This window comes from Catenovulum adriaticum (assembly GCF_026725475.1).
Classification (GTDB): domain Bacteria; phylum Pseudomonadota; class Gammaproteobacteria; order Enterobacterales; family Alteromonadaceae; genus Catenovulum; species Catenovulum adriaticum.
This window is the reverse complement of the sequence record NZ_CP109965.1, coordinates 460545-575887: the sequence shown is the minus strand read 5'-3', so window position 1 is coordinate 575887 and position 115343 is coordinate 460545. Positions and strand designations below refer to the sequence as shown.

The window sequence follows — 115343 nt, the reverse complement described above, 5'->3', positions numbered from 1 at the left end:
TATAACCAAAACGGTGTAGGCTTAGCCCACAGACGATTATCTATTATTGATCTATCTGGTGGTCACCAACCTATCTTTAATGAAGATGGACAAGTGGTTGTGGTCTTTAATGGTGAAATTTATAATTTTCAAAATATTGCAGAAGAATTAAAAAAGCTTGGTCACACTTTTAAAACACACAGTGATACAGAAACTATAGTTCATGCATGGGAAGAATGGGGTGTAAATTGCCTTGAACATTTCAACGGTATGTTTGCATTTGCATTATGGGATAATAACAAAAACGAACTTTTTATTGCACGCGATCGAATTGGTGAAAAACCGCTACATTACGCGCTAATTGATAACCAACTTATTTTTGGTTCAGAACTTAAAGTATTAAAGCAACACCCAGCTTGTCCCAAAGAGATAGATCCCCGCGCAATAGAAGATTATCTAACATTAGGCTATATTCCAGACCCAAAATGTATCTACAAAAATGTGCACAAGTTACAAGCAGGTCACTATCTCCATATTAAAAAATCGGATAAAGACACGGTTAAACAAATCCAATATTGGGACTTACCTTGGCAGGAAGCGCCTTACACAGATACCCAAACAATTAATCAAGAGCTGATTAATCGTTTAAAAGCCGCTGTTGATTTACGCCTAGTATCAGAAGTTCCTTTAGGTGCATTTTTATCTGGCGGTGTGGATTCAAGCGCCATTGTAGCTATGATGTCTCAACTACAAAACCAGCCAGTTAACACCTGCGCTATTGGTTTTGATGTGCCTGAATTTAACGAAACTGATTTTGCACAACTGGTCGCCGAACGATATAAAACCGAACATAGGGTAGAAATCATTAATCACCAAGATTTTGATTTAATTGATAAACTTATTCAAGTTTACGACGAACCTTACGCAGACAGTTCAGCCCTACCAACCTATCGCGTATGTGAAATGGCACGTAAACATGTCACTGTTTGTTTATCTGGGGACGGCGGTGATGAATTATTTGCTGGCTATCGTCGCTACAAGTTACATTTACAAGAAGAAAAAGCCCGAAACAAAATACCATTTGCGCTACGTAAACCCATTTTTACAACCTTAGGTAAACTCTACCCTAAAGCAGATTGGGCACCTCAATATTTAAGAGCCAAAACCACCTTTCAATCATTAGGCATGTCTAGCGCGCATGCTTACTTAAATAGTATGAGTAAACTCAGAAGTGACGAAAGAAATAAACTTTACAGCAAACAATTTAAGCAAAAACTAAATGGCTACGACTCACGGGCGGTATTTGATCAAGTTTTAAACGGTAAGAAATTTAAAGATCCTCTTAAAATGGCACAGTATTTAGACTTTAAAACCTGGATGACAGGCGACATCTTAACTAAAGTAGACAGAGCCAGCATGGCACACGCATTAGAAGTAAGAGTGCCCATGCTAGACCATACTTTTGTAGAATGGGCATTTAAAGTACCATCAGAGCTGAATCTTAAACAAGGCGAAGGCAAAGCCAGTTTAAAGTCATCGCTCGAACCTCACTTGCCGCATGACAACCTATATCGTAAAAAAATGGGCTTTAGTATTCCTTTAGCGCAATGGCTACGTGGCCCACTTAAAAATAAACTAGAGTCAACGCTTAACTCTGTTGAGCTTAAAAATATAGGCATTTTTGACAGCCACCAATTAAATAAATTGAATCAACAGCATCAATCAGGACAAAGCGATCATTCAGCTTCATTATGGACGATTATGATGCTTGGTCTCTTTTTAAAACGGGAGGCATCATCATATGCAAGTTGATAACATTAAGTTACTGACAATATCCAGCTTATACCCTAATAATCGCGACTTTAAGCATGGAGTATTTGTCGAAACCCGCTTGCGTAACTTAGTCAAAGATTACCCAAAAATTACCCCTTGTGTCATTGCACCCGTTCCCTGGTTTCCGTTTAAAAACACATGCTTTGGTGAATATGCGAGGTTTGCTGGTGTAAAAACAAAAGAAGAGCGCCACGGTATTACGATTTACCATCCTAAATATTTGGTGATTCCTAAAATTGGTATGTTACTGACCCCTTGGTTAATGGCTCACAGTATAAAAAGGTGTATTAAACGGTTACAGCTTCAAGGTCAAAAATTTGATGTGATTGATGGTCATTATTTTTACCCCGACGGAGTTGCTATTGCGAAAGTAGCTGAGGAACTAAATATCCCTTTTACCTGTACTGCACGTGGCACTGATATTAATTTAATTCCACAGCAAGAAAAACCTAAACGCCTAATTCAAAGCGTATTTAAAAAAGCAGATCATTTAATGGCCGTCTGCAAAGCATTAAAAGATGAAATGGTCAGCTTAGGCGCAAATGAAAATAAAACATCTGTACTTAGAAACGGGGTTGACTTAAGTCTATTTACCCCTTCGGATGAGGCAACCCAACGACAGCTAAAAAAAGAACACCTTGCTGACAAAAAACTTATTTTATCAGTTGGCTGGCTAATTGAACGAAAAGGCCATTTTTTAGTTATAGATGCCATTAAAAATTTACCTGATTGCCACCTAATGATTGCCGGAGACGGCCCTGACAAACAAAAATTAGAGCAACAAGTTAAACAACTAAAGTTAACCGATCGCGTGAGTTTTTTAGGCGCTTTGCCACAAGCAAAATTAAGCCAGTATTACCGCAGTGCAGATGCGCTTGTATTAGCCTCAAGCCGTGAAGGCTGGGCAAATGTGCTACTTGAATCTATGGCTAGCGGAACCCCAGTTGTAGCGGCGAATATATGGGGAACTCCCGAAGTGGTCGCCAGTCCTGAAGCTGGTATTTTAGTTGAGCGAGACTCAGCCTCAATAGAGCAAGGTATTAAAACTTTACTAAACAATCCACCAAACCGACTGCAAACACGTTTATACGCCGAGCAATTTAGTTGGGCAGAAACGTCTGACAAACAATATCAAATTTTTAGCAGTATTATTGACGGAAACCAGCATGACAGATAAACCTTTAAAAATACTATACCACCACAGAATCGCCTCTAAAGATGGTCAGTATGTGCATGTTGAAGAAATCATTAATGCGCTTAAACAAGAAAACCAGCAAATTATTTTAGTTGCTCCAAAAGTTGCAGAAAACAGTGATTTTGGCAGCGATGGCGGATTTGTCGATGCGCTAAAAGCCAAGCTACCACAATTTATTTATGAATTGCTGGAATTTACTTACGCTTTTTACGCTTTGTTGAAACTCAGTATAGCGATCATAAAACACAAGCCCGATGCTATATACGAAAGATACAACCTTTTTCTACCTGCGGGTATTTGGGCAAGCAAGCTTTTTAATTTACCTTTATTACTAGAAGTAAACGCCCCACTCTACCAAGAGCGTAAAAAATACAATGGCATCAGCATGGACTGGCTCGCTAAATGGAGCCAGCATTATTGTTGGAAAAATGCCAACAAAGTTCTACCTGTTACCAATGTATTAGCCGATTACATTCGAGAAATTGGAGTCAGCGAAGATAAAATCCAGGTTATTCCTAACGGTATTAACGAAGCAAAGTTTTTAGCACCAACCAAAAAACCGAGTGAATTACCCGACTTAACCAATAAAACCGTTATCGGATTTGTTGGTTTTGTTAGAGACTGGCATGGTTTAGACCGGGTTTTAGAGATCATGGCAAAATTAAATGATCCATCGCTATTTTTTATGATTATAGGGGATGGACCAGCAGTAGAAAACTTAAAGGCACAGGCTGAATCATTAAACTTGAGTCAACAAATATATATATCCGGCATCATCCAGCGAAATCGTATGCCTGATTGGCTGTCACAAGTTGACGTCGCCCTTCAACCGGATGTAGTCGCGTACGCTTCACCACTAAAAATGCTCGAGTATTTAGCATTAGGCAAAGCCATAATAGCGCCCAATACACCGAATATCCGTGAGTTGCTTGTTGATCAGCAAAACGCATTATTATTCAATAGCAACTCAACACCCACCTTTAGTGATTGTTTAACCCGTATGTTAAGCGATAAAAACCTTAGTCAACAACTTGCTGAACAAGCGGCACAAACCATCAGCCAAAAAAAATTAACTTGGTTAGCCAATGCCCAGCATATTATAACTTTATTTAAAAAACTAAAAACACAGGATGCTCAACGATGAAACAAGCTTTACTCGTCGGAATGCCAAGATCGGGAACCACTTGGCTTGCTAAAGGCGTTGATCGACAAAAAAATACAATTTACTTTCATGAGCCCGATAGTGAAGAAAAAATAAACATACCCCATTTTATCGAAGACACCGAAGTAGAAAATCATATTGATACTGTGCGTCAGTATTTACCCGGCATCATAAACAATAAATCGTTAAAAGTGATCGGCCGTTTACCGTTTTATCCAAAAGAAAAGCTTTCAAGTATCGCATTGAACACTAACAAAGCTAAAATATACTTGGCTAAAATAGCGAATAGCTTATTTAAAAAAATTAATATTAAAAAAGCGTCAATTAGTCTTCCAAAAAGCCAAGACAATGTGATCTTCTGGAAATCAATTGAATCGCCAGCTCGCCTAAATGTGCTTGCTCAAGCAAATCCGGAAATGCCAATTGCTTATGTCGTTCGTCATCCTTGTGGTGTCATCAATTCAGAGTTGAGAGGCATTAGCAGCCATGAGTTTGGAGACAACCTACCCATTTATCAAGCATTCGGATTAATGGAAGAGTTAGTCAATTCATCAGTAGGAAAAGCGCTCAATTTTGATATGGATCAGTTTAAAGCGTTAACGCCGGCGCAAAGGCTCGCCGTACGCTGGCTAATTTACAATGAAAAAGCGTTAAACGATGTAAAAAATAATGACAACATAAAGTTATTTATCTATGAAGATATTTGCAGCGATCCCAAAAGAGAGTTTAAAAAAATATATGACCACTTAGGTCTTAAAGATAACGGAGAAATTGAACAATACGTTTTAGAAACAACCTCCAGTGAGACGGAAACGTATTATAGTATTCAAAAAGATCCACTGCATTCAGCAATGAAGTGGCGCAAACAGTTACCAGCAGAAGATCAGTTGGCCATTCAAGATATTTTAAAAGGCACTAGGTCTTATCAACTGTTTGAACAATACAATACACCGTCTGCGTAACAAATAAATGGACCAACAATGAAACAAATACATATAGTAGGAACTGGCCCAAGAACAGGTACAACCTTACTAGCTGAGGCAATGTCTACCTGCTTTAATATCGACCTGAGTACTGAGCATGAAGATAATCTTTTTTTCAGACCCAAAAAACATGCCGATATATTATTAACTAAGCACCCTGCTGATTTGTTTGTGATTTGGCCTTCACTTATTGTTGATCCTGAGCTGTATGTTATTTGCCTCATTCGAGACCCCAGAGATTCCGTTGTAAGTCGCCATAATAAAAATAAAACGGTTTATTGGTCGACTTTGAGGTATTGGCAATATTTTTATCCACAGGTCCAAAAATATCAAAAACATCCTCGTTTTATCCCCGTGATTTACGAAGACTTTGTGAAAAAACCGGATGAAATACAACGTCAAATACAGTCTCAAATTCCGTGTTTGCAAAGCAATCATTTATTTTCAGAATACCATTTGCACGCTAACCCATCCGAAGAATCAAAAAAAGCACTAAAAGAGTTTCGTCCTATCGATGCCAAAGGAATAGGTAATTGGCAAAACCACCTGCCTAGGATCAAGCAGCAAATACAACTGCATGGTGATATTACTCCCTCATTAATTGATTTAGGCTATGAACCGGATAACAGTTGGCTTTCTCAATTAGATACGGTTGAAGCTTATCAAGGTAGTAGTCATGTGGAAGAATATTTTAGTCATGCAGAAATAAAAAGCAGAACCAAATTTAAATACAAAGAAGCTTTAAAACGTTTTTTAGCCAGTAAAAAAATAATTGATCGCTTAGTATAAAAAGGCTGAATGAATGAAATTATCACTTGTAATTGCAACCCATAATGGCAGTAAAACGCTACCAGAAGTATTAACCAGTTACACTCAACAAACGATTCCTAATACATTAGACTTTCATATTTATGTAGTTGATAACGCCAGTTCAGACAATAGCAAAGAGATTATAGAATCTTTTCAAAACAAGCTGCCATTAACCTATTTGTATGAAGAAAAAGCAGGTAAAAACACAGCGCTAAACAGCGCTGTAAGACAAATAGAAACCGACGTATTTTTATTTACAGATGATGATGTCATTCCAAATGCTGAATTTATTAAAAATTGGTATCAAATTTTAACTGAGCAACCTGAATATCAAATTTATGGCGGCCGTGTAAACCCCAGATATCCAACAGAAAAGCCAAGTTGGTTAACACTTGAATGGGTAGAGATGGTTTGTTTTGCAAAGTCGAAATCCAAATTGCCGACCGGTCCTGTTGATGCTGGAGAGGTATTTGGCAATAATATGCTTGTCAGAGCCGAGCTTTTCAAACACGGTTTATTTGACGAACATACAGGCCCTTCACCCACCAGCTACGGGATGGGAAGTGAAACCGAATTTAACATTAGAATGAGCACTCAATTTAATGCAAAGGCTTATTTTAGCAGTGAAAATAATGTTGAACATATTATACATCCGAATCAAATGAGCTTAAAATGGATTGACGGACGAGCCGAGAAGTTTGGTAGAGGGCAAGCTTATTTAGAAATAAAGTACCAACCTTATACGGGCCCGTTTTTTAAAGGTTACCCAAGGTACCTCTTTAGTAAAGCATTAGTAAGCAAAGTAAAATCTGCGTTCGAGTCTAACCCTGATAGAAAACTAAAATTAAACTGGGATTATCACGAAACACTCGGTCGTCTCGCCGCTTATAAAATGCATAAAAATAAATAAGCAAATTAAGGATAAACGATGACTCACATGAAATCAGCTCATTTTAATAACTCATGGATAGACATTCAATGTGATGGTGAAATGTATAATCCCCAGGGTCAAACTACTTATTTTGCTGGTTATAAACAGGATTCAGGCGAAGGTGAATATATTCAATGGCAATTTGATGGCCAGACCCTCAATATTGAAACGTCAGCATTTGGGCTAATTAATACCTATTACTATGCAACCAATAATCGAATTATCGTAGCAACCGATATTATTGATATCATAAAACGAGTGGGGAAACAGCCACTTGATATTGACGGTTTAAACAGCTTTTTACAGCTAGGTTACTACTTAGCAGATCAAACTCCATTTTTGACGATCAAATGCCTCCCAAGAGACAGTCAAATTAGCTGGGACAAATCAGGCATTAAGACAACAAACCTAAAACGTTTGCAAATACCTAAAACCTACACAGGTAGTTACGAGCAAGCGATGCAAACCTATTTAGAGCTCTTTGCAGAGGTGATGGCTGAGTTTGATACCCATAATGAAAAGCTCGCATTGCCTTTGTCAGGTGGCAGAGATTCTCGTCATATATTGCTTGAACTATTAAAACAAAATAAAAAAATAGATTTAATTGCAACTTGCGCCTGTTTTCCACCTAAGCATAACGATGATCTCGCGGCGGCTAAAAATCTTTGTAACGCACTCAACGTAGAGCATGTAACCACACCTTTAGGCAAAGATTTATTTGATGATGAAATAGAAAAAAATAATATGACCTCGTTTTGTGCTGACGAACATGCGTGGATGTTGCCTTTACACCAATACTTTACCAAGCAAAAAATCAGTTTTATTTATGATGGTATCGCAGGTGATGTATTATCCGCTGGTCATTTTTTATCTCCAGAGCGTATCGCATGGCGCAAACAAGAAAACTGGTTGGCCATTGCCGAAGATATTACCAGCAAAGCGCCTAATTATAGTAAATTTTTAAATAAACAGCTTTTACCCTTTATGGACAGAAGCAAAATAGTCAAAAAAATTGCAACTGAACTGGAATCACTAAAAGGTTATGAAAACCCAATCGCTGAATTTTATTTAAGAAACCGGACCCGACGAGAGATAGGTTTGTCAACATGGAATATAATGGGTGAAGGTCGTGTTGCAGTGGCTCCGTTTTTATTAACTCGCCTTTATCATTTTTTAACTTCTCTGCCATTTGAATATATAGAAGATACTCAATTTCACACCAGAGCAATTATCGCAGGCTACCCAAATGCAGCAGATGTGCCTTTCGCTGAAGGAAAAAAACAACTTCTGCCTGAATACCAGCAAGCTATTCGCCAATTTAATTACAAAGCCCTCAGATACATCATTAAATCTGACAGTAATCAAAATATACTAAATCGCACTAAACATAACCTTAAGCTAATCCGAATGAGGGTTGATAAAAATTATTTAAATGATCGCTTAGATATTCTAAACAAAGCCATTTATTACACCCATTTATCTCAATATATTCGTGACACTAAATAATATGGATCGCCAAAACAATAAATTGCTCATTATCAATTATCATAATATCTGTGATAACAATAGCACCTTACCCGGCATTCATTACAAAACACTGGACAAACAACTCAAGTTTTTACGCCAGTTTATGAATCCAATGCCATTAACTACAGCGCTTGAATTAAGTCAGCAAAACAAACTGCCAAATCGCGCGGTCGCCATTACATTTGATGATGGTTACAAAAGCCATTTAACCTTAGCAATGCCGCTATTAAAAAAGCACGGCTTAAACGCCGCTTTTTTTATTTCATCTAACCATAATGGTACTAAATTAATGTGGAACGACAGGCTATATTTAGCCATTATGCGTTGTCCACTAAAACAAATTAATGTTGATGAATTTGAATTAGGCGATATCTCTATTGAATCAGCCCAAGATAAACAAGTTGCTTTTAATAAATTAGTACAACTATTTAAATATCAAACACTCCGTCAACGGCATCAGCTGCTTACGCAACTATGCCGCAAATTATCTTTTGAAGTTGAAAGTAGCTCAGATAATTTAATGCTTAGTGAAAATGAAATTAAAATGCTATCTGATAATGGTATGCTGATTGGCTCTCACACTTTAGACCACCCTATTTTAGCTTTAGAAGAAAGACAAGTTGCGCTTAATCAGTTGAGTGAAGACAAAGCCAGGTTAGAAATGCTCATAGACAAGCCCGTTAGTTTATTTGCATTTCCAAATGGTAAACCCGGGTATGATTACAATGAAGAAACCATTGAATTAATAAAACGGTCCGGTTACAAATACGCTTTTACCACCTGCAATACACCATTTGAACAACACGCAAACAGTTTATACGAGATCCCGAGAATGAGTGCGCCTGCTAGCGCTAAAATGAGTTTTTTACGCTTTATCGTTTCAGCACAATTGCATTCAAATAAACAACAAAAAGTATTGTTTGTCGAAAATGGAAAAGGATTTGGTGGTGCAAGCTTAGCGTTAGCGGAAATATTAGAGAACTGGCCTAAAAGTGAAAACTATACACCGATAGTTTGCGTTAACTCCCACGACGAAAAGTATCAAATTTACGATAAATTTGGAGAAAAACTAGTTTATCCCAAACTAAAAATACGCTCTATACAAAACAAAAGTAAACTCGCTAGCCTATTCAGTTTTGCTTGGGACAGCATTAATAAAACCATCCTTAGTATCATAATACTGCATAAAGTTAAACCTGAAATCGTGCATTTAAATAACGATCCTTATAACTGCTACCATGTGGCAATCGCTGCTAAGCTACTCGGTATACCTTATATTATGCACATAAGAGGCAATATGACCCCATCAAAATTGTCTCGGTGGGTGTGCGACAATGCGACACAGAATATTGCGATTTCAAGCTGGATACAAAGCTCTATTCAGCAAGCTGTATCTAAAAATAAAACAAATTATCAATTAATTTGCGACGGCATTACGCTGCAAACAGCGCCCGTTATCCAAACCAATGCGCCTAAACAAATAAAAATGATCATGGTTGGTGGATTTTACGGATGGAAAGGCCAACAAGTGGTTGTTCATGCTTTTGCGAAAATAGCTAAGCTATATCCCAATATTTATTTAGACTTTGTTGGTAGTATAGAGCCTGCAAACGATGAACAACTAAAAGTAGAAACCCTAATTAAAAAATACCAACTAGAAGACAAAATAAAATTAGTCCCTTTTGCAAACGATATCAGCAAAGTATATCAGCAGGCTCAAATTTTAATACATGCATCAACAGACCCCGAACCTTTTGGAAGAGTTGTTGCTGAAGCCATGTCTGCTGGGTTAGTTGTAGTTGCCAGTAATCAAGGCGGACCTTTAGATATTATTAGCGATAAAACAGACGGTTTTTTAGTAACACCTAATGATCCTGCTAAACTAGCTGAGATTTTAACTTACATACTCAACAATTACTCAAATTTAGCAGGGCTTAGATATGCCGCAATAACAAAAGCTAAGCAATTTTCCAGCGAACGCAATGCCGCACAGGTTTATCAAACCATAATACAAAATATTAACGCGAATTAAGAAAAGAATGACTAATAAAAATATTGCAGTTTTAGATTTATTTGCACAAGGGAAACGACATGTCGCTTTTAATGTGGCACTTAGTGAATCCATACACAGCGCGCTTAATCAAAAAATAAATTTCTACTGCAACCAAAACTACTATAAACAAAACTTAGATTATTTTAACGAGGCACATGTCAACTTAGTACAAAGCTATAATGTAGATGTACGTAAGCCTTATCGCTTATCTTTTTTTATCAGCATATGGCGTTTCATATTAGCGTTTTTAAAAATAAATAATCAGACAAAAGCAAATAACTTTTTTATATTAGAAACAACCCCTGCCTGCATTTGGGCCACTAAAATAGTGAATTTCTTTCGGTTTAAAAAGTTTAATTTTTATTTTTTGTTTCACGGCGAGCTCAGTACCGTAAAAGAGAACAAGCGAGTCAGCCCACTTTTACCACAATGGCTAGATTACAAATATACAATAAGCCGTATCAATCCTAGATATACTAAAATAATTGTGCTTGAACAACATATTAAAAATAACTTAACCAAGTTATTGCCACATTTGTCAGAGTCGATTCAATGTTTGCCACATCCCACATTTTACCAAGATAAACCCGATGCACCGCTTAACAAAACGGGTGACAATTTATCATTCGGCTATTTTGGAACTGCGACTTTAGATAAAGGATTCGACCGTTTTTTAAAGTTGGCGAGCCAAAATCATTCACAAGCAAAATTTAAAGCCATCACAACCGACATTAAAAATATCTATAAAAATGATTTTTCAGGCAAAGTTAAACTTGCTATGGGGCCTTTAGAAAAACCATTAAGTTACGACGATTTTTATCAAACGCTTACGGGCTGTGATTTTGTGATTTTGCCCTTCCGATATGACTACTATCAATTTGCCGCTAGTGGCGTGATGATCGACTGCATGAATATGCTCATCCCAATGATCACGTTAAAAAATGAATATACAGAAAATCTTTTTAACCAACATGGTCAAATTGGCTACTTGTGTGACAATTTAGAAGAAATGGATCGATTAATCAAACAGCTAACAACCACCAGTTGTACACAAACAGAAATTTTTAAAGAAAACTTGAAGCAAGCCAGACTTGATCGCAATGAACAAGCCTGTGGTCGCCAGCTAACTCAAATATTTAACCAAGAGATTTCACCAGCCCATGTCAACTAAACTGTTAGTTTCCAGTTCGCTATTCAGTGTTTATGGCAATTTTGCCGTGCGTTTTTTGGGTATCGCCAGCACGGCAATCATGGCTCGCTTGTTGGCTCCTGAAGACTTTGGTTTAATCGCGCTAGCTGCTGTCGTTTATGAACTGTTTGTATCTTTAGGTGATTTAGGCACGCAAAAGTACATATTAAAACAAAGTAAAATAGATAACGACATTTACAATACCACCTTTACATTTAGGTTTATCAATTTGAATTTAATGGCAGTACTTTTAGTCTGCTTGTCTGGGCCGATAGGTAATTTTTATGGCGCCCCTGTCGTTACTGAGCTGCTTTGGGTGTACGCCATTTGTTTATCCATTAAATCCCTCCAAAATATCTATTTTTTTGGATTTATGCGAGATCTCAATTACAAACCTGTCGTTAACGTAAATATTTTGGTGAAAATTTTAAGTGTTGCTATCAATATTGGGTTTGCGTTTTATTTTCAAGATTACCGAGCCATTATTTATGGGGTATTAGCATCTGTTTTACTCATGGTATTACGAACTTACACAATGAAATTGCCCGTACCTAAATTTAGGTTACAAGGCTTAAGAGAAAATTGGAATTTTTCTAAATGGCTGATTCTTGAAGTGTTTGTAGGCTATATTCGTGGCAAAGCAGATATTGTAATTGCAGGCAAGTTTTTTGATACCTCTCAAGTTGGCTTCTATGAAGTAGGTAAAAGTAACGGCAGTATGCCCATGCAAGAAATTTATGCTCCACTCAGCAACATTATGCTTACAGCATTAAGTAAAAATAAAGGCAGTGCACCAAATAACTCTAATTCAGACATAGAAAAAGGCATTATCGCTCTGGCATTAATTATTAGCCCTATATTTGTTGGGGTATTTTTATTTATGGATGTATTTGTTTCACTACTATTAGGGGATAAATGGTTAGTCGCCTTACCAATTTTTGAATCATTTTTGACGCTCGCTTATTTTACCTGTTTCGCTCAACTGCTGGCTAATGCATTTTTAGCAAACGATTTGGTTAAGCGTTTTGTATTTTTTAATGCGTTCTTGACCCTATTAATACTTGTGATCATGCTAGTGTCCGTGAATTATGGTGTCACAATTGAAGAGTTTTCAATGATCAGAGCCGCATTTGTTCCTTTTGCGTTAATAATTAACGTACTTTATATCAAACGCTTTGTACAAATTAAGCAGGCCAGCATTTACCTTTCACTAATTGGATATCTTGCGATTAGCTGTCTGTGTGCTTTACCTCAATACATGATTTTAAGTGTCTATTTTGAACTTCCCAGAATATTCAATTTATTAATTACTTTAATGTTAGCATTGCCAGCTTATTATTTTGTCAGTCGATATATGACCCATTGGATTAAAAATTACCACACTGAATTTAGCGCCGCACTGACTTTACTAGATTTTATAAAAGACAAACTAATCGCTGTTAAAAAGAAATTAGTTTAAGCAGAGAAAACCGATGAATACGCAAAAAACAGTTATATTTACACCAGACTATAGTACTGACAACCCATACCAAAACTTGCTTGCAAACAGCATTGAACAAAATGGATATAAAGTAAATTATGCAAATTATCCAAAAGGCTTATTTCTGCTCAACAAGCTAGTTAACTCAAATAATAATCCAGATGTTATTCATTTACACTGGATCACAGAAATTATCAGAAGGCTTGCTTGGTCAAGAAACGGGCTGATTTTTAGAATAAAGTGCTTTTTACTCATGTTGGATTGTTTAATTTGCCGTGCTCGGGGAACCAAAATAATTTGGACCATACACAACAAAACTGCGCACGAAGGACACGACCAAAATCGAGAAATATATATTCGGCGTTTATTAACTAAATACGTCAGCCAAGTAATAATTCATAGTGAGCAAGCTAAAGAACTACTTATCGATTTTTATCAGTCTGATGCACTAAAAAATGCACAGGTTATACCCCATGGAAACTATGACAATTGCTATGCCAGTGCAAACAAAACTGAAGCATTTAAACAAAAATTCCAGTTAACACCACAAACTAATGTGTTTTTATTTTTTGGCGCAGTCCGGCCTTATAAAGGTGTCGAAAACCTGATTGAAAATTTCAAGCAACACCAAGCTGAAGATGCCAAATTATTAATTTTTGGCAAGCCCAGTTCTGATGAATACAAACAAGTTTTATTAGATTTAATTGATAACCATAAAAATATCATTACTGAATTTAGTTTTATTAAAGATGAAGACGTTGCCGATATTCTAAACATCGCTGATTATATTGTTCTACCATTTGCTAAAACACTTACTTCAGGTTCAACCATACTGGCAATGACACATGGTAAAGCATTAATACTGCCCGATTCCGCTAGTATATTTGGGTGTGTTCCTGATGAAGGGGTTATTTATTTTGATGATAATTCGGGCCTATTACCTGCACTACAAAGCGCAACTAAAGCAGAGTCGCAAAGCCGAGGGCTGGTGAATTTAGAAGCAGCGAAACAGCTTTGTTGGGATAAAATAGGGAAAAAGACAAGCTGCATTTATAAATATAATCAATAGTTTTAAATACACAGAAAAACGTAAACCTATGTAATCTCATATCAATACTGAGAAACCAATTAATAACAAAGAGCAGCATAGAATGAGCATAATAAAATACCTAAAAGATACCTTTATTGGTACAAATACATTTTTAGCGTACCAACAGGATTCACAAAATCAAGAATTGACACTGAAAGAAATAAGTCAAATACTGTCTAAAAAATCAACTCCAATTTACACGGGAAACATAGATGAAAAACCAGTTTTTTTATTTTCTGCAGGTTGGCGCAGCGGTTCAACATTATTGCAACGTCTTGTTCTCTCGGCCAATTACTTCATATGGGGAGAGCCGTTGAGTGAATCTGGCGTATTACAAAACCTAATTAAACCATTATCGACAATTCGGGGAAACTACCCGCGGGACGAATATTTTTTTTCAGAGAGCTACTCCAAAGATCTTAGCCAAAAATGGATTGCAAACATCACGCCTAAATATCAATACACTTTAAAAGCAATGGAAGCCTATATATATGAATGGCTTGCTACTCCTGCTAAAGCTAAAGGTTGTGATAATTGGGGTATAAAAGAGGTCAGGTGGGAAGCTGATATCTGTTACATTCTCAAGCTATTATATCCAAATGCCAAATTCATTTTTATTGTTCGAGATCCTCTGACCGCCTACTCTTCGTACAATAAACTTGGAAAACATTGGTATGATGAATACCCTGACAAACCCGTTAATACCGCTGTGAAGTACTCCAAACAATGGAACAAACTAAGTAGTTCTTTTAAACGTGTTTGTCCAGATGTCGGTGGCTTTCTAGTACGTTACGAGGATTTACTTATGCCGAAGTCGCTTGACAAGTTAGATCAATACTTAGAGCAGCCCGTAGATAGAGGAATAATTAAAAATAAAGTCGGCTCTTCACATGAAAAAAGTCAAGTCGGTTATATACCCAAACTAGATAAATTAATTATCTCTCATTTATGTAAAACGCAAATGAAAGACTTTAATTATCTGGATTAAATGAGCCTCGTGTGCGTCCTTTTCAATCTATATTGTCATATGAAAATAACGTTTCGACTCATTTCTGAGGTATTCTGCTTTAAACTTAATGGAAGAGAGCCCTACTGCGTGGTACTAAATAAAAAGGGTATTATTAAAGTAAAATTGGTTAGGATAGCCAGTGGCTATCCTAGAGCAAAGAATTTCCACTACCACTTGTTTATAATCAACAAAATAAGATTAATATGATATCTAATAAATACAAATGCATATTTATACACATCCCCAAGGCTGCAGGACAAAGCGTAGAGCACTTTTTCTTAAAACATCATAATTTGTCTTGGAAAGATAGAGCACCTTTACTCCTCAGGTACAACCCTAAACCTGAAATGGGGCCTGAAAGATTAGCACACCTTACAGCGGACGAATACGTAAACTGTGGCCACATAAGAAAAGATAAATTTGAGGCTTATTTTAAATTTTCATTTGTGAGGAACCCTTGGTCACGGATTGTTTCTGAATATAATTATCGTGATTATCACAAAAAATTATCCTTTAAGGAATTCCTTATAGAAGGACTACCGGACAAAAGTAGTTACTCAGATGCCTATCGTCATTTACTACCCCAATATGATTTTTTGCATGATGATTCCGGAAACCTTATTGTTGATTTTGTTGGTAAATTTGAACAACTTCAAACTGATTTTGACTATGTATGTGACCAATTAGGCTTCCACGATTCTGAACTCCCACATATAAACTCTTCAAAGAAAAAATCAAGATTACAAAAAATACTCTCTTTTGAATTTAAAAAAAGTAACGACAAACGAAAACATTATACTGAATACTATGATGAGGAAAGCAAAAAGATAGTAGAAGATATGTATTTGAAAGATATTGAAACATTTGCTTATCAATTTGGCGAATAATTTTAAACCTCTACGCGTCAGGTTACTATATCAGCTAGAATATATGATAAGATTTAAAATGCGTTCTTGACTATAAACCATTAGCCCTGCGATATTTGGTAAAGTGGTCACTTATCGATCATTTCCTGATCATTGAACCGGAATACCCTTTCTTAATTTCCCCTCAATATAAGGCCACACTTTCAATGCCCCGTAAGCACTGAAATGTCCATTGTCAAAAAATAAATTTTTTCCACCTTCTAAAGTTTTGCAATCAAAATTATCAGTACAAATCACATTAAATGGATTGATAATTCTACAATCTCCTAAAATTTCTGATATCTTTGTCATTGATTCTTGCTAAGCATAGCTTTTCTAGGATTTACCAAAGCCGCCGAAATAAATTCAAGTATAATTTTACTGGGAAAAATGCCAAAAGAGTGTGGCAAAAACCTAACCACACTCGTACGAGCAAAAATGGTTACAATTAAAACATTTCCACTAACTTAACATCTTTAATAACAACAGGTATGGTTGTCAAACCGTCCAGTGCTTTGATTAGCAGTACAAGGTACTTCATTTCGCCTGTAAAGTATTCACCTACGGGAATCGTAAAGTTGATCAGGCCAGTGCCATTATCTGTTTTATATTCCTGTATACCAAAGCTTTGATTGCCGCCAAGCTGAAAAACCGTCTCTTGATCTAGCGAATCGCCTTTAACTAAACCAATACCAACCAAGCTAGAATTATCAATACCTGATACTTTTACTTCCAGTTGAGTATCGGCAGTTACATGATAAGGCAGCGACATCTTCAACGAGGTATCGCCTTCAACCGTAACTTCACTGCCGTCTGAACTTACTTTATATTCTCCTGTCAGCTCAGTTTCAACCGAAACTAAATTGCCCGGGTAAAATAAAACCTGATTGTTAAATTCACTTAAAGCTTGCTCATAAATTTTGATATTGCTAAAAGTCGCGCTGACCGCTTGATCATTATTGTCGTTATCATTAATAAACACCAAATGCTCATATTGTCCTGTAAAATAGCGACCGATCGGTATTTTTACATGGCCTTTGGCATTTGGTTGATGTTGGTTATAGCCCCACTCTTGTATTCCAGCAAGCTGGAATACACTGCTAGGGTCTATCACGTCATCATTATCAAAGCCTATTGCTTGAATCTCTGCCAAGCTGTCTCCGGTAAAATCCAGTTCTAATACTGTGTTTTCTGTAATTTTACTGGCAAGGTTAATTTTTTTCCAAGTGTTTCCTGTTAACTCTAAATGATAACCTTGGCTGTCCACTTGTATACCGCCGTTTTTGTCCTGCTCTTTTCCATAGCTGGTTATTGAGTAATTATTTAGTTTAACAACTGGTACACTTTCATAAATAACTTCTATGTACGGATGATATTGAGCATCACTATATTCACTTGATGCATAAAATGCATCAGTGCCAGCTGTTAACCCTTTCAATAACACACCGTAATTATTACCAGTAGCAGCCCACTCCCTAACAAGGTTGCTAATATCAAACTCGCTCCACGTTTTTGCTTTAATGTTTGACATGGCAACTAATCCGTTAGCGCCCAAGCCGTAATCAGTTACCTGATCAATGTCACCGCCTTGTGTTTGCCAATCATTTTGCTGTGAATAATAGTGATCTGCGTAATCAAACTCATACCAAGTTGCACCATCATTTGCATTGGTTACCGTACCATTTCCTTCAACCCAGTCTTTTGTTACTTTATAAAGCACCATATTAAGGTCTTTAGGGTACATAATACGCGTTGTAAATAAATGTAGCTTAGCTTTAATTATTTTAGCCCCACTTGGCAGCTGAATATCCGCTTTAAATAATGACCGACGAATACCATCTCCCCAAGTTCTTAGCTCAGTGGCTGCGCCTAAGTTTTTCTTTTTCGCGTTGGCATTGTATCCATCTAATACGGTGTCTGCTGTAATCATAAATTTCTGGCTATTGGCATACTCAGATAAAACGATTAGATCAATTTTTTTAATGCTTTCTAAGCCAAAGCTATCTATCATTTTTACTTGAATTTGACGCTGACCTGTGGGGGCTGAGCAAGTCACATTTATTTGCGCTGTTTCTGGTTCACCGTCTTCATTACCAAATACGCCATCATTATCTAAATCCCAAAGCACCTTAACTATTTCGTCATAACCGCTGCTTGTTACTGAATTTTCAATTGGCTGATTTTGATCTTTCGCATTTGGCTCAATGCTATCTGATACATCTAATAAGGCAGCCTGATTAATATTTACGTAAACTTCATTCGCAATACGGATATCCGGCGGTAAATTATTACCGTCAATCACGGTTGTGCTATACGAGCTAGAAGCTGCTTCATTTGAGCCTGTGTCCATCGCGATAACTTGGTAGTTATAAGTTTTCCCATATTCAACCTGAGTATCCGTATAAGACAATTGGGTTGTTTGGGTTATCTCAACGCCATCTCTTAATATTTTATAACTGGCAATACCGATATTATCTTGAGCTGCGGGCCAACTTAATTGCACTTTATTCGCATCTTCAACCTTCAAACTAATACTTGTCACTGCAGTAGGCTGCACGCTGTCAATTGGCCCTTTTTGGTAAATAGGTTGCGAAATTTCACTCATATTCCCTGCTGCATCAAAAGAAAACACGGCAATATAAATATCACCACTTTCTATTTGAATAGTGACTGAAGGCGTTTGGTCGTCAGTAGCATCCACAGCAATCACATTAGCCGCAAACCAGTTCGTTTTGCTGCCATCAAAAGTGGGCGAAATTTCAATCGGTTTATAATCCCAAACTAAGTGATATCGCTCTGCGTCTGGGATACGCTCCCATTCAACAATAATGTCGTTTGCCACTAAGCTTGCGGTTAAATTTTCTATTTTAGCAGGCGCTACCTGATCCACTTTCTGGTTGTTATAGGCCATTTGCATAAATCGCCCTAAGTAGCCTCCCGTCCAATTTAATGGTTCACTGTAAGGCTTCTGTCCACCATTAATCCCAGAATTTAAGTAATCTAGTACCTGCGCCATAAATTCGGGTTTGTTTGTTGTCCAAGCATACCAAGCTTGAGGATCCATGAGTGACGTACTTGTCCCGTTAGAACGCCCGTTTATTTCTTTCGTTACACTTGAGTGATAACAAAAATGACAATATTGTAAATTCCAATTCATCACCCCAGATAATAATTGAAACGATTCTGCCCAAGCTTGTGGATCAGCATGTTTGACTTCATCCATATAAGAAATAACGGCGTGCATTAAATAGCCAGCCATAAAGCCGGCATCTTGATCGTTATTGTTTCTAATACCACCAGTTTCAGGTACCACACGTCTTCTTAGCTGATACGAAATATAAGAACCAATTTTATCCAGTAAATCTAAATCGCCAGTGACTCGATATGCCTGAAGTGCAGTTGCCAAAGCATGACCTAAAGCACGTTGTGAATAGTCTGGATAGGGGTCAAGCATTAACATTTTTGCGCGTTTATACTGTCCGATAAACTGATACCAGTCTTTAACCCATAAATTGCCGGTGAAGTAATAAGATTCTTCAACATGGTAATGCCAGCCATGTGCTTCATCTCGCGCACCATAATAGTCAAAGGTTCCGTCTAAATAATTAGCGGCTCGAGTTGGTGTTTCATGGTTTTTGAAAGCTCGCCATTCACCACCACAGTAGGCGTTGTCTGATAATTTAAGACGAGGATAATCTTGGTCATGAGTATAATCTGCAATCCATTGTGGTCTGACATTTAGTTCGCTTAATGCGTGTAATTCGGCTTTAAAATAATCCTTGGGATTTTCTGTAGCGATCAATGCTCCGCGGCCGTGAGGCCAGCCACCAGTAGTACAAGAACGAACTCGATAACCTGGCTCTATGGCTCCAAAGTTAAGCCAGTTAAAGCCATAATATTTAGTTGAAACGGTTTCATTGCTGAGATTTAAATTGCGCTCGTCTTTATCGGTAATAGGTTCATCAAATGGAATCGTTCCACCCATATCCAACGTTACTTGTGTAAATTGATACCAAGCTGTCGGTAGCGTGGCTACAGGGTATGACTGAAACGTTTTAGCTAAATGTCTAATTTCTTCAAGGTTTTGTGAACCATCATGAAAATTGATCAGTGTTTCTTTGTATACATGTTGCATATCTTGCAACCAATAAAGCCCCGTATCACTCAGTGAAAATCCTGACTCTGCATCGCTGTCTTTTACCCACTGGGCACTCCAACTTGGAAATAACTGTAAATCTAACGAGTTATTTTGATCAAAACTAAGGCCGTTAGCCCAAGTTTGCCAAAAATTACGAATAATACTGGTGACCCCTTTATTACCCGATCTAACATCTAAAAAGCCTTCTGGCGTTGAGCCAGTTTGTAAAACTTGAGCGTTATCTATAGTGCGAATTTCAAATTGATTATGTGATTTTTGAGCTAGTTCGATACCAGATTCAATAGCTTGGTTAAAGACACCTTGTTCGCTCGCAATGGTTGCTTGCACAGGCCCGTCAAATTTAAGAGGAAGTTTTAATCGCATATCTTCAAAATATAAAGGCCAAGCATATTGGCTATCTTTAGAAGAGTTTTGCAATTGATAATCAACTTTTACAAAAGGTTGGTTCGCATAGGCATAAATACGAACTGCAAAACCATGTTCATGATCTGTAGTTGAACGAAAATGAGTTAAAGCTTCGGCTCTAATCACGACCCGCATTGGCCCTTGCTCTTCAATAACTAGGTTAATATCGTTTCGTGAGGAATCTAATTGAATATCTCCATCTAAGCGACCAGTAAAAACACCACCTTTTTCAGCATTTTGCTGCAACATTTGTTCGTTATCACTAAAATTGCCATCCTGGTTACTATCGAGCCACACTTGTTCAAAAAGGTTAAATGAACCTTTATTAACAACAAATTTTAACGGGCCTGTGTTAACTTCAATAACACTGTCTGAATCTGTCACTTTAATACCAGAAGTTTGAATGGCTTGGTTTGCATCATCTTTTAAATAGTATGTTGCGATACCTGAGTTAGCGGTCGAAAATGCATTTACACTGGTATTAAAATAAGCTTTTATATGGCGTAAACTTTGATCCTGAGCCCACCACAAATTAACAACCTCAAATTGGGCTGCAATAGTTTGTCCATTAACATCCACCATTCGAAAGTCTGATAAGTTAAAATACCGACCGCGTGGTAGTGGAATAACTGCACTAACAGGATAATTTTCTACGCCCACTCCCGCCGTTTCTTTTATTTCGATAGGTAAATTTAATACCTGCTCAGAATAAAATCGATCTGGGAAATTGGTTTGATTATCTGCTTTAGCAGTCTGGGTTGATAAAAATAGCGCTAAGCTTGCAATTAAGGCACCTTTGCAGGTTCTTAAGGCAGGGGTTAGGGACAACATAATTTAGTACTCCGAAATTAACAACTGTTGTTTAATACCGCCAAGATATGAGGGCCATATAAACATAGTTAAAAATAAACTCCTTGCCTAATTATTTTTCGGGTACAGTGATTAAAAAATGGCATTATTTGTCTTAACTTTATGAAATTATTTTATAAATAAATTTAATCCGTTCAGAAAAAATAACCCAATCAATGGTTTCTTGTGAATGCTTTTATAACCAGTTGTTATTATGCCATCCATTTTAATGCATATTTTTTAAAAAATAACTTAAAGTTAAAAGGCAAGCGATGATAAACACGATTAAAATTCGCTTTATCTTTATTTTGAAAATAGTGATAAGCCAAAGCATTTAATCGCCATTGAATAGATGGTTCAATTTTAGCGAATTGGATATTATTGATTCCATCTTGATTTAATTGCCGATAAATTTCTTCAATGATCAAAATTTCGCCTTCCATATTTTTTAGATTACTACCAGAATGGTTTTCATCATGTTTGCGAATTTTAGCCGTAATTTTGCTATCTGAAGCAAGTATTCCCTTAGCTGCAAACATCAAAGTTGTATAAAAATCTTCTGCCCCCAAATTTTGCCCTTTAAGGTTGGCAGAAATCGCATTATATGCAATATATTTCTCTTTTTTAAAAGCCAAAGTGGACGGAAATATAGGCGTAAAATCAAGCAGCTGATAAAACAATTCTCCATCATATAACCGAAAATCATCTTGAGTTTGATAAAACGATGAAGTTTGCCAATGTATTGGCGCACTGGCAAATTTATCTAAATACCTCGATGAATTACCAAACTCTGAAAAATTAGAAAATACAAAGTCGCAGCTTGGGTAAAACTCAATCAAATCAGCCAAACGAGCAATATGATCCGGCGTCCATAAATCGTCGCTATCACACAAAGCAACCCAAGTATAATTAGCCTTTAATACCCCGTTATGACGAGCAATGTTTTGTCCAGTATTATCTTGTTTAATGTATCGAATTAAGGGATGATTAAGGGCAGCAACCTGAGCTTGCGTATCATCAGATGACCCATCATCAATAACAATAATTTCATTAACTGGGTATGTTTGAGATAAGATTGAATCAAGCGTTTCTAGCAATAATTCAGCTCGATTATATGTTGGTATAACAACCGAAAATTTAATCATTTTTGTTGTATTTATTATTGTGAATTCCTGCTCTAAAAGTAACATAGCTACTGATAATGTAAAAGCAGACTAAGTAAATTAAAATAATCAAAAATACGACAAAGGAATCTATGTCTCCTATTTATACTGCAACCCTAATAAATCTATGCTAAATATAAAAACCAGCGAGCTGCTTGAACCCAATCAAATTGCCGACGAATGGCAACAATTAGAACAAAAATGTGAATCGGTAGAATGTTTTGTCTCTTGGCCTTGGATTAGTACTTGGTTATCTACACTTGTGAATTCAGCTAAGTTATTTAGAGTTTATGATAATCAAAAATTGATTGCATTGGCCATTGTTTGCGAAACTGACAATAAAAATATTAAAGTAGGATTTGGCAAAACCGCATATTTGCATAAAACTGGATACTCTCATTTAGATGAAATTTGGATTGAATACAACCAAGCGCTGGTTTTGCCCAATTATGAACTGAGTGCACATCAAGCAATTATCGATTATTTATTAACACAACCCTCAATAAATCAGGTTGAATTCGGTGTTAGTGTGAGTGATAAAATCAGCATGATAAATTGCGCAATGAAAAAGGAAATATGGCAACAGCCTAGCTATTCAACTAAATTAATGAATTGGCCGAAGGACTCAGCCTCAACGCAACTCCCGCAGCACCTCTCTAAAAACTTTAAACGGCAATTAAAACGGTCTAATCAAGCGTTTCGTAAGTTTGGTGAATTAAAGCTAAGTGTGGCCTCTACTCTGTCTGACAAACAAGCATACCTTGAAGCACTTGGAGAGCTACATAAAACTAAATGGTTAAGTTCTAGCAAAGGTTTCAATAATTCAGATTTTGTTAGGTTTCATCATCAGCTTATTTTACAGCACCCTAATTTTTGCCAGATTTTGAAAATTGATGCAGGTGATACAAACCTAGGTTATTTATATTTTTTCACTTATAGACAAAAAGCTTATTTTTATATGTCTGGGTTACAAACTTTCAGCGACAATAAACTAAAGTCAGGCATTAGTTGTCATTATTTAGCCATTTGCCATTTTGCCCAGCAAGCTTTTACCCACTACGATTTTATGGCCGGGTACGCTCGCTATAAAGCATCATTCTCTGAACGTGTAATTCAGATGCAAAGTACACGTTTTTTTAAAAGCAGTATACAAAATCGATTATTGTTTATTGCCTATAAAATTAAACATATAATTTTCAACACAAAACACTAACAAATTGATATGCTTAACGACATACAAAATGGAATATCGAGGATAAGATGCAAAAAAAATTACTATGCTCTTTAATGATCGGATTATTAACCGCTTGTACTCCGGCATCTGAGACTGATTATGTAGAACAGGCAAGTCAGCAAGTTGAGTCTAAAGATTATCAAGCCGCCATTATAAGCTTGAAAAATGCGATTCAAATCAATCCTGAAAACCCTGATACTCGCATGCAATTAGGACAAATATACGCGCGTTTAGGTAATTTGGTTCTGGCTGAAAAAGAACTTTATAGAGCCGTTGAATTAAAACAAGTCGACGAAAATGCGGTGTTGTCATTGTTTCGAATTTATCATCTAACGGAAGATTTAAAAAATACTCAAGAAGTATACAAAAATAACCCTAGCACTATGTCGGAAGATGGTAGCCAACTAGCCAATATCTATTTTGCAATCGCCAATTTAAAACAAGGTGAACGCGAGACTGGGCTAGCACGGCTAAAGAAAGCTGCGAATACTAACAAAAAATATTCTGACATAGCACAAGCTTTAATTCATGTTGAAGCTGGAGAAGCTCCACAAGCAAATGCTTATATCACACAACAATTATTAAAAACACCGGATAATTTATTTGTCATTTATAACGCCGCTCACATTTACTTTTTAAACCGAAAAATGGATTTAACGGTAGAGCTATTTAAGAAGTTTTCGGATAAACAACCACTTTACCATCCCGCTAAACTATTTCTCGCTAATGCGATGGTTGAAAACAATAATTTTGATGAAGCATCAGATGTCATTAAGCAAATTTTAAAAGTTGATGAAACTCAACCTTACGCTCATTACTTAAGATCGATTATTAATTACCATCAACGCGACTATGAAGCAGCTAAAACAGATTCTGAATATGCATTGTCCAGAAACTTAAATTCAAATAAATTAAACCTTATTGCAGGTTTAAGTAACTTTGAACTTAAAAACTATGAGCAAGCTTACAATCACTTACAAAAAGTACCTGACCTGTTTAAAGACAGCCCTAAGATGAATCAAATTATCACCTTTTTGCGGTTGCAATTAGGTTATACCAATGAAGCGGCGGATCAATTATTAGCTAAATCAGAATTGAATGAGCAAGATAGTAAACTTTTGACATCCGTTGGTTATGAGTTGATAAAAAGCGGTGATATAAGCCAAGCTGAAGCTTTAATCCAAAAGGCAGAATCAGCAGAAGATAGTCCAAGCCTATTGGCTCAAACGGGTTTACTAAAACTCTATTTAAACGATAAATCTGGTATTGAAGATTTCGAACGTTCGATAGAGCTAGATCCTGATAACAAAAATATCAAAAAGCTGCTTGTTTCGACTTATATTGAAGATAAAGCATTCGACAAAGCAATTGAACTAGCAACCCAATGGCAAACAGAAGAGCCGGATTCAATCATGGCTTTAAATGCATTGGGGACAGCCTATGGATTATCAGGGCAAGCAGAAAAAGCACAGGAGATTTTTGATAAAGCTTTAGAGATTGATCCAAAAAATGCCGCATCACTATTTTATAAAACTTCTCGCTTAGTTGAGCAGCAACAATATGATAAAGCAGAGCAATTAGCTCAAAAAATGATTGAAGCTGCCCCCACCTATCTACCTGGGTTAAGACTTTATCGCTACGTGATGTTGTTACAAGACAAAGCTAACCGCTCGCTTAAAAAGTTAAAAGATATTAAACAAAGCAATCCAGATAACGCTTCCGTAAAATATTATTATGTTTCGCAATTGATGCAAGCAAAACAATACAATAACGTTATTAAAGAATTGGAATCAGATAAAGCTTCGAATAAGCCTGATTTGCATTATAACGCTTTAGGAGATGCCTATTTATTAACTGGACAATACTCATTAGCTGAAGATATTTATAAAGCATGGAAAGCTCGCAGAGCGAACTCACCTACACCAGTGCTAAAATTAATCAACATGCAAATAGTTCAAAGTAAGTACGACAAAGCTTTATCACTCATTCAAAACTATTTGGTTAAATCGCCTGATAGTATCCATTTTAGAATGCTAGAAATTGAAGTTTTAATTGAGAAAAAAGCATTAGATCAAGCCAAAACTAAATTAGCTGAATTGAACAAGTTGGGGAATTACCCAAGCGCCACTAAAGCGTATGAAGGCAAAATCGCTTTTTATGAACAAAGATATGAAGCGGCAGAATCTGGATTAAAAAGCTTATATAAGCTCAAATCCAGTAGTGAAAATGCTTTATTGCTATTTACTTGCTACAAACGCATGCAACAAGACAAGCAAGCGATTCAATTTTTATATGACCATCTTGAAAAAGTACCGTCAGACCTGGTGATTCGTCAACTATTAGCGGAGCAGTTTGTTAATAGTGACCCACAAAAAGCTGTAGACCAATATACGTTGTTAACTAAATATAATCCAAAAGATAGCGCACCTTATAACAATATAGCTTGGCTGGTGTTATCTCATGGTGATCCTAATAAAGCGTTAGAGTACTCAAGTATTGCTTACGATTTAGCACCTAATAACGTGGAAGTTATAGATACTCACAGTTTAGCCCTATACCGCACTGGATCAATAGCTAAAGCTCAAGATGTACTAACGAAAGGCATTAAAAAGCACCCAGACGTGGTCGCTCTAAAACTGAATTTAGCCAACATACTCATTAAAGATGGAAAAGCTCAAGAAGCAAAAGCTCTGTTAACTGGGCTCAAAAGCAAAAATCCAACTGAACAAAAATCCATTGAAAACATGAGAGAGGGTTTGTAACTAAATTAACACTGTATAGAAGTATTCTGTACAGTGTGAACCTTCCACCGCCTGTGGATGAAGCTAAGCGCGATCTATCATAGGTATATTTGAAAAATGTAAGCTGACGCTTTTTATCGAGCGTCAGCTTACAAATTAGTGTGCCGAATATATGTTTTGCTTATTTTGCTTTGGTTTAATTGGTAAACAACTCGCCATCGCAAACATAGCAAATGGATGGTCTGTTACCGCAACACTAATCGTGGAGCCCGCTACGACATAAACAGCAAATGATATCATCATCATTTCCGCATACTGTCTGGGCCATTCATTTTTGTCATGGCTTTTAATGACTTTTCTAAGCTTTAAATAAGTCACAAAAAGTAAAAACAAGTATATAAATAAACCACCAAACCCATGATCGCCCAGCAATTGAAAATATAAACTATGAGCGGCTTTCGCATACCCATAATCATCAATTTCACCTAAAAATCCCCCTGAATATTTGTACATTTTCTCGAGCCAAATATCGTAGTTTTCAACAGCTTTAAAACCGCCTCCTAACAAAGGGTTATCAAATGCAATAGCAGCCGAGACCTTCCAAGCGGCTACGCGGCCTAAAAATGATGCGTCGTCCTGTGCTGCTGATTCAATCGTATTCATCCGGTCAAACCAAGCATCAGGTAAAAATTGAATTGCGGTAATGACAATAATGCTAGTTACCACTAAAATTTTAACCCGCTGTTTAGAATAACGAGTCAGCATAAAAAAGATAACAATTAAGCCAATTAAACCTGAGCGGGAGTAACTACCCAAAATAGCAATAACATTGCACGCAAAGATACCAATTAAAATCAATTTTAATTGGGGATGTAAACCTGGCTTACGAATAAAGTAAAATAAGAATGGAAGTACCATATTCATCGCTAACGCTAAATAGTTACGATCTTGCAGTATGTGTCCCCCCAACCCTTTAATAATATGGTTACCAAAGGAAGAAATGAACTTTAGCCCTTCTGTTACCCCATAAAATGAAACAGAAAAAATAAGCGCCCACGCCATGGTTTCAAAATGAAGCTGCCTTTTAAAAATAAGTTGAATAAATACAAACAATAAAAAGACTTTAAAAAATTTGGTAAATTCAGGCCAAACAATGAACCCATAGTTAATCGTTAATAAGGAACTTAAAAACGTCCAACATAAAAAAATAAAAGCGACGACCATAATACTTTTTGAATAATCGATTTTATCTTTCTCATGCAAGAAATATCCTAAAATAGCGACGCCAGCAACCATTAAGCTATAGCGAAAGCTACGCCCAAAACCATACACCCAGCCATTTGGGAAAAACATACTAACCCAAAGCCACATGGATACACCAATGAAAGGGCGCTTAAAAGAAAAATATAAAATAATGAAAAAACAAGATACTAATACTATATCACGCATCGTCTTTTCCTTTAGAATCCAACTCCTTTTGTTCCTGCTGGTTTGCATAGTGACAAACTAAAATAACAGCCACTAAGTTTGCTAATAACAATAAACCTTCAATCATAATCGCTCTTTTTATTATACTGTTGTTTTTTAATTAGCATTTAAGCTATGAAATTCATAAGATAATATGTGATTATCTACCAATACGGTGCTCGCATTGTCTCTACTCTTTATACGTCCATTAAGGCTATTATTTGAAATATCTGCACTAGTTGAAGGAAACCTAGCATCAATACCTAACGTACTAAGCAAAAGATTATTATACACTTGGCTTTGTTTAGCTTTGTTTAAATAAATGCCTACATCACTGCAATTAAGAATAGTGTTATTATGGATCTTTCCATCTTTATATTCAAAATTACAATTTTTATCCCGACAAAACCGCTTACCAGAACCACCTCCCCCGATAGATAAACCGATACGAACATCTAGAGCAGATTGATAATCAAGTTTCCATGAACAGGCGACTAAATTTTCTTCAAATAAGCTATTTTCTCCTGCTCCTTTAAAAAAAGCACCATAAGCAACGGACATTTTCGATTTATTTTTTCTTGCAAAATCAGCAATAAAATTTTGTTTAACGATCCAGTTGCTGCCACCGACTACATCTATCGGCGTCACAGGATTTTTAGTTTCTCTAACCCACTCATTTGTAAAATTATTGTTTTCCACCAACACAAAATCTGGAAACTGGCCCGAATAATTACCGTTGGCTTTAATATGGGCATTAAAATTTTTGAACTCGCTATTTCTGATAACTGCATATTTAGCATTACCTGCAAGGTGCAATGCATGCTCGCAATGAGTATCAAACTCGCAATCTCCTCTAAAACGTAAATTAGAGAAAATCCAATAGGGTGCTGTTAAAACAAAACCTTCTTGTGTTACCACAACCAACTCTGCGGGTTCTTCTTCATTTAATGACTTTAATTCAATTGGTGCATTCTCAAACCCTGCCTGATCCAACTTTACGGTTTTATTAATCAGGTATCGTCCTGGCGCCATATAAATAACAGTACCGGGTTTAACATCTGAAATAGCCTGCTGTAATGCTTGTTTGGTTTCAACAATAATAGAGTTCTGATTAACTTCATTTTGATTTGAAAAATCAAAAATAAAACGCCAATCCTCTTTTTGCTTATCTAAAAACTTATTTTTATAACCAATGCTCGTATCTAACCTTTCCATATGAACAGGCTGATATTCAGGTAATACAGCACGACTAACATCAATTAATTTTAATAAGCTAACTTTCCAACCTTTATTTTTATTAATATTAAGCTCTGTATATTTGGCAGCTTTAATATTTAACTCATATAAGTCTGTATAAAAATACCAGCGAGCCAACAAAACGCTTAGGCATAATAACAATATTAGTAAAATAATTTTTTTTGTCATTTCAGAGCTCTATAAGCGTTTAGTAAATTGGGTAACTGCTGAATGTTGGGTAATTTATCTGCGGCAATATTAGCATCAGTCCTGCTTTCAAACACGCGGTTGAGTGCTTGATAGTTTTCACTATCTAAAAATGCACCGACTAACACATTACCACTCACATCTAATTTTATCTGTGATTTTTTATCTGAGTTCAATGCCAAAAATTCGTTGCCTTTAATTCTTTCCATTACAATCAAAGAGTCTTTTATTACAATACTCTGCTCCCTTTTTCTCCCCATATTTTCAAGCGCAAAACCTATTACCTGGCGGTTCACTGATTGCGCGCCTTGATGCAAAATTGAATTAGTTATAATTAGCTGACCACCGTCTGAAATATCGATTAAACGACTATCGTCACTGTTCTGAGAAGAGATTAATGTATTTTCAATCAGGGTTGTTTTTGACCGCGATTTTATTTCGTGGCCCTGATCTTTAGAGGCAATAAATACACTATCGCGGATAATTAGATTGTCACCGTGACTATAGACAGCATGCGCCCTGCCAGAATCTCCCAATCGTTCAAAGCGACTGAATTCAATAGTAAGATCACCAGTGCTATGAGCTTGTAAAACGCCCTGCTCGCTATCATGAAAATAGACATTTCTGAGAGTTAATCCGCTTGCTTGCTGTCTAATGCAAGCCCCATTGTGGGTATAAACAGATATATCACTACATTCTATTGTTTCAATTGTGACATTTTTACCCGAAACAACAATCGCAGCTTTGTTTTCAATTGCTGCATCGACAAAATGGGTCTTTTGGCTTCCGGTTAACCAAACATGATTGGCTCGGATATGGAGGCCTTCACTATAAATACCTGGCCCCAAGTAAATAGTACTATAGTCTTGAATTGAGTTTTCCGCAGCTTTAAAAGATGGGTATGAAATACCATCCACCACAATTTCATTGTCTTGTAGCACAGCAGCTACAACTTGGGAAAAACCTGACAAGAAAAACAGTACAGCGAGTAATGTAGATTGCTTAAGATTCATTAAAAACTCCATTTCAGACACGACTAACTTGGCTTAAAGTTGGTCTATTCAGTAGGAATAACCATAGTATCCAAAGAGTTTATCGGTACTTCTATTAAACTAGATTAACCTGTTTAGTACAAATACAAAAAAACCCCACTAATGTGAGGTTTTTTGATATTTTGAAATGCCAGTTGGGAATTAAGCTTGACGCTTTTTACGAGCGACTATGCTTAAACCAAATAAGCCTAAACCAAAAATTGCAATTGAAGCAGGTTCTGGAACAGCTTGAACTGCGAATTCAGCTAACAATGTGTTTTCTTCTAACTCTTTGGTTGCAAAACCTACACAAGGTGTAGCTTGGTTGCCACAAAAATCATCAACAATAGTTAAGCCAGTTAAACGAGTTGTCACTTCATAAACTGTGTTTAAATCTAATGAAGCAGCTAAAGCTGGTGGGAAGCCATAGTTTAATAAATCAACGACAATTTTAAATTCAACAATTTCTTTTAACGGATCAATGGTGAAAACTAAATCAGGGTTAGGCTGTAAAATGAAATAATCGTCACAACCAGCACCTTCGTTAGGATCTACATTATCGAAATCTGTTCCAGCCACATTTCCGTCAACACAAATACCTGAATCTGGGCGATTTGGTGTTTCAATAAAATCAAAACCTAAACCGATTTGAATAGAGTTACCAGGTAATGATGGAAAAGCTGTACCAGCATCCCAACCTGTAGCAGTTAATCGTAAACCGTCTAGTAATGTTGCTGATTGTAAATAGTTAGAGCTAGGACCGCCGATACGATAGTTGTTGTGAGTCATATGAGTACCCTCAACAAAATCACTGTCTTGAAGTGTATCTTCAAGTGCTACAGTTGTTAAACTACCTGATTTAGGGCTATCAACGACTAAAGAGCTAACGGGTAAGTTATCAATCGAATCACCCCAGCTTAATTTTTTATAAGTATCCTGATCTAAAACGTCTTGAGCTTGAAAGCCAGTTTTGTTAACTGAGCCAGGCGTTACATCATTCGTAAAACCAGCTTGGTTATTATAATCCCAAGTCGTGATGATTGCAGCGTTTGCAACACCGCTCAACAACGCTAAAGCACCAGACACAGCAAGAATTGTATTTTTCATCATTTATTCCTTTGAGTACTAAACTATAAAATGTTTTTGTTACTTCAATTCAATGCACCATCTGTGCCAAAACAAAATAAACAAACAAAATCAATACATTACAATTAAACCTCTGTATTGAAATATACCTGCTGTAAAAATTACTGACAAGAAGAATAATTCAATTAGTTTGAATGCAACTTAACCCGAATTGAGGTTAAATATTTTAAATTGACACGATAAGTTCCAGATTAATATGCTGATATATAATATTTAGTCTTAAATTTAGTGAGTAAAGCAAATCAATGCTGGTGGTTGCAGCACTGAATATCATTGCCCTTCACATTTATTACTTTTGTGTATCCATACATCTTGTGTGAATAAGCGAGGTTCTTGATAAATCGATAGCACCGACTAAATACTATGAGCTGTGTTGATCTTTATTTATAATTGGAGGTGAGTGGAAAATGTTTTAGGCAAAGCAGAGATAACGAGATTTAGTGAACTAATTGATTGATATTGGGTTTAAGAAGATAAATTTAAAAAATCGTGTTATGTAAACTAAAAAGACCAAATAAGGAGACTTATTTGGTCTTTTGTTGAAAAGAAAATAATACTTTCTTTATTTACGGCGACGTCTTGCAGTAAGACCTAAACCTAAAAGGCCAATACCAAATAGCGCAACTGTTTCAGGTTCAGGAACTGCTCGTACTGCAAAGTCAGCAAACAATTCATTATCACGCAACTCTTGCGTAGCAAAACCGACACAAGGAACGCCCTGACTACCACAATAATCGGTGGTAACGGTTAACCCTGTTAAACGAGTGACAACTTCATATTGAGTTTGCAGGTTGTTCGCTGCCGCAAAACCTGGGGCTAAAATGCTATTTAAATCAAAACCGATGACAAATTCAACGTAATCATTACTCGGATCTAAATCACCGCCATCATTAAACGTAAAGTCCACTCCCGGAATCGGCTCTAAAATAAAATAGTCATCACAGCCAAAACCTTCGTTTGGATCTGTATCATTGATATCGGTACCTGCAGCACTTCCATCAATACAGGTTCCACCTAAAGTGCCATCGCCATTAGGTCTGTTAGGCGTTTCCAAAAATTCAAAGCCAATCCCAATCTCAATCGCTGAAGTTTCTGGTGGAACTGAATCAGCCAATTCCCAATCATCAATACTTAAACGCAAACCATCTAACAAAATCGCACTTTCTAATAGGTCAGAACCTCCAACTCTATAATTATTGTGCGTAACAGTTGTACCACTTTCAAAATCAGAATCCATTAATGGGGTATTAGCTACTACAGTATCAATAACACCACCTTGACCTTCCTCTACAGTCAGCATACTTGGTCCATCCGCTGGCACCTCAGCAGTACCCCAAGTTAAAGTTCGGTTGGTATCTTGGCTTAGAACATTTTGAGCCTGAAAATCACTTTCAACAACTGCACTAGGTGAAGCATCAATAAAACCCGCTTCATTGAGATAATTCCAAGACGTTACGATTGCAGCTTGAGCGCTGGTTCCAATCATAGCACTTGAAAGTACCAATGTTGCGAGAGTACGGCGTGTAAAGTTTTTCATGTTAAGTATCCTTCTCTATGGTTGTAAACAAGTTACGTAATTACACACGCATAGCTTGTGCCAAACTCGCAAAATGGCGGTATATCAGTGCCTTAAGATTAGGTGAAAAAACGAATGAAGTGGGATTGTAAAAAAAATAGACACCTAAATAATATTAGTGACGTGGAGCTTTCTAACTTACGGTTTTATAATGAATTAAAAATATCCAATTCGCTAATTCTATTAAGGTGATCTAATTATAGAGTTAAAAGGCCATTAAAATAATACATGAAATATTAGCGTATGTGAGCCTCAGCATTATGTTTGAGCAAAACCGTTCGAGGTTACATTTATAAACAGCGCTCTCGTATAAAATAGATGTGTTGATTTAGGTTAAACAGCAGCATCAAGTCAACAGATTGGTGGTTAGATAAGATAAAATTATTGAACGTTCTTAAAAATAAAAGGGCCAGTAGAATACTGTTAGTACAGCTGATATGCACAACACTATTCTACTTTTTAATCTTATTTTGTTTTCAATACTATTTTTTTAGCGATTGAAAACATAAGCCTTTGAATTGGGTTCCGATTCCCCCACGGACGCCAAGTCTTTACTAATTTGTTTTTATAAGCATCGAAGTGTAGACCTCTGGGAGCCGTTAATACCTCACCTCGGCCTAATAATAGTTTTAAAACATAAGAAGCTGCCGCCCCGCCACATAGCTTGACCCCCATAGGTAGTGAAGGCGCTTTTTGAGCAATGAAATCACTAGTAGAAGGGTCAACCAAATAACTACGTTGAATTAAAGAAGGCGTCAGACCGATTAAAAATTTGACGAGCTGCTCGTTTTCGGTTTTACAATCTTCAAAACGAAAATAACTTTCATAATCCATGCTATCAGGCGTAAAGCATAGCAACGCGACGCCCATCCCAATTGGCGCAGCAACCACGATGGGGATTTGTTTCTCGTAGCATTTTTTATATACCAGTTTTCTGGCTTGCAAGGCGAAATAATCCAAACTATCAACGTAAACGTCAACATCTTCTAAAAATTCATCGACGTTATGCTCAAATATCCCTTCTGGAAAACTTTTTATTTCAGCTTCAGGGTTAATATCTTTTGCAACATTTTCCATCACTTCGACTTTAGGGCGCCCAACTGTCGACATAAAAGCACCAGCTTGACGGTTAAAGTTATGAACTTCATATTCATCAAAGTCAGAGATGTTAAATTTCCCGACACCTAATCGAGATAATGTCACTATATGTTCACTGCCAACCCCTCCAGCACCTGCGGTAGCAACTCTTTTTTGTTTTAAACTTAGTTGTTCTTCGTTTGTTAGCCAACCAATATTTCTGGAAAACGCATTTTGATATTCAAACATGTTTAACCCTTTACTTATACTTGAAACAAACGCTCACCATTTAAAGCGACAAAACTATTGTTATGAGTCGTCTTTAGTGATGGTGGGTTACTCGGAAATTCGGTTTTAAATTGCCGAGCTGCAATAAACTGCTCCTCTAGTTCGTCTTCAATCTTAAATAAAAGCTTTTTAAAACCAGAGTTTAAACTTTGCATTAAAATTTTATTGTTAATGTAATATGGCGCTCTTTTCCCATGATAATCGACCGTAGGACCTATTTGCTTAAATGGGATACCTACAAACCTAAGGCTTCTTGCTAATCTTGGCTCCATCATTACAAAACAGTGCTCCATCCCCTCATGTTGAGATAATGCAGCACCGGACAAATATAAGCCGATTGCAATAAAAGGAAAACAACGTAATTCAGCTTCAGAGTATACCTGTTCATTAATAACACCTGTCGCTGAACCTTTAAATCTATCTGTATTTCGTCTTCTAAAATGAGAAGGTATCGCTAGCCTAGATATTTCAAATATTTGATCGCGTCTAAAGTCTGTTGGATGAACTTCATTTTTATCAATAGAATTGGCGCAATAAGCTTCAATCGGTAATTTTTTAGTTTCATTTGGCGAATAAACCAACCGGACTGTTCCGGCAAACGTATGTGATGGTTTATGTTCAATCGCACAATGAAGCGAATGGTCATCAAATTGATCAGTTTCAAGCCCACTTTCATGCTTTTCTAAAAAAGATAGTTCATCACAATAAACGTTATGTCTTATTTTATAAACTCGCTCTTTTAGCTCGGGTGAATAGGCGAGTTTGGGGCTTAAGAATTTTGAAAAGTGGTTAGCAATGCTATCAATTTCTCTATTTGCTAAATACTGCATCGCTTTTTTTATTACAGGGCCGATTATCGGCTTGTCTGCATATTTTTTTAAGGTTTTCATGTTATCCACCAAACATCTAATTATTTATTCTTATATGTGACTACATTTAGCATAGTCGATTTACTGCCCGTAAAGCTAGATAAAAAGTATAGCTAGGAATTAATAGGGATTATAATTTTTTTAGGAATAATTGACATAGCCGTTAAATAACCCACTTTATACAAAGCATTTTTTTGCGTTTCAGTTAAAGCAAAGTCAACTGGTGATATATCGCCTGTATCAATCACTATCGTGCTATGCCAATGTTCCGCTTGAACATATTCTCTTGATACAGCGGTCATAAAAGTCTTAACAAGCATAAGTACATAGTTTTTTAGTGGAAACATGGAGTACTTTTGCTGTTTTAAACTTTGAGGCTTACTTTTAAGTCTAAAGCAAACCGTAGGCGTACCATCTCCGGCCCAATCGTTAAACAAAGCATCTTCAGCTAAAATGGCACCATCTGTTAAAATATGATCCTGATATTTTTGAAAGCTAAACACGAGTGGTATCGACATCGAAAAACGTACAGCTTTAGATACTTTAAGCTTGGGTGATACTTTTTTATTAAAAATAACCGGCCCGCCCCCATTCACATCAGTCGCTAAAATATTTAAATCATGAGGTAAATCAGAAAATGTTTTGCCGTTAAGTTGCTTATCCATCCAGTGTTCGAAACTATCGCCTGAACTTAATCCTCCATCTTTTATCAAACGAATTAAACTATAGCCTTTAAACTGTTTAAAGTTGGTGTTTAATGCGAGCTGCTTAATGGCCTCAATACTCATTCCTGAGCAGTATAAAGCTGAAATAATACTGCCTCCAGAGACACCAACAATACTGCTAAATTCAATTTTTAATTCATGAAGTGCTTTTAAGATACCAATATAGGCAGGTAGGCGAGTACCTCCACCAGAAAAAACGGGCACTATTTTCATTGTGCTTTTGTTTATTGGTGGTTTTTTTTCAGTCATTAGGTTCAAACTCTGATTTAACATTAACCCAAATATTGCCTAAATATTCATAAATTGCTCTTTGCGTCATTTGTAAAGCGTCAGGATCAGGTATTAATAAACGCCAGCTCCAAGGACCACCTTTATGAGTTAAATACTCAATTGGAACTGGGGTTACTTTTACATTATGGGCATCAAATAATTTCATAGCTCGATAAAAATGGCTTGCCGAACTAACAACTAAAGTTTGCTTATGTCTTAGTACTGGTTTTAGCACCAGAACTTCCTCTTCGGTATCTTTACTCCCTTCAATTGCGGTAATTCTATGCCTATCAACACCTAGGCTCATTAAAATTTTAGCAGAATATTCAGGGTGGCTCATTTTGTGTTCGTCATCACTCTGCCACCCAGTTAAATATAACTGAGCTGAGGGGTAAACACGCGACAATCTAAGCGCTTCAATTAAACGATATAAAGAACATGGGTGAACATTGGCAATATCTGGTAGTTGCTTGTCTGAACTATGATAGCAACCTAGCACCACAATATTATCTACTTTTTTTAGTTCATCTTGATATTTAGGATAGGCTGTTTCTATCGGTCTCAACAAATAAAATGCGGTAATTGGCGAACTTGCAAGAATAAGCAAACCTACACCACTGAAAATAAATATTTTTACATATTTACGATATTGAAACTGAGCAGTTTTTAATAATAAAACACTGCCCGCGATTAGCAGTAACACAGACACTGGCAAAGGCGAGATCAACACCCCCAGTATTTTTTTTACGGAAAATAAAAATTCCATTTATGCAGTCTTTTCCATTACCATGTAAAAAGTTAAATCATTGTAAGGAAAGGCCCATGATAAAACTAGCCTTTGTTGTTTTTTTCTATTTAGTTTCATTTTCAGCTCTGGCCAATTTGGTCGACACTATAAAAAGTGTAAAGTCAGCCGTCGTTGGGATTGGCACTTATAAACCTTTAGGTAGCCCGAGAGCTCAATTAAAAGGCACCGGATTCTTTATCCGTGATCATTTAATTGTAACAAATTATCATTTAATCAGTGATGATTTAAATATACAAGAAAATGAAAAACGGGTTATATTTGTCGGCGAAGGTAACCGCCCTAAATTAATCGATTTTAGCGTGTTAACTTACGATGCCGCTCATGATCTTGCATTATTAAAAATAAGTACTTCCAATAACCTTAATATTACGCCGCTAAAATTAGCTAGAGGTTCACAACCCGCTGGTACTGAAATTGCTTTTACCGGCTTTCCAATTGGCGCTGTATTAGGTCTGTACCCTGTTACACACAGAGGAATAATTTCAGCTGTCACCCCTGTTGTAACACCCGCTGCAAATGCTAATCAGCTTAGTATTTCAGCACTAAAACGCCTGAAAAAACCGTTTCTGACTTACCAGCTAGATGCTACAGCTTACCCAGGCAATAGTGGAAGTCCAGTATACGACCAAAAGACAGGTAAGGTTCTAGCTGTTATAAATAAAGTGTTTATAAAATCGAGTAAAGAATCAGCTCTAACTGATCCCAGCGGAATTACTTACGCAATACCAGCCGAACATTTACAAAATTTATTAAAAAAGCACAGTCAGCTATAGTTAACCGTGCTATACAGCTGCGTTTATGGCAAGTGTTGGCCTTCTATCGACTTACCTTTATCCAAGCTGTCTTTTATTTTCATGTAGGATTTTTTGAATAAATGAGGCACCAATAAATGCAATGGCATACGATTTAAATGACCTCTCCAATACAGTAAAAATTTAGCAATAAAAGTCTTGTAGTTGCGACAGTCATGAGTGTCAGGTTTCAGCACATTAAAAAAAGCAAAATCCCACAACCATAAATGGCTGGTAGACGTGGATTTAAAATTTTCTAGCGCTTTTTTGGCTGACGGATTTTCCATAATGCCCGCTACATACCTAAGTGCTAAATAGACATAAGATTCAACGCCCAGTTCCAAACTGCGTTGATAAAGCTCAGTTGTAAAGTCTGTATTTTTATTAGAAAACTCAGTCGCTAAACTGTCCAAATCAACTATATCTCGCAGTCCATTATGAAATTCACTTTCAGTCATTAAATGAACGGCACAGTGAATAAACATATCAAGGTACGTGAGCGTTGTTACAGATCCAATATTTTCGATCTCTACTGTCTGATACTGAAATTGCTCAGCGTTAAAATGATGCTTATTTGTCTTTGGTAAAATATTATGGTGGACATCCAACACTGTTGCTCTGTCTTTATGAAACAAAGGTGGGATTTCATGCATCCATTCACGATAATATTTATCATCGTAGTCATCTATTTCAGTTCTAAGCCAGCCCGCTATACGCAACCTCAATTCCATCGCACCTAAGGTTTTACGCTCAACCAGTATGTCTATATCTGAAAAGCTTCTTCCTTGAGCATTAGCTAAATCATGCGCTATGTACGCAGCACCTTTTAACAATTTATAACCTGACGAAAATGGCTTAAACGTTTCGTTAAGTATTTTAAATTCGTACTTTACTTGACGTTGCTGCATTCGTGCTTTTTTGTCGTAGGCGTCAAAATGCCATTGTAATGAGTTTGGAATGGGAAGGTCACTCGCTTTCAACAAATAACTCAGACGACCAAATAAATTTGATTTCTTGGCTTGTAGCATTAGTGTTTGCCATTCTTCAGCACTAAAGTTATTTACTGATTTTGGTGATTTTAGTGTTTTGATTAAAATACACATAATTAATCAACTAACCCTCTTAATACAGTATTAGCTTGCTCAAAATCGCTATATTCTAATGTGTAGGTAGGCGAGTTTCTTAAATAATGGCTAATCAAAACAAAAGCTTCCTCACCTAATATATGGTAGTTAAAGCCTTGTTCGATAATTTGTTTAAAAGCATACTCGACAGAGCAAGGTTTAAGCTTTGTAGAACTGCCCTCTACATATTTAGGAAAAATAAAATGAGACGGCGCAGCAGGAATTTTAGATTGCTCAACACTGGCTTTAGGTGGTTTAAGCAAAGCAACTGTTCCTTTGTGGGTGTCTTTCACTACTTGGCTAAATATGCTTTCAGGTAAAAAATTTTTAATAACTTCAATTGATTGATTTTTTAAATTTATCGGCCTTGCCAGGGGGTAAACGAGCTTATCCTTTAACGAAAAAAGAGCGAGTTCATCTGAAAAAAGACGCCAGCCTCTATAAACAAGAGAGGCTGTAAGTGTGCTTTTTCCTGCCCCTGAATGGGCTGGTAATACGATGACACAGCCATTTCGTTCAACAGCCCCTGCGTGTAAGATAAAGTACTGATGAGCGTTAGACGCAATGCACCAATTCATACCCCATTCAAGCATCGGAAAAGCATGATCTAAAGGTAAAGGTTTAAATGGATAATGCTCATCGACAACAAAATTAACTTGGGGTTTTATCCAACGCCTGAAATTATTTGGTTTGCTAATATCGATGTTAAAATCAATAAAATCATTAGTGGTTACAGGTGTAAAATCTTGATATAAAAGCTCTAGTTCGTTTTTTACACTTTTAATGGATGAGTTTATTTTAAACTTAAAAGGACCTAATACAAGAGAACTAGAATACAAACGAAAAAATCCTTTCAATCAAATTAAATTGCTTTAATCATACCGAGCTTAATCGCTGATGCCAACTGTTGCTCTAAAATGTAATCATCATCTGTAACTGGCTGTCGCAAACGAAATGGCGTAAAGGGGCTGTGCGGTTTTTTATTTAATAAATCAGACAGAGGAGGAGAAACAAAGTGTGTTTCTCCGGTAAAGCTATCAAAGACAGCACTAAGTTCGCCTATAGGTTCAAGTGCATAATGTTGCATTAAGCAATAACAAACATTTGATTCGCTCACTCTTTTCACCTATTGCTAAACAAGGCTTGACTATGGATGATTATGATATCCAGATAAAGTCGATTCGTTCGTTTGTAAAATAGCAGATAAAGTCAGTGGATAATAAAACCAATCTCCGACTGTACTACAAATAGCAGATTCAGGATTATTTGTTGTTTCATCTAGCATAATAGCCCAAACCGTGGCGTTTAACGCGGCGGTAATACGCTGGCGCCATTCACCTTTGAATTTATTTGAATTACTTAATACATACTGGGCTGTTAACCCCAGCGTATGAGCAACCCACTGAGCTTTGCTCCAAGAACCTGAACCACTTGGAAGTTTATTATTTTTATAAATCGCTTTCGCTTCTGCTTTTGAATCGAGCCTTGATAAAGGCAAACCAATCAAATAAGCATTATTAAAAAATAACTCTTCCAACGTCATATTCGGTAACGTCACGCCATTACCATAATAGGTGCCAATGAAGTTTGACACAACGACAGCATCGCCACCGCCGTTACCACCCCAAGCACCTTGACTATAACCATAAATTTGGTCACACGTTTGAAAGTTATCTTGCACTGAAGCGTTATTTGACAAATTACCAGAGCAATTACAATTTGTAGCCCAGGCAGATTTACTACTTACAGTTGTAATCAAGGCTGCGCCTAACGCACCTTTCTTTATAAAGTTACGGCGACCACTAGCGTTAGCTTGTTCAGAGTTTATCTCTGCTTTCTGTTCAACAGGTTTATTAGACATCGTTCCGCTTCCTTTTTTAGCTTTTGAGCAGACAAATAAATTTCAGTTTTGATTTAGCTCATTTTTAATAAAAGAACAAATGCAAATAACATACCAACACCAAAAAGCTCATGAAAAATATAACTTTTTGGTAATTAAAAAATTATTAATTAGATGCACTGTAAAAAAAACAGACACTGATTTTTTTCGAAAATATATGTATAAGTTATAGCCTATTTTAGTTAGTATTTATATTACCACCAACTAAAAACAATGACAAAATGGAAATTTTCTCTTGGCTGGGTTATGCATGTGCATTATTCTCGTACCTTGCACTTTTAATGCTGATGTCTATTGCCAACACGGGTAACCAAAAAAGCAAACTCACTCATAAAAGTCTAATCTTATTCACGTTATCTGGTGTTCATTGGTCCATCGCTTACCTTACCACCAACTTAAGTTTTAGCTCAAATTGGTGGTTAAACTGGGCTGAAAGTCTTCGTATTATTTCCATTGGTTTATTATTGATTAGCCTGTTAAATCGTAAAACAACCAGCTATCTTTCTTTGATAAAAAAACCAAGTTGCATCATTATATTTTCAACTGCCGTTATCTTTCCCATATTAGCTGCTTATCAGTTAGTGAGTTCTGCCTGGTTTTATATAGGCTATCTTGCGATGACAGTAGCCCTACTCATTTTACTTGAAATTCTATTTCGCCAAGCCAAAGCTGCTTTATGGGGGCTCAAGCCTATCATTTTAGCTTTTGGTGCGTTATTAATTTACGACTTTATTGTTTTCTCTGATGCTAGTTTGATTGCCCATGTTGATAAAGATATGTGGCTAGCTCGTGGGTATTTACATGCCTTTTTAGCCCCTTTGTTACTTTGGTCAATTAAACGAAGTAAAACTTTAGGTATTCAAGTATATATATCAAGAGAAATGGTTTTTCAAAGTAGTCTATTGTTATCTTCTGGTGTTTATTTATGTTTAATGGCAATAACAGGCTACTATATTAAAAGCATTGAATCTCAATGGTCTAGTATGATCCAAGTGATTTTTATTGTATTGGCCTTTGTGGTTTTATTTGCCTTATTTATTTCTGAGGGTTTAAAACGCAATATTCGTGTATTTCTAGAAAAAAACTTTTTTGCTAACCGATTTGATTATCGTGTTCAATGGCTAAACCTAACCAACCAACTCAATACACCTTTAAATAGTACCCAAAATTTTTATGATCGCAGTTTGGATGTTCTTATTAATTCAATTCAATATGATCAGGGCGCACTTTATAAGTTAAATAATCAACAACTCGAGTGTGTTGCGACAAAAAATATTGTTAGCCATTGCCATAGTCGAGCTAACAAGCCAATTTTACTAAAACCCGTTCTGGACTATATCAAACAAAAACATTGGGTAATTGATTTAAAAGATTATCAGCAACACCCGGCTAAATATCCTCAATTAGTCATAGATAAAACGCTGATTAGTGAATGTCCTTTTCACGTTATTGTGCCCATTTATCAACAGGAAAAGCTATGGGGCTTAGTGTGCTTAAATAACTCGGCTGGCGATTTATTACACTTTAATTGGGAAATAAGAGATTATATGACGGTCGTAACCAATCAGGTTGGTCACTATATTTTTCAACATGAGGCTAATCAGGTGGTTACCGAAAATGCCCAATTTGCCGCTTTTAGTCGAATGTCAGCATTTGTCATTCACGATTTAAAAAATGTACTTGCTCAAATTAACATGATATTAAGTAATGCTCAAAAGCATAAGCATAACCCAGAGTTTATTGACGATACTTTTGAAACTTTAGGTTATACCAAGCAGCGAATGGAAAAAATGCTCGCTCAATTAATGAATAAAACTAATGATGAGCAGCAAATTAAAAATACCGTAGAAATCACTCAACTGTTGTCTCAATTAATTAATGAGCGTTGCTCAAATCTGCAACCTGAACCTAAAATAATAACCGAGCAAACAGCAGAACTTGCACTAGATACTGAAAAATTCTCTAATGTATTGTATCATTTAATAGACAATGCTCAGCACGCGACGGATGATTCAGGAAAAGTAGAAATCAGCATAGAAACAGAGCCGGAAGTTGTCCGCATCATAATCAAAGATACTGGTTGCGGTATGTCTACTGAATTTATTCGTAACAAATTATTCAAACCATTTGAGACAACCAAAGGGAATGCTGGAATGGGTATTGGCGCACATGACGCTAAGCTTTATATCGAACAATTAGGCGGCGTTATCAGCGTAAATTCAGTCGAGTCAAAAGGCTCTGAATTTATTATTGAGCTACCAAATATGCCAACGACAGGCGAAATACAGCAAGGACTTTATTAATGGCAAAGCTACTCGTAGTAGATGATGACAAAGGCATTCAAAAACAATTAAAATGGGGGCTGTCAGACTATGACATTGTATTTGCAGACGACAGACCCAGCGCCATTGCGCAGCTCAGACGCTTTGAACCTGAAGTAATTACATTAGACTTAGGTTTGCCCCCCGACCCTGCCAACGCCTCTGAAGGTTTAGCAGCACTAACCGAAATTTTATCTCTGGCTCCCAATACTAAAGTCATTGTCATTACGGGCAATACAGACAAAGAACATGCACTAAAATCAATTGAGTTAGGGGCTTATGATTTTTACCAAAAACCGATTGATGTTGAAACCCTTAATACCATAATTCAACGCGCCTTTAATCTAGTTGGGCTTGAACAAGAAAACCGAAGATTAGCCAAAGTCAATCCAGCGTTGGGCGCGATTATTGGTAATAGTGAAACTATATTGGCTGCAACTAAAAGAGCTGAAAAAATAGCTAAAACAGAAATCACCACCCTTTTACTAGGTGAGAGCGGTACGGGTAAAGAAGTATTTGCCCGCTCAATTCATAATCACAGCGACAGAGCGGATAAAGCTTTTGTGGCGATAAACTGTGCTTCTATTCCTGAAAATTTACTTGAAAGTGAATTATTTGGTTATGAAAAAGGCGCTTTTACTGGCGCCTCTAAAACAACCAAAGGTAAAATAGAAACCGCACAAGGTGGTACTTTATTTTTAGATGAAATTGGCGATATGCCGCTACCACTGCAAGCAAAAATGCTCCGTTTTTTACAAGAACGTGTAATTGAACGGGTAGGTGGACGACAAGAAATCCCCGTTGATATCAGAGTAATTTGTGCAACTCACCGTAACCTACAACAAATGTCAATTGAGCAAACTTTCCGGGAAGATTTGTTTTACCGAGTCAGTGAGTTAATAATTAATATCCCACCATTAAGAGAGCGCGGGAACGATGTGTTATTACTCGCTCAATCGTTTTTAACCAGTTATAACCAGCAATTTAATAAATCGATACGTGGATTCAGCGATGATGCAAAACAAGCTATGTTAACTCACAAATGGTCTGGTAATATTAGAGAGTTGCAAAATAAATTAAAATCATCGGTGGTCATGGCCGATACCGCTTTTATTACTAGCGATGACTTAGGGTTAATGTGCGAGTCTAACGATAAAAGCAATGACTTAGGTTCACTTAATTTACGAGAAGTCAGAGAAAAAGCTGAATCAAATGCCATTAGACAAGCTTACAACTTAGCAGAGAAAAACATGTCAAAAACGGCGGAGTTACTTGGCGTAACTCGACCCACTTTGTACGCTATGATTGATAAATATCAATTAGATGACATTAAACCTGCAACTTAGGTTGCAGGTTTTTTGTTTGAGTTAATTATTAAATATAGTTATTTTGTTTCAAATAATCTAAAACAAAGTCAGCGCATTCTTCAATATTTAACTCAGCCGTTTTGACGACTATTTCAGGATTTTCTGGTGCTTCATAAGGTGAATCAATCCCAGTAAAGTGTTTAATTTCACCCTGACGTGCCTTTTTATATAAACCTTTAGGATCTCGCTGTTCACACACTTCAATAGGTGTATCAATAAACACCTCGATAAATTCAGCATCGCCCACCAACTCTCTCACCATAGCTCGGTCAGCTCGAAAAGGTGAAATAAAAGCAGTTAATACAATTAAGCCTGAATCAATAAATAATTTACTAATTTCACCAATTCGTCGAATATTTTCTATTCTGTCTTCATCAGTAAAGGTTAAGTCTTTATTAATTCCGTGCCTAACATTATCACCATCCAATAAATAAGAGTGGCTGCCAGCTTCAAACAATTTGCTTTCTACCGCATTTGCCACCGTTGATTTACCCGAACCACTTAAGCCGGTAAACCATAAAATACAAGGACGTTGATTTTTTTGTTCTGCTCTTTGTTTTTGGCTCACATGAGTTGGATGCCAAACAATGTTTTCATCTTTCATTTGTTACAACCTTAAAAAGGAAAAAAGTAAGGTACCAATACAGCCGTCACTACTACATAAACAATAGAAACCGGTAAACCATAACGGATAAAGTCGATAAATCGATACCCGCCTGTATTAAATACTAATAAATTAGTTTGGTAGCCATAAGGACTTAAAAAACTCGCACTGGCACCAAAAGCGACAGCCATGACAAAACTAATCGCTGATACATCAAAACTATGGGCCAAGCTCATTGATAGCGGAAACATAAGAGCCGCGGCTGCATTGTTAGTGACTAATTCAGTCAGTACTAACGTCGCGATTAGAATACCAATAAATGCTACCCAAACAGATTGCTGACTAAATAGCTGATGTAATAAATGTGCGACACTGTCACTTAACCCTGACTGGGTCATGGCTTCAGCTAATGTTAAAGCCGCTGTAATAATTAACCATAGATCAAATGGAAACAAACGCTTAAGCTCTGAAGTTTTAATCACTTTAGTGCCAATGCAAACCGCAATAAAATAAAGCAATCCAGTTAATAAACTGGTCACGCCAGCAATAGCTAACCCCATTATTAATCCAAATCCGCTTAGCACAATTAGGTTTTTAATTGTGGATAAGGGCTGTTCCACAATCATATCTGAAATAATAAAAAAGTGTTTATCCAAATTTTTTCGGCTTTTAAAGTCTCGGCCCGCCGCTAATAGCAAGTTATCGCCTTCTTTAAGTTGCATTTCACCGAGTTTACCTGGCACCTGCAAACCATTACGTTTAAGCCCAACCACTGCGGCATCAAATAAAGCTCTAAAGCCTGCTGATTTTAACGTTTTTCCAATCAACCCCGAATGGCTAGCAACCACAACCTCAATTAAATTGTCGCTCATTAGCCCCGTATGTTCTGCAAATAATCTGACACCGGGTAACGTTTGAAGCTCTTCAATATGGCTAATTTCACCACTAAACACAAGTCTGTCATCTGGCTCAATAATATGGCTGGGTCTTACAGGACTAATCGATTGACCACGGCGGATAATCTCAACTAAAAAGAAACTATTTAAGCTTCTTAGCTGATTGTCACTAACGCTCTTGCCGACTAAAGGCGATTCTGGCTTAATTTTAACGTCGACAAAATACTGTTTTTCATCTTGCTCAATTTGAATGTCTGGTAAGCGACCTCGGTTTAGCAATAAAACTAATAACCCCGAAGCTAAAAGCGCAATACCGACTGGAAAAAACTCAAAAAAACCTAAAGATGGGTTGCCTGCATCCATCCAGAAACTATTCACAACCATATTGGTTGATGTTCCCACTAATGTGGTTGTGCCGCCCAAAATCGCTGCATAGCTTAATGGTAATAATAATTTAGATGCCGCTATTTTGTTTTGTTTTTTAATAGGTCGAATCAAGGCTGCAACGACTGCAGTATTATTTAAAAATGACGAAGCCAATGCCGAAAAGCCAGTCAACTTAATTAAAGATTTTGATTCGTTTGATTCTAAGGCATTACGGGCAAATAGTTTTAATAAAGAGGTACGTTCAAGGGCCCTTGATGCCAACATTAATGCAATAAGCGTGATAACCCCAGGATTAATCGCTTTATTTAAAGCAGTATCAATTTCAATTAATTGACTGGCAATTAATGCTAATAAAGTGCCGCTAAAGATATGAGACGCGCGCCAGCGAGAAAACACCAGCGCGCCAATTGTCACGACAAAAATGGCTGCAACAGCAGCCTGTTGTATCGACATGAATACGCTAAACCTATTTTATTTAGCTGAATTTATTTTTTCATTAAATCACTTAAGTTAAGCGCCTGCCAATGCGGAAAATGCTTACGAACTAATTGATTTAATTCAATTTCAAATTCAGAAAATTGTTGATTAGACGTATTGCTTTGAGTTGCTTCAACCACCATACCCGCACCTACGGTTACATTGGTAAAACGATCAATCACAATAAAACTACCCAAGCCTGGGTTTGCGTCATAGCGCTCAATAACGACAGGTGCGTTTAATTGAACGTCACACACTGCAATTTCGTTTAAGGCAAGGCCTTGAGCGTCTTCATGTGCCATGGTATTAACATTAATGCGATAATCGACTTTAGAAACCTGACCACTCGTGGTTTTAGTTCCTAATTTAAAGTCATAAAGCTTACCAGGCTGCATGGCGTCTTCATCCATCCAAACCATATGAGCTCGAACCGCTTGAGTCACCGCGGGGACATTGTCGCTTGCGACTATCACATCACCACGACTAATATCAATTTCATCTTCTAATGTCAGGGTAATTGACATATTAGCAAATGCTTCTTCAATTTCTCCGTCAAAGGTGTCAATTGATTTAACTTTTGAAGTTTTGCCTGATGGCATTGCGGTAATTGCATCGCCTTTGCGAACCACACCTGACGCTATCGTGCCAGCAAAACCACGATAGTTTAAGTTAGGGCGATTAACGTATTGGACTGGCATACGGAAATCAGATAGATTGCGATCGGCAACAATCTGCACACTTTCTAATAATTCCATTAAGGTTTCGCCGCCAAACCAAGGTGTTTTTTCGCTTTTAGAAACGACATTATCACCTTTTAATGCTGACATGGGTACAAAACGAATATCTGGAATATTAAGCTCTTGCGCAAAGCTTAAATAATCATCTCTAATTTCGTTATAAACATCTTCGCTAAAGTCCATTAAATCCATCTTGTTGATTGCAACAATGACGTGTTTAATACCTAATAATGAAACAATAAAGCTATGACGTTTAGTTTGGGTTTTAACCCCTTCACGTGCATCAACTAAAATAATCGCTAAATCACAAGTTGAAGCACCTGTTGCCATATTGCGAGTGTATTGCTCATGGCCCGGCGTATCCGCGATAATAAATTTACGCTTCGCCGTTGAAAAATAACGATAAGCCACGTCAATGGTAATCCCTTGCTCACGCTCAGATTGTAACCCATCAACTAATAAAGCTAAATCGACCTCATCACCTGTCGTACCTGACTTTTTGCTGTCTTGTGTAATAGCAGCAAGTTGATCTTCATAGATCATTTTAGAGTCATGTAACAAACGGCCAATTAGAGTGCTTTTACCATCATCTACGCTACCACAAGTTAAAAAGCGCAATAATTCTTTATTTTCGTGCTCTTTGAGATACGCCAGTATATCTTTTTCAATCAAGTCAGATTGATGTGACATAAGAAATCCTCTTAAACTGTAAATTGCTGATCAAATTCAGCAAAAAATCTTTGTAATTCGTTATCAGCAAGTTTATTAATACCTGCTGCTGCTTTTCGGCCACCGCCAGTTTCAAACTTCATGCATAACTCATCCGCGCCTTTTGCGTTCACTTTCGGTGCACGAACTGAGACCAAATAACCACCAGCTGCTAATTCAGTTAATACCGCATGTGCAAGTGCTGGAGATTGATTGGCTAAATCGTTGCCAAACACGCCCGAGACTCGCCTTGCCCACGCTTTATTAGGTAAACATAATATTTTACCTGCTGAGCTTTGGTGGATAACCTTGGCTTGTTCAGCTTTGGACATATCATGCGTATAGTTGCTAATTAACTGCTGATAAATTTCCGCATCTTGGGCAATCAACGTTAGCGGGTCATCAAAATTGACTAATAATTGATAAAGCTCCGCCGGATGAATATGTAAATCATCTTCTGATGCACCATACCCGTTATAATTGATTGCAATCCCTAACTGCTTTAATTGCTCAGCTTGGGTTTGGGTTAATCCAACTTGTTGAGCTAGCTCATCTGCAACATGGATTAAATTATCACCGTACGCCGCCGTAATCGCCCAATTTACAAAACGTCCCGACAGGTAATGATTAATCAGTAAACTAGTACAAGTATCTGCACTGGTATCAATCAGCGCCTTTAAATTTGCATACTCTGGAATATCACCGGCAAAATGATGATCGCAATATAATACATTTGCACCTGCGTCTAACGCTTTTATCAAGGCAGATTTGTTCTTATCCATCGAGATATCAAGCACAGTTAATTCATCACCTGCTTGTACCGATATTTTTTCAACGAGCTTAATGTCTCGTTTAACGCCTGTGATTAGTTCTGCCTGTTTTGGCTCAGCTAAGCGCAGTTGGATCAGCGCACAAATGCCATCTGCATCACCATTAAATAAATCAAACGATTTGCCTGTTGATTGCATGAAGTAAACCTTTGTCTGTATCCGTTATAAAATCGAGTTTAGAAATACCCTTCGATTTTTTTCTTCTCCATTGAGCCTGACGAATCGCTATCTATCACTCGACCTTGGCGCTCAGATGTTGTTGCTAATAGCATTTCTTGAATAATTTCAGGCAAGGTTGCTGCTTCTGAATTAACAGCTCCAGTTAATGGATAACAACCTAATGTTCTAAAACGAACCATTTCCATACTTGGTTTTTCACCTGGCTCAAGCGGCATGCGCTCATCGTCTACCATAATCTTGACGCCATCACGCTCTACCACTGGGCGTTCTTTTGAAAAATAAAGTGATGGAATATCGATGCTTTCAAGGTAGATATACTGCCAAATATCAAGTTCAGTCCAGTTAGATAGTGGGAATACGCGAATACTTTCGCCTTTATCTATTTTGCTGTTGTATATGTTCCAAAGCTCAGGTCGTTGGTTTTTAGGATCCCATCTATGATTTTTATCACGGAAAGAATAAACGCGTTCTTTAGCACGTGATTTCTCTTCGTCACGGCGTGCACCACCAAATGCGGCGTCAAATCCATATTTGTTTAACGCTTGCTTAAGTGATTGAGTTTTCATGATATCTGTATGTTTAGCACTCCCATGACTGAAAGGACCAACATTCATATCTATGCCTTCTTGGTTGATATGAACTAACAAATCAAACCCATATTCTTTTGCAATACGGTCTCGAAATTCAATCATTTCTTTGAATTTCCAAGTGGTATCAACATGAAGCAAAGGAAATGGAATTTTTGCAGGGTAAAATGCTTTACGTGCTAAATGTAATAAAACAGATGAATCTTTACCAATTGAATACAGCATAACTGGGTTATCAAACTCAGCTGCAACCTCACGGATAATATGAATTGATTCAGCTTCAAGCTGTTTTAAGTGAGTTAATCTATGTTCTAACATGGTACTCGCTTCTATAATCAGAATGTTTAAGTAATTATATGCTTAGAATAAAGGATTCTATTCATATTCCATAATCAAAATTGTTATTTGATATGTTTATTTTGTAGGTCAGACAAGATTTTCTTTCAGTGCGTCACCAATTGCTTGCTCAAGTCGGTCAAATTGAATCGGCTTCTCTAAATATTCATAAATACCGAGTGTTTTTGCACTCTCTTCATTTACGTTTTCGCTATAACCAGTACAGAGTATAACGGGCATTTTAATTTGATTTGAAAATAAAGCTTGAACTAGTTCAACCCCTGTCATCTTCGGCATAGTTTGATCTGTTATTAATAAATCATATTCAGATTGATGTGCTAACAAATGAGTTAATGCTTGCTGACTATCGGTTGTGTACTCAGCCTGATAGCCTTTAATTTTTAACTTTTGAACAATTAATTGTGCAATAGAAATCTCATCATCCACAATATAAATTTTATATTCCGCCTGAGCTGGGTTTTGTTGTGAAGCGAGTGGTTTATCTGCTAAGGCTAGTTGTTCATTGTTTGAATCATGCAACTCAAACGGCAAATAAACATCAAATTGAGTGCCTTCGCCTAAAACCGAACTCACGCTAATGTGTCCACCTAACTGATGCACAATACCATGTACAATAGACAGCCCCATGCCAGTGCCTTCTCCTAATCCTTTAGATGTAAAGTAAGGATCAAATATTTTTTTCAAGGTCTCTGGGTCAATCCCACTACCTGTATCTTGAACCGATATTTTGACAAAGGTTTGAGAGAAATATTCATGACAAGATGAGCAAGTAACTCCTTGGTTCATACTGATGTCGCTTATAATGCTAAGCTTACCTTTTGCTGGCATCGCATCTCTGGCATTAATCGCTAAATTAATTAAAAGCTGTTGAAATTGAACCGGATCAACTTGCAAATTAACGCTTGCATTATGAATTAATTCAACATCTATTGAAGAAGGTATTATCGGCCGTACAATCGATTTAGCTTCATCTAACAACTCAGTAATGGCGACCTTTTTTAGCACTTGTGTTTCTTTTCGCGAAAATACCATCATTTGCTTTATCAAATCGCGAGCTCTTTCTCCGGATTGAATAATTTGTTCTAAATAAGGCTGAACTCTATCGGTTTTATTTAACTCCAGCATATCTGAACTTAATTCAGCATACCCTAAAATAGAAGCCAATATATTATTAAAATCATGGGCAATACCACCCGTTAACTGACCAATGGCTTCCATTTTTTGCGAATGCCTTAACTGGGTCTCAAGCATGGTTTTTTCATGCTCTGCTTGCTTCATCTGAGAAATATCTGAAATCGTCCCAGATAGATATAGAAAACGACCATTTTCTTTAACGGCTTGGCCTCTGGCTCGCAACCAAATTTGTTTTTTATCCGCTCTAATCGCTCTATACTCAACATCTAACAAGTTGCCAAAAATTAAATGAGCCTGTATTGCGCTGATAAAGTTATCAAGATCATCTTGGTGAATGGCCTCTTGCCAAGTATGTTCATCTTGCGTTGAATTTATTTTGGCTTGAGCTTTGGTGTAACCCAACATTTCCCAGTAACGGCTGTTCCAGTGCAACTGATTATTAACCATATCCCAATCAAATGTCGCATCTGAAGTTCCTTCAATTACACGCCTAAACCTTTGTTCACTGGCCGTTAACTTTTTCTCAAACTCGATTTGCTCAGAAATATCTCTGAATAAGTAAACAGCCCCCACGGCTTGACCATTTTGAATAATAGGGCTAACTCGTAAATCAACAGGTAAACGCCGACCGTCTTGACAGGCTAACCAGACTTTTGTTGAACCTGATATTTGCATAATCTTTGTATTAGCTGCGTTTTCACTTGCATACACTAGTTGATGAATCGGCATACGTTTCAAGTTTTCTTCTTGATAGCCTAATAAGTTGACACAGGCTTGATTAAATAATGTAACTTTACCTGATAAATCAACACTTAAAATACCATCATGCGCACTTTGAATAATAAGGTCTCTGTATTCCTTTTCTTTTTGAATTGCTTCTTTTTGCTTTAATTTTTGCCCAGTAATATCAGAAATTAACACCAATACTGTGCGATTATCTTCATCTACCTGCGGGAAAAACTTAACGAGTAAATACTTAGGATTATTATTTGGGAATTCGTAAAAAAATTCTATTTCTTGCTCAACGTGATCGGTTCTAACTTTCAATAGACAGTCAAAATACTGAGCTTGTGCTTCAAGAGATAATTTATTTAGCAAAGAATATGGTGAGTTTTTTTCGCCGGGGAACAGATCATAAATAAATTCAAAGCCACTACTCCAAATGATCTCTTTGGCAGGTAAAGTTACCTCCAAACAAGCAACATGGGATAAGTCTTGTACGTGCAGTAATCGAGTACGATGCCGCTCAACATTAATTTGCTCATATTTTAGTTTTCCTCGGCTAACAACAATCACTAGTAACAAAGCAACTAAAACACTGATCGCAACAAAAACCAGTACTACAATACCCATTTGAATTTTGTGTAGTGATTGATTAATACTTTGGTTTGAGATGCGTAATAATACGCCTATTGACTGATTTTTATTCCAGCGCCATGCAAACATATTAGCCGAAGATTGAAAGATAGACGTTTGTGCGTCCAAGTTTTCCAATAAATCAGCTAAAACCAATTCGGAATCTAGAATTGAATTTTCAAGTGATAAAATATCAACCCCAAATTGATTATATAAACTCACATTACTTTGTGAGCTCAACCGGGCGTTTTTTAATATATTGAGCAACCTAGGCTTAGCGTCGAGTTCAATCGCTAAAATCGCTATAACCTGCCCATCATCGATAAGCGGTACCCCAAACAAAATAGGAACCACTGCATTCGTTGTTGGCGACTTATTAACGGGCTCAACAAATAAAGCAGCTGACAAGCCATCTTGAATTCTATTCAACCAATTATGATACCCTTGGGTATTAGAAATGTTATCCGCAGACTGACCTTCAGCTCCCCAAATAAACACGCCGTCAGCATCAAACAAAAATGAGTCGATATAATTTGGATCGGCTAACACCCCATTTTCAATTAAAAAAGCAAAATAATTCATTTCGGAAATACTAACGACATTGCCATCACCTGACATTTTGCTTTTCACTTGTTTTTTGGCAAATTCTAATACGAGTGGATGAGCAGACCAAATCCCCAGCTCCTGTAGCTCTTGCTGTAACAAATCTTGAATTTGAGATTCTGCAAGGCCGACTTGAGCTACCATCAATTGTTGTTTTTCTTGTTTAAAATACTCGGTTAAATGAGATTGGATTACATACGCAAAACCGAGTAAAAAACTCACTCCAATTAAAAAACAAAGAAAAAACCAGCGTCCTACTGTATTCATGAATATAATACCGATATTGTTATAGTTATTTTCAGCAAAGGTTTATATATAAAGATGTCATCATTGTCCCCTGCTAGCCAATTAATCCTAAAGCATTTATCTGACAATATAGATAAGCACACTTTAATCGTTGATCCATTAGAAGTACAAGATATTAATCACCCGAGTTTTGCTGAATGTACACTTTGGAGTTTTAGAGAAATAAGCGCGACACAAGATAAGCAAGTCATTTGGCCCCAAACACCAGAGTTTAGTCAGTTTACCAAGATTATTGTATTCTTTCCAAAAGCAAAAGAAAAAGCAGTTTGGCTTTTATCTATGTTAGCTCAACATTCAAGTAAAGATACGTTAATTTACTTAGTAGGTGAAAATCGAAGTGGCATAAAAACTTGCCAAAAACTACTAACCAATCAATTATCAAACTTGCAAAAATTAGCATCTGGTAAACATTGCCTACTGTACCAAGGCTTACCTAACGGCAACTCTCCTCTACCAACAGATTTTGTATTTAAAAATTATGAAATTGAACAAAAGTCAATTAAAGTGGCTAGCTTACCCGGCGTATTTAGTCACGGCGAACTCGATAAAGGAACTGAGCTATTGTTAAATAATTTACCTGAAAATATATCAGGTAAAATATTAGACTTTGCCTGTGGTTGCGGGGTGATTGGTAGCTTTATCCGCAAGTATTACACGGATACACAACTCAGCTTTTGTGACATTGACGCATTAGCAATAGAAGCGACAAAACAGACTTTAAACTGTAATAATTTAGCCGGGCAAACTTACTTGTCTAACGGTTTACAAAAAATTTCATCAAAATATCACTATATTTTTACTAACCCCCCCTTTCACACAGGGCTAAAAATAGACTACTATATTTCAGAGGCCTTTATAAAAGCATGTGGTAAGCAACTGGAGTCATCAGGAAAATTGTACTTGGTTGCGAATAGATTTTTGAAGTATCCTCAAATTTTACAAAACCATTTTGATTTGGTAGAAGTGATAGCTGAGGACAATAAATTTAAGCTTTATTGTGCTTACAATCGTTAACCTTAATTAAGGCCGGAACAGCTTATGTTTCAGCTTTGTGTTAACTGACTGTTGTTTGTTAGCTGCACTTTTCAATCGTGTAGCTTCAAAGTGAGTTCATAAGCGGTGATGGTCATTACAACTATTTCAAGGCATGACTATGGCAGGGATTTTATCTATGATTTTGGCTGGTGGAGCCGGCACTCGGTTATTTCCATTAACTGAGACCCGCACCAAACCAGCAGTTCCGTTTGCAGGTCAATACAGACTTGTAGACTTTGTATTAAATAATTTCGTAAATTCTGATCTTCTGAAGATATACGTTTTAACTCAATTTAAATCTCAGTCACTTAATATTCATCTCAGGCAAGCTTGGCATTTTTCGGGCCTGACTGATCACTTTATTGACCCCATCCCAGCTCAAATGCGCATGGGAAAAAGATGGTATGAAGGCACGGCAGACGCAATTTACCAAAATTTGCGTTTAATCGAAATTCACGATCCTGACCAAGTTGTTATTTTTGGTAGCGATCACATTTACAAAATGAACGTCCGTCAAATGACCGACTACCATGCAAAATTACAAGCAGATTTAACCGTTGCAGCCATTCGCGTTCCAATTGAAGAAGCTCACCAATTTGGAGTAATGGAAATTGATGATGCTGGTCGTTTAATCGGCTTTGAAGAAAAGCCTGCAAATCCAAAATGCTTACCTGGCAATCCAGATGTCGCGCTTATCTCTATGGGCAACTACGTTTTTAACCCTGAAGTGTTATACAAAGAGTTAAAAGATGATGCTAAAGATCAAAACTCATCACATGACTTTGGTAAAAACATTATTCCTAAGTTAATGGCCCAAGGTAATGTTTATGTATACGATTTTGCTAATAATCAAATTCCAGGTGAACGAGGTGATCCATTCTACTGGCGTGATGTAGGTACAATAGATTCATATTGGCAAGCATCAATGGACTTTTTAGATTCTGACAGTGCATTAGACTTATATAATCCTAAATGGCCGATGCGAACTTTTCATCCAACCTTACCTGCAGCGCAAATATATAGCTGTGCTAAAGGAGAACCGAACAAAATAAGCGATAGCTCAATCGCATCTGGTTGTGTTATTGAAGGCGCAAAAGTAGAAAAATCGGTCTTAGGTTTCGAAGTTTTAGTTGAACCTAATTCATCTATTACCGAAAGCGTTATTATGGGCAATAATTCAATTGGTGAAGGTTGTAAACTGCATCGAGTGATTTTAGATAAAAATGTTTCTTTAGCTGCAGGTACTCAAATTGGACTTGATCATGACGAAGATGAAAAGCGCGGTTTCACCATTTCAAAAGGCGGCGTTGTCACTGTTCCAAAAGGCACTCGGGTAGGATTTAACGACTAACAGAATGAATATATTATTTGTATCATCAGAGGTTGAAGACCTTGCGAAAACCGGGGGCTTAGCAGATGTTGCTAAAGCACTCCCGCTTTCATTTAAATCGGTAGGCCACGATGTTCGCATCGTTACTCCTTTGTACCAAACCAGTTCCAATGTTGAACATGCAAAAACGATTTTAACCAATGTCACATTACATGCTGGGGATAGCCTATATCACTATAATGTTAAACAAGTAGATTTACACGGTGTGACAGTCTATTTAGTTGATTACCCAGATTATTTTTTTCGTAAAGGGATTTATAGCGATGGTTACCACGCCTATGATGACAATGGTGAACGTTATGCATTTTTTAGCATGGCGGCACTGCATCTGGCTCAACTATTAGAGTTTAAAACTGACATTATTCATTGTAACGATTGGCATACTGGTTTAATTCCATTTTATTTAAAAAAACATTGGTCAAACAGTGAATATTTAGCGGAAGCTAAAACTGTACTTTCGGTTCACAATGGGGCATTTCAAGGCGTATTTGCATTAGATTCAGTTCCATTTTTACAAAAAAGTGGGGTTAATTATGAAGATATTCACCATGGCAACATTAACTATTTAAAAATAGGTGTTCAGTACGCAACTAAAATTGTCGCGGTAAGCCCTAGTTACGCGCAAGAGCTACAAACAGATTTAGGTTCTCACCATATGGGGGATTTGTTTCGTAGCCGCTCACAAGATTTAGTAGGCATCATTAACGGTTGTGATTATACGCAATGGAATCCTGAAACGGATACGATGATCCCCACCAATTATTCTGCAGAAGATATGAATGGCAAAGCGTTTTGTAAAGCTAATTTACAGCAGCATAGTCATTTACCAGTCGACGGCGATATCCCTTTGATTGGGATGGTTTGTCGAATCACCGACCAAAAAGGATTTAGTTACTTAATTCCTATCATTAAAAATATTTTGCATCATAATGTTCAATTGGTATTAATTGGAACTGGTGATCCTGAGCTTGTCAGGCAAATACAGAGCATTAGCGATCGTCATCGCAATAAATTCTTTTTTATGAATGACTTTAGTTTAAGCTTTTCTCACTTGGTAACTGCTGGCAGCGATTTCTTTTTAATGCCGTCTCTATTTGAGCCTTGTGGGTTAAATCAAATGTATTCACTTGCCTACGGCACTTTGCCTATTGTTCGTGCTGTTGGTGGTTTAAAAGATACAGTGATTGATTTAGAAGCTGATCCCATTAACGCCAATGGTTTTGTATTTGATCGCCCCGACAGTGAAGCCTTGCTAAACTGTATCCGTAAAGCTTTGTTGTTTTATCATGAGTATCCTCAAACGTTTGACATTGTAAGAAAAAAATCAATTCAAACGCACTTTAATTGGCATGACTCTGCAATGAAATATGAAGCGCTTTATCGTTCAATTAACTAACCCTATCAGCTTAAGCTGGCATATCAGCTTAAGCTTTTTTTAATTTATGATATTCATCAAACCATCGTATCAGCTCTTTTTAAGCCTTGGATTATTATGTATTTCACCAACGTTACTGGCTAACTACGAGCAATGCATTCAAGCCGATAAACGCCAAACCATTTGTCCGCATGTTATTATTCGTTCAATTGAAACGAGCAACCCAAAATATAAAGATAAAGCAATCTGTATTTGTATAAGCGACTTTAAAGGCGTATTTAACAAAACCGAAAATCGCTCTGAGCAGCTAAATTCAAAATTAGAAAAAACTCAAACCCAATATGGCCTCAGCCAAGAGGATTTGCTCAAACTCATTACCGGAGAACGCTAATGAAAATTTGTGCAAATTAATAATTTCTATACTTTATTCGCCTACTGACCGCATTTAGCTAACTGATATTGGCATCGCTTTTCAAACTCGCCTAAATTTAAAACTTTAAATTGAGTTAAAATGCATGGGACTAAAAAAAGGTACCCTCTTTCAACCCAATAAATTGCATTTTGTTGATATTTTTTCGCTAAATTTATTGCCGTTCCTTTGTCCGTCATAACGGCCCAGCTGTGCTCAAAATGATCAAATTCAGGTGAGCACCCCCATAATTTTCGATAAGGGGCTTTAAGCAACTCTATATCTGCTTGTAAACGGTTGTCTAATCTTTGGTTCGTATTTTTTGTACATATACTACCTAATGGGTTGTATGCCGTAATAATGGCAAAACTGGCTTGAGCGTTAAGCCGCTGCTCCATCAAAAAAATAGTTCTAGTGTAAAGGTACCATAGTTGATCCATGTTCATGCTCCTTTCGGTATGTGAAACACTAAACCGATAAAACAATGAAGGATAAACGAACAGTTTATTTTTATACAAACGTGACAAGCGGCTACATGAATATTTTAGAAGGCTTGTTAATCGGCTAAATTGACATAAACTTAATCAATTAAATTATAAATTCCTTCACTTATGTTGAGCACAAAAAGTAGCTTGTCTAATTCAATAAAATACCGCATTGTCAACATGATCATTTTGATATCAGGTAGTGCGTTATTAATTGGGTTTTTAATTAATGGTTTAGTTGATATTGAACAAAAAAAAGCCCAGTTACTTGAACAAGCGTACTCATATGCCAACATTATTAGCGCTGGCGCTATACCAAACTTAATCAATAAAAATAGTATAGAAGAAAAAGCCCGTTTAGCTCACCTAAATACAGCTAGCAATCTTAAAAATGTACAAATTTATATTAAGAATGAAACGGACTCACAAATTGCTTTTTTTGCTGGCTATCATCGTAAAAATACTCAACTACTCACATTAACGATAAAAGATATAAAGCACCTTTTCCAACCCAACTTTAGTCGCGATAATTTAATGCTTTGCAAAGCCATTAATCAACAAGCAGCCGCTATTGGTTATCTTTGTATGCGCTTATCACTTGATGCGCTTAATCAAACTATAAACAACAGCCTTTATATAAAACTCAGCGTATTAATCGTATCTTTAGTCATTGCATTATTATTGGCACTTAAACTGCAAAACTCGATAACTCAACCAATCAGCCAACTTGTTTCTTTATTTAAACATGTCGCCAAAGCAAAAGATTATGGGATTAGAGCACCTAAACAAACTTTAATTGAATTAAATGGGTTAAGTAACGCTTTCAATACAATGTTAGACCGAATTCAATTCAACCTAAAAAAGCAAGCGCAAGCAGAACAGGAAGTTAGAATATTAAACCAAACACTTGAAAACAAAATATCACAACGGACCAACGCGCTAAAAGATTCAAACAAAGAGTTAATGGACACACTAGCCACTTTACATGAGTACCAAAGTCAATTGGTCGAAAATAAAAAAATGGCTTCTCTTGGCGATATGGTTGCGGGGATTGCCCATGAAGTTAACACCCCCTTGGGGCTTGGAATTACCGCATCAACGTTAATGCAAGATAGACTTAGTGAAATACAAGATTCACTTTCACAAAAAAAATTAACCGAAAGCCAATTAACTCGTTTTTTAACTGAGAGTAATGAAAGTTTAGAGATAATTTACCGTAACTTAAATCGTTCGGCTGATTTAATTACTCGCTTTAAACAACTTGCAGTGAATCAAATACATGAAAAGCGTCAATTATTTAAAGTAAAAAGTTTTTTAGATGATGTTTTTTTATCGCTAAAACCTAAATTTCACACAACAAAACATCAGGTCAATGTTGACTGTGATCCTGAATTAGAAGTATCAACTCAAGCTGGCGCCCTACAGCAAGTGCTAACAAATTTAATCATGAACTCTTTGATTCATGGGTTTGATCATAACGAGAAAGGAGCGATATCAATCAAAGCTAAAAGTGAAAACAATAAACTGTTGATTGAATATAAAGATAATGGGAAAGGTGTTAGTGAGCAGCTAAAAAATAAAATATTCGATCCTTTTGTCACAACAAAAAGAGGCTCTGGTGGCAACGGTTTAGGTATGCATCTAGTCTATAATTTAGTCACTCAAGCACTACAAGGACAAATATCTGTTACCAGTGAACTAGGCCAAGGAATTTATTTTTTAATAGAAATTCCATTAGATTTAGATATACATAAAGCACAGTAACTTAAGGAATTAAGCTGCATTTTTGCATGCGCCTGATGAAAATGTTAAAAAGTTGCCAATTAATTCAATAAATCAGCCGGAATGGATTGAGAGATTGCCTGCTAGTCACTATAATCAACTGAAATAAAATAATTTTATTCAACATAAGACGATAAATCATGCAAACACATAATATCCTAATCGTAGAAGACGAAGCGGTCACCCGCAATACACTTGTTAGCCTGTTCGAAGCAGAAGGTTATAACGTATTCGCTGCTGAAGATGGCGAAGAAATGCACACTTTGCTTAAAAACAATGACATTAATTTAGTTGTCATGGACATTAACCTACCTGGTAAAAACGGCTTAATGTTAGCTCGCGAATTACGCGAAATTAAAAGCATGGGTTTAATATTTTTAACAGGCCGTGATAACGATGTCGATCGTATTTTAGGTCTTGAAATTGGCGCTGATGACTATTTAGTTAAGCCTTTTAACCCAAGAGAATTAACCATACGTGCGCGTAACTTAATGAATCGCACTAAAGTTGCACCGAATGAGCCAACAGAAGCCGTTAGTGAATATCGTTTTAACGGTTGGGTACTTGATTGTGATAGCCGTTCATTAGTTTCACCTCATCAAGAAAGCATGCGCTTACCAAAAAGTGAATACCGCGCATTACAGTTATTGTTAGATAACCCTGGGAAAATATTAACTCGTGAACAGTTAATTAAAGAAATGACTGGTCGTGAATTAAAACCAAACGATAGAACGGTTGATGTAACCATTCGCCGCTTACGTAAACATTTTGAGTCAATTCCTGATACACCTGAAATTATTTCAACAATTCATGGTGAAGGTTATCGTTTTTGTGGAGAGGTTGAGAAGTAACTTAACCGATTTGCATATGATTAGGGTATAAAAAAGCAGCCCTAGGCTGCTTTTTTATCCAATCATAATGAGCTAATGCTACATAACCTTTCAACTCATCTTACAAAGTATTAATCCAATTTTTCAGCACATCTAAGTCATTATTACAAGCGTGTTTAAGCTGCTCCACTCTATCATCTAAATTTTCCCACCAAGCTGGCGTGTCGGTTAACTGAATTTGATTAGCAACATTTTGAATTCGTTTTAAGCCCATTGAAGCTGCTGCCCCTTTTATTTTATGTGCTTGCTTGCCAATTTCTTCTTGGTCTTTGGCGCACAAATTAGTATTCAAAATATCCATATATTCCGCTATCAGCTTTTCAAACAATTCAACATTTTGTTCAATTAAATCATAGCCTATGGTATCAAGTAACTGCTCTAAAAACTCCACATCCAAGATACTCTTATCTATGCTTTTAATATTAGATGTGGCTTCTTCTTTCACTGTTTCAGCCTGCACATCTATCACATCATCTTGGTCAAATAAACGGTTGAATACTTTATGTACATTATCTATTTTAATAGGTTTAGCGATCACATCCGTTAAACCTTTACTTAAATATTCATCTCTGGTTTTAATCACATTTGCCGTTAGCGCTACAATAGGCGGTAAAGTAACATCAAGCGTTTGCCAGTGATTTAAAACATCAAACCCTGTCATGTCTGGTAATTGAATATCCAACAAGACGATATCAAAGCTCTGCTGGTTAAACTTATCAATAGCTTGTTGACCTGTTTTAGCCACTGTCGTTTTATGACCCAGCTTAGTCAAAATAGAGTTTGCAACCACTACATTTAATTCAACATCCTCAACCAGCAAGATATTAAGACCACTGACATTACTATCGCCAGCGGTATCTGGTGCTTCAGCTAAATCCAATTTAAGTGATACTGAAAATGAGCTTCCTTGGTTTATTTCACTGTGAACCTCAATTTGGCCGCCCATAGATTCAACCAAAATTTTAGATATAGCCAAGCCTATGCCCGTACCTGTACCTGCTCTCACTTCCTCTCTATCTACCTGATAGTACATGGTAAATATATTTTCTAGCTCTTTATCCGGTATACCAATACCACTGTCAACAATTTCAAAATCTAACCAAGCAAAGGTATTTCGAATATGGCAATCGACATTAAATTCAACATCGCCTTTTAAAGTAAATTTAACCGCGTTCGCAAGCAAATTCCACAAAACTTGTCGTAAACGCGTTGGATCGGCCATCACCCAGCGATCCTCTGGGACATTCGAACGAAATCTAAAGTGTAGCTGCTTTTGCTCAGCCATTAAGGTAGCGACACTGTTTAACTCATAAACAAAACCTGACAAATCAACTGGCTCTAAATTAATGGCCAATTTATCTCTTTCTATTTTATCTAAATCGATAATATCGTTAAAAATATTACCCAAAGTAACTGCACAGGCAAAAATGGTGCTGACTTGGTTATGCTGCTCGGTGGTTAGCTTAGAATCTTTTAAAATGCGGCTAATTCCAACAATCCCATTTAATGGTGTTCTCAATTCATGGCTGATAGTTGAAATAAAAGCTGTTTTATCTCGGCTGGCTTTTTCAAGCGCTTCTTGAGCTTGCTGTTTTTCCATAATATCTCGGCCAAAACCAAGCAAACCAATTCGTTTACCTTCATTATTGAAAAAAGGCACTTTTTTGATTAAAAATAATTTTTTACTACCGCTAGGATAAGTAAGCCACATATCATAAGTTAAGCTTGCATTACTGGCCAATACCTCACGATCAGAAGCCACTACTTTCTCTGCTATATCTTCAGAATAAACGTCCCATGGCGTTAGCCCTATCATTTCTTTTTCGGTCTTACCGGTTAATTCCTCAAATGAGCGGTTACAACCTGAAAAACGGCCGTTTTCATCACGGTAATAAATAATATCAGGTGAACAGTCAAAAGCTGATCGTAGCAAAATAGATTGTTCATATAAATTTTGCTGAGTGCGTTGACGCTCTTCTATTTGTTGTTTTAATAATCGAATAGCCTCTTCGCGTTGAAGTTCTGCGCGCTTACGTTCTTCTATTTCATAATTGAGTTGTTGAATATTGTGGCGTAAATTTGATGCTGATGCTTTATCTTGCTTACGCAAAGCTTCAAGCTGCTCTATAACCTGTGTTAAATGCTCTCTAGAGCGCTCTAACCGACGAATTAGCTCTGACATAAAGTAGAGCACCCAAGGCATTGTCAATAATGTCAGCAAAACAGGATCGATATAATCCCTAACAACTACTTCACCATATAAGATGTAATTTAGCAGGGTTACTTCAAAGGCTGTAAAGCTTAAAGCCAGAGCTAAAAAAAACAAGCTTACACGCCAGGTTCCAAAACGATTTACTATCTTTGCAACCTTCTCAGGCCAAGATAACTTGCCAGATTTTTTTAACATAAAGCAGCCTATGTACTCGTATTTATAGAAGAATAAAACAATTAACCCGACTTAGGTTAACTTATTATTGTAAAACAAAAAAGGCGCCAAAGGCGCCTTTTTACGTAGTAACTTTCGTTATTAATAACAAAAATTATTCAACGATTTTAGCAACAACACCGGCGCCAACTGTACGGCCACCTTCACGAACTGCGAAGCGTAAACCTTCGTCCATCGCGATTGGAGAGATTAACTCTACTACCATTTTGATGTTATCACCAGGCATTACCATTTCTACGCCTTCTGGTAATTCTACCGCACCTGTTACGTCCGTTGTACGGAAGTAAAACTGTGGACGATAGCCTTTGAAGAATGGCGTATGACGACCACCTTCATCTTTCGAAAGTACGTATACTTCTGATTCAAACTTAGTATGTGGTGTGATTGAACCTGGCTTACATAATACTTGACCACGCTCTACGTCTTCACGCTTAGTACCACGTAATAATGCACCAATGTTCTCACCTGCTCGACCTTCGTCAAGCAATTTACGGAACATTTCTACACCAGTACAAGTCGTTTTCGTTGTATCACGGATACCTACGATTTCGATTTCTTCACCAACTTTGATGATACCTGATTCTACACGACCTGTTACTACTGTACCACGGCCTGAGATTGAGAATACATCTTCTACTGGCATCAAGAACGGCTTATCAATATCGCGCTCTGGCTCTGGAATGTATGAATCTAACGCTTCACCTAATTCAACAATTTTTGCTTCCCACTCTTCTTCACCTTGTAAAGCTTTTAATGCTGAACCTTGGATTAGTGGTAAGTCGTCACCTGGGAAGTCGTATTCTGAAAGTAATTCACGTACTTCCATTTCTACTAATTCTAATAACTCTTCATCATCTACCATGTCACATTTGTTCATGAATACGATGATGTAAGGGACACCTACTTGGCGTGATAATAAGATGTGCTCACGCGTTTGTGGCATTGGGCCATCTGCTGCGCTTACTACTAAGATTGCACCATCCATTTGAGCTGCACCTGTGATCATGTTTTTTACATAATCCGCGTGTCCAGGACAATCTACGTGCGCGTAGTGACGGCTTGGCGTATCATATTCAACGTGTGAAGTATTGATTGTAATACCGCGCTCACGCTCTTCTGGTGCATTATCGATTGATGCGAAATCTTTAGCATCACCACCGTGTACTTTTGCTAGTACTGTAGAGATTGCTGCTGTTAAAGTCGTTTTACCGTGGTCAACGTGTCCAATTGTACCAACGTTAACGTGCGGTTTCGTACGTTCAAATTTTTCTTTAGCCACTTTTAATTACCTTTCTTAAGATGACCTGCAAGCAGGTCATAACTGATTACTAAGATTTACGAGATTCGATTATTTGTTGAGTGATATTTTTTGAAGCTTCGGCATAACAGTCAAACTCCATAGAGTAAGACGCGCGACCTTGAGTTTGAGAACGCAAATCGGTTGCGTAACCAAACATTTCTGCTAAGGGCACTTTAGCTCTAACAACTTTAATACCACTTGGGCCATCATCCATACCATCGATCATACCTCGACGTCGGTTAATGTCACCCACAACATCCCCCATAAATTCCTCTGGTGTTGTCACTTCAACTTTCATTGTTGGCTCAAGTAATACTGGATTAGCTTGAGAACAACCATTTTTGAAGCCCATCGACGCTGCAATTTTAAATGCCATTTCGTTAGAGTCAACATCATGGTATGAACCATCATATAATGTTACCTTAACGTCAAGCACCGGATAGCCCGCCAATACACCTGATTGCATTTGCTCCTGACAACCTTTGTCGACAGAAGGGATGTATTCTTTCGGAACAACACCGCCTACGATTTCGTTAACGAATTCGTAACCAGCACCTTCTTCCTGAGGTTCTATTTTCAACCAAACATGACCAAATTGACCACGACCACCAGATTGGCGAACAAACTTCCCTTCAACTTCAACCGCTGAACGAATAGTCTCACGATAGGCAACCTGAGGTTTACCTACGTTTGCTTCAACTTTGAATTCTCGCTTCATTCTATCCACGATTATATCAAGGTGAAGCTCACCCATACCTGAAATGATAGTTTGACCTGTTTCATCGTCAGTTTCAACTCTGAACGATGGATCTTCAGCCGCCAATTTGCTCAAAGCAATACCCATTTTTTCTTGGTCTGCTTGAGTTCTTGGTTCTACTGCAACTGCAATAACTGGCTCAGGAAACTCCATTCGTTCAAGCGTAATAATATGATTCGGATCACACAAGGTATCACCGGTTGTCACATCTTTTAAGCCAATCGCTGCTGCGATATCGCCCGCATGAACTTCTTTAATTTCTTCGCGCTTGTTAGAGTGCATTTGTACAATACGGCCAAAACGTTCACGTTTAAATTTAACCGGGTTATAAACAGCATCACCTGTTCCTACAACACCTGAATAAACTCGGAAGAAAGTCAATGTACCGACAAATGGATCGGTTGCAATCTTAAATGCCAATGCTGAGAAAGGTTCATTATCATCTGCATGACGCTCACCTTCAGACTCATCCTGATTAATGCCCTTTATTGCAGGCACATCAACCGGAGATGGCATATATTCAATAACAGCATCTAATACTGCTTGAACACCTTTGTTCTTAAATGCAGAACCGGCGGTGCATAGAACTATTTCGTTGTTTAGAGTGCGAGTTCTCAGGGCTTGTTTAATTTCAGCTTCAGTTAATTCTTCACCTTCTAAGTACTTGTCCATCAAGTCCTCAGAAGCTTCAGCTGCCGCTTCAATTAATTTTTCTCGCCACAATTCACACTCATCTACCATATCTGCCGGGATATCTTCGTATACGAAGCTAGTGCCTTGGTCTTCGTTATTCCAGTTGATATATTTCATTTTGATTAAATCAACTACACCACTGAAATCTTCTTCTGCACCGATTGGCAATTGAATTGGAACAGGCGTTGCGTTTAAACGCTTTTCGATCTGTCCAACTACAGCAAGAAAATCAGCACCCGTACGATCCATTTTATTAACGAATACCATACGAGGTACATGATATTTATCTGCTTGTCGCCATACGGTTTCAGATTGAGGTTGAACACCAGATGATGCACAAAAAACGACAACAGCGCCATCAAGTACACGCAGAGAACGTTCAACTTCAATTGTGAAATCGACGTGCCCTGGTGTGTCTATAATGTTTACCCTGTGATCGTCAAACTGCGCATCCATACCACGCCAAAAAGTCGTGGTAGCGGCAGAAGTGATAGTGATACCACGTTCTTGTTCTTGCTCCATCCAGTCCATGGTTGCCGCACCATCGTGAACCTCACCAATTTTGTGAGATAAACCGGTATAGAAAAGCACACGTTCTGTGGTAGTTGTTTTACCAGCATCTACGTGTGCACAAATTCCGATATTACGATAGCGCTCAATAGGCGTTTTACGAGCCACGACACATATCCTTTTTGTTTGGAATTACCAACGATAATGAGCGAATGCTTTGTTAGCTTCTGCCATACGGTGAACGTCTTCACGTTTCTTAACAGCAGAACCTTTGTTTTCTGACGCGTCTATAATTTCGGCAGCTAGACGCTGAGACATTGATTTTTCACCACGCTTACGAGCAGCTTCTACTAACCAACGCATACCAAGAGTGTTACGACGAACTGGGCGAACTTCTACAGGAACCTGATAGGTAGAACCACCAACACGACGAGACTTAACTTCGACTGCAGGACGAACATTATCAAGCGCATTTTCGAAAACTTCAACATGCTGTTTGCTTGATTTTTCAACTGCGATATCTAGTGCACCGTAAACAATCTTTTCAGCGATTGATTTTTTGCCGTCTAACATAACGACATTTACGAATTTAGCTAATAGTTCACTATGGAACTTAGGATCTGGTAGGATTTTACGTTGACCTACAACTCTTCTTCTAGGCATTTTAATACTCCAATTTTTTCAGGGATAACCCAAAACTAATATTTAATGATGCTTGGCCTTACTCGGATAGGAGTACCTTAAGCCTTAGGTCTCTTAGCACCGTACTTAGAGCGTGCTTTTCTACGCTTAGCAACACCTGCACAGTCCAATGAACCACGTACAGTGTGATAACGCACACCGGGTAAATCTTTAACACGACCACCACGAATAAGAACAACACTATGCTCTTGTAAGTTATGGCCTTCACCACCGATATAAGAAGTTACTTCAAAACCGTTGGTTAAACGAACACGACAAACTTTACGTAATGCCGAATTTGGTTTTTTTGGTGTAGTTGTATATACACGAGTACATACACCACGTCGCTGTGGACAAGCTTCTAAAGCAGGTACATTACTTTTAGTAATCTGCTTTACACGAGGCTTGCGCACGAGCTGGTTAATAGTTGCCATCAACTGCTCCTAACTATGTTTCTATTAGCGTTTAAAATGAAAAATCCGCGTCCCTATAATTCAGGGACGCGGAATTTTAATGGTCAAGGAATGAACTGTCAAATAAAACGCACAACCTTAGCGATTATTCTGCTAATTTATGCGATAAATAATGACATTAGTCCTGATTGCCACTGAAATCTGCATTTAATGCATCAGTCAAGGCTTTTTCTGCTTCGTCTGCGGTCACTTGAGTTTCTACTTCAGGTAAAGCAACTTTCATTCGGCTTGCAGCCCGTTTTTGATGATAAGCATAGCCTGTACCTGCAGGAATCAAACGACCTACAATAACGTTTTCTTTCAAACCACGTAAATCATCTGTCTTACCACTTACCGCGGCTTCAGTTAACACTCGAGTTGTTTCCTGGAACGAGGCGGCAGAAATAAATGATTCAGTTGAAAGTGAAGCTTTTGTAATACCTAATAATTGGTATTCAAATTTAGCTGGCTCTTTATTTTGAGCTTCTAGTTCACGATTACCAATGTTAACCGCAGCGACTTCAGCTGTTTCACTTTCTAAGAATTGTGAATCACCAGCACCGGTAATAACACACTTACGTAGCATTTGACGAACAATTACTTCAATGTGTTTGTCATTGATTTTTACACCTTGTAAACGATATACGTCTTGTACTTCGTTTACGATGTAGGTACAAACATCTAAAGTACCACGTAGACGTAAAATATCATGAGGTGATTCAGGACCATCGGCGATTACCTCACCTTTTTCAACCTGCTCACCTTCAAACACATTTAATTGACGCCATTTAGGAATCATTTCTTCGTGCTGAACAGCACCATGCTCTGCGGTAATAATCAAACGGCGTTTGCCTTTTGTTTCTTTACCAAAGCTCACAGTACCAGACATTTCAGCTAAGATAGCTGGATCTTTCGGTTTACGCGCTTCAAATAAATCAGCTACTCGAGGTAGACCACCCGTAATGTCACGAGTTTTCGAACTCTCTTGCGGAATACGTGCAATCGCATCACCACTTTGTACCTGCGCACCATCTTCAAGGTTAACTAATGCATTACCAGGCAAGAAGTACTGAGCTGGCATATCTGTGCCGCTCATGTTAACCGCTTGACCTTTTTCATCAACCAATCGAATCGCAGGGCGCATTTCTTTACCTGAGCCTGTGCGATCTTTCGGATCGATAACCACAATGCTAGATAAACCAGTTAACTCATCGGTTTGACGGGTAATAGTAACACCATCGACCATATCAGCAAACTGAACTTTACCTTCAACCTCGGTAATAATTGGATGCGTATGCGGATCCCAATTAGCAATGACTTCGCCAGCCGAAACTGCTTCACCGTCTGCTTTGCTCATTACGGCACCGTAAGGTACTTTATAACGTTCTTTTTGACGGCCTAATTCATCAATTACCGTTAATTCACTTGAACGTGAAGTAATGACAATTTTTCCATCTGAGTTCGTTACAAATTTAGCACGAGCTAATTTAATTGAACCATCCGTTTTAACTTGAATGCTGTTTTCAGCTGACGCTCTTGATGCTGCACCACCAATGTGGAATGTACGCATGGTAAGCTGTGTACCCGGTTCACCAATCGATTGTGCCGCAATAACACCAACGGATTCACCTTGGTTAATGATATGACCACGAGCCAAGTCACGACCATAACACTGAGCACAAACACCAAAGTCATTATCACAAGTTATAACTGAGCGAACTTTAACTTCATCAATTGAATTAATTTCTAATTGATCACATAAAGCTTCGTCAATCATCACGTTACGTGGGATAAGTACTTCATTGCTATTTGGAAGATATACATCTTCTGCTACAACACGACCTAATACACGCTCTCGAAGTGGCTCTACAACATCACCGCCTTCGATTAATGGACGCATTACAGTACCATCTTCAGTACCACAATCTTCGCTCAATACAACCATATCTTGAGCAACATCAACTAAACGACGTGTTAAATAACCTGAGTTTGCGGTTTTAAGTGCAGTATCAGCCAAACCTTTACGAGCACCGTGAGTAGAAATAAAGTACTGAAGTACGTTCAAACCTTCACGGAAGTTAGCGATAATTGGCGTTTCTATGATTGAACCATCCGGTTTTGCCATCAAGCCACGCATACCTGCTAACTGACGAATCTGAGCTGGGCTACCACGAGCGCCTGAATCCGCCATCATATAAATTGAGTTAAAGCTGTCTTGCTCTTCATCTTCGCCTTTTGCGTTTTTAACAACTTCTTTTGATAAGTTGTCCATCATTGACTTAGCAACGCGTTCATTGGCAGAAGACCAAATATCGATAATCTTGTTGTATTTTTCACCCGCTGTTACAAGACCAGATTGGAACTGCTCCTGAATCTCAGTAACTTCAGCTTCAGCCGCATCAACAATATCTTTCTTGGCATCAGGAATAACCATATCATCAATACCAACAGAGGCACCTGATAGCATTGCAAAATGGAAACCTGTATACATAATTTGGTCAGCAAAGATAACAGTATCTTTTAAACCAAGTTGACGATAACAGCCATTTAGCAAGCGAGAAATTTGCTTTTTACCCATTGGCTGGTTGATTAAATCAAACGACATGCCTTCTGGTAAAATTAACGATAATATTGCACGACCAGCAGTTGTATCAACAATACGAGTTGCCGTTTCTTTTTCGCCTGCATCATTTGTTAGGGTTTCTGTAATTCTAACTTTAACTCGGCTGTGCAATTCAACATTGTTGGTACGATATGCTTTTTCAGCTTCTTTAGGATCTTTAAATACAGCACCTTCACCTAAACCATTCACTTTGTCACGAGTCATATAATAAAGACCCAAAACAACGTCTTGAGACGGAACGATAATAGGCTCACCGTTTGCTGGTGATAAAATGTTATTGGTTGACATCATTAACGCACGAGCTTCTAACTGAGCTTCCAACGTTAACGGTACGTGAACCGCCATTTGGTCACCATCGAAGTCAGCGTTGTAAGCCGCACAAACGAGTGGGTGTAAATGGATTGCTTTACCTTCAATTAGAACAGGTTCAAATGCTTGAATACCTAATCTGTGAAGTGTTGGCGCACGGTTTAATAATACCGGATGTTCACGAATAACTTCGTCTAACACATCCCATACTTCCGGTGCTTCACGTTCAACTAATTTTTTAGCTGCTTTAATAGTCGTTGCTAAACCACGTAGCTCTAATTTTCCGTAAATAAATGGTTTGAATAACTCAAGTGCCATTTTTTTCGGTAAACCACATTGGTGTAAACGTAATGTTGGACCTACTGTAATTACAGAACGGCCAGAGTAATCTACACGTTTACCTAGTAAGTTTTGACGGAAACGACCTTGTTTACCTTTGATCATATCAGCCAAAGATTTTAAAGGACGCTTGTTAGAACCCGTAATTGCACGACCACGTCGACCATTATCTAATAATGCATCAACCGCTTCTTGCAACATACGTTTTTCATTACGAACGATAATATCGGGTGCCGCTAAATCTAATAAACGTTTCAAACGGTTATTACGGTTAATCACACGGCGATATAAATCATTCAAATCAGACGTTGCAAAACGGCCGCCGTCTAGCGGTACTAATGGACGTAAATCAGGCGGCAAAACAGGTAAAACTGTCATGATCATCCAGCGAGGATCATTGCCTGACTGATGGAAAGCTTCCATTAGTTTAAGACGTTTAGTAATTTTTTTACGCTTAGTTTCAGAGTTTGTCTCTGGTAACTCTTCGCGCATCATCTTGATTTCTTGTTCAAGATCGATGTTATCCAATAACCCTAAAATGGCTTCAGCACCCATTTTAGCGTCAAATTCGTCACCGTATTCTTCTAACGCATCAAGGTAATCTTCTTCATTTAATAACTGACTGCGCTCTAGCGAAGTCATGCCAGGCTCAGTGACTACAAATGATTCAAAATAAAGTACACGTTCAATATCACGTAACGTCATATCAAGCATTAAGCCGATTCGAGACGGTAATGATTTTAAGAACCAAATATGTGCAACCGGGCTTGCCAATTCAATGTGACCCATGCGCTCACGACGTACTTTGGTCAAGGTAACTTCAACGCCACACTTTTCACAAATTACACCACGGTGCTTCAAACGCTTGTATTTACCACACAAACATTCGTAGTCTTTAATCGGGCCAAAAATACGCGCACAGAACAAGCCGTCGCGTTCAGGTTTGAACGTACGGTAGTTAATAGTTTCAGGTTTTTTCACTTCACCGAATGACCATGAACGAATCATGTCAGGTGACGATAAACCAATTCGAATACGATCGAATTCTTCTGTTTTGTTCTGTTGCTTGAGAAACTTCAGTAAGTCTTTCACGCTGATTCTCCAGTCGGAGTTAAAATCCTAAGCCGCAAGTAATCTTGCGGCTCCTAGCCTTTTTAGAAGATTACTCTTCTTCCAATTCAATGTTGATACCTAAAGAACGGATTTCTTTCAACAATACGTTGAAAGACTCAGGCATGCCTGGTTCCATCTTGTGGTTTCCATCCACAATGTTCTTATACATCTTAGTACGACCGTTAACGTCATCTGACTTAACTGTCAACATTTCTTGTAGTGTATAAGAAGCACCGTAAGCTTCAAGTGCCCAAACTTCCATCTCACCGAATCTTTGACCACCAAACTGAGCTTTACCACCTAATGGCTGCTGAGTAACTAAGCTGTACGAACCTGTTGAACGCGCATGCATTTTATCATCAACTAAGTGATTCAATTTAAGCATGTACATATAACCAACAGTAACCGGACGCTCAAATGGGTTACCAGTACGACCATCGCATAACTGAATTTGGCCGCTTGTTGGTAAACCAGCAAGTGTCAACAATTCTTTAAGTTCAGGTTCTTTTGCACCATCAAATACAGGTGTACCCATAGGTAAACCCGCTTTTAAATGACTTGCAAGACGAAGAACTTCTTCATCTGTGAAACTTGCAATATCAACTTGCTGACGGCAATTACCTACATCGTATGCTTTTTGAATGTAGTTACGTAACTCGTGAATCTCTCTTTGCTCTTGCAACATAATATTAATCTGACGACCAATACCTTTCGCAGCAGCACCTAAGTGAGTTTCAAGGATCTGACCTACGTTCATTCGAGAAGGTACACCTAATGGATTTAATACGATATCTACCGCATCACCATTTTCATCATATGGCATATCTTCAACTGGTAAGATGGTAGAAATTACACCTTTGTTACCATGACGACCCGCCATTTTATCACCAGGCTGGATTTGACGTTTAACAGCTAAATAAACTTTAACTATTTTTAATACGCCCGGCGCTAAGTCATCACCTTGGGTAATTTTATTGCGTTTGATTTCTAATTTTTTATCAAATTCAGCACGAGTTTCTTCATATTGCTCTGCAATGGTTTCTAACTCAGCTTGCTGATCTTCATCAGTTAAGCTTTGTGTTAACCATTTAGTGCGATCCATTGAATCAAGCTCAGCTTCAGATTGGCCAGCTTTGATCAATAATGTGCGTGCACGAGCGAATATATCATCTTCTAAGATGCTAAATTCAGTAGATAAATCTTTTTTCACTTCAGCAACTTGCATCTGTTCAATTTCTTTAGCGCGTTTATCTTTTTCAACACCATCACGCGTAAATACTTGAACATCAATAATAGTACCGCTGATACTATTAGGAACACGTAAAGAACTATCTTTTACGTCTGATGCTTTTTCACCAAAAATTGCTCTCAGTAGTTTCTCTTCTGGTGTTAACTGGGTTTCGCCTTTAGGGGTAACTTTACCCACTAAGATATCGCCGCCTTTCACTTCAGCACCAATATAAACCACACCAGATTCATCTAATTTAGATAAAGCTGACTCGCCAACATTAGGAATATCCGAAGTAATTTCTTCAGGACCTAATTTAGTATCACGAGCGATACAGCTTAATTCTTGAATGTGAATTGTGGTTAAACGATCTTCTTCAACAACGCGCTCTGAAACTAGGATTGAATCCTCAAAGTTATAACCATTCCAGGGCATGAAGGCGATACGCATGTTTTGACCTAATGCCAACTCACCTAAGTCAGTTGATGGGCCATCAGCCAATACGTCACCACGAACCACTGGAATACCCATTTCAACCGTTGGTTTTTGGTTAATACAAGTATTTTGGTTAGAGCGTGTATATTTAGTTAAGTTATAAATATCGATGCCCGCTTCACCCGGTACGGTTTCTTCATCATTGACTTTAACTACGATGCGACTTGCATCAACATAATCAATAACACCGCCACGTTTAGCAACAACCGTTACCCCAGAATCGATAGCAACTGTTTTTTCAACACCCGTACCGACTAAAGGCTTATCAGCTTTTAATGTTGGTACAGCTTGACGTTGCATGTTAGAACCCATTAATGCACGGTTCGCATCATCGTGTTCTAAGAATGGGATAAGTGATGCAGCAACAGATACGATCTGCTGTGGAGCAACATCCATATACTGAACTTCGTCAGAATTCATCAATGTAAATTCATTTTTATGACGACAGTTTACCAACTCATCAGATAATCGATTGTCATCGTCAACAGCAGCACTTGCCTGAGCGATAACATAATTACCTTCTTCAATCGCTGAGAGGTATTCAATTTGTTCTGTAACCTGACCGTCTACTACTTTACGATATGGTGTTTCCAAGAAACCAAAATCATTAGTTCGCGCATAACTTGCTAATGAGTTAATTAGACCAATGTTTGGCCCTTCTGGGGTTTCGATTGGACATAAACGACCATAGTGAGTTGGATGTACGTCACGTACTTCGAAGCCTGCACGTTCACGTGTTAAACCACCTGGACCTAATGCAGAAATACGGCGTTTATGAGTCACCTCTGACAATGGATTATTTTGGTCCATAAACTGAGATAACTGACTAGAACCAAAGTACTCTTTAACCGCAGCAGAAATAGGCTTAGCATTAATTAAATCTTGAGGCGTTAAATTTTCTAAATCACCTAAGCTTAAACGCTCTTTAACAGCACGCTCAACACGAACTAAACCAACACGGAACTGATTTTCAGCCATTTCACCGACAGAACGAATACGACGATTACCTAAGTGGTCAATATCATCTACTTCACCTTTACCATCTCGAATATCAATCAATGTTTTCATTACATCGATAATATCTTGATTGGATAAGATGCCAGAACCAACTAACTCTTCACGCTTAACACGACGGTTAAATTTCATTCGACCGACACTAGATAAATCATATCTGTCTTCGTTGAAGAATAAGTTCTCAAACAAACCTTCAGCCGCTTCACGTGTTGGTGGCTCACCTGGGCGCATCATACGATAGATTTCTACTAACGCTTCAATACGATTAGAGGTTGAGTCAACTCGTAAAGTTTCAGACATATACGCACCATGATCTAAATCATTGACGTATAAAGTTTCAATCACTTTGTGACCAGCTTTTGCCAGTTCAGCTAACAATTCTAATGTAATTTCAGAGTTGGCCTCGGCAATAATTTCACCGGTTGACTCATCTACATAAGATTTTTTCAATATTTTGCCAAGTAAGTACTCAACTGGTACTTCTAACTCAGCTACATTGGTTTTCGCTAATTGGCGAACATGACGCGCGGTAATACGGCGACCTTTCTCAACAATTAAGTTACCTTTGCTGTCATTAATATCAAAAGCAGCAGTTTCACCAAGCAAACGCTCAGGAACCAATTGCATCATGCAAGTGCTTTCTTTAATTTCAAATACGACAGAGTCAAAGAAAAGATCTAAAATTTGTTCAGTTGTATATTCTAATGCACGTAAAATAATTGAGGCTGGTAACTTACGACGTCGATCAATACGTACAAATAAGTTATCTTTAGGGTCAAACTCAAAGTCTAACCATGAACCACGGTAAGGAATAACGCGTGCATTATATAAAACTTTACCAGATGAGTGTGTTTTACCTTTATCGTGGTCAAAGAATACACCTGGTGAACGATGTAATTGAGATACAATAACACGCTCAGTACCATTAATTACGAAAGTCCCGTTTTCAGTCATTAATGGGATTTCACCCATATAGACTTCCTGCTCTTTTATATCTTTTATTGTTCCTGCAGGAGCTTCTTTATCGTATAAAACCAATCTGAGTTTTACACGAAGGGGTGCAGAATAAGTTACCCCTCTGACTTGACATTCTTTAACATCAAATACGGGTTCGCCTAGGTGGTAGCTGACATACTGCAACTCAGAGCTGCCAGAGTAGCTAACGATCGGGAATACAGAGTGGAAGGCAGCTTCCAGACCATATTGACCATCAGGGTCTACATCAATGAATTTTCGGAAAGAGTCTAACTGGATGGAAAGCAAATAAGGTACATCCAGAACCTGCGGACGCTTACCAAAATCCTTACGAATGCGTTTCTTTTCGGTATAAGAATAAGCCATGGGGTTCCTCAGCTTGCTGATTTCAAGGTCAATCAGGCACTAATTGAATAAGTGGTGGTTGAGCTACAATCTTAATCGACTTAAATGAGCTTTTTAACGCAAAGCTCTATAGCGCAAAAAGGCCGGCACTCTACAAGCGCCAGCCCTTGCCAGTTACGGCTAATAAACTGTAATAAACAGCTTATTTAACTTCAACTTCAGCACCAGCTTCTTCTAGTGCTTTCTTAAGCTCTTCAGCTTCTTCTTTAGAAGCGCCTTCTTTGATTGGAGCCGGAGCACCATCAACTAAAGCTTTAGCTTCTTTAAGGCCTAAACCTGTTGCTGCACGTACAGCTTTGATAGTAGCAACTTTGTTGCCACCAGCCGCTTTAAGAACAACGTCAAATTCAGTTTGTTCTTCAGCAGCTTCGCCGCCAGCACCAGGACCTGCAACAACAGCAGCTGCAGCAGATACGCCGAATTTTTCTTCCATTGCAGAAACTAATTCTACAACATCCATAACAGACATTTCAGCGATTGCATCAATGATTTGGTCTTTAGTAATAGACATGACTCTTTACCCTAATAATAAAATATTTTACAAAATAATATGCTAAGCAGCATACGATACAATTAAGCAGCTTCTTGCTCTTTTTGATCGCGTACGGCTGCAATAGTACGAACAAGTTTGCCAGCTGCTGCTTCTTTCATGCAGCTCATTAGCTTCGCTAAACCTTCTTCGTATGTCGGCAATGACGCTAATAATTCAACGTCAGCTACAGCGCCTTCAAAAGCAGCACCCTTAATTTCAAAAGCTTTGTTTGTCTTACCGAATTCTTTTAGAATTCGAGCTGCTGCACCTGGGTGATCAGCAGAAAAAGCTAATAAAGTAGGACCTACGAATAAGTCTTTAAGACATTCGTATTCTGTGCCTTCAACTGCACGGCGTGCTAATGTGTTACGTACAACTTGAAGTTGTACACCTGCTTCACGAGCTTGTTTACGTAAAGCAGTCATATCAGCAACAGTTACGCCGCGAGAATCAGCAACAACTGCAGAAAGCGCACCAGTGGCAGCTTGGTTGACTTGAGCGACAATTTCTTTTTTGCCTGCGAGTCCTAATGCCATTAGTGTAACTCCTGGATATCCTAGATATTATCTAGATTGTAATTACCCCAATCAACAATGGATTGGGAATGATTTACGGATTAGGTCCAGAAGAGGGTATAAATCTTCTTCGAGGTTCCTTCACCGTCTACGTAGGAAATTAAGCAATAAAATCAGAGATTAACTATTTGCACCTACGGTCTGGGACGTGAGCCATAAAGGCACGACCTTAAAATTGGCCGCAAAGTTTAACTAAACTTTGCGGCCAAGTAAAGCTTTTTGAGCAAGTATTAAGCAGTTTGTGTTGACAAACCAGCTTGATCAACTTGAACGCCAGCGCCCATAGTTGTAGACAAGCTAACCTTAGCAACATAAACGCCTTTAGCAGAAGATGGTTTAGCTTTCTTCAATGCAACGATTAATGCTTCAAGGTTTTCTTTAAGCTTAGCGTTATCAAAATCCACTTTACCGATAGTAGTATGGATAATACCGTTTTTATCATTACGATAACGGATTTGACCTGCTTTAGCTTGCTTAACTGCTTCAGCTACATTAGGTGTAACTGTACCCACTTTCGGGTTTGGCATTAAACCACGAGGACCTAAGATTTGACCTAATTGACCAACCACACGCATAGCGTCTGGTGAAGCAATTACAACGTCAAAGTTCATTTCGCCTTTCTTAACTTGATCAGCTAAGTCATCCATACCAACGATATCTGCACCAGCTTCTTTAGCTGCATCTGCATTAGCGCCTTGGGTGAAAACAGCAACACGAACACTACGGCCAGTACCGTGAGGTAATACAGTTGCACCACGTACGTTTTGGTCAGATTTACGAGCGTCAATACCAAGATTGACAGACGCATCTACACTTTCAACGAATTTCGCAGTAGCAAATTCTTTCAACAACTCTAATGCTTCATCAATATCGTAAGCTTTAGTTGGTTCTACTTTTTCACGGATTAAACGTGCTTTTTTAGATAATTTAGCCATTGAATTAGTCCTCTACCACTATGCCCATGCTACGCGCGCTACCAGCGATTGTCTTAACTGCTGCATCCATATCAGCTGCAGTTAAATCTGGTTCTTTTGCTTTAGCAATTTCTTCTAATTGAGCACGTGTAACCGTACCTACTTTATCAACATGTGGTTTAGATGAACCACTCTTAAGGCCTAATGCTTTTTTCAATAAGAAAGAAGCCGGTGGCGTTTTTGTTTCAAAAGTGAAAGAACGGTCATTATATACAGTAATAACAACTGGAACTGGTGAGCCTTTTTCAATGCTCTCTGTTTGGGCATTAAATGCTTTACAGAATTCCATGATGTTAACACCTTGCGCACCTAACGCAGGACCAACTGGTGGACTCGGATTTGCCATGCCAGCTGCAACTTGCAGCTTAACTAAGGCTTGTACTTTCTTTGCCATGTTAAATTTACCTCTATTATGGGTCTACGCCTAGTAAATGCGAGGACACTTACTTTACGGCTACCCGACTAAGAATGGGTCGCGGATTATAGATTAATCTTTAACCTTTTTCAACTTGTGAAAATTCTAATTCTACAGGCGTTGAACGCCCAAAAATTAAAACTGACACTTTCAATCTGCTCTTTTCATAATCAACTGTTTCAACAACACCGTTGAAATCAGCAAATGGACCATCATTAACACGAACCACTTCACCCGGTTCAAACAAGGTTTTAGGACGTGGCTTATCATGGTTTTCTTGTAAGCGATTTAAAATAGCTTGTGCTTCACTATCTGAAATGGGTGCTGGGCGATCACTCGTCCCACCGATAAAGCCAAGTACGCGTGGAGTACTTTTAACTAAATGCCATGAATCATCGTTCATCACCATTTGTACTAGTACATAACCCGGGAAAAATTTTCTTTCACTTTTACGCTTTTGGCCTGCACGCATTTCAACGACTTCTTCGGTAGGTACTAAAATATCACCGAAATATTCTTCCATGTTATGCAACGCTACATGCTCTTTTAACGTTGTAGACACTCGGCCTTCATAGCCTGAAAATGCTTGTACAACGTACCATCTTAATTTAGGTTCTGACATGGTTTATAGTCCTAATCCAGTTAAAAATGAAACTAATCGCACCATGATCCCGTCTAGAAACCATAATAACAATGACATAATAACCGTAGCTATTAAGACAATAACTGTCGTACGCAAGGCTTCTTCGCGAGTAGGCCAGATTACTTTTCGAACTTCAGTGCGAGCTTCTTTGGCAAAGCTAAAACCATCTTTACCTTTTGTGGTTTGTAATGCAATAAACCCAGCAACGATAACAGCCCCAACTACGCCTAATGCGCGCCAAAGAACTGAAACTTGCTCAGTATAATAATGATTACCCCAAACTGCTGCACCTAGGATCACAATTGTTAAAATCCACTTAATGGAATCAAAACTGCTCCCTTGCTTTTCTGCTTCTACGCTCATACAAAAACCTTTACGGGATTTAGATACCCTAAAGTTACTTGGGTATAGACAAAAATGCCCCGCCTTAAGCGAGGTTCATATCTGGCAGGGGTGGAGGGACTCGAACCCCCAACCATCGGTTTTGGAGACCGCTGTTCTACCAATTGGAACTACACCCCTGCAAAAACTAAAACACAAAAGCCCCTTGCGGGGCTTTTTTAATCGTTAAATAATAAATTATTCAACGATTTTAGCAACAACACCGGCGCCAACTGTACGGCCACCTTCACGAACTGCGAAGCGTAAACCTTCGTCCATCGCGATTGGAGAGATTAACTCTACTACCATTTTGATGTTATCACCAGGCATTACCATTTCTACGCCTTCTGGTAATTCTACCGCACCTGTTACGTCCGTTGTACGGAAGTAAAACTGTGGACGATAGCCTTTGAAGAATGGCGTATGACGACCACCTTCATCTTTCGAAAGTACGTATACTTCTGATTCAAACTTAGTATGTGGTGTGATTGAACCTGGCTTACATAATACTTGACCACGCTCTACGTCTTCACGCTTAGTACCACGTAATAATGCACCAATGTTCTCACCTGCTCGACCTTCGTCAAGCAATTTACGGAACATTTCTACACCAGTACAAGTCGTTTTCGTTGTATCACGGATACCTACGATTTCGATTTCTTCACCAACTTTGATGATACCTGATTCTACACGACCTGTTACTACTGTACCACGGCCTGAGATTGAGAATACATCTTCTACTGGCATCAAGAACGGCTTATCAATATCGCGCTCTGGCTCTGGAATGTATGAATCTAACGCTTCACCTAATTCAACAATTTTTGCTTCCCACTCTTCTTCACCTTGTAAAGCTTTTAATGCTGAACCTTGGATTAGTGGTAAGTCGTCACCTGGGAAGTCGTATTCTGAAAGTAATTCACGTACTTCCATTTCTACTAATTCTAATAACTCTTCATCATCTACCATGTCACATTTGTTCATGAATACGATGATGTAAGGGACACCTACTTGGCGTGATAATAAGATGTGCTCACGCGTTTGTGGCATTGGGCCATCTGCTGCGCTTACTACTAAGATTGCACCATCCATTTGAGCTGCACCTGTGATCATGTTTTTTACATAATCCGCGTGTCCAGGACAATCTACGTGCGCGTAGTGACGGCTTGGCGTATCATATTCAACGTGTGAAGTATTGATTGTAATACCGCGCTCACGCTCTTCTGGTGCATTATCGATTGATGCGAAATCTTTAGCATCACCACCGTGTACTTTTGCTAGTACTGTAGAGATTGCTGCTGTTAAAGTCGTTTTACCGTGGTCAACGTGTCCAATTGTACCAACGTTAACGTGCGGTTTCGTACGTTCAAATTTTTCTTTAGCCACTTCCAAGACCTCAATTAGTTGTGATTAAAACTGTCTATTCAGTTTTAATATTGATACACGCCACGGTAAGAGAAACTTTAGGATGGTGCTGATACCCAGATTTGAACTGGGGACCTCACCCTTACCAAGGGTGCGCTCTACCAACTGAGCTATATCAGCGAAAAAATGGAGCGGGCAGCGGGAATCGAACCCGCATCATCAGCTTGGAAGGCTGAGGTAATAGCCATTATACGATGCCCGCAAAATCCTAAGCAGTAGACCTCAAACTGTGAATATGGTGGAGGGAGCTGGATTCGAACCAGCGAAGGCTGAGCCGTCAGATTTACAGTCTGATCCCTTTGGCCACTCGGGAACCCCTCCGAATTTTTTATTTTTGATGGTGCCGACTGCCGGAATCGAACTGGCGACCTACTGATTACAAGTCAGTTGCTCTACCAACTGAGCTAAGTCGGCCCTGTCAAAAAGTGATGCGAAGTGTATTGAAACCCTTGGGTCGTTGCAACCCTTTTTTTAATAAAAAAGCTTTTTTTTCACTGTTCGCACAGATTTCAATCAATTTGTCGGTTTTCCCTCTAAAAAACTGAATACTTTATAAGCAAATCAAGCGCCACAGCATTCAGTTAATAAATAAACCCATGCCTTTAAATATTAAGTTAGTTTCTATTTTCGCCTGAATTTTTTGTGATTTTAATAAAGTTTGATAAATATCACAGTCGCCGCCGGCTAAAAAAATATCAACTTTCTGATATTTCGTTGTTAAATCTTGTGCGAGTGATTTAACTAAAGCGATATGACTGGCGTACAATCCATTAAAAATACACCTTTCAGTTATATTTCCTAAATTAATTGCTGGGTTATACTTATCTGTTAATTCGATTTTACCTGAACGTTTTGCTAGGCTTTGTGCACTAAAAGTAACATTTGGTAAAATCCAACCACCTAAATGTTGGCCTTGCGCTGTCACTGCGTCTATCGTTACCGCTGTCCCCGCATCTATAACCATAAACGCATTGGAAGTTAAAGTTTTAGAACCCAGCATGGCTAGCCAACGGTCAACACCCAACCGATTTACAACTTGATAAGCGTTTTTCAAACCAAATGCATTTGCTTGCGTTTGTAATTGTTTAATATTGGCATTGGGAAGCATCTTTGCAACTTGCTTTAAAATAGAGTTATCTGCTGATTTAACACTTGCAAAAATAACCTCTGTAATTTTATTTTGGGCTAACTCATCAAAGCTTAGTATTTTAACGTTAAAACTGGTGGCAGTTTTATCTACTAACCCAAACTTTGCTCGGGTATTACCTTCATCTACCAATAAAATACTCATAGGGGCCTCAACGAAACCTCACCACCGTTAAAGCTCTGCTCTTCATTACCCACTTGCATCACTAACCCACCTTGGTGATTAATTCCCATATTAATACCGGTTTTCACTTGCTCACCACTGATTAACTGAACACTTTGGTGATGATATAAGTCATATGCTGGCCATTTAACAACAAAATCGGCCATCCCATTTTCACAAAATTGACTAATATAAGTCGTTAACTGTTTAAACAATTGAATAACGAGTTCGGTTCTGTCAATTATCTGCCCTTGGAATTCAGACAAGCTTTGCCAAGGTTGGTCAATTTCTTGTGATTGGCGAGGCATATTCACATTTAGCCCTAAACCAATAATAACATTGCAAGGTGGCTCAAATGCACCTTCAAGTTCTACTAAAATACCGCCCAGTTTTTTTCCTTCCAAATAAATGTCATTCGGCCATTTTAGCTGAACCGGTAAACCTTGCTGCTGTAATAAATCTGCCACCGCTAAGCCAATAACAATACTTAGACCTGATAACTCACTAATGGCCACATCTAATTTTAGCCCCAAACTTAAATATATATTTTGCGCATAAGGTGAATGCCATACCCGTCCTCGTCGGCCTCGACCTATTGTTTGCTTTTCAGTGGTTGCCAATATAGGTAAAGTGGTCTGGTTAGCTCTAAATGCACGCTTTACATCTTCGTTGGTGGAATCTGTTTCGGCGGTTAAAATCACTTGTACATGGTTTAACAGCGCTTGCTCAATTTTTGATGATTCAAGTGGACGCACATAAGGTGCAAAACAGTAGCCTTTCCCCGGTACTGAGTGAATATCGTACCCAGCCATTCTTAATTTACTGATCCATTTTGAAATTGCCGCTCGCGAAATTGAAAATCGCTTTGCTAAATCTTCCCCTGAATGAAAGCCTTTGTCTGCAAGGGCACTTAATAATTCATCTATATTCATTTAACTTGCCCCGTACTCATTAATGATTCCAACAAAGCTTCTGAATCGATTTCACTCGTTTTACCAATAAATCTAACTTCAGGTGATAACCTAATTTGATAAGCCTCAAATACTTTTTGCCTAACCTTTGCCGCTAAATAACAGATTTGCTCACCGCTGGCACCGCCTTGATTAACTAAAACCAGCGCTTGGTTTTGATGCACTTTCGCTTGTTTATAACTTGTCCCCTTCAACCCAGCCCGTTCAATTAAATAGCCCGCGGCTATTTTAACTTGCCCATTGGCTTGCGGATAATTAGGAATATCAGGGTCTGTTAGTTGTAGTTTTGCAAACAGCTGTGAATCAATAACTGGATTTTTAAAAAAGCTGCCCGCATTACCTAACTGTTTTGGGTCGGGTAACTTCGTTTGTCTAACCTGACAAACTGTTTCAAAGATATTTTTAGCGCTTGGATTGCTTAATTTTTGAAGCGGACCGTAACTTAAATTTGGCTGCCAGTGCTTTGGTAATGCCAATTTAACTTGGGTAATTAAAAATCGATCGTTTAATTGATGCTTAAATATAGAATCTCGATAATCAAAATGGCAATCAGTCCTCAATAATGTTTGGCTTTGACCTGTGATTAGATCGATGCCAGTAACAGAGCTACAAAATTGGCTAAATTCAACACCGTAAGCGCCAATATTTTGCACCGGTGCGGCGCCAACGGTTCCTGGGATTAGCGCTAAATTTTCAAGCCCAAACATGCCCAATTTAATGAGCCTTTCAACAGTATGATGCCAGTTTAGACTAGCACCTAAGGTAACAATATAATGAGCATCTGATTCGCTGTAGCTAAACGTTTGATCGCTTGCAGTTACAATTTGTCCCTGATATTCAGGGTCTATAAACAATAAATTACTGCCCGCACCAACTATTAAAAACGGTTGAGAAGGGTCAAATACATCAGCATGATCTGGCCAGTGAATAAACTGGCGTGTGTTAACGGATAACCCAAACGAATTTGAAACTGAAAACAATGGCTTTCCTATATAGTATGATAAATCTAATTAATATTTTGTTGACGATATTCCATTGCATAAACCAAAACATCATTTAAATTATTGGTATCAATATAATGAAATTGCATTTTATTATGTAATGTCGCTAGTGCTGCCGCCACACTGTTTAATGATTTACCACCGGTGATATCAATTAAGATATCTTCTTCAGGTAAGTCATGAAGCTGCTGCCAATTTTTTGCAATTTTTAAGTAGGCATTGTAATAAGCTTCAACATCATTAGGAGGGATCGGTATCGGATAAGGTTCAAATTGAATTTGCTTAAATTCAGGATAAGTTGCTAAAACCTGAAGCGCGTTATTTATCGCCGGATAAGTCCCCGCAGATATTCGCTCAACGACCCCTTCTCTATTTTTAATACTACAATCTTGAGAACCTAACAGCATCACTCGCTTTAATTTGGTGTTTGTATGACACGCCTGAGCGCGCACAATGCGTAAAATAAGCTCCCACTGAATTTTAAGCGGCATGAGCAATTCAATATCTTGCTGTAAATCACCCGTTAATTCGACCTCACTGGAAAAACCATGTTTTTGCTTTATAAAAAACCAGCACCCATCTCTTTGCTCAAATCTAAAACCACTAGATAAAGTAAGCACTAAACCGGCATAAGCTTGATCGGCTTCTCTTCTTTTTACATCTCTAAGCGGCACCCATTGGCGAGCTTGAACACGCAAAGACCATGATGCCCACAAAAATAACAAAAAACAAAAAATTAACTCGATTATCCAATACAAACTAAAATGCCGATTTAACCACGCCTGATCTTTGCCAAACCAGTTTATAACATGAACGTCAAACAATAAGGCACCACCCAACGCATTAGCAAACATACCAATAGCTGAAGCCGCAATGAGGGCAAACAAGGCTAATTTAATATCAGCGACTCGCAGAGGTATCTTGTCTCTAGACAATTGGCATACTTTACGCTTTATTACATCAGCGGTGTTTTTCAGCCATTTAGTCAATACCGCTTCACTGGTTCCATTGACAAAAAAAGCATCTAAACTTGGGTTAGCGATTCGAAACACATCGTATTCAGAGGTTAGTAAACGAGGATCAGAAACAGATAAATGGAAATACTCAGCGTTTTTTTCACAGATGGCTGCAGCCTGCTCTACCGATAATGCGCCATATACTTTATCACCCGCCGATATAGTGCTTAAATCCAATTCATCGGCAAAAGATTCTATCCCGTGAACTTCTTTATATAACCATTTACGTGCCCCGGCATAAGGCATTACTGCTATTTTAGCCATACATTCATTCCATCACAGTGAGACACAGCAGCACATTAAAAGCCACGTTTTTTCCAAAAGTTAGCTTCGCTTTTTTCTTCTTCTTCAATCAACGCAAAAGTTTTATCAGCAACAATTTTACCTTTTAGCTCAACTGTCATCCGCCAATCACCTAACTTATTATTGACTGGAGGCCAAATAGTGTCCCCTAAATAAAAATCCCAGTTATTGTTCCCCACATATTCTTCACCTTCAAATGGGGGCATAACCTCACCATCATCATTTGGAATATCAGGATGATAAATACAAAATTTAAGCTTTTCCCCTTTCGCTTTTTTAAAATTGATGATCATCCCAAACTCTACATCTACCTCGGCGATAACCTCAGTAGTAAAGGTTTTAATTTTAGGTAAGCTTTTAGATTTTGCATCCCATTGGGTATAAATGCCATAGCTTGAAATAGATACTTCGGATTTTAATTTAGACATATTACTGTTTGCTGACTTAAATATAACCGCTGATCTTGCGCATATTTACTTAAGATTGCAATATTTAATAAAAACTGACAAAAATAATCAAACCCAAATCGTCGTTTGGCTGAATAAGCTAGGTTAATTTAAGCAAACGGAGTTTTATCACTGAGAGTAAATAGGATGCAATAATTGAGATAAGAGACGAGGGTCTGTTGACCTCTCGCGTATTTTTAGAATAGTTAAGCCATTAGATGTTTTTTGCGCTGCTTTTATGAAAGTGTTCACTTGCCTTTTCATAACTTATGTATTGCATAGTTACATAAGCAATATTCAAGTATTGTTTCGCGATATTTTTCTCTATTTTCCTTAGGAGTCGGATATGCAAGCTGGTTTAAAGCAAAACCAGCTTACGCAATACAAGTAATAATCTACTCAAATTATCAGTTTAAGCAACGCCAATTGTTTTAATATTCACAAACTCTTTAATCCCAAAACTAGCCAGTTCACGTCCATACCCACTCGTTTTAACGCCGCCAAATGGTAATCTTGGATCTGATTTTACAAAATCATTAATTGCAACAGTCCCTGTATCTAAAGCCTCTTTAGCGAGTTTTTTAGCTAAAGCTATATCTTGAGTAAAAATAGCACCGCCCAAACCAAACTCTGAATCATTGGCAATTTCAATCGCATGTTCAATATTTTTTGCTTTAATAACAGAGGCAACCGGGCCAAATAATTCCTCATTATAAGCAGGCATGCCCGACTGAACCTCGCTAAGTATAGTTGCCGGATACCAAGCGCCCGCTTTAGCCGGAATTTCGCCGCCTAAAACACATTTAGCGCCAGCTTTAATTGACGATGTCACTTGCTGGTGTAGTATATCTCTTAAATCCAAATTAGCCTGTGGTCCAAAATCTGATTCTGGATGATTAGGATCACCCATTACTTTATTTTGCATTTGCGCTTTAAAAGCTTGAAGAAATTCATCATAAACATCTTCCAGTACAATAAAACGCTTAGCAGCTATGCAGCTTTGCCCTGCGTTTATCATTCGGCTTTGACAAGACTTTTCTGCAGCTAATTGAATATCTGCATCACTTAATATGATATAAGGGTCGCTTCCGCCTAATTCCAATACTGTTTTTTTTATATATTTGCCAGCGGTTGAAGCAACCTTGCTACCTGCGTTCGTACTGCCCGTTAAAGTAACCGCTCTAACCGCTTTATGTTTAATAACTGATTCAACTTCATCGCTTGAAATTAATAAGCTTTTAAATACATTTTTTGGAAAACCTGCTTGTTCAAAAATAGCCTCAATCGCTAAAGCACAACCCGTTACTTGGCGGGCATGTTTAAGTAAAGCCACATTGCCTGCCATTAAGGTAGGTGCCGCAAAACGAAATACTTGCCAAAATGGAAAATTCCATGGCATAACAGAAAGCACTACACCTAAGGGTTGATAACTCACCCAACTTTCTGATAAATCAGATTCAATCTCTTCATCAGCCAAAAATGACTCTGCTTTGTCCGCGTAATATTCACATACCCAAGCACACTTTTTAATTTCTCCTAGCGCTTCTTTATGTACCTTACCCATTTCTTGGGTCATTAAATTAGCAAGCTCAGTACTTTGAGCGGTTAATAATGCTGAAGCTTTTTTAAAACATTGGCCGCGCTGTTTAAGACTAAATGTTCGCCAGCCATTAAATGCGTCATTAACTGAATCAATCACTTGATGAAGCTGTGCTTGCGACATTGTTTGATAACGGCGCACAAATTCATTATTGGCAGGGTTTATAATTTCAATTGCAGATTGATGTGCTTTTTCAGAAATAGCCATGACTCGCTCCTTTATATTTAATCTATAGCTTTACCATAATAACCACGCGCAAAAGCCGTACCAAAATACATTTCAAGATATAATATCAAAGCTAACTTCCGCTGTATAAAACCCCAAGCGGTTTAAAATAAGGCTTTCATATACCTTGGAATAAATAATGCGTTAGCCTTATTCTAGCTCACTTACTCAACAAAATGGCTGGGACTTAATTAACTTTAACAATGTCCCCTGTAAATTTTTCAATTAGCCAAGCGTCAATAGTGCCTGTTTTCATATTTAGCAGGCCTAATTTTCCTTTTTTCGCTTATTTTTTGATCTGGCTTGTTTTTTATCCTAAATAAACTTGTTTTTTATACCTTAGCTTAATTACAATACGCGCATTAGATATGATATTTATTTATGATTAGGCTAAACCCCCTATGGAAAATTTAATTAGCGCAATTGAAGTTAACGTGACTTTACTCGCATTAGCTATGTTTATTACCTTTAGTTTTTTAGGTGCAACTGAAAAAGCTGATAACGCAGATGCATTAAAAATAGCTCGGATTGAATACGCTTTTTTTGCCGCAAGTAGCTTTGCGATATTTTTAGTATTTTGGTTAATTTAAAACCAATCTCGCTTTAGTAAAAAACCGCACTTGTTGCGGTTTTTTTATGCTTAAAATTTCGCTTTCAAAATAAAAAACGCTATAAAATAGCTTATCAAGCTTTTGCTCAACCCAGTCTAATTAAGCATTTTAGCTACATTAACAACAATAAATTTACAAAATAGTCAAAATTCCCTTCATATTTCTGTCATTTTTTTGCTTGCTTTTTACTCTGATCACTTGACAATAAAAAAAACCAGATTGTTTAAAAAATAGGCTTTGCACTCTTACAAAAAATCCGTAAACTAGCCGCCCTTTTTGAGCTGATGGTGTTTTAACCAAACAATATAGATATGCAAATTGGTAATTACACTTTAAATAATCCAGTTATTCTTGCGCCAATGGCCGGAATTACTGACAGACCCTTTCGTCAAATTTGCCGAGAGCTCGGCGCTGGCTTGGCGGTAGGTGAAATGCTGTCGAGTAATCCTAGCGTATGGGCGACAGAAAAATCTCGGTTACGAATGGATCACACAGGTGAAACTGGTATTCGTTCGGTACAAATTGCAGGTTGCGATCCAGAATTAATGGCGCAGGCAGCCCAGCATAATGCAGAGAACGGTGCAGACATTATTGATATCAATATGGGCTGCCCAGCAAAAAAGGTAAATAAAAAACTAGCAGGTTCTGCATTGTTGCAAGATCCGCAGTTAGTTGAACAAATTTTAAATAAGGTGGTCAACTCAGTTTCTGTACCTGTGACTTTAAAAATTCGCACAGGTTGGTCACCCGATAACCGAAACGGCATTCAAATTGCTCAAATAGCTGAGCAAGCAGGCGTTCAAGCTTTAGCGGTTCATGGCAGAACGCGAGCCTGTATGTTTAAAGGTGAAGCTGAATTTAAAACAATTAGAGACATTAAACAAAATGTGTCTATACCTGTGATTGCCAATGGTGATATTTGCACAGCACAACGTGCATTAGATGTCATTAATTTTACGGGTGCCGATGCAATTATGATCGGCCGAGGTGCTCAAGGTAACCCTTGGTTATTTCGTGAAATTAACGAGCTAATGCAAACGGGTAAAGTAACAAGTAAACCCAGCATTGTTGAAATACGCGATATGGTTTTGTTGCATGTGCAAGCCATGCACGAATTTTATGGAAATGAAAAAGGCTACCGAACCGCGCGTAAACACGTGGCTTGGTACTTAAAAACTTTAGCGGTAGAAACTGATTTTCGCCGCGAATTTAATGCCATCGATAGTGCCTCTGGCCAGCTCGATAGCTTAGCATTATTTTTTGATAACCTAATAAATTAGAGAAGAGTCGTTAATATGTTTGAACAAAATGTTTCTCCTGAATTAGTTACTGGTACAGTTACCACTGCTCAAGAACAAACTCAAAAGCCATTACGTGCGTCTGTAAAACAAGCTGTCACTAACTACTTGTCTCAGTTAAGCGGACAAGATATTGATGATTTTTATGATATTGTTATTTCAGAAGTTGAAGCACCTTTATTAGAAGAAATTATGCTTTATACTCGCGGCAACCAAACTCGCGCTGCTAATATGTTAGGTATAAACCGTGGCACTTTACGTAAAAAGTTAAAAAAATACGGCATGAACTAAACACTGAGTTTTGAACGAAAGCACCCTAGGGTGCTTTTTTCGTTTCCGTCAGTCTAATTTACAAATAAAAGGGTTAAAATTTAACCCGTTCTCATTTAAAACAAGGTAATTAATTAACAATGGATACAGCTCGCCCGATCAAACGTGCGCTTATTAGTGTTTCAGACAAAACTGGTATTGTTGAATTTGCACGCTCATTAGTTGCTAATGGCGTTGAAATCTTATCAACTGGTGGTACTTTCAAATTACTTCAAGCAAATCAAATTGCAGCCACTGAAGTATCAGATTATACAGGTTTTCCTGAAATGATGGACGGTCGTGTAAAAACATTACACCCGAAAGTTCATGGCGGTATTTTAGGTCGTCGTGGTCAAGATGACGCTGTCATGTCTGAGCATGGTATTAACGGTATCGATATGGTTGTTGTTAACTTATATCCATTTGCCAGCACAGTTGCAAACCCTGACTGCTCGTTAGAAGATGCAATTGAAAACATTGATATTGGCGGCCCAACTATGGTTCGCTCTGCGGCTAAAAACCATAAAGACGTGACTATTATTGTTAATGCTAGTGATTACGATCGCGTATTAGCTGAAATAAAAGACAATCAAGGTTCATTAACTTATCAAACTCGTTTTGATTTAGCGATTGCAGCCTTTGAACACACAGCTGCGTACGATGGCATGATTGCTAACTACTTTGGTAAAATGGTACCGGATTACCATAACGAAAAAGCTGAAAATAGCCAATTCCCACGTACCTTTAATTCGCAGTTTATTAAAAAACAAGATTGCCGCTACGGCGAAAATAGCCACCAGCAAGCTGCATTTTATGTTGAAGCGAATGCGCAAGAAGCATCCGTCTCAACTGCCAATCAATTACAAGGTAAAGCTTTATCGTACAACAATATTGCGGATACCGATGCGGCACTTGAATGTGTAAAAGAATTTGCCGAACCAGCTTGTGTTATAGTAAAACACGCTAACCCTTGTGGTGTCGCTTTAGGTGATAACCTATTAAGTGCTTACGATAAAGCGTACCAAACTGATCCAACGTCAGCATTTGGGGGCATTATTGCGTTTAACCAAGAATTAGATGCTGACACGGCCGAAGCGATTATTTCTCGTCAATTTGTTGAAGTGATTATCGCACCTTCAGTTTCAGCTGGTGCACAACAGATTTTAGCAGCGAAACAAAATGTTCGGGTATTAGAATGTGGAGAGTGGTCAGACAAAACAACTGAACGTGATTTTAAACGCGTTAACGGTGGTTTATTAGTTCAAGACCGCGATCAAGGTATGGTTTCAAAAGACGACTTAAAAGTAGTTTCAAAACGCCAGCCAAGCGAACAAGAATTAACTGATTTATTATTCTGCTGGAAAGTCGCGAAATACGTTAAGTCAAACGCCATTGTGTATGCAAAAGGCAATCAAACTATCGGTGTTGGTGCTGGTCAAATGAGCCGAGTTTACAGCGCTAAAATTGCTGGTATTAAAGCCGCTGATGAAAACCTAGAAGTTGCAGGTTCAGTCATGGCATCAGATGCATTTTTCCCATTCCGTGATGGTATAGATGCAGCTGCAGCCGCTGGTATTAAAGCGGTTATTCAGCCTGGTGGCTCAATGCGTGATGAAGAAGTTATTAACGCGGCAGACGAGCACGATATGACAATGGTCTTTACTGGCATGCGTCATTTCCGTCACTAAGCGAGTCTAAACTAACAACTCAATCCGAGTTAAATTTGAAAGGTCAGCTTGCTGGCCTTTTTTATTGCCTGTGATTTAATAATATGGTGTTACACTCAATTAAGCATTTAATCAAAGGGAATCAAAATGAAACTAACAACTTATATTTATTCAAGTGTCATTGGTGCAATGGGCTTGCTTGCCGGTTTTACTGTCAGTGCAGATCCATTAACGAGCGCGATAAATGAAAAAACACGTAGCGAGCAAAATATTCAGCGCGACCAATATCGACATCCAAAACAAACGCTCACGTTTTTCGAAATCAAACCCGATCAAACTGTAGTTGAAATTTGGCCCGGTGGCGGCTGGTATAGTGAAATACTAGCGCCTTATTTGAAAGCTAAAGGACAATATTACGCGGCTCATTTCCCGCAAGATTCACAAGTTAAATATTTTCAAAATTCACTGGCTAAATTTAAACAAAAAATAGCCGACGATGCAGCTTATAAAAATGTAAAGCTAACCGAGTTTAATCCACAAACTCATCATAAAATTGCACCTGAAAATAGTGCAGATTTAGTTCTGACTTTCCGTAATTTACATAATTGGTATATCCGAGGCGAAGACAAAGCCGCGATTGAATCTTTTAAAGCATTTTATCAAGCGTTAAAGCCCGGTGGCGTATTAGGTGTGGTCGATCATCAAATGCCAGAAAATTTTGATCAAATTGCCAATAAAAAAAGTGGTTATGTTAAAATGAGCAAAGCCATTAGTTGGGCACTACAAGCTGGTTTTATATTAGAGTCCAGCAGTGAAATTAATGCCAATAATCAAGATTCCGCCATTCACCCAAAAGGGGTTTGGACACTACCACCGAGTTTACGTTTAGGTGATAAAAATAAAGCGGATTACCTTGCCATTGGCGAGAGCGACAGGTTTACATTAAAATTTCGAAAACCGAAATAAATTTAGAGGTATTCATACATCATGAAAGTTTTAGTTATCGGCGGCGGCGGTCGCGAACATGCATTAGCATGGAAAGCGGCTCAATCTAGCCAAGTTAAAGCAGTTTATGTTGCGCCAGGCAACGCAGGCACAGAGCTAGAGCCAAAATTACAAAATGTCTCTATTGCCGTTGACGATATCCCAGCATTAGTTAAATTTGCAAAAGGCAATGACATTGACTTAACCATTGTTGGCCCTGAAGCTCCGCTGGTTATTGGTGTGGTTGATGCATTTAAAGCAGCTAATTTAACCGTATTTGGCCCAACTGAAAAAGCGGCACAATTAGAAGGCTCAAAATCTTTCACTAAAGACTTTTTAGCACGCCACGATATTCCAACCGCTTGGTATAAAACCTTTACTCAGATTGATGAAGCTTTAGCTTTTCTTGATGAAAAAGGCGCACCTATTGTGATTAAAGCTGATGGTTTATGTGCTGGTAAAGGTGTGATCGTTGCCATGACATTAGATGAAGCAAAAGACGCAGTTAAAGATATGCTAGCAGGTAATGCTTTTGGCGATGCGGGTAACCGAGTAGTTATTGAAGAGTTTTTAGAAGGTGAAGAAGCTAGCTTTATCGTTATGGTTGACGGTAAAAATGTAGTGCCTATGGCAACCAGCCAAGATCACAAACGTGCGTTTAATGAAGATAAAGGGCCAAACACAGGTGGTATGGGAGCTTATTCGCCCGCGCCAGTGGTAACAGATACCATTTATAAACGCATTATGGATGAAGTTATTTATCCAACCGTTAAAGGCATGGCAAAAGAAGATAATGCTTATACTGGCTTTTTATATGCCGGTTTAATGATAACAGCTGACGGCACACCTAAAGTAATCGAGTACAACTGTCGATTTGGCGATCCAGAAACGCAGCCAATTATGTTGCGTATGCAATCTGATTTAGTTGAACTTTGTTTAGCCGGTGCAAAAGGTGAATTAGCCGGTAAAGAAGCTAAATTTGACCCTCGACCGTCTGTAGGTGTGGTACTGGCAGCCGGTGGTTATCCAGCCGCTTATAATAAAGGCGATGTCATTTCAGGCTTACCAACAGAAGAACTAGAAGGCGAAAAAGTGTTTCACGCTGGTACCAGTATGAAAGACGACAATGTTGTAACAGCAGGTGGCCGTGTACTATGCGCAACGGCATTAGGCAACTCAGTTACCGATGCTCAGCAAAAAGCTTATAAACTACTTAAGCAAATCAGCTGGGACAAAGTTCAATACCGTGATGATATTGCTTATCGCGCAATTGCCCGTGAACAAGCAAAATAAAACAGCTCATTTGTAATTTGTAGGTCGGGTAAGCGCGTAGCGTGCACCCGACAATGGCGATATCGCGATAAACACCAAAATCAAAAAATCCCACCTCAAGCGTGGGATTTTTGTTGTTTTGTATTAAAATCGAGGGCGTTCAAAAATTAAGACTTCACCCTAACTTTATTATTTCTATCCCGGCTGTTGCAAACCAGTTCATCGCTGGCTTCTATGGTATTGAGTTTACTGGCTCTATCGTACAAAACAACATTCACACTCATGGCTAAATTTAAACATCCTTGAGTAGGGATATAAACCACATAATCTGCTTGATCGATTACCTGTTGCTCTATGGTGCCATCTTCTGGACCAAAGATATAACAAGCATTTTCTGGATGTTCAAATTCAGGCAACGGAGTCGCCCCTTCAACTAAATCAACACAAATAATTTTGGCATTTTGCGGTGCAGCTTGTACCAAACAATCAACTCCAGTTAATGGAATATGGCGAGTTTGATTTTTTGTGTCGGTTTGAAATTTAGCAGCCCGCTGATATCTTTGCCCTGTGTAATTAACAGCATCAGCCATAAAACAACCAGCCGCTCGCATTACAGCACCGACATTAGTTGGACTTTTAGGGTTAATTAATCCTATAGTGGCGTTAGGTTTTGTCATATTTGATTGGCATAAATCTAAAAATATGATTATCGCACTAACTTATATAAAAAACTAATCGGTATTAGAGAAGGATCGCCATGTTAAACAATATAAAAGCACTCAAATTAACAAGTGCAGCCATGATGTTAACCTTAGGTTTGCTCGGGTGCGCAAACCAAACTCAAAAAGGTGAATGGATTGAGCTTTTTAATGGTAAAAATTTAGATAACTGGACAGCTAAAATTAATCACCATAAAACCGGTGATAATTATGCACAAACTTTTAGAGCTGAAGAGGGTTTACTAAAAATTCGTTACGACAAATATACAGAATTTAATGAACGATTTGGCCACCTTTTTTATAATCAAGTTTTTGAGAACTTTCATTTAGTATTTGATTACAAGTTTAGTGGTGAATTTTTTGATAGTGCGCCAAGTTATGCAAAACGAAACAGTGGCGTTATGTTTTATAGCCAATCGCCAGATTCGATATTAACCGATCAAAATTGGCCGATATCCGTTGAAATGCAATTATTGGCAGAGTTAGCCCCCGGCCAACCAAGACCAACTGGAAATATGTGTTCACCGGGTACCGAAATTGAATTTAATGGTAAGCTCTATGGTGAACATTGTTTAAAATCTAGCTCAAAAACCTACCCAATGGATCAATGGGTTCAAGCTGAATTAATTGTTAATCATGGCAAAATCACTCAAATTATTAATGGTGAAATTGTATTGGAATATGCTCAGCCGTTTGCAACAAAAGATAATTTAATTAAAGGTGAGGATCCAAAAATATGGCAAAATATGACGATGTTAACCTCTGGCTATATTGGTTTTCAAAGTGAAGGACAACCGGTTGAATTTAAAAATATAAAAATTAAAAAACTATAAAAACCGTTATCAACACGATAGTAAAAAGCGCCACTAAGTAAAAGTTTAAAGTGGCGCTTAAAACGGCTTATAGAAAGTTACTCTGATAAAGCAACTTCAGGCTCATCTTCCGCACCTTCTACCTCACGCACATTAAACTCAATTTTGTGAGCGATTTTTGTTTCTCGATCGACACAGTAAAGTTCAAGTACACCTATATCAGTAAAATGCGCGCGTAAATCAATAGGAGCGATGCGCTCTTCACCTTTAATTTCGGCTTCGATTGGTTTATGAAATTCCAATTCATCTTCATCAATTTCACACAATTCACCCGCTTGATCGTGATTGCGCAGTGTGCTCGATAAAAAGTCGAACTCGCCTATTTGACCCGTCCATAAACACAACTCAGTTTCTTCACCGGAAATTTCATGTGTACTCCCCTCTTCCATACCATAAGGTACAATACACATAGCTTGCACTGGAGGTTCAAATCCAGGTATCGCTGGCTCTGCGCTTTCAATTGCAATATAATAACTGCGCGCACTGCCGCCTTTTATTCGCACCCCTTTTCCATGGCGTGCCATACCCAAATAAGCTGCACCATTAGCCACGGCTAAGTCAAAGCTGGTGGAGGTTAAACTCATAGGCGCTTCCACAGCTTGCTCATCAGCCCAAATATCTAATTGGTGCATAATTCGATCACGTAATACAGCCGCTTTAAATACACCGCCATTAAATAAAACTTTGGTTGGAATGATCATTTCGCTGTAAGCTCGCTCAGGCAAAACCTGTTCAAGCAATTCAGCATGTTGGGTTAAAAACTTAGCTAAGTGTTTAGTTATGGCTGGTTCACTTGAATATGGCAACCCACTTGATTTAAAGCCCCAACGTCGTTTCTCTTTAGGAACAGAACTAGATTCAACTTGTGGGAAAAAGCCTTCCAATAACAAATGATTTAACTCTTCGCGAGTCAATTCAGTTCTCACTGAACCACCTATAACAGAAGAGCTTCGGCCTAAAATAGTCAATGACCATTGATTTAATTCAGGGTCAGATAACAAAGCTTCTTTTGCGACTCGACATTGCTGAACTAATGCTGATAACTGCCATTCATCTAATTTTTTATGGCCTTGTTTTTTAAGCTTTTGAGCGACAGTATGGGCAAGCGATAAATCCATATTATCGCCACCCAAGAGTATATGTTCACCAACGGCGACACGTCTTAATTGCAGCTCACCTTCTTCTTCGGTTACCGCTATTAATGAAAAGTCACTGGTGCCACCACCCACATCAACCACCAGCATTAAATCGCCTTTTTCTACTTGGTTGCGCCAATCGCGTCCCATAGAGGCTATCCAACTATAAATAGCAGCTTGCGGCTCTTCTAACAATTTAAGGTTATGAAACCCTAATTCTTCTGCTACTTTTACTGTTAAATTACGCGCTCTTGCATCAAAACTGGCTGGCACACATAAGGTGACTTCTTGCTCGGTTAGCGCCTGTTGCTGGTCCCCTTTTGCAACTTTTTCATTCCAAGATTCAATTAAATGCTGCAATATTAATTTAGCAATATCAGCAGGCGATTGTTTAATCGCTTTTTCTGGTGTGTTGGGTGGTAATAATTTTTTTTCAGGATCAATCCCTGAATAACAAAACCAACTTTTAGCCGAGTGAATATAACGAGTTGGCACTTTGGCACCTTGCTCACGCGCAAAATAACCTACTACTGTGTTTTCTTCCGTTCGCCAAGGTAAGTTTAGCGCCCCCTGCGGCAATTCATCGCCTGAGCTAAGATAAACGGTTGAAGGTAAAGAAGGCTTTTCTTCCACACTACCTGCAGCGACAACTTGCGGAATAGGCATATCAATGACTTGAATTTTTTCGCCGCTTTGCTCGTTATTTATCACGTAGGATAAGGCGGTATTACTGGTACCTAAATCGATACCGACAACATATTGGCTCATGATTTCACCTCAACTTGGGCGGCTTTGATAATGGTTTCATCTTGCCCTGCTGCAACTGTTGGTAAATTGGTTTTAACCGCAGCCCATCCCTTATGGACCAGTTGACCTTTAACCCCAGTTTCAGTTGCGTTATCTTTAATTAAATTGCCCACCAGTTCAATTCGTGATGGATCAAACTGCGCTGGCAATTCAACATTGTCACCTTCATTTTTAGCGATGACAGGTTGAACATCAAAGTGCTTATCAAGCACTTTGCGACAGCCTGCATGAATATCTCTAACCGCGGCGCCAATATCGGCATCGCCATATTGATGAATATCTTCTTGTAAAAAATCAATTAAACGGCCGTTAGCTTGAAACAAGCTTAAGACCTGAACGGCAGGTGATTGCGAAATTTGAAACTCTGGGCGAGCCGACTCTGTATTGTCAGATGCTGAAGCCGTTGATTGAGAAGATGGCACTGCCAGTGCTTTTGCTTCGCCTTGGAATAAAATTTTAAAAAAATAGGAAAAAGCGGATATTAGTCTCATTAAGACTCCCTGATTAAACTGAGTTGAGGTTGAATGACTTCGCATATTTTACGCAAAGTCAGCCAATAGTTCAGCAAATGGATTTAAAACTATCCTTTTTTTTAGCCATTTAGCTTATTTAAAAGGCAAGCTTATCAAGCAACTTAACTTAATGCAGCTTGAGTAAAGGTCTAAGCCTGCGATTAATACGCCCAACCACAGCTAATAACATCATTTTAAAATAGCCATGTAATGCAGCTTGATGTAAACGATACAAAGAAACATACAAATGACGAGCGATAGAGCCTTCCACAAATACTTTTTTATTGGTCATACTCGATAAAAAACCAACCGAGCTATAATCAGCAAATGAAACCAGTGAACCTTTATCTTTATATTCAAACTTAACTAAAGGCTTACCACTAATTAATCTCTGTATATTTTGATTAACGGTACTTGCCATTTGGTGAGCTGATTGAGCTCTGGGCGGTACAAATTGACCATTTTCTTGTTTGCAACTGGCACAATCTCCCAGCGCAAAAATAGATTCATCTTCGCTAGCTTGTAAATAGGAGTTAACTTCAATTTGATTAATTCTATTAGTCGTTAATCCACCTAAATTCTTTAACACATCAGCCCCTTTTACCCCAGCGCACCACACAGTAATATCTGCTTCAAGTGTTTCGCCGGTATCAATTAAAACGCCCTGTTCAAGTACTTCTTGTACTTTAGTCGATGTTTTAAGTTGTACGCCTAATTGGGTTAAAATTTTAGTTGCAGAGTCTGATATTCGCTCAGGTAGCCCACCCAATATTCGATCAGAAGCTTCAATAATGCTAACTTCAATTGAATGACGATTCACATTATTAAACCCATAAACTTTCAACAAATCGGTGACTTTAAATAACTCAGCCGCTAACTCAACACCGGTTGCGCCAGCCCCAACAATGGCAATTTTTAGCGGGTGATTATCTTTCGCGACTTTTATTTTTAAAAATTCATTCAGAATTTTTTGGTGAAACTTTTCCGCTTCGCCTGTGGTATCTAAAGTTAAGCAATGCTCTTTTACGCCCGGCGTACCAAAATTATTGGTAATAGAGCCGATTGCCACCACTAAATAATCATAAGCAATGGATCGCTCCGGCACAATTTGCTCACCTGTTTGACTATGAATAGCTTCAAGCGTAATAGCTTTATCTTCTCTGTTTAATGCTTTTAATTCACCGAGCTGAAACTCAAAGTGATGATTAGCGCCATGTGCTCTAAAATCGACGCCATCCATATCAACATCCAATGAGCCTGTTGCCACTTCATGGTATAAAGGTTTCCAAATATGGAATGGATATTTATCTAATAACAAAATATCTACTGATGCGTTATTTTTGTATTTATTGCCTAGTTTAGTCGCCAGCTCTAAACCACCAGCCCCTCCACCCACAATGACAATTTTTTTAGCCATAATTAACATCCTTAATTTGATAAAATTTATACTTAAATAAACTCAACATCACTAAATTAATTTAGGTATAAAGATCGCTTAGACCATATTGCATCAAGTAATAACAGACTTCAATTAGCATGACTAAATAGCAAGGTAAATCATGCTTGTTTAGTTTTCATACAACTAATATCGTTGGATCTATCATTCTAATATACATTTAGCATCGTTGAAAAAAGCGCTTACTCTGTCATAAATAGCTGATTTAACTTTACAAGCCCATAAAGTTTTCAATCTACTAAAATCCCTTTATTATGCATTATGAATATAATAGCTTTGGATAAAATAAATGAACGAATTAAAAATTACAGACGTGGCACTTGGTGAAGGTAAAGAAGCGGTTAAAGGGGCTTTAATTACGGTGCAATACCGTGGCTTTTTAGCCGATGGTACTCAGTTTGATTCATCTTATGATAAAGGTCGGGCTTTCCAATGTGTGATAGGTACGGGTCGGGTGATTAAAGGCTGGGATCAGGGTATGATGGGCATGAAAGTTGGTGGTAAGCGAAACCTATTTGTTCCTGCACACTTAGCCTACGGTGAACGTGAGATTGGCAATAAAATTCCTGCAAATTCAGACCTATCATTTGAAATCGAGCTGTTAGAAGTATTAACCCGAGACGACTAAGCAGTTAACCCACAAACAAAAAATCCGAGCATAACTCGGATTTTTTTATTCATCGTAGAAGTGAGTTGAAGTTAAGTTATTTGACTTCTTCACCTGCCGCTTGTTTATCGGCATGGTAGCTTGAACGCACCATAGGGCCGCTAGCTGCATGACTAAAGCCTAACTCATTTGCAATTTCACCTAACTCATCAAACTCTGTTGGGTGTACATAACGTTTAACCGGTAAATGATGTTTTGATGGCTGAAGATATTGACCTAATGTCAGCATATCAACGTTGTGTTCACGTAAATCTTTTAAAACTTCAACTATCTCTTCGTTGGTTTCGCCCATCCCCATCATTAAACCTGATTTGGTTGGTACATCTGGGTTAGCTTCTTTAAATTTACGTAATAGCTCTAAAGACCATTTGTAATCAGCGCCTGGTCTGGCCATTTTATATAAACGCGGTGCGGTTTCTAAATTATGGTTAAATACATCTGGCGGGCTGGTGTTTAATATCTCTAGCGCCACATCCATTCGACCACGAAAATCGGGCACTAGCACTTCAATTTTAATGGTAGGGCTGTATTTTCTAATCGCATCAATGCAATCCACAAAGTGTTGTGCACCGCCGTCTCGTAAATCATCACGGTCAACTGAGGTAATAACCACATAAGTTAGTCCCATTTCACCAATAGTTTTACCTAATTTTTCAGCTTCGTTTGGATCGGGGGCAAGTGGTCGGCCATGAGCCACATCACAAAAAGGACATCTACGTGTGCAAATATCCCCTAAAATCATAAAGGTAGCTGTACCATGGTTAAAGCATTCAGCCAAATTAGGGCATGAAGCTTCTTCACACACTGAATGCAAATTATTTTTGCGCATGGTCTTTTTAATGTGATCAATTTTTTCAGTGGTTGGCGGTAGCTTTATTTTGATCCAAGACGGTTTTCGGAGCATTTCTGATTTTTCTGTCGGAATCACTTGCACCGGAATTAAGCGCATTTTATCTTCATCGCGCATTTTGACGCCGGCTTGAGGGCGAGCTGGTTTATTCATTATCAAATCCTACCTTTTCAACAAGCTCTTGATAAGCAAGTTGTTGTTTGAACTCTTGGGTTAATAATTGGCTGGCTTGCAGTGTTGTATCGGGCCCGTTCACTTGGCTAGTTTGGGTCATTTGAAGTCCTTGATAACCACAGGGGTTAATTCGCAAAAAGGGCGATAAATCCATATTTACATTCAAAGCCAAACCATGAAAAGAACAGCCTCTGCGAATTCTTAAACCCAGTGATGCAATTTTACAGTTATCAACATAAACGCCTGGTGCATCCGCTTTAGGATAAGCCTCTATATTAAAAGGCTTTAAAATATTAACGATACTGTTTTCTAAGATGTTGACCAGTTGCCGCACTCCGATACCTTTTCGGCGAATATTAATCAGCGTATAGCCGACTAATTGACCGGGTCCATGGTACGTGACCTGACCGCCACGATCAGCCTGAACAACAGGAATATCGCCTGGCACCAATAAATGCTCTGCTTTACCCGCCTGACCTTGCGTAAATACACTAGGGTGCTCTACCCACCAAAGCTCGTCGGCAGTATTATCATCTCGCGTCTGGGTAAAGTCTTGCATTAATTGCCAAGTCGTCTGGTAATCTTTTAACCCTAACTGGCGAACAATCAGTTGTTCTGTTTTTTTCAAAATTCAGCCTATTAGATTGGATTTAAATTACATCACCATACGTACGGTGTCTATTTCTGCCAATGCTTTATATAAGGTTTCAAGTTGTGCTTTGCTTTGAGCCTGAATACTGATGGTGACCGATTGGAAGTTGCCTTTACCACTTGGTTTTGAAGTTGGTCTGTAATCACCCGGTGCATGCTGCTGTACCACAGCCACCACTTTATCAATTAGTTGATCATCCGCTAAGCCTAATACTTTAAACGGAAATTGACACGGAAACTCTAAATATTCATCAAACTTAGTTTTCATAAAACTCACACAAAGGTTGCGAATGGCTATCATACTAAAATATGAAGCCATTAAATGGATTTTTGCTGTTTTGTTTATTTATAGCCAGTATAAATATGAATATGAACTAGCTAAAATCAGGTTGAGCATTATATAAAAAAACAGCCTGAATTAAAAAATAAAAAGCGCAGTTAAAATTTATTTTAACTGCGCTTTTGTAAAAATACTTTGTTGTTTTTTTGCGCTATTTAAGCTGCATTTTAATATAATCGATAGCTTTAGTTACCATACCACCTTCTTCAATGCTTTCTAATGCAACCAATGGGTATTTAGCAATGTCTTTACCTTCTACGGTTAAAAACAATTGACCTACCACGGTACCTTTTTTCAATGGCGCGATTAATTCTTGATCAAGCTGAATATTAGCTTCTAAATTTTTACGCTGACCACGAGCTATCGTAATTTGAGTTGCTTGTGCAATGCCTAATTTAACTGTGTCTTTAGCGCCCATCCAAATTGGTTGGTCGGCAAATTTACTACCCGCTTCGTATGGTGTAATCGTTTCAAAAAAGCGAAAACCATAATTTAATAGTTTTTTGTTTTCTTCTTTACGAGCTCGCTCAGATTCCGTCCCCATCACCACAGAAACTAAACGCATGTTACCTTTGGTCGCTGAAGTAATTAAGCTATACCCGGCCGCCTCTGTATGCCCAGTTTTAATTCCATCTACGTTTAAGCTTTTATCCCATAATAAACTATTACGGTTATATTGCTTAATACCATTAAAGGTAAAAGATTTTTCACTATAAACCGCATATTCATCTGGCACATCCCGAATTAAAGCTACAGCTAATTTAGACATGTCACGCGGGGTGGTATAGTGATCCGATGCGGTTAGTCCATGGCTATTTTCAAAGTGCGATGCATTCATCCCTAATTTTTCGGCATGCGCATTCATTAACGAAGCAAAGGCACTTTCTGTACCAGCTATATGCTCAGCCATTGCCACACAAGCATCATTGCCAGATTGTACAATAATACCTCGGTTTAAATCTTCAACCGGGATTTGCTTGCCAACCTCAATAAACATTTTTGATGATTCAGGAAAGTTTTTAGCCCAAGCATTTTCACTTATTGTAACCATATCGGTGGGCTTAATATTGCCTGATTTAATTTCCAAACCAATAACATAACTCGTCATCATTTTGGTTAATGAGGCGGGATTAAGTTGCATGTCTGCATTACCTTCAGAAATAACATAACCCGTATTGTAATCAATTAAAATATGGCCCTTCGCGCTCACACTAGGTGGCGTTGGGGTAATTGCTGAAGCTTGGAAGTGAACCAAAAGTAAACAGGTCGAGGCAATGGAGAGTATGCTTTTAAAAAATTTCATAATTATTCTTAATTGATTGACAGGGTTATTATTATCCACCTAAGTGGTGCTCTATTAGCTTGTTCGCGTAGCAAGCTTAAGTATGTAATTGATTATAACAAGTCTGAATTTGATTCACAGTGCTAATCGAATTGAACTTAGAATAATGCAAACTATGCGACTTAATTAACTTCGTAATTAGCTTTTGTAGGCAAATACATTTTAGCGCTGGGGTAACCTGACCTCATTAAGTCTGCGACCAATGCTTTCGCTTGCTTTTGCTCAGTTATTGGCCCTGCAATTAAACGAAAAGTTTCATTTTTTTTGACAATTTTTGTGGGAATTTGAAATAACGCGGCAATAGCTGCTGATTTATCATTTAACTCTGTTTGTTGTTGCCCTTTTTCAACTTCAATATAAAAACCAGGAGCTGAGTGCAACACTTCTATTTTAACCTGAGCTGTGCCTGTTTTTGTCACGCCTAACTTATAAGCTGCGGCGTATGATAAATCAATAATCCGCCCTTGATGAAATGGGCCTCTATCGTTTACGCGCACCACTGCTTGCTTTTGGTTAGTTAAGTTAGTAACTTTCACATAAGTAGGTAGTGGTAAGGTTTTATGTGCCGCACTCATCTCAAACATATTATAGGTTTCGCCGTTTGAGGTTAAATGGCCATGAAATTTTTTACCATACCAAGACGCAATCCCATGCTCGCTAAAGCCTTCTGCATTTTTAATCACTTTATAATGTTTGCCTAGTACTTGGTAGTCTTTATTACCACCGCGACTAGGCGGCTCATGGATTGGTGTTGGGTCTATCATTTCATGCGCTTGAGGTAAGCGATCTGGCGCAATATCTTGTGAAATATGATACCGACCATCATTTCTATTTTTAGGTGTACTCCCACAGGCGACCAGCCCAAACAGGCATAATACACAAATCAACCAATGACCATTTGAAAATAAGGTTACAAATTTACTAAAAAAATTAGCCATTAAATACCTTTCGCTGTGTACTAATCGACATTAAAATACCAAAACCTGCCATCAAAGTAAGCATAGAAGTACCACCATAACTTACTAGAGGTAAAGGCACACCTACAACAGGTAAAATACCTGATACCATGCCCATATTAACAAACACATAAACAAAAAAAGTTAGAGTAATACTGCCAGCTAATAATTTGCTAAAGGCATCTTGCGCTCGAACTGAAATAATCATGCCACGTAAAACCACATATAAATAAAGGGTCAATAAGGCTAATATTCCAAATAGGCCAAACTCCTCTGAAAAAACAGCAAAAATAAAATCGGTATGTCGTTCAGGCAAAAATTCAAGTTGCGATTGTGTGCCTTGTAACCAACCTTTCCCCCATAAACCGCCGGAGCCTATTGCGATTTTAGATTGAATAATATGATAACCAGCGCCTAATGGGTCGGTTTCGGGATTTAAAAAAGTTAATACTCTGTTTTTTTGATAATCGTGCATATAAAAGAACCAAACCACAGGTGCCAATGCCGATACCAACACAGCAAAACCACCTATTAAACGCCAACTTAAACCAGCCATAAATAAAACAAACAAGCCTGAGGCGGCAATTAGTAACGAGGTGCCTAAGTCCGGTTGTTTTGCAATTAATAAAGTTGGGATCATAATAAGTATTAAGCCATAAACCGAATAGCTAATTTTAGGCGGCAGCGGTTTTCGCGCAATAAACCAAGCAACCATAATAGGCACAGCAAGTTTCATTAATTCCGAAGGCTGAATTCGAGTCACACCAATATCAATCCAACGTCTAGCGCCTTTACCGATTACGCCAAAAACTAACACACCGACTAGCAAAGCGCAGCCAGCAATAAATAATGGCGCTGCCCACCTTTGATAAACCGCTGGCGGTATTTGGGCTACAGTAAACATAACACCCAGCGAAAGCGCGATACGAGTTAACTGTCTGACAATTAAATCAAAGTCTTGGCCCGAGGCGCTATAAATAATAAACAAGCCAACGGTGCATAAGGCTAGTAATCCCGCCAGTAAAGGTCGGTCAATATGAATTTTTTGCCAGATATTAATTTTGCCACCAACTTGAGCGCTCACGGTTGGGTCTCCTGATAGTTTTCAAAATAATAATCCATCATTCTTCTAGCAACAGGGGCTGCATATTTACTGCCCCCACCTACATTTTCAATAACCACAGCAACAACAATATCGGGGTCGGCAACCGGTGCAAAACCAACAAAAAGCGCATTATCACGATACTTTTCTGCAATTTTTTCAGCGTCATATTTTTCGTCTTGCGCAATCCCAATCACTTGAGCAGTACCAGTTTTTCCGGCTGCATGGTAATGAACATCCTCAAATGCTCGGTGACCTGTACCTGTATTTTTTTCCACCACGTTTTGCATTGCTGTTTTTATAATTTGCCAATTATCTGGGTCTTTCATTTGAACTGGCGGGCGATCTTGCGCGGGTACAGGTAAAGTGCCCGTTAAACTTTGCGTAGCTTTTAATAATTTAGGTTCAAAATGCTGGCCTTCGTTTGCTAATACACTCACCCCAGTGGCTAATTGCAATGGTGTAGATGTCCAATAACCCTGACCAATCCCAATTGATATGGTATCACCCGCATACCAAGGCTGACGGAAGCGGCCGTATTTCCATTCACGTGACGGCATAGTCGCGCTAGTTTCTTCATAAATATCAACGCCCGTTAATTCACCAAAACCAAACTGAGTCATAAAATCAGATATTTTATCCATGCCTAAACGTATGGCTAAATCGTAATAATAAACATCACAAGACTCTTCAATCGCACGGTAAATATCTACCCAGCCATGACCCCACGTTTTCCAGTCACGGTATTTATGCGCTATACCTTTAATTTGATAATAACCTGGGTCCCATACTCTGGTTTTAGTGGTAATTAAATCTTCTTCTAAACCCAATAAACCAATATGGGGTTTAATGGTTGAAGCTGGAGGGTAACGCCCTTGCGTAGTTCGGTTAATTAAAGGGCGGCTTTTGTTATCTAATAATGCTTTGTAATTTTTGCTGCTAATACCGTGCACAAATAAGTTAGGGTCATAGCTTGGGTTACTATACAAAGCTAAAATGCCATTGTCTTTTGCATCGAGCACGACAATAGCGCCTCGGCGATCACCCAGCGAATCTTTAGCAAGTTGCTGCATATCAATATCTAGATTTAGAATTAAATCTTGGCCTGGCACTGGCGGTTGCTGAGATAAAGTACGAATGGGTCGGCCGCGGTTATTAACTTCAACTTCTTGATAACCAACTTCACCATGCAATATTGACTCATAATATTTTTCAACACCCAGTTTGCCGATGTCGTAGGTGCCTTCATAATTGGCACTTTTCCCTTCAAGCTCTAAATTGTCGGCATCTCGTTGATTAATTTTAGCAACATAGCCAAGCGCATGCGTTGTGAGATCTTTATAGGGGTAATGCCGTTTTAGTCTGGCTTCAATATAAGCGCCTTCTAACTTATGTTGGTGGACAGAAAGCACCGCTGTATCTTGCTCTGATAATTTAGATTTTAACGTAACAGGTTTAAATTTTCGGCGTTGCTGATTTACATTTTTTTTAAAATCTTCAATGCTATCATCCGTTAATTCTATCAACTCACCAATTTGAGCCAGTAAATGATCAAGATCATCTACCTCTTCGGGTACAATATCTAAACTATAAAAGGGAGAATTTTCCGCCAATATTCGACCAAACCTGTCGTATATTAAACCTCGATTTGGCGCAACTGGCTGAACTTTAATACGGTTGCCATCTGCACGAGTTTGGTAATCTTGGTACTTATCAACTTGCAAATAATATAAATTATTAATCAAGCTGGCTATCAGGATAATAACCACCACAATGGCAACAATTGCACGCCGAGCAAATAAATTTGCCTCGGCTAAATGATCTCTAATTGCAACTCGTCTGCGCCAATTTAGCATCGATTATTCTCTATGATAGGGATGGTTTTGATTAATACTCCAGCCACGATACAAACTCTCAGCAATAATAATGCGAACCATTGGATGTGGCAAAGTTAGGGCCGATAAAGACCATTTTTGCTCTGAAGCGGCAATGCAAGCAGGCGATAAACCTTCAGGGCCACCTACCAATAAACTGACATCTCTACCATCAAGTTGCCAATTTTGCATTTGCTGAGCTAATTGAGGAGAGGTCCAAGCTTTGCCTGTCACCTCTAAGGTCACAACTCTATGACCCTTCCCTACCGCGGCTAACATGAGTTCGCCTTCTTTTTCTAAAATCCGTTTTACGTCTGCATTCTTGCCACGTTTACCCGCAGGTATTTCTATGAGTTCTAACGAAAAGTCGCGCACAAATCGCTTTTGATATTCGCTAAATCCCTGCTCAACCCAAGCCGGCATTTTTTGTCCAACGGCTATCAGCTGAAGCTTCATACCTGCCAGAGCTTTTCTATTTGATAATGTTCACGTTGCTCATCTGTCATCACGTGCAATACAACGGCTCCAAAATCGACCAATGCCCACTCTCCTACGTCTTCACCTTCAATCCCCATTGGTTGGTGTCCAGCATTTTTAGCTTCTGTTGCGACATACTGTGCAATTGAACGAACATGCTGTTTAGAGTTGCCAGAGCAAACTATCATAGTGTCGGTAAAGTTTGATTTTTCGATTAAATCTAGCTCTATAATGTCTCGAGCTTTCATATCATCTGCTTTTTCAGTAATAAATTGTTTCATTTCTTCGCTTTGCAAAAGGTTTTACTCTCTGTTCATTAATGTAAATTAATCATCTTTACGCTCGGTCAACATGAGTATAAAGATGATGTTGTATTATATAGTCATTTACCTTATCCGGCAGCAAACACCGGCAATTTTGTTGCTTTTGGTATCGCTGGCGGATTTGACTCGCTGAAATCATCAGCTCACTGGTTTCAACTAAATAAATACAACCGGATTGTTTTGTTTGTAAATCTTGCGGATTAAATGTTTGATTTGAGGCTAATAGCTGGCGCACATTTTCATTAAACTGTGCCGGATACCCACCACGTGCTGCAACAACTAAATGACAATATTTAGTCAGTTGGCGCCAATTTCGCCAAGTGTCTAATGTTTGTAGTGAGTCCATTCCAATCATAAAGCAAAGAGCGCGATTAGGGTGCTCAGCTTTAAGTTGCTTTAATGTCGCTATGGTATACGAAGGCTCAGCTGAATTTAACTCGCGGCTATCCAATTTAAATTTTGGATCTAACAAGCACGCTAATTCACACATTTTCGCTCTTTGCTGAGCCGATACGTCAGGCGATGCTTTATGCGGGGGTAAATAGTTAGGCAATAAATGCACAGAATCCGCATTTAAAGTTTCACTCACTTCTAACGCAACTTGCAAGTGTCCATGATGGATAGGATTAAAAGTACCACCAAAATAAATGGCAATTGGTAAAGGTTGTTCAGAGTTAATCAAGGTCATTTTCAAGCATTATTTGGTTAAAATTAAACAACACTGGGTCGCCCGAGAACAAAGCACAAATATGTGCTAATTGAATATAAGGCGCCTTTAATCCGGTTGATTTATAGTCCACTTCAAACTGACCAATGGCTTTTAAAATTTGCTCAATCATAGACAAATTGAGCCGAGCTAATGCTTGACGGTAAGCACCTTTTCGGTTGTCCCAAACTCGTTGTTTTTTACATTCGGCATCGAATTGACCGTTGGCCTGTGCAATAGCTAGCAGCGCTAAAGTTTCAGCTTCGCGTTGCAATAACCAAGTGACAATAACTGGCTCTAAATCTTCACCTTGTAATCGAGTTAAAATTTGTACCACTTTTTGCCGATTATTTTTTAGTAAATCATCAGCTAATTGAAATACAGTAAACCGAGATTGATCTGAGGCTACCGCTTTAATTTGGTCAATATCAATTAATTGTTCAGGATAAATTAAGGATAAACGGCTCACTTCTTGAGCGCCGCTCAATAAATTGCCTTCATATAAATCACACATTAAATGTAAGGCATCTGGGGTAAGCTGAACTTGATGCTGCTGACACTGCTGGTTAAACCAGTTAGGTAAATTGTGACGCTCAATATCGTAAACCGGAATAAACCAACTGGTTTTTTCAGTTGTTTTAAACCATTTACTTTTAGTTTGCTCTGCGCCAAGTTTACCACCCCAAAGCAACAAGGTATGTTCATTGTCTGCCAGTGCAGCCCACTCTTGTAAAAACGCACTACCACTGCGACCAGGCTTAGCCGTTGGAAGTTCAACTTCAATCAATTTTCGACTCGAAAATAACGACAAAGCTAAAGCTTCGTCCATTATTTGCTGCCAATTAAATTTATCATCAGCTTGAAACACTAAGCGCTCATCAATTTGCTGCGCCAAACATTCAGCGCGGATTTTATCCAGTGCTAACTGTTGCTGATAAGGCTCATCACCAAACAATAAAATTAAGTTTGGCAACGGCTGTTTTAACTGAGTTTCTAGCTGATTAAAGTAAACACGCATTAGCGATTATCCAATGAGGCTAGCTGCAATACAATTTGCTCTGCGGCATGTCGACGCAGTTCAGATAGTAATATTTTCATTTCTTTTGATTTAGCTAATACGGCTTCTGGATCGTCTTGATAATCGCGCGCTATTTTAGTGGTAAACAACCGAGATTCAGCTTCTCCTGCGTATTGAATGGTATAATCTACCGAGTAATTTAATTCATACTCAGCCACCTGTGCATTAGGAAATAATGATAAAACTCTGCGCTCAATATCGGCATCAACCACAGTTAACAACACACAGGTCGCTTTGTCTGAAATAATACTAACATTACTATGCTGCAAGCGTGATTTTAACGCTTTACCTAAACTATACTGCCCGCCATCATCTAAGCAAATAAATTGCATATGAGGTGGCACAGCGTAACTGCCTCTAAGCTGAAAACCACAGGCAGACAAAAACGTAGCAACCAAGCTAAGCAAAGCCAACTGAGTTGCTAAACGTTTTGATACGAGCTTATTCATTAATCCAACCAAAGTTAGTTAGCAACAATGTTAAGCAGTTTACCCGGCACATAAATGACTTTACGCACTGTTTTACCGTCGATAAAACGAGTCACATCTTCGTCAGTCATGGCTTTTGCTTCTACGTCTTCTTTTGAGGCATCAGCCGGTACACTAAATTTTGCGCGCAATTTACCGTTTACTTGAACCACAATTAATTTTTCATCTTCGACTAATGCAGACTCATCAACTTGAGGCCAAGGTGAGGTTTCAATTGCGCCTTCATTACCTAGCTCTTGCCATAATTGATGACAAATATGCGGCGTAATTGGGGTTAATAGCAATACAATGCTATTTAATGCTTCACGAACAAGCGCATTATCTTGCGCTGTTTTCGCTTTAAACTTAGCGAGTTTATTCATAAACTCCATAATAGCTGCAATGGCCGTATTAAAAGTTTGACGACGACCAATATCGTCAGTCACTTTTTTAATGGTTTTATGCAGCTCGCGGCGCAATGTTTTTTGCTCGCCTGTCAATTGACTTAAATCTAATTCAGTTAGCTCATCTGCACTAAGGTGTTCATTTACCACTCGCCATAATTTACGTAAAAAGCGATTTGCGCCTTCAACCCCTGAATCTACCCATTCAAGCGTTTGCTCTGGTGGTGCGGTAAACATCATAAATAAACGGACGGTATCTGCGCCATACTGCTCAATTACAGTTTGCGGATCAATACCGTTATTTTTAGATTTTGACATTTTACCCATACCTGCACTTTGTACCGGTAATTCATCTTTTTTGTATATCGCTTTGGTCATCCGACCTTTTTCATCGTACTGCGCATCAACATCGGCTGGTGAAAACCAAGTTTTAGCGCCTGACTCATCTTCACGATAAAAAGTTTCGGCCAACACCATACCTTGGCATAATAAGCGATCGAATGGTTCGTTTGATTTAACTAAACCAACATCACGTAATAATTTATGAAAAAAACGTGAGTACAACAAATGTAAAATCGCATGTTCGATACCACCTATATATTGATCTACAGGTAACCAATAATTAGCCTCTGTTGGGTCTAACATAGTATCGTCTGATTGCGGTGAACAATAACGAGCGTAATACCAACTTGATTCCATAAAGGTATCAAAGGTATCGGTTTCTCTGTAAGCAGGTTGGCCGTTATATTCTGTTTTGGCCCATTCAGGATCGGCTTTAATAGGCGACGTAACGCCGTTCATGGTTACATCTTCAGGTAAAATAACGGGTAATTGATCTTCTGGTACAGGTACAGCTTCACCATTTTCAAGGTTCATCATAGGAATTGGCGCGCCCCAATAACGCTGACGAGACACACCCCAGTCGCGTAATCGGAAGTTCACGGTAACTTTACCTTTGCCTAAGCTTTCGAGCTTTTCAGCAATCGCTTTAAAGGCTGCATCAAATTCCAATCCGTCAAATTCAGCCGAATTAACCAGCTCGCCTTTTTCGGTAAAAGCAGCTTTTGTTAAATCAACGTCGAGATCCGAGCCTGTTGCCGGTTGAATCACTTGCTTAATAGGTAAGCTATATTTTTGTGCAAATTCAAAATCTCGCTGATCATGGGCAGGAACCGACATAACAGCGCCCGTGCCATAATCCATCAATACAAAGTTAGCAGCCCACACTTGAACTTCTTCACCTGTAATTGGATGTTTTGCACGTAAGCCTGTATCTATCCCCAATTTTTCCATGGTGGCTAAATCTGCTTCAGCTGTTTTCGCATTTTTACAGCTTTGAATAAAATCCGATAATTCAGGGTTATTAACAGCGGCAGCAATACATAGTGGATGCTGCGCAGCCAAGGCAACATAAGTCACGCCCATTAAGGTATCCGGGCGCGTGGTATAAACCGTAAATTGCTCTTGTTTATTTTGCTCTGTTGCTGGAATTTCAAAATCTATCTCAATCCCTTCTGAACGGCCAATCCAGTTGCGTTGCATCGCTTTAACTTGTTCAGGCCATTCATCTAAGGTATCTAAGTCGTCTAACAACTCTTGGGCGTAGTCGGTAATTTTAATAAACCACTGCGGAATTTCTTTTTGCTCAACTAAAGCACCCGAACGCCAACCTCGACCATCTATCACCTGTTCATTCGCTAAAACGGTTTGATCAATAGGATCCCAATTAACCGTCGACATTTTTTTATACACTAAGCCTTTTTCATACAATTTAGTGAATAACCATTGCTCCCACCGATAATATTCAGGTGTACAAGTGGCAAGCTCTCGCGACCAATCATATCCAAAGCCTAATTGCTTTAGTTGGTGCTTCATATAATCAATATTAGAATAAGTCCATTTTGCCGGCGCTGTATTGTTATTAATAGCCGCATTTTCGGCAGGTAAACCAAATGAATCCCAGCCCATTGGCTGCATTACATTTTTACCAAGCATTCGTTGATAGCGGCTAACAACATCACCAATCGTATAGTTACGCACATGCCCCATGTGTAATTTACCACTTGGATATGGGAACATTGATAAGCAATAAAACTTTTCTTTTGAGTCATCTGCTTTAACTTCAAATACTTTTTCTTCTTGCCAATATTGTTGGACTTTTGCTTCTATTTCTTGCGGGTTATATTGTTCTTGCATTCACTTAGATCCGAAAATTCAGTAAAACTTGACGCCAATATACTTGATCCTGACCAATTAAGCCTCAAGTACTCATTAATAGTTGTTTATCGTAAATGTGCATAGGATAACTTACACGCAATCAAGACGCCAATACTGGAATACTAATCTATACTCAAAATATTGAAAAAAGCGCTTATTTTAAAGCCGAAGGAGCAAATATGGACAAACCTAGCAACTACAAATCACTATTGAACAAATTTTCAGCTTGGTTAAAACAAGCCAGCGAAGATGAAACTCGCTCAATGGCACAAGGCGTAGATTTATTGCAAGATTGGATTGAAGCCGGAGTTGAGGTTCATCAAGAATCATTAAAAAATAGCTTATTTTATTTAAAACGCGATTTAGCTAGCTTTTACGAGGATTATCAAAGAGAAACTAACGAGTCTCCTTATTACTTATCAGTTAAAGAGCAACTATGGCAAAATTTAGCTGAAATGACAGATAAAACACAATTAGAATGGCGAGAGTTTAGTTCAGACACGGCACATAACGGTATTTATTTAGCGGGTGAAGAAGTTGGGTTTGGGATCTTAGAATGCACAAACTGCGGTGAAAAAATTAAAATATCACACGCCCAACAAATTCACCCATGTTTTAATTGCCAGCATCATGAATTTAGGCGACGTAGCACAGCGCCCTAAACTCGATTGATGTTTATTTATCGTTTGTGCTAACAAAAAAATTTAGTCATTTTGAATGTCGCACTTTTCATTCACTCGTGAAAACACCGGAATAAAACAACATATAAATAATAGTACCGCAAAACCATACATTGGCCAGTCGCCATACTGTCGATAAAACGTCAGGTGGCGCACAATGTCTAATTTATATTTAAGCACTTGCTCAGAAAACTGCGGTGCCACTGATTTAATTTGCCCTAAATGATCAATTACCGCGGTAATCCCATTATTAGTCACTCTAACAACTGGCAAGCCCATTTCCAATGCTCTCATTTGGGCGATTTCTAAATGTTGATGTGGGCCATGTGATGAACCAAACCACGCATCATTGCTTAAGGTCAAAATAAAATCAGTATCTGGTTTTAAATTTGCTCTTATTTGTCGAGGAAAAACAATTTCATAGCAAAGGGCGGGTGTCATATGAAACCCATTAGCGATTAAATCGGCTTGAATATAATCGCCCCGATTAAAAGATGAAAATGGCAAATCAAAAATAGGAGCAATCCCTCTCAACCAATCTTCAAACGGGATAAATTCGCCAATAGGTAGCAAGTGGTGTTTGTTATAACGATTTGCATGACCATATTGATAATGGCCTGAAGTTGAGTCTGATCCTGTTTTATTCCCTAAAACAATCACACTATTAAAATAAGCTCTTGACCCATATTGATAATTAATAATTCCAGTTACGATTGCTGTATGGTTATAAGCTGCGGCTTTGTCTAAGTTCATCAAATAATCTTGCGCGGCTGGCTCTACCGACGGCACGGCAGCTTCAGGCCAAATAACA

94 protein-coding genes and 5 tRNA genes (2 of these 99 cut by a window edge) are annotated in these 115343 nt (G+C 38.2%); 33 read left to right on the top strand and 66 right to left on the bottom strand.

Features of this window, described 5'->3' with window-relative positions; genetic code table 11:
• From OLW01_RS02495 to OLW01_RS02435, 13 genes are all read left to right on the top strand, one after another.
• Positions 1-1791 carry the 3' portion of an XrtA/PEP-CTERM system amidotransferase gene (locus OLW01_RS02495; protein ID WP_268075053.1) on the top strand. The gene continues 114 nt to the left of window position 1, outside the view, so only the last 1791 of its 1905 coding nucleotides appear in the window; its start codon lies beyond the left edge, outside the window; the stop codon is at positions 1789-1791.
• Positions 1781-2989, top strand: coding sequence for a glycosyltransferase family 4 protein (locus OLW01_RS02490; protein WP_268075052.1), 1209 nt, complete (start codon positions 1781-1783; stop codon positions 2987-2989). Before OLW01_RS02495 ends, OLW01_RS02490 begins: the two co-directional genes overlap by 11 nt.
• Positions 2979-4151, top strand: coding sequence for a glycosyltransferase family 4 protein (locus OLW01_RS02485; RefSeq protein WP_268075051.1), 1173 nt, complete (start codon positions 2979-2981; stop codon positions 4149-4151). The genes OLW01_RS02490 and OLW01_RS02485 overlap by 11 nt, the downstream gene beginning before the upstream one ends.
• Positions 4148-5131 carry a sulfotransferase gene (locus OLW01_RS02480; protein ID WP_268075050.1) on the top strand — a complete coding sequence of 328 codons (984 nt, stop codon included), beginning with the start codon at positions 4148-4150 and terminating at the stop codon, positions 5129-5131. Before OLW01_RS02485 ends, OLW01_RS02480 begins: the two co-directional genes overlap by 4 nt.
• A gap of 18 nt (positions 5132-5149) precedes the next feature.
• Complete coding sequence (locus OLW01_RS02475; RefSeq protein ID WP_268075049.1) at positions 5150-5941, top strand: sulfotransferase; 792 nt, start codon at positions 5150-5152, stop codon at positions 5939-5941.
• 13 nt (positions 5942-5954) lie between these two features.
• Positions 5955-6872: a glycosyltransferase family 2 protein gene (locus tag OLW01_RS02470; protein ID WP_268075048.1), complete on the top strand. Its 918-nt coding sequence runs from the start codon at positions 5955-5957 to the stop codon at positions 6870-6872.
• Positions 6873-6890: 18 nt separating this feature from the next.
• A complete protein-coding gene (locus OLW01_RS02465) occupies positions 6891-8399 on the top strand; it encodes an asparagine synthase-related protein (protein ID WP_268075047.1) in 1509 nt (502 codons plus the stop codon).
• A gap of 1 nt (position 8400) precedes the next feature.
• Positions 8401-10452, top strand: coding sequence for a glycosyltransferase (locus OLW01_RS02460; RefSeq protein WP_268075046.1), 2052 nt, complete (start codon positions 8401-8403; stop codon positions 10450-10452).
• A 7-nt stretch (positions 10453-10459) separates the two neighbouring features.
• The gene (locus tag OLW01_RS02455) at positions 10460-11644 is read left to right on the top strand and encodes a hypothetical protein (RefSeq protein ID WP_268075045.1); all 1185 of its coding nucleotides are present in this window, start codon (positions 10460-10462) and stop codon (positions 11642-11644) included.
• Positions 11634-13121 (top strand): oligosaccharide flippase family protein, encoded by a 1488-nt coding sequence (locus tag OLW01_RS02450; RefSeq protein WP_268075044.1) that lies wholly within the window; start codon positions 11634-11636, stop codon positions 13119-13121. Before OLW01_RS02455 ends, OLW01_RS02450 begins: the two co-directional genes overlap by 11 nt.
• Before the next feature lie 13 nt (positions 13122-13134).
• Positions 13135-14211 carry a glycosyltransferase gene (locus OLW01_RS02445; protein ID WP_268075043.1) on the top strand — a complete coding sequence of 359 codons (1077 nt, stop codon included), beginning with the start codon at positions 13135-13137 and terminating at the stop codon, positions 14209-14211.
• An 82-nt stretch (positions 14212-14293) separates the two neighbouring features.
• Positions 14294-15220: a sulfotransferase family protein gene (locus OLW01_RS02440; protein ID WP_268075042.1), complete on the top strand. Its 927-nt coding sequence runs from the start codon at positions 14294-14296 to the stop codon at positions 15218-15220.
• 224 nt (positions 15221-15444) lie between these two features.
• Entirely contained in the window at positions 15445-16128 is a 684-nt protein-coding gene (locus OLW01_RS02435; RefSeq protein ID WP_268075041.1) for a sulfotransferase family 2 domain-containing protein, read from the top strand.
• A 129-nt stretch (positions 16129-16257) separates the two neighbouring features.
• On the opposite strand, the gene OLW01_RS02430 is transcribed toward OLW01_RS02435, so the two are convergent.
• From OLW01_RS02430 to OLW01_RS02420, 3 genes are all read right to left on the bottom strand, one after another.
• The gene (locus OLW01_RS02430; RefSeq protein WP_268075040.1) at positions 16258-16458 is read right to left on the bottom strand and encodes an SGNH hydrolase domain-containing protein; all 201 of its coding nucleotides are present in this window, start codon (positions 16456-16458) and stop codon (positions 16258-16260) included.
• 136 nt (positions 16459-16594) lie between these two features.
• A complete protein-coding gene (locus tag OLW01_RS02425) occupies positions 16595-21541 on the bottom strand; it encodes a DNRLRE domain-containing protein (RefSeq protein ID WP_268075039.1) in 4947 nt (1648 codons plus the stop codon).
• Between the two features lie 230 nt (positions 21542-21771).
• The gene (locus OLW01_RS02420; RefSeq protein WP_268075038.1) at positions 21772-22704 is read right to left on the bottom strand and encodes a glycosyltransferase family 2 protein; all 933 of its coding nucleotides are present in this window, start codon (positions 22702-22704) and stop codon (positions 21772-21774) included.
• Between the two features lie 145 nt (positions 22705-22849).
• On the opposite strand from OLW01_RS02420, the gene OLW01_RS02415 reads away from it, so the two are divergent.
• The gene (locus OLW01_RS02415; RefSeq protein ID WP_268075037.1) at positions 22850-23935 is read left to right on the top strand and encodes a GNAT family N-acetyltransferase; all 1086 of its coding nucleotides are present in this window, start codon (positions 22850-22852) and stop codon (positions 23933-23935) included.
• Positions 23936-23982: 47 nt separating this feature from the next.
• Complete coding sequence (prsT, locus tag OLW01_RS02410; RefSeq protein WP_268075036.1) at positions 23983-26718, top strand: XrtA/PEP-CTERM system TPR-repeat protein PrsT; 2736 nt, start codon at positions 23983-23985, stop codon at positions 26716-26718.
• Positions 26719-26853: 135 nt separating this feature from the next.
• Here the strand turns inward: prsT and OLW01_RS02405 are convergent, their stop codons facing one another.
• From OLW01_RS02405 to OLW01_RS02365, 9 genes are all read right to left on the bottom strand, one after another.
• Entirely contained in the window at positions 26854-28146 is a 1293-nt protein-coding gene (locus OLW01_RS02405) for a putative O-glycosylation ligase, exosortase A system-associated (protein ID WP_268075035.1), read from the bottom strand.
• A 135-nt stretch (positions 28147-28281) separates the two neighbouring features.
• Positions 28282-29379 (bottom strand): polysaccharide lyase domain-containing protein, encoded by a 1098-nt coding sequence (locus OLW01_RS02400; protein WP_268075034.1) that lies wholly within the window; start codon positions 29377-29379, stop codon positions 28282-28284.
• A 206-nt stretch (positions 29380-29585) separates the two neighbouring features.
• Complete coding sequence (locus OLW01_RS02395) at positions 29586-30620, bottom strand: right-handed parallel beta-helix repeat-containing protein (protein WP_268075033.1); 1035 nt, start codon at positions 30618-30620, stop codon at positions 29586-29588.
• A gap of 180 nt (positions 30621-30800) precedes the next feature.
• Positions 30801-31745 (bottom strand): THxN family PEP-CTERM protein, encoded by a 945-nt coding sequence (locus OLW01_RS02390; protein ID WP_268075032.1) that lies wholly within the window; start codon positions 31743-31745, stop codon positions 30801-30803.
• 601 nt (positions 31746-32346) lie between these two features.
• The gene (locus OLW01_RS02385; protein ID WP_268075031.1) at positions 32347-33321 is read right to left on the bottom strand and encodes a THxN family PEP-CTERM protein; all 975 of its coding nucleotides are present in this window, start codon (positions 33319-33321) and stop codon (positions 32347-32349) included.
• A 504-nt stretch (positions 33322-33825) separates the two neighbouring features.
• Positions 33826-34686, bottom strand: a complete 861-nt coding sequence (locus OLW01_RS02380) for a ThiF family adenylyltransferase (protein ID WP_268075030.1) — start codon at positions 34684-34686, stop codon at positions 33826-33828.
• Between the two features lie 14 nt (positions 34687-34700).
• Positions 34701-35615 (bottom strand): PEP-CTERM/exosortase system-associated acyltransferase, encoded by a 915-nt coding sequence (locus tag OLW01_RS02375; protein ID WP_268075029.1) that lies wholly within the window; start codon positions 35613-35615, stop codon positions 34701-34703.
• Positions 35616-35707: 92 nt separating this feature from the next.
• Positions 35708-36568, bottom strand: a complete 861-nt coding sequence (locus tag OLW01_RS02370; RefSeq protein ID WP_428980171.1) for a patatin-like phospholipase family protein — start codon at positions 36566-36568, stop codon at positions 35708-35710.
• The gene (locus OLW01_RS02365) at positions 36561-37355 is read right to left on the bottom strand and encodes an ElyC/SanA/YdcF family protein (RefSeq protein ID WP_268075028.1); all 795 of its coding nucleotides are present in this window, start codon (positions 37353-37355) and stop codon (positions 36561-36563) included. Before OLW01_RS02365 ends, OLW01_RS02370 begins: the two co-directional genes overlap by 8 nt.
• Positions 37356-37411: 56 nt before the next feature.
• On the opposite strand from OLW01_RS02365, the gene OLW01_RS02360 reads away from it, so the two are divergent.
• Positions 37412-38170: a S1 family peptidase gene (locus tag OLW01_RS02360; RefSeq protein ID WP_268075027.1), complete on the top strand. Its 759-nt coding sequence runs from the start codon at positions 37412-37414 to the stop codon at positions 38168-38170.
• Between the two features lie 23 nt (positions 38171-38193).
• Here the strand turns inward: OLW01_RS02360 and OLW01_RS02355 are convergent, their stop codons facing one another.
• From OLW01_RS02355 to OLW01_RS02340, 4 genes are read right to left on the bottom strand one after another with little or no spacing between them, the layout of a single operon-like run.
• On the bottom strand, positions 38194-39291 hold the full coding sequence (locus OLW01_RS02355) for a nucleotidyltransferase family protein (protein WP_268075026.1): 1098 nt from the start codon (positions 39289-39291) through the stop codon (positions 38194-38196).
• A gap of 2 nt (positions 39292-39293) precedes the next feature.
• Positions 39294-40151, bottom strand: coding sequence for an HprK-related kinase A (locus OLW01_RS02350; RefSeq protein WP_268075025.1), 858 nt, complete (start codon positions 40149-40151; stop codon positions 39294-39296).
• 23 nt (positions 40152-40174) lie between these two features.
• The gene (locus OLW01_RS02345) at positions 40175-40429 is read right to left on the bottom strand and encodes a hypothetical protein (RefSeq protein ID WP_268075024.1); all 255 of its coding nucleotides are present in this window, start codon (positions 40427-40429) and stop codon (positions 40175-40177) included.
• A gap of 30 nt (positions 40430-40459) precedes the next feature.
• Complete coding sequence (locus OLW01_RS02340) at positions 40460-41173, bottom strand: hypothetical protein (RefSeq protein ID WP_268075023.1); 714 nt, start codon at positions 41171-41173, stop codon at positions 40460-40462.
• Between the two features lie 260 nt (positions 41174-41433).
• On the opposite strand from OLW01_RS02340, the gene prsK reads away from it, so the two are divergent.
• On the top strand, positions 41434-43515 hold the full coding sequence (gene prsK, locus OLW01_RS02335; protein ID WP_268075022.1) for an XrtA/PEP-CTERM system histidine kinase PrsK: 2082 nt from the start codon (positions 41434-41436) through the stop codon (positions 43513-43515).
• Positions 43515-44879 carry a PEP-CTERM-box response regulator transcription factor gene (prsR, locus tag OLW01_RS02330; protein WP_268075021.1) on the top strand — a complete coding sequence of 455 codons (1365 nt, stop codon included), beginning with the start codon at positions 43515-43517 and terminating at the stop codon, positions 44877-44879. Before prsK ends, prsR begins: the two co-directional genes overlap by 1 nt.
• A 28-nt stretch (positions 44880-44907) precedes the next feature.
• Here the strand turns inward: prsR and cysC are convergent, their stop codons facing one another.
• The 6 genes from cysC to OLW01_RS02300 form a co-directional block, all read right to left on the bottom strand.
• A complete protein-coding gene (gene cysC, locus OLW01_RS02325) occupies positions 44908-45504 on the bottom strand; it encodes an adenylyl-sulfate kinase (RefSeq protein ID WP_268075020.1) in 597 nt (198 codons plus the stop codon).
• Positions 45505-45515: 11 nt separating this feature from the next.
• Positions 45516-47240, bottom strand: a complete 1725-nt coding sequence (locus OLW01_RS02320; protein WP_268075019.1) for an SLC13 family permease — start codon at positions 47238-47240, stop codon at positions 45516-45518.
• A gap of 32 nt (positions 47241-47272) precedes the next feature.
• Positions 47273-48691, bottom strand: coding sequence for a sulfate adenylyltransferase subunit CysN (cysN, locus tag OLW01_RS02315; RefSeq protein WP_268075018.1), 1419 nt, complete (start codon positions 48689-48691; stop codon positions 47273-47275).
• A gap of 11 nt (positions 48692-48702) precedes the next feature.
• Positions 48703-49677 carry a DHH family phosphoesterase gene (locus OLW01_RS02310; protein ID WP_268075017.1) on the bottom strand — a complete coding sequence of 325 codons (975 nt, stop codon included), beginning with the start codon at positions 49675-49677 and terminating at the stop codon, positions 48703-48705.
• 38 nt (positions 49678-49715) lie between these two features.
• A complete protein-coding gene (cysD, locus tag OLW01_RS02305) occupies positions 49716-50624 on the bottom strand; it encodes a sulfate adenylyltransferase subunit CysD (protein WP_268075016.1) in 909 nt (302 codons plus the stop codon).
• 108 nt (positions 50625-50732) lie between these two features.
• Complete coding sequence (locus OLW01_RS02300; RefSeq protein ID WP_268075015.1) at positions 50733-54023, bottom strand: PAS domain S-box protein; 3291 nt, start codon at positions 54021-54023, stop codon at positions 50733-50735.
• A 54-nt stretch (positions 54024-54077) separates the two neighbouring features.
• On the opposite strand from OLW01_RS02300, the gene OLW01_RS02295 reads away from it, so the two are divergent.
• From OLW01_RS02295 to OLW01_RS02280, 4 genes are all read left to right on the top strand, one after another.
• Positions 54078-55076, top strand: a complete 999-nt coding sequence (locus OLW01_RS02295) for a methyltransferase (RefSeq protein WP_268075014.1) — start codon at positions 54078-54080, stop codon at positions 55074-55076.
• Between the two features lie 139 nt (positions 55077-55215).
• Positions 55216-56448 (top strand): glucose-1-phosphate adenylyltransferase, encoded by a 1233-nt coding sequence (gene glgC / locus OLW01_RS02290; protein WP_268075013.1) that lies wholly within the window; start codon positions 55216-55218, stop codon positions 56446-56448.
• A gap of 4 nt (positions 56449-56452) precedes the next feature.
• Positions 56453-57883 carry a glycogen synthase GlgA gene (glgA, locus tag OLW01_RS02285; protein WP_268075012.1) on the top strand — a complete coding sequence of 477 codons (1431 nt, stop codon included), beginning with the start codon at positions 56453-56455 and terminating at the stop codon, positions 57881-57883.
• A 46-nt stretch (positions 57884-57929) separates the two neighbouring features.
• On the top strand, positions 57930-58253 hold the full coding sequence (locus tag OLW01_RS02280) for a hypothetical protein (protein ID WP_268075011.1): 324 nt from the start codon (positions 57930-57932) through the stop codon (positions 58251-58253).
• A gap of 41 nt (positions 58254-58294) precedes the next feature.
• Here OLW01_RS02280 and OLW01_RS02275 read toward each other — a convergent pair whose 3' ends face one another.
• Positions 58295-58711: a DUF3293 domain-containing protein gene (locus OLW01_RS02275; RefSeq protein ID WP_268075010.1), complete on the bottom strand. Its 417-nt coding sequence runs from the start codon at positions 58709-58711 to the stop codon at positions 58295-58297.
• 225 nt (positions 58712-58936) lie between these two features.
• Between OLW01_RS02275 and OLW01_RS02270 the strand changes: the two genes are divergently transcribed.
• On the top strand, positions 58937-60520 hold the full coding sequence (locus OLW01_RS02270; protein WP_268075009.1) for a sensor histidine kinase: 1584 nt from the start codon (positions 58937-58939) through the stop codon (positions 60518-60520).
• A gap of 158 nt (positions 60521-60678) precedes the next feature.
• Entirely contained in the window at positions 60679-61389 is a 711-nt protein-coding gene (gene arcA / locus OLW01_RS02265; protein WP_268075008.1) for a two-component system response regulator ArcA, read from the top strand.
• Positions 61390-61489: 100 nt separating this feature from the next.
• Here the strand turns inward: arcA and arcB are convergent, their stop codons facing one another.
• The 25 genes from arcB to OLW01_RS02140 all read right to left on the bottom strand — a co-directional run bounded on the left by arcB (position 61490) and on the right by OLW01_RS02140 (position 88563).
• Positions 61490-63835 (bottom strand): aerobic respiration two-component sensor histidine kinase ArcB, encoded by a 2346-nt coding sequence (gene arcB / locus OLW01_RS02260; RefSeq protein WP_268075007.1) that lies wholly within the window; start codon positions 63833-63835, stop codon positions 61490-61492.
• A 133-nt stretch (positions 63836-63968) separates the two neighbouring features.
• Complete coding sequence (tuf, locus tag OLW01_RS02255) at positions 63969-65153, bottom strand: elongation factor Tu (RefSeq protein ID WP_268074995.1); 1185 nt, start codon at positions 65151-65153, stop codon at positions 63969-63971.
• A 49-nt stretch (positions 65154-65202) separates the two neighbouring features.
• On the bottom strand, positions 65203-67302 hold the full coding sequence (fusA, locus tag OLW01_RS02250; RefSeq protein WP_268075006.1) for an elongation factor G: 2100 nt from the start codon (positions 67300-67302) through the stop codon (positions 65203-65205).
• A gap of 24 nt (positions 67303-67326) precedes the next feature.
• On the bottom strand, positions 67327-67797 hold the full coding sequence (gene rpsG / locus OLW01_RS02245) for a 30S ribosomal protein S7 (protein ID WP_268075005.1): 471 nt from the start codon (positions 67795-67797) through the stop codon (positions 67327-67329).
• Positions 67798-67874: 77 nt separating this feature from the next.
• A complete protein-coding gene (rpsL, locus tag OLW01_RS02240) occupies positions 67875-68249 on the bottom strand; it encodes a 30S ribosomal protein S12 (RefSeq protein WP_268075004.1) in 375 nt (124 codons plus the stop codon).
• A 157-nt stretch (positions 68250-68406) separates the two neighbouring features.
• Positions 68407-72630, bottom strand: a complete 4224-nt coding sequence (gene rpoC / locus OLW01_RS02235; RefSeq protein WP_268075003.1) for a DNA-directed RNA polymerase subunit beta' — start codon at positions 72628-72630, stop codon at positions 68407-68409.
• A 70-nt stretch (positions 72631-72700) separates the two neighbouring features.
• Positions 72701-76729 carry a DNA-directed RNA polymerase subunit beta gene (gene rpoB, locus OLW01_RS02230; protein WP_268075002.1) on the bottom strand — a complete coding sequence of 1343 codons (4029 nt, stop codon included), beginning with the start codon at positions 76727-76729 and terminating at the stop codon, positions 72701-72703.
• Between the two features lie 181 nt (positions 76730-76910).
• Positions 76911-77279, bottom strand: coding sequence for a 50S ribosomal protein L7/L12 (gene rplL, locus OLW01_RS02225; protein WP_268075001.1), 369 nt, complete (start codon positions 77277-77279; stop codon positions 76911-76913).
• A 62-nt stretch (positions 77280-77341) separates the two neighbouring features.
• Entirely contained in the window at positions 77342-77836 is a 495-nt protein-coding gene (gene rplJ, locus OLW01_RS02220; RefSeq protein WP_268075000.1) for a 50S ribosomal protein L10, read from the bottom strand.
• Positions 77837-78105: 269 nt separating this feature from the next.
• Positions 78106-78810, bottom strand: coding sequence for a 50S ribosomal protein L1 (rplA, locus tag OLW01_RS02215; protein ID WP_268074999.1), 705 nt, complete (start codon positions 78808-78810; stop codon positions 78106-78108).
• Positions 78811-78814: 4 nt separating this feature from the next.
• Complete coding sequence (gene rplK / locus OLW01_RS02210) at positions 78815-79243, bottom strand: 50S ribosomal protein L11 (RefSeq protein ID WP_268074998.1); 429 nt, start codon at positions 79241-79243, stop codon at positions 78815-78817.
• Between the two features lie 100 nt (positions 79244-79343).
• Positions 79344-79886, bottom strand: coding sequence for a transcription termination/antitermination protein NusG (gene nusG / locus OLW01_RS02205; protein WP_268074997.1), 543 nt, complete (start codon positions 79884-79886; stop codon positions 79344-79346).
• A 3-nt stretch (positions 79887-79889) separates the two neighbouring features.
• Positions 79890-80270: a preprotein translocase subunit SecE gene (gene secE, locus OLW01_RS02200; protein ID WP_268074996.1), complete on the bottom strand. Its 381-nt coding sequence runs from the start codon at positions 80268-80270 to the stop codon at positions 79890-79892.
• 82 nt (positions 80271-80352) lie between these two features.
• Positions 80353-80429, bottom strand: a tRNA-Trp gene (locus OLW01_RS02195).
• Between the two features lie 57 nt (positions 80430-80486).
• Positions 80487-81671 (bottom strand): elongation factor Tu, encoded by a 1185-nt coding sequence (tuf, locus tag OLW01_RS02190; RefSeq protein ID WP_268074995.1) that lies wholly within the window; start codon positions 81669-81671, stop codon positions 80487-80489.
• A gap of 83 nt (positions 81672-81754) precedes the next feature.
• Positions 81755-81830, bottom strand: a tRNA-Thr gene (locus OLW01_RS02185).
• Positions 81831-81837: 7 nt separating this feature from the next.
• A tRNA-Gly gene (locus OLW01_RS02180) sits at positions 81838-81912 on the bottom strand.
• Positions 81913-81946: 34 nt separating this feature from the next.
• Positions 81947-82031 (bottom strand) — tRNA-Tyr (locus OLW01_RS02175).
• 17 nt (positions 82032-82048) lie between these two features.
• Positions 82049-82124 (bottom strand) — tRNA-Thr (locus tag OLW01_RS02170).
• A gap of 163 nt (positions 82125-82287) precedes the next feature.
• The gene (locus tag OLW01_RS02165; RefSeq protein ID WP_268074994.1) at positions 82288-83001 is read right to left on the bottom strand and encodes a type III pantothenate kinase; all 714 of its coding nucleotides are present in this window, start codon (positions 82999-83001) and stop codon (positions 82288-82290) included.
• The gene (gene birA, locus OLW01_RS02160) at positions 82998-83951 is read right to left on the bottom strand and encodes a bifunctional biotin--[acetyl-CoA-carboxylase] ligase/biotin operon repressor BirA (protein WP_268074993.1); all 954 of its coding nucleotides are present in this window, start codon (positions 83949-83951) and stop codon (positions 82998-83000) included. The genes OLW01_RS02165 and birA overlap by 4 nt, the downstream gene beginning before the upstream one ends.
• On the bottom strand, positions 83948-84970 hold the full coding sequence (murB, locus tag OLW01_RS02155) for a UDP-N-acetylmuramate dehydrogenase (RefSeq protein ID WP_268074992.1): 1023 nt from the start codon (positions 84968-84970) through the stop codon (positions 83948-83950). The genes birA and murB overlap by 4 nt, the downstream gene beginning before the upstream one ends.
• A gap of 26 nt (positions 84971-84996) precedes the next feature.
• Positions 84997-86271, bottom strand: coding sequence for a CRISPR-associated protein Csx16 (gene csx16, locus OLW01_RS02150; RefSeq protein ID WP_268074991.1), 1275 nt, complete (start codon positions 86269-86271; stop codon positions 84997-84999).
• 35 nt (positions 86272-86306) lie between these two features.
• Positions 86307-86738: a DUF3859 domain-containing protein gene (locus tag OLW01_RS02145; protein ID WP_268074990.1), complete on the bottom strand. Its 432-nt coding sequence runs from the start codon at positions 86736-86738 to the stop codon at positions 86307-86309.
• A gap of 430 nt (positions 86739-87168) precedes the next feature.
• Positions 87169-88563, bottom strand: a complete 1395-nt coding sequence (locus OLW01_RS02140; RefSeq protein WP_268074989.1) for an NAD-dependent succinate-semialdehyde dehydrogenase — start codon at positions 88561-88563, stop codon at positions 87169-87171.
• A 419-nt stretch (positions 88564-88982) separates the two neighbouring features.
• Here OLW01_RS02140 and OLW01_RS02135 point away from each other — a divergent pair, with 419 nt between their 5' ends.
• The 6 genes from OLW01_RS02135 to purD all read left to right on the top strand — a co-directional run bounded on the left by OLW01_RS02135 (position 88983) and on the right by purD (position 94743).
• A complete protein-coding gene (locus OLW01_RS02135; RefSeq protein WP_268074988.1) occupies positions 88983-89171 on the top strand; it encodes a hypothetical protein in 189 nt (62 codons plus the stop codon).
• A gap of 332 nt (positions 89172-89503) precedes the next feature.
• Positions 89504-90472, top strand: coding sequence for a tRNA dihydrouridine synthase DusB (dusB, locus tag OLW01_RS02130; RefSeq protein ID WP_268074987.1), 969 nt, complete (start codon positions 89504-89506; stop codon positions 90470-90472).
• Between the two features lie 15 nt (positions 90473-90487).
• Positions 90488-90781 (top strand): DNA-binding transcriptional regulator Fis, encoded by a 294-nt coding sequence (gene fis / locus OLW01_RS02125; RefSeq protein WP_268074986.1) that lies wholly within the window; start codon positions 90488-90490, stop codon positions 90779-90781.
• A 119-nt stretch (positions 90782-90900) separates the two neighbouring features.
• The gene (purH, locus tag OLW01_RS02120) at positions 90901-92487 is read left to right on the top strand and encodes a bifunctional phosphoribosylaminoimidazolecarboxamide formyltransferase/IMP cyclohydrolase (protein WP_268074985.1); all 1587 of its coding nucleotides are present in this window, start codon (positions 90901-90903) and stop codon (positions 92485-92487) included.
• A 168-nt stretch (positions 92488-92655) separates the two neighbouring features.
• Positions 92656-93432 (top strand): class I SAM-dependent methyltransferase, encoded by a 777-nt coding sequence (locus OLW01_RS02115; protein ID WP_268076137.1) that lies wholly within the window; start codon positions 92656-92658, stop codon positions 93430-93432.
• A 21-nt stretch (positions 93433-93453) separates the two neighbouring features.
• Complete coding sequence (gene purD, locus OLW01_RS02110) at positions 93454-94743, top strand: phosphoribosylamine--glycine ligase (RefSeq protein ID WP_268074984.1); 1290 nt, start codon at positions 93454-93456, stop codon at positions 94741-94743.
• Positions 94744-94889: 146 nt separating this feature from the next.
• Here the strand turns inward: purD and OLW01_RS02105 are convergent, their stop codons facing one another.
• Positions 94890-95399: an RNA methyltransferase gene (locus OLW01_RS02105; RefSeq protein WP_268074983.1), complete on the bottom strand. Its 510-nt coding sequence runs from the start codon at positions 95397-95399 to the stop codon at positions 94890-94892.
• Positions 95400-95479: 80 nt separating this feature from the next.
• Between OLW01_RS02105 and OLW01_RS02100 the strand changes: the two genes are divergently transcribed.
• A complete protein-coding gene (locus tag OLW01_RS02100) occupies positions 95480-96274 on the top strand; it encodes a 3-keto-disaccharide hydrolase (protein WP_268074982.1) in 795 nt (264 codons plus the stop codon).
• Between the two features lie 77 nt (positions 96275-96351).
• Here OLW01_RS02100 and OLW01_RS02095 read toward each other — a convergent pair whose 3' ends face one another.
• The 3 genes from OLW01_RS02095 to OLW01_RS02085 all read right to left on the bottom strand — a co-directional run bounded on the left by OLW01_RS02095 (position 96352) and on the right by OLW01_RS02085 (position 100185).
• The gene (locus tag OLW01_RS02095) at positions 96352-98217 is read right to left on the bottom strand and encodes an Hsp70 family protein (protein WP_268074981.1); all 1866 of its coding nucleotides are present in this window, start codon (positions 98215-98217) and stop codon (positions 96352-96354) included.
• Positions 98214-98747, bottom strand: coding sequence for a DUF2760 domain-containing protein (locus OLW01_RS02090; protein WP_268074980.1), 534 nt, complete (start codon positions 98745-98747; stop codon positions 98214-98216). Before OLW01_RS02090 ends, OLW01_RS02095 begins: the two co-directional genes overlap by 4 nt.
• Before the next feature lie 148 nt (positions 98748-98895).
• Positions 98896-100185 (bottom strand): NAD(P)/FAD-dependent oxidoreductase, encoded by a 1290-nt coding sequence (locus OLW01_RS02085; RefSeq protein WP_268074979.1) that lies wholly within the window; start codon positions 100183-100185, stop codon positions 98896-98898.
• Positions 100186-100513: 328 nt separating this feature from the next.
• Between OLW01_RS02085 and OLW01_RS02080 the strand changes: the two genes are divergently transcribed.
• Positions 100514-100852: an FKBP-type peptidyl-prolyl cis-trans isomerase gene (locus OLW01_RS02080; RefSeq protein WP_268074978.1), complete on the top strand. Its 339-nt coding sequence runs from the start codon at positions 100514-100516 to the stop codon at positions 100850-100852.
• A gap of 76 nt (positions 100853-100928) precedes the next feature.
• Here OLW01_RS02080 and lipA read toward each other — a convergent pair whose 3' ends face one another.
• From lipA to leuS, 13 genes are all read right to left on the bottom strand, one after another.
• Positions 100929-101894 carry a lipoyl synthase gene (lipA, locus tag OLW01_RS02075; protein ID WP_268074977.1) on the bottom strand — a complete coding sequence of 322 codons (966 nt, stop codon included), beginning with the start codon at positions 101892-101894 and terminating at the stop codon, positions 100929-100931.
• The gene (lipB, locus tag OLW01_RS02070) at positions 101887-102543 is read right to left on the bottom strand and encodes a lipoyl(octanoyl) transferase LipB (RefSeq protein WP_268074976.1); all 657 of its coding nucleotides are present in this window, start codon (positions 102541-102543) and stop codon (positions 101887-101889) included. Before lipB ends, lipA begins: the two co-directional genes overlap by 8 nt.
• A gap of 27 nt (positions 102544-102570) precedes the next feature.
• Positions 102571-102834 carry a DUF493 family protein YbeD gene (gene ybeD / locus OLW01_RS02065; protein ID WP_268074975.1) on the bottom strand — a complete coding sequence of 88 codons (264 nt, stop codon included), beginning with the start codon at positions 102832-102834 and terminating at the stop codon, positions 102571-102573.
• A gap of 223 nt (positions 102835-103057) precedes the next feature.
• Positions 103058-104209, bottom strand: coding sequence for a serine hydrolase (locus OLW01_RS02060; RefSeq protein ID WP_268074974.1), 1152 nt, complete (start codon positions 104207-104209; stop codon positions 103058-103060).
• A 161-nt stretch (positions 104210-104370) separates the two neighbouring features.
• Entirely contained in the window at positions 104371-105186 is an 816-nt protein-coding gene (locus OLW01_RS02055) for a septal ring lytic transglycosylase RlpA family protein (protein ID WP_326498589.1), read from the bottom strand.
• The gene (rodA, locus tag OLW01_RS02050) at positions 105179-106288 is read right to left on the bottom strand and encodes a rod shape-determining protein RodA (protein WP_268074973.1); all 1110 of its coding nucleotides are present in this window, start codon (positions 106286-106288) and stop codon (positions 105179-105181) included. The genes OLW01_RS02055 and rodA overlap by 8 nt, the downstream gene beginning before the upstream one ends.
• Positions 106285-108162 carry a penicillin-binding protein 2 gene (gene mrdA / locus OLW01_RS02045; protein ID WP_268074972.1) on the bottom strand — a complete coding sequence of 626 codons (1878 nt, stop codon included), beginning with the start codon at positions 108160-108162 and terminating at the stop codon, positions 106285-106287. Before mrdA ends, rodA begins: the two co-directional genes overlap by 4 nt.
• 3 nt (positions 108163-108165) lie before the next feature.
• Positions 108166-108636 (bottom strand): 23S rRNA (pseudouridine(1915)-N(3))-methyltransferase RlmH, encoded by a 471-nt coding sequence (gene rlmH, locus OLW01_RS02040; protein WP_268074971.1) that lies wholly within the window; start codon positions 108634-108636, stop codon positions 108166-108168.
• Complete coding sequence (rsfS, locus tag OLW01_RS02035; RefSeq protein WP_268074970.1) at positions 108633-108953, bottom strand: ribosome silencing factor; 321 nt, start codon at positions 108951-108953, stop codon at positions 108633-108635. The genes rlmH and rsfS overlap by 4 nt, the downstream gene beginning before the upstream one ends.
• Before the next feature lie 40 nt (positions 108954-108993).
• The gene (gene nadD / locus OLW01_RS02030) at positions 108994-109668 is read right to left on the bottom strand and encodes a nicotinate-nucleotide adenylyltransferase (protein ID WP_268074969.1); all 675 of its coding nucleotides are present in this window, start codon (positions 109666-109668) and stop codon (positions 108994-108996) included.
• Positions 109655-110704, bottom strand: a complete 1050-nt coding sequence (holA, locus tag OLW01_RS02025) for a DNA polymerase III subunit delta (protein WP_268074968.1) — start codon at positions 110702-110704, stop codon at positions 109655-109657. Before holA ends, nadD begins: the two co-directional genes overlap by 14 nt.
• Positions 110704-111213, bottom strand: a complete 510-nt coding sequence (locus tag OLW01_RS02020) for an LPS-assembly lipoprotein LptE (protein ID WP_268074967.1) — start codon at positions 111211-111213, stop codon at positions 110704-110706. The genes holA and OLW01_RS02020 overlap by 1 nt, the downstream gene beginning before the upstream one ends.
• A 14-nt stretch (positions 111214-111227) precedes the next feature.
• Positions 111228-113831: a leucine--tRNA ligase gene (gene leuS, locus OLW01_RS02015; protein ID WP_268074966.1), complete on the bottom strand. Its 2604-nt coding sequence runs from the start codon at positions 113829-113831 to the stop codon at positions 111228-111230.
• Between the two features lie 200 nt (positions 113832-114031).
• Between leuS and OLW01_RS02010 the strand changes: the two genes are divergently transcribed.
• Positions 114032-114514 carry a zinc ribbon-containing protein gene (locus OLW01_RS02010; RefSeq protein ID WP_268074965.1) on the top strand — a complete coding sequence of 161 codons (483 nt, stop codon included), beginning with the start codon at positions 114032-114034 and terminating at the stop codon, positions 114512-114514.
• Positions 114515-114556: 42 nt separating this feature from the next.
• Here the strand turns inward: OLW01_RS02010 and lnt are convergent, their stop codons facing one another.
• A protein-coding gene (gene lnt / locus OLW01_RS02005; protein WP_268074964.1) for an apolipoprotein N-acyltransferase crosses the window boundary here: on the bottom strand, positions 114557-115343 show its 3' end. Its footprint extends 836 nt past the window's final position; only the last 787 of its 1623 coding nucleotides appear in the window; its start codon lies off the right edge, out of view; its stop codon occupies positions 114557-114559.

Coding starts and splice junctions, on each gene's coding strand:
- arcA (WP_268075008.1), top strand. CDS start 60,679: ATGCAAACACATAATATCCTAATCGTAGAAGACGAAGCGGTCACCCGC.
- nusG (WP_268074997.1), bottom strand. CDS start 79,886: ATGTCAGAACCTAAATTAAGATGGTACGTTGTACAAGCATTTTCAGGC.
- OLW01_RS02055 (WP_326498589.1), bottom strand. CDS start 105,186: ATGGCTAATTTTTTTAGTAAATTTGTAACCTTATTTTCAAATGGTCAT.
- OLW01_RS02405 (WP_268075035.1), bottom strand. CDS start 28,146: ATGCGTGATATAGTATTAGTATCTTGTTTTTTCATTATTTTATATTTT.
- OLW01_RS02010 (WP_268074965.1), top strand. CDS start 114,032: ATGGACAAACCTAGCAACTACAAATCACTATTGAACAAATTTTCAGCT.
- OLW01_RS02420 (WP_268075038.1), bottom strand. CDS start 22,704: ATGATTAAATTTTCGGTTGTTATACCAACATATAATCGAGCTGAATTA.
- rlmH (WP_268074971.1), bottom strand. CDS start 108,636: ATGAAGCTTCAGCTGATAGCCGTTGGACAAAAAATGCCGGCTTGGGTT.
- birA (WP_268074993.1), bottom strand. CDS start 83,951: ATGAATATAGATGAATTATTAAGTGCCCTTGCAGACAAAGGCTTTCAT.
- OLW01_RS02460 (WP_268075046.1), top strand. CDS start 8,401: ATGGATCGCCAAAACAATAAATTGCTCATTATCAATTATCATAATATC.
- OLW01_RS02340 (WP_268075023.1), bottom strand. CDS start 41,173: ATGTCTAATAAACCTGTTGAACAGAAAGCAGAGATAAACTCTGAACAA.
- cysC (WP_268075020.1), bottom strand. CDS start 45,504: ATGAAAGATGAAAACATTGTTTGGCATCCAACTCATGTGAGCCAAAAA.
- OLW01_RS02435 (WP_268075041.1), top strand. CDS start 15,445: ATGATATCTAATAAATACAAATGCATATTTATACACATCCCCAAGGCT.
- OLW01_RS02300 (WP_268075015.1), bottom strand. CDS start 54,023: ATGAATACAGTAGGACGCTGGTTTTTTCTTTGTTTTTTAATTGGAGTG.
- purH (WP_268074985.1), top strand. CDS start 90,901: ATGGATACAGCTCGCCCGATCAAACGTGCGCTTATTAGTGTTTCAGAC.
- OLW01_RS02385 (WP_268075031.1), bottom strand. CDS start 33,321: ATGAAAAACTTTACACGCCGTACTCTCGCAACATTGGTACTTTCAAGT.
- OLW01_RS02370 (WP_428980171.1), bottom strand. CDS start 36,568: ATGACTGAAAAAAAACCACCAATAAACAAAAGCACAATGAAAATAGTG.
- leuS (WP_268074966.1), bottom strand. CDS start 113,831: ATGCAAGAACAATATAACCCGCAAGAAATAGAAGCAAAAGTCCAACAA.
- OLW01_RS02095 (WP_268074981.1), bottom strand. CDS start 98,217: ATGAGCCAATATGTTGTCGGTATCGATTTAGGTACCAGTAATACCGCC.
- OLW01_RS02430 (WP_268075040.1), bottom strand. CDS start 16,458: ATGACAAAGATATCAGAAATTTTAGGAGATTGTAGAATTATCAATCCA.
- OLW01_RS02060 (WP_268074974.1), bottom strand. CDS start 104,209: ATGAAATTTTTTAAAAGCATACTCTCCATTGCCTCGACCTGTTTACTT.
- rplL (WP_268075001.1), bottom strand. CDS start 77,279: ATGTCTATTACTAAAGACCAAATCATTGATGCAATCGCTGAAATGTCT.
- glgA (WP_268075012.1), top strand. CDS start 56,453: ATGAATATATTATTTGTATCATCAGAGGTTGAAGACCTTGCGAAAACC.
- cysN (WP_268075018.1), bottom strand. CDS start 48,691: ATGTCACATCAATCTGACTTGATTGAAAAAGATATACTGGCGTATCTC.
- OLW01_RS02105 (WP_268074983.1), bottom strand. CDS start 95,399: ATGACAAAACCTAACGCCACTATAGGATTAATTAACCCTAAAAGTCCA.
- OLW01_RS02400 (WP_268075034.1), bottom strand. CDS start 29,379: ATGGAAAGGTTAGATACGAGCATTGGTTATAAAAATAAGTTTTTAGAT.
- purD (WP_268074984.1), top strand. CDS start 93,454: ATGAAAGTTTTAGTTATCGGCGGCGGCGGTCGCGAACATGCATTAGCA.
- OLW01_RS02310 (WP_268075017.1), bottom strand. CDS start 49,677: ATGCAATCAACAGGCAAATCGTTTGATTTATTTAATGGTGATGCAGAT.
- arcB (WP_268075007.1), bottom strand. CDS start 63,835: ATGTTAAAAAAATCTGGCAAGTTATCTTGGCCTGAGAAGGTTGCAAAG.
- mrdA (WP_268074972.1), bottom strand. CDS start 108,162: ATGCTAAATTGGCGCAGACGAGTTGCAATTAGAGATCATTTAGCCGAG.
- OLW01_RS02275 (WP_268075010.1), bottom strand. CDS start 58,711: ATGGATCAACTATGGTACCTTTACACTAGAACTATTTTTTTGATGGAG.
- OLW01_RS02465 (WP_268075047.1), top strand. CDS start 6,891: ATGACTCACATGAAATCAGCTCATTTTAATAACTCATGGATAGACATT.
- prsR (WP_268075021.1), top strand. CDS start 43,515: ATGGCAAAGCTACTCGTAGTAGATGATGACAAAGGCATTCAAAAACAA.
- OLW01_RS02355 (WP_268075026.1), bottom strand. CDS start 39,291: ATGTGTATTTTAATCAAAACACTAAAATCACCAAAATCAGTAAATAAC.
- lipA (WP_268074977.1), bottom strand. CDS start 101,894: ATGAATAAACCAGCTCGCCCTCAAGCCGGCGTCAAAATGCGCGATGAA.
- OLW01_RS02485 (WP_268075051.1), top strand. CDS start 2,979: ATGACAGATAAACCTTTAAAAATACTATACCACCACAGAATCGCCTCT.
- OLW01_RS02395 (WP_268075033.1), bottom strand. CDS start 30,620: ATGAATCTTAAGCAATCTACATTACTCGCTGTACTGTTTTTCTTGTCA.
- nadD (WP_268074969.1), bottom strand. CDS start 109,668: ATGACCTTGATTAACTCTGAACAACCTTTACCAATTGCCATTTATTTT.
- OLW01_RS02490 (WP_268075052.1), top strand. CDS start 1,781: ATGCAAGTTGATAACATTAAGTTACTGACAATATCCAGCTTATACCCT.
- OLW01_RS02475 (WP_268075049.1), top strand. CDS start 5,150: ATGAAACAAATACATATAGTAGGAACTGGCCCAAGAACAGGTACAACC.
- OLW01_RS02425 (WP_268075039.1), bottom strand. CDS start 21,541: ATGTTGTCCCTAACCCCTGCCTTAAGAACCTGCAAAGGTGCCTTAATT.
- OLW01_RS02135 (WP_268074988.1), top strand. CDS start 88,983: ATGGAAAATTTAATTAGCGCAATTGAAGTTAACGTGACTTTACTCGCA.
- rplK (WP_268074998.1), bottom strand. CDS start 79,243: ATGGCAAAGAAAGTACAAGCCTTAGTTAAGCTGCAAGTTGCAGCTGGC.
- OLW01_RS02380 (WP_268075030.1), bottom strand. CDS start 34,686: ATGTTTGAATATCAAAATGCGTTTTCCAGAAATATTGGTTGGCTAACA.
- OLW01_RS02100 (WP_268074982.1), top strand. CDS start 95,480: ATGTTAAACAATATAAAAGCACTCAAATTAACAAGTGCAGCCATGATG.
- dusB (WP_268074987.1), top strand. CDS start 89,504: ATGCAAATTGGTAATTACACTTTAAATAATCCAGTTATTCTTGCGCCA.
- OLW01_RS02415 (WP_268075037.1), top strand. CDS start 22,850: ATGCTAAATATAAAAACCAGCGAGCTGCTTGAACCCAATCAAATTGCC.
- OLW01_RS02390 (WP_268075032.1), bottom strand. CDS start 31,745: ATGAAAAATACAATTCTTGCTGTGTCTGGTGCTTTAGCGTTGTTGAGC.
- csx16 (WP_268074991.1), bottom strand. CDS start 86,271: ATGGCTAAAATAGCAGTAATGCCTTATGCCGGGGCACGTAAATGGTTA.
- OLW01_RS02140 (WP_268074989.1), bottom strand. CDS start 88,563: ATGGCTATTTCTGAAAAAGCACATCAATCTGCAATTGAAATTATAAAC.
- secE (WP_268074996.1), bottom strand. CDS start 80,270: ATGAGCGTAGAAGCAGAAAAGCAAGGGAGCAGTTTTGATTCCATTAAG.
- OLW01_RS02365 (WP_268075028.1), bottom strand. CDS start 37,355: ATGGAATTTTTATTTTCCGTAAAAAAAATACTGGGGGTGTTGATCTCG.
- prsT (WP_268075036.1), top strand. CDS start 23,983: ATGCAAAAAAAATTACTATGCTCTTTAATGATCGGATTATTAACCGCT.
- OLW01_RS02090 (WP_268074980.1), bottom strand. CDS start 98,747: ATGAGACTAATATCCGCTTTTTCCTATTTTTTTAAAATTTTATTCCAA.
- OLW01_RS02360 (WP_268075027.1), top strand. CDS start 37,412: ATGATAAAACTAGCCTTTGTTGTTTTTTTCTATTTAGTTTCATTTTCA.
- OLW01_RS02270 (WP_268075009.1), top strand. CDS start 58,937: ATGATCATTTTGATATCAGGTAGTGCGTTATTAATTGGGTTTTTAATT.
- fis (WP_268074986.1), top strand. CDS start 90,488: ATGTTTGAACAAAATGTTTCTCCTGAATTAGTTACTGGTACAGTTACC.
- OLW01_RS02085 (WP_268074979.1), bottom strand. CDS start 100,185: ATGGCTAAAAAAATTGTCATTGTGGGTGGAGGGGCTGGTGGTTTAGAG.
- OLW01_RS02480 (WP_268075050.1), top strand. CDS start 4,148: ATGAAACAAGCTTTACTCGTCGGAATGCCAAGATCGGGAACCACTTGG.
- prsK (WP_268075022.1), top strand. CDS start 41,434: ATGGAAATTTTCTCTTGGCTGGGTTATGCATGTGCATTATTCTCGTAC.
- rpsL (WP_268075004.1), bottom strand. CDS start 68,249: ATGGCAACTATTAACCAGCTCGTGCGCAAGCCTCGTGTAAAGCAGATT.
- OLW01_RS02280 (WP_268075011.1), top strand. CDS start 57,930: ATGATATTCATCAAACCATCGTATCAGCTCTTTTTAAGCCTTGGATTA.
- rpoB (WP_268075002.1), bottom strand. CDS start 76,729: ATGGCTTATTCTTATACCGAAAAGAAACGCATTCGTAAGGATTTTGGT.
- OLW01_RS02020 (WP_268074967.1), bottom strand. CDS start 111,213: ATGAATAAGCTCGTATCAAAACGTTTAGCAACTCAGTTGGCTTTGCTT.
- OLW01_RS02455 (WP_268075045.1), top strand. CDS start 10,460: ATGACTAATAAAAATATTGCAGTTTTAGATTTATTTGCACAAGGGAAA.
- glgC (WP_268075013.1), top strand. CDS start 55,216: ATGGCAGGGATTTTATCTATGATTTTGGCTGGTGGAGCCGGCACTCGG.
- OLW01_RS02295 (WP_268075014.1), top strand. CDS start 54,078: ATGTCATCATTGTCCCCTGCTAGCCAATTAATCCTAAAGCATTTATCT.
- OLW01_RS02115 (WP_268076137.1), top strand. CDS start 92,656: ATGGGCTTGCTTGCCGGTTTTACTGTCAGTGCAGATCCATTAACGAGC.
- OLW01_RS02375 (WP_268075029.1), bottom strand. CDS start 35,615: ATGAAAACCTTAAAAAAATATGCAGACAAGCCGATAATCGGCCCTGTA.
- OLW01_RS02165 (WP_268074994.1), bottom strand. CDS start 83,001: ATGAGTATTTTATTGGTAGATGAAGGTAATACCCGAGCAAAGTTTGGG.
- holA (WP_268074968.1), bottom strand. CDS start 110,704: ATGCGTGTTTACTTTAATCAGCTAGAAACTCAGTTAAAACAGCCGTTG.
- cysD (WP_268075016.1), bottom strand. CDS start 50,624: ATGTTAGAACATAGATTAACTCACTTAAAACAGCTTGAAGCTGAATCA.
- OLW01_RS02145 (WP_268074990.1), bottom strand. CDS start 86,738: ATGTCTAAATTAAAATCCGAAGTATCTATTTCAAGCTATGGCATTTAT.
- rpsG (WP_268075005.1), bottom strand. CDS start 67,797: ATGCCTAGAAGAAGAGTTGTAGGTCAACGTAAAATCCTACCAGATCCT.
- OLW01_RS02080 (WP_268074978.1), top strand. CDS start 100,514: ATGAACGAATTAAAAATTACAGACGTGGCACTTGGTGAAGGTAAAGAA.
- OLW01_RS02470 (WP_268075048.1), top strand. CDS start 5,955: ATGAAATTATCACTTGTAATTGCAACCCATAATGGCAGTAAAACGCTA.
- OLW01_RS02440 (WP_268075042.1), top strand. CDS start 14,294: ATGAGCATAATAAAATACCTAAAAGATACCTTTATTGGTACAAATACA.
- ybeD (WP_268074975.1), bottom strand. CDS start 102,834: ATGAAAACTAAGTTTGATGAATATTTAGAGTTTCCGTGTCAATTTCCG.
- OLW01_RS02445 (WP_268075043.1), top strand. CDS start 13,135: ATGAATACGCAAAAAACAGTTATATTTACACCAGACTATAGTACTGAC.
- rplJ (WP_268075000.1), bottom strand. CDS start 77,836: ATGGCATTAGGACTCGCAGGCAAAAAAGAAATTGTCGCTCAAGTCAAC.
- rplA (WP_268074999.1), bottom strand. CDS start 78,810: ATGGCTAAATTATCTAAAAAAGCACGTTTAATCCGTGAAAAAGTAGAA.
- OLW01_RS02320 (WP_268075019.1), bottom strand. CDS start 47,240: ATGTCGATACAACAGGCTGCTGTTGCAGCCATTTTTGTCGTGACAATT.
- OLW01_RS02450 (WP_268075044.1), top strand. CDS start 11,634: ATGTCAACTAAACTGTTAGTTTCCAGTTCGCTATTCAGTGTTTATGGC.